The following is a 115,343-nucleotide window of genomic DNA, read 5'->3' as shown; positions in this document are numbered from 1 at the left end:
CCAGGAGGCAACTGCTGTCCTTACGGATCGCGGAAGTTCTGGCAATAAATGCTGAAGGAATGGCCGAGAGGCGACACATGGTGTTCTTCTCAGCATCGATGATTCCGGCTACTCTGCCGGGGCCGAAGCGAAGGATCTTTTGACCGAGGGAGAATTCCGCTATGGAGAACGGAAGTCCGGAAAGCGTCCTGGAGACGCTCACGCCGACCGTTCGCTGCAACGGCACGCCGCCCACCCCCGCCCTGCGCGAAGGGCCGTACTACAAGCCCGACACCCCCCTCAGGACCAGCTTCCGGGGTGATGTGGACGCGGGTGTCCCGATGCTGTTGCACGGTGCCGTGCGCACTCCCGGCGGGGAACCGATCGGCGGCACCCTGCTCGACTTCTGGCAGGTCGGGGAGGCCGGAGTCTACGACGGCGACGGATTTCGGCTGCGCGGCCACCAGTTCGCGGACGCCGAGGGGCAGTGGCGGCTGGAGACGGTGCTGCCCGCCATGTACCCGGGGCGGACGCGGCACGTGCACGTGAAGGTGCAGCCGCCCGGCGGAGCCGTACTGACCACGATGCTGTATTTCCCCGGCGAACGCCGAAACCACCTCGACAAGTACTTCCGGCCGGAGTGCCTGATGGACGTGGTGGAGACACCCGAGGGCCTGAACGCCGCTTTCACCTTCATCCTGAACGTATAGCTCCCGCCCCGGCCCCTCGTCATACCGGCGGGAATCGTTTATTCCACTGCCCGGAGTCATCGATATTCGCCGTCCCCCGTATCCACGGACGGCAGCCGACAGGAGTCATATGGCCGACCTCATGCGCGCCCGGAACGGTGCCCGGAGTGACGCACGGAGCGATGTCCGCAGCGACGCCCTGAACTACGCACAGAACCACCTGTACTACCCGGTCAGCGCGTACGAGATGGAGCACGGCGAGGGCGTCCATCTGTATGACACCGACGGCAACGAGTACCTGGACTGCGCTTCCGGCACCTTCAACCTGAGCCTCGGCTACGGGCACCCCGAGGTGGTCAAGGCCATGCGGGACCAGGCCGAACGACTGGTGCACACCACCTCGACCTTCCAGACAGCCCCCGTCAACGAGCTCGTGCGGCGGTTGGTCGAGGTGACCCCGCCGAACCTGACCAAGGTGCACCTCAAGGTGTCGGGCGGCTCCACCGCCAACGAGGGCGCGGTCAAGATGGCGCAGCTCGCCACCGGCCGCCGCGACGTCATCACGCTGTTCCGCAGCCACCACGGCCAGACCATGATGACGACCACCATGTCGGGCGAGTCCTTCCGCAAGGCCCCTTTCCCGCACCTGATGCCCGGCGTGCTCCAGGTCCCCGACCCCTACTGCCTGCGCTGCTTCTACCGCCAGGCGGGCCCCGACAGCTGCGGCATGCTCTGCGTCGAGCGCATCAACGACTTCCTGGACCACGCCAGTTCCGGCAGCGTCGCCTGCGTGGTCGTCGAACCGGTCTCCGGCAGCGGCGGCAACATCGTGCCCCCCGACGGCTATCTGCCCGCGCTGCGGGCCCTGTGCGACGAACGGGGCATCGTCCTCGTCTTCGACGAGATACAGACCGGCATAGGCCGGGTCGGCCGGATGTTCGCCGCCGAGCACTACGGGGTCCGACCCGACATCCTGACCACCGCCAAGGGCCTCGGCGGCTCCGGCGCCCAGATCGCGGCCATCGTCGCCGACGAGCGGATGTCCGGGCTCAGCAGCGACCACCACTCCTTCACCTACGGCGGCAACGTCCTCGCAGCCGCGGCAGCGGCCACCACCCTCGACGTGATCGGCCGCCCCGGCTTCCTGGAGAACGTCCGGGAGGTCGGCGCCCACATCATGGAACGGCTGCGTGCGCTGGCCGCCCGCCACCCCGCCGTCGTGGACGTGCGCGGCCTCGGCCTGATGATCGGGATCGAGATCGGCGACGACCAGGGACGACCGCACAGCGAACGGGCCCAGGCCCTGGCCCGGCGCGGCATGGACCACGGCCTGATCCTGCGTACCTCCCGCTACGGCCGCGGCAACGTGATCAAGATCCGCCCGCCGCTGATCCTCACCCGTACCGAGGCCGATCTGCTCTGCGACCGGATCGACGCCCTCTTCGACGCGGAGGCTGCCGCATGACCGGCCCCGAGCACGGCGGCCCCCGGGGGGCCGCAGCCATGCGGCAGTACGTGACCGGCCTCGCCGGGGCCGTCCGCGAGGCCGTACTGGCCGCCCAGCACTCGACCGGCAGCCGCCTTGTCCGGGGCCACTCGCCGGGCGGGGACGCCCAGTTCGGTCTCGACGACGTCGCGGAGGCGGCCACCTGGAAGTACGTCGCCGACCATGACCTGCCCGTCGCCGTCTACTCCGAGGACCGCGGCCTGCAATACCACGGCACGGACCCGGACCACCTGCTGGTCGTCGACCCCATCGACGGCACCCGGCCCGCCGTCGCCGGTCTGGAGTCGGCCACCGTCTCGGTCGCCGTGGCCCGCATGTCCCGGCTCCCGCGCATCGCCGACGTCGAGCACGCGATCCTGATGGAACTGCGCTCGGGCGCCTACCTCTACGGGGACCGGACGACACCCGGCATCACCGCGCACGGCTACGACCATCCCGTACCGGCGCTGACCCGCACCACCGACCCGGCGCGGATGTTCTGGTCGCTGGAGTTCAACGGCCACCCGGCCCAGCTGATGACCGAGGCGTACGGCCACCTCATCGACCGCTCGGCCAACACCGGCGGCGTCTTCGTCTTCAACAGTGCCACCTGGTCCATCTCCCGGCTGCTCACAGGCCAGCTCGACGCCTACGTGGACATCGGCAACCGGCTGCTGCGCGACGACCCGGCGCTCCTTCCCGAGTTCGAACGCGTCGGCAACGGCCGGGTCCTGCACCTGTTCCCGTACGACATCGCGGCGGCCGTATTCCTCGCCGAGCGGGCCGGGGCGGTCATCACCGACGGCTACGGAGAACCGCTCGGCGACACCGTCCTGACCGACCTGAGCATCGCCAACCAGCGGTCCTGCGTGGCCGCCTCCACCCACGAACTCCACCGGGCGCTGCTGTCGGCCATCCGCTGGAAGGAGTGACGCCCATGCGCCCCCCGATCACCCCGCCCGCCCGGGTGGACAGCACCACGACAGCGGACGACACCGAGTTCCGGGCCCTGCTCGACCGGCTCTCCGACAAGGCCACCGCCGACTACTACAACCCCTTCACCACCTTCGACTGGCCGGCCGAGATCCCCACCGACGAACTCTGGATGTCCCCGGAACTGCTCTCCCTCCACGGCACCGAGCTGATGGACGAACTGAGCCCCGCCCAGCTCCAGGACCTGAGCCGGTGGGAGAGCGTCAACTTCTACAGCCTCAACGTCCACGGCATCCGCGAACTGCTCATCGAAGTCACCCGGCGCGTCCACACACCCGGCTTCGAGCTGCCCTCCGAGTTCTTCCACCACTTCATCGGTGAGGAGAACGACCACATGTGGTTCTTCGCCACCTTCTGCCTCAAGTACGCCGGCAAGATCTACCCCGACAGGTCGGTCAAGCTGCCCGAGGCCCCACGCGACCCGGACATCGAGAACTTCCTGGTCTTCGCCCGGATCCTGGTCTTCGAGCAGATCGTGGACCACTACAACGTCCAGCTGGCCGCCGACCGCCGCCTGCACCCGACCGTCCGGCACATCAACCGGCTGCACCACCAGGACGAATCCCGCCACATAGCCTTCGGCTGCCGTCTGGTGCACCTGCTGTGGGAGCGGCTCCTCGACCGCGGCCTGGACGAGGCGGCCCGGCACGAACTGCGCAGCTATCTCGGCCGCTACCTCACCACCAGCGTCGAGTCCTTCTACAACCCGGCCGTCTACCGCGACACGGGACTCCCGGACGGCTTCGCGCTGCGCCGACGGCTGCTCAGCCACCCCGCCCGGCAGGCCGCCCACGCCAGGGTCCTGCACAAGACAACCGGCTTCCTCCACCGGATCGGGGTGTTCGATGCCCGTCACTGACCCCGCGTCCATGGGGGAGGGCGCGACCACCTGGTCGGTCCGGGACGGACTGGCCACCCTCGACGAGCCCGCCGTCCTGCTGAAGGGCGCACTCGACGCGGTGTTCACCCGCTGGGGCACCGAGGCCGGAGCCCGGCAGCGGAGCTATCCACCGCTGCTGCGGGCCGAGGAGCTGGCGTCCCTCGACTACTTCCGCAACTTCCCGCACCTGGGCAACCCGGTCACCCGCATCCGCCGCGACCGGCTGGCCGCCCGCGCCGCTGCCCCGACCCGAGACATCGCACTGCCCGCGGCCGACCTCGCCGAAGCCACCCACCTGCTGCCCTCCGCGGCCTGCTACGGCTGCTTCCTGCACCTCTCCGGCACCAGCGCCGACACCCCCGTCCTGATCACCACCGTCGCGCAGTGCTTCCGCAACGAGGACCACCACGACGGGCTGCGCCGGCTCTGGGGGTTCACCATGCGGGAGATCGTGTGCGTCGGCTCCGCCGAAGCCGTACGAACCCACCTCGACCGGCACCGGGAGCGGATCGCCGCCTTCGGCACGGCCCTCGGCCTCACCCTGGACCGGCAGCCCGCCACCGACCCGTTCTTCGAGAAGGACGGCTCCCGCACCGTCATGCAGCTGCTCGCCCCGGTCAAGGACGAGTACCTGCACACCGACGGCACCGCCGTGGCCTCCACCAACAACCACCGCAACTTCTTCGGCGAGCGCCGTGCCATCCGCCACGCGGGCCGCCCGGCCTTCACCGGCTGCGTCGCCTTCGGCCTGGAACGGTGGGTGCACGCCCTCGGTGACCTTTTCGAAGGGGACCTGGCCGCCGCGCACCGCGCGGTACGGCGGGCGGGGGAGCGCTCGTGACCCGGCTGGCCGCCCGGCTCGGCCTCGGACTGCCGCTGCTGCAGGCCGGGATGGGGGCCGTCGCCGGGCCCGGGCTGTGCGCCGCGGTGTCCAGGGCCGGAGCGGGCGGCACCCTCGCGCTGTACAAGGAACCACCCGCGCGGGCCGTCCGGCTGGTCCGTGAGGTGGCGGCTGCCACCGGCCGCCCGTTCGGGGTGAACGTGATCCCCGAGGTCACCGGCCCGGCCCCCTGCCTGGACCAGCTCCGGGCGGTCCTGCCCGAACTGCCCCCGGGCGCCTTCGTCACCTCCTTCGGGCTGCCCGACGCCGACGCGGCCCGGGCCGTCCGGGCCGCCGGGCACCCGCTGGTGGTCCAGGTCGGCACCCTCGCGGACGCCGGCACCGCCCTCGGACGGGGTGCGGCCGTCCTGGTCCTCCAGGGCAGCGAAGCCGGCGGCCATCTGCTCGGCTCGCTGCCCGTGGAGCTCCTGCTGGCCGCCGTCCGTGCCCGCTACCCGCACGCGGTACTGGCCGTCGCGGGCGGGATCGCCACCGGAAGAGACCTCGCGGACGCCGTGGCCCGGGGCGCGGACGGGGCGATGGCCGGAACCCTGTTCGTCCCGGCCGCGGAATCCACCGCACACCCGGAGTTCAAACGGCGGGTGGCCGAGGCCGTGGCAGACGACACCATCGTCACCTCCCTGTTCGACATCGGCTGGCCGCACCGCCCGCACCGCGTCCTGCGCAATCCCCTCACCACCACCGCGGGACGCGCCCCGGCCACCTTCATAGCCACCACTCGGGTGGACGGGCGGGACTACCCGGTACCGCGCTACAGCGCGGCGGCTCCGGGGGACGGAACCACCGGCCGCATCGAGGAGATGGCCATGTACTGCGGCCGGTCCTGCGACCGCGTCACCGCCCGGCACCCGGCCGCCGTCACCGTCGACCGGATCGGCCGGGAGTACCAGAACGCCCACAGTTCCCGCGCAGCCTCCCCGGGCCCCGCGAACGGCGCCACCGCGCGCACGAGCGGCTCCCACCCGCCGAACCGGATCCACGAGAGGTAACGATGGACGACGTGATCAAGCCGGTCGTGGACTGGCTGCGCGAACGCAACCCCACCGTCGGGGAGATCCCGGAGGACCTCGACCTGATCGAGAACCGGCTGATCGACTCGCTCAGCTTCATGGAGTTCATCCTGCTGGTGGAGGACCTGATCGGGCGGGAACTGCGGCTCGACCGGATCGACGTGGACCAGTTCCGCACGCTTCGCTCCCTCACGCACCACTTCCTGAAGGGGTAGTCCGCCATGGCGCAGGACCCGCCGCCGCCCGGACCCGGCCGTGTCACCTCCCTGCACCTTGCCGCGCACCCCGGCGAGCCCACCTTCCGCGTCGCGGAGGCCCGCGCCGTGGCGGGCCACGGCCTGGTGGGGGACCGCAACTACTGGGCGGGCGAGGGCCCCCGGCCCCGGCGCCGGGGAACCGGCCGGACGTCCGGGGTCTGCGACATCACCCTCATCGAGGCCGAGGCCCTCGACGCCCTGGCCCGCGAACACGGCATCACGCTCACCCCCGCCGAATGCCGCCGCAACCTCGTCTGCCGCGACATCCGGCTCAACCCGCTGGTGGACCAGGAGTTCCGGATCGGCGCGGTGGTCCTGCGCGGTCTCAGACTCAGCGAACCCTGCGTCCGCCTCGAACAACTGGTGCGCCCCGGCCTGATCCGCGGCCTGCTGCACCGCGGCGGGCTGCGGGCCGAGGTGATCCGCGGCGGGACGGTCCAGGTGGGCGACCTGATCCTCCCGCTGCCGCACGACGCACGGCCGTTGCCCACCGTTGCCGCCCCCCTTCCCTGAGGCGGCACGGATGGCCACCGGAACAGGCCCGGACCCCGGCCGAACCGTCCGCACCGGGACGCCCGGTGCATCGTGGGGAGGCCCGCGATCCGGCGTACGAGTGGCCAGGAACAGACCGTAAGCATCCATGCCCGCGGATCGGGGCGACCCCCGCCGTGGCCCCGCAGACAGGAAGACAGCATGGCGATCGAAGGCGCCGCCCCCGGGCGGAAGAGCGGCACGGCAACGGAATCCGGCGCCGACGCCCCCTCGGCCAAGGCCGTGGAGCGCGCGGAAGGGGCGGCCAAGGAGTTCGCGGCGGCGGGCACGGCCGTCTCCGTACGCATGCTGGAGTGGGGCTTCGCCCTCCGCCTCGACCAACGGGCCGCCGACCGCCTCGCGGGCCTCGACAGCACCGCGCCCCACAACGGCTTCCGCGACCTCGTGTCACAGGTGCTCGCCGGATCCCTGCCCGCGGATGTCGCCGCAGCCGTGGGCGTGGCGCTGACCGGCCGCGCCGAACAGATCCGGTCGGCCGCGCGGGGCGCCGGGTGCGAGCTGCTCTCGCCGTGGTCCACGCCGACCCTCCTCGCCCCCACGGCCCTTGACGCGCCGCCGCGCGCGACCGGCCTGTGGTTCAGCGTGTTCACGCCGGGCGCGGGCTGGGGAACCGACGCGCAGTTCACGCCCCACTACGCCTCCGAAACCCCTGCCCTGGCCGTCTTCCGCGAAGACCTGTACTGCGTCTACCAGGGCCGGGGCGACAATCCCGGCCTGCGGTGGACCGCGCACCGCGCGGACGGCAGCCGCTCCGAGGACCAGCCGTTCCCGGCCCACCACACCCTCGGCAGCCCGGCCCTGGCCGTGTTCCGGGACCGGCTCTACTGCGCGCACCGCGGTGGCTCGGGCGACTGGGGCATCGCGGTGACCTCCTACGACAGCGGTACCTGGACGCCGGACCGGCCGGTCCCGCACGCCGAGAGCGTCTACGGCCCGGCGCTGGCGGTCTTCCATGACGCCCTCCACCTCGCCTACGCCGACTCCGCCCAGCGGATCATGGTCACCACCAGCCGGGACGGCCGCGACTGGACAACCCCCGAACCCGTCCCCGGCTGCGCCACCACGAGGTCCCCGGCGCTCGCCGTGTACGACGGCGCCCTCCACCTGCTGCACGGCAACCCCAAGGACGGGGCCGTCCACTGGAGCCGGCTGCGCGGCACCGCCTGGACCGCCGAGGGCGCGCTGCCGGGGCACCGTACGCGGAGCAACATCGGTCTCGCCGTCTTCGAGGGCAGGCTGATGTGCGTCCACCGCGACCCAGCCCGCCAGCAGCTGTGGTGGTCCTCCTTCGACGGCGCCGGGTGGAGCACGGACACCGAGATTCCGGGGCACAGCAGCAAGTACGGTACGGCGCTGGCCGTGCACCGGGACCCGGCCGGCACCCGCGACCAACTCCTGTGCGTCCACCGGGGCCACGCCCAGCGCTTCGTCACCGTGGCAGGGGAGGTGCTGACCGACGAGGACCCGGCGGGGCTGCACGAACTCGACGACCCGGGGTCCGCCACCGACTGAGACCGGCCCCTCGCGGCGGCCGGGACGCGCGAGGCCGCGCTCCGGCCCTCAGCCCTGCGCCGGTGGCCCGTGGAGCGTCTCGCGCAGGAGGGCCGCCTCATGGTCCAGGTGGTGCAGCAGCGCCTGGAGGGCGGGGGTGCGTGTGCGGTGGGCCGCCTCGGTGGTGCCCACCGTGCGTCCCACCGAGGGCAGTTCGACCGGCAGGGCTTCGAGGTGCTCGTCGGCGCGCAGGACCAGTTCGGGCAGCAGTGCCACCATGTCCGTCTGCACGAGCAGCGCCCGCATGGTGAGGAACGACGTGCACTCGACCCGGTCCGGGGGCAGCGTGAGGCCCCGGTCCACGAAGAGGGCGCCGAGCTCCTGGCGCAGTGCGGTCTGTTCGACCGGGAGGATCCACGGGAAGCCGAGGGTGTCCGTGAGCGCGACGTCGGCGGTCTCCAGCAGGGGGTGGCCGGCGCGGACGGCGAGCCGGATGCGCTCCCGGTACAGCCGCCTCTGGCGCAGACCGTCCCCCTCCTTCGGTGCGGGTCCCACCCGGCCGACGACGACGTCCAGTTCGCCTGACAGCAGCGCGGGATGGAGGACGTCCGGGGTCCCTTCCCGCACGACGACCGTGAGGCCGGGCCGGTCCCGCTTGAGCTGGGCGACCGCCCGGGGGAGCAGCACATTGGTGCCGGCGAGGAGCGCGCCCACCGTCACCGTGCCCTCCCGGCCCTGCCGCAGCGCGGTGAGGCGTTCCTCCGCCCTCCGCATCTCGGCGAGCACGGCGCGGGCGTGCTCCGTCAGCGCCTCTCCGTAGAGCGTCGCCCGCATGCCGCGGGGCTCCCGGACGAAGAGCGGCAGATCGGCGATGCCCTCCAGCTCGCGCAGGGTCCGGGTCGCGGCGGGCTGGGTGAGGTGCACGCTCTCGGCGGCCCGCACCACGCTGCCGTGGTCGACGATCGCGACAAGCAGGGTCAGGTGCCGGAACTTCAGCCGGCCGTCCAAGAGGTCCATCGCCGGGGCTCCTTCCGGGAGCTGGGTGGCGGGCCGAACCTCGACATACCCAATTCGGTATGGAGATCATGCCTTTTGGCATTGGTTCGGCATAGCTCGGTGGGCGCATGCTACCCGCACACGCCGGGTCCAGATCCGAATCCCCGGCCTGGCAACGGAGGTCTGCAAGGTGCGCTCAGCTGTGCGGCATTACGTAGGGGGCGGGTTCGACGCGTCGGGCGTCCCGTTCCCGCTCATCGACCCGGCCCGCGGGCACACCGTCGGAGAAGCGCCCTCCGCCACGCGGGAGTTGGTCGACCGCGCGGTGGACGCGGCGCGGGCGGCACTGCGCGGGCCGTGGGCCTCGTGGAGCCCGGCGGACCGTGCCCGGATGCTGCACCGGATCGCCGACGGCATCGAGGGGCGCTTCGAGGAGTTCGTCGCCGCCGAGTGCGCCGACACGGGAAAGCCCCGCGAGCTCGCCTCGACGGTCGACATCCCGCGTGCGATCGCCAACTTCCGCTCGTACGCCGATCTCCTGGCCGGGCGCGGCGAGCGGTCCTGGCACACCAGCACCCCGGACGGCCGTGGCGCGCTGAACTACACGGTGCACAAGCCGCTCGGCGTGGTCGCGGTGATCTCGCCGTGGAACCTGCCGCTGCTCCTGCTCACCTGGAAGGTCGCCCCCGCCCTCGCCACGGGCAACACGGTGGTCGCCAAGCCCTCCGAACTCACTCCGGGAACCGCCTGCCTGCTGGCGGAGGTGATGGCCGAGGCCGACGTACCGGCGGGAGTCTTCAACCTCGTCCACGGCCACGGTGCGGACGCCGCCGGGCAGTGGCTCACCGAGCACCCGGGGGTGGACGCGATCGCCTTCACCGGGGAGTCGCGCACCGGCGGGACGATCATGCGGGCCGCCGCGGCGCGCCTGGCCCCCGTCTCGTTCGAGCTGGGCGGCAAGAACGCCGGGCTCGTCTTCGCCGACGCGGATCTGGAGAAGGCCGTGGAGGGCACCCTCCGTTCGTCCTTCACCCACAGCGGGCAGGTGTGCCTGTGCACCGAGCGGGTGTACGTGGAGCGGCCGGTCTTCGACGCGTTCGCCGAGGCTCTGGCCACCGGCGCGCGGGCGCTGAGCGGGTACGGCCCGATGATCTCGGCGGCGCACCGCGACAAGGTGCTGGGGTACCTCGGCAGGGCGGCGGCCGACGGCCATGTGCTCGCCGGCGGCGGGGTGCCGTGCTTCTCCGACGACCGGGACGGCGGCTTCTGGGTGGAGCCGACCGTGCTGACGGGGCTGCCGGAGGACCATCCGGCGGTACGGGAGGAGATCTTCGGGCCCGTCGTCCATCTGGCGCCGTTCGACACCGAGGAGGAGGCGCTGGCGCTCGCCAACAACGGTCCGTACGGGCTGGCCGCGACGGTGTGGACGGGTGACGTGAGCCGGGCGCACCGCGTCGCCCCCGCCCTCGACGTCGGGATCGCCTGGGTCAACACCTGGAACCTGCGCGACCTCCGTACTCCCTTCGGAGGGGTGAAGGCATCCGGGATAGGCCGCGAGGGCGGCGACCACTCCCTCGACTTCTTCTCCGAACCGATGAATGTGTGCGTGAAACTGTGACCACGGTGGACGAAGCGGTGGCAAGGGCCGCCGAACGACTCGACACGGCGCGCCGGACGGGTGTCCCGTGCGCCCCCGTCCGCGACCTCCTCCCCGACGGGGACCTCACGGCCGCCTACGCCGTCCAGACCGTCCTCAGCGACCGCCGCCTCGCCGAGGGGCGCCGCGTCACCGGCTGGAAGATCGGTCTGACCTCGGCGGCGGTACAGGCCCAGCTCGGCGTCGACACACCGGACTTCGGCCCGCTGATGGACGACACCGCGGTGCCGGACGGCGCCGAGATCCCCTGGGGCGCGGTGCTCCAGCCGCGGGCCGAGGCCGAGGTCGCCCTGGTCCTGGAACAGGACCTCACCCACGAGCGGCACACCGTGGCCGAGGTGATCCGGGCGACCGCGTTCGCGCTGCCTGCTATTGAGGTGGTGGGCAGCCGGATCCGCGACTGGGACATCTCGGCCGTCGACACCATCGCCGACAACGCCTCCAGCGGCGCGTACGTCCTGGGCACCCGCCCCGTACCGCTGCGGGAACTCGACCTGCGGACCGCCGGCATGGTGCTGGAGCGCCGGGGTGAGCCCGTCTCCACCGGTGCGGGCGCGGCCTGTCTGGGCAATCCGCTGCACGCCGCCGTCTGGCTGGCGGACACCCTCGTGCGGCTCGGCCGCCCCCTGCGGGCCGGGGACACCGTGCTGACCGGCGCGCTGGGACCCATGACGACCGTCGAGCCCGGCGACGTACTCGAAGCACACATCGACGGACTCGGTTCGGTACGTGCGGCCTTCGGGCGCACCGCACAGGAGGGGAGCACCCGATGAACGTCACGGCACTGGCCGAGACCCTGGACAGCGCGGCACGGGACAGACGTCCGCTGCCGGGCGGCGGGAGCGGACTGACGGACACCGAGGAGGCGTACGCCGTCCAGGAAGCCCTGATCGGGCTGCGGCTGGCCCGCGGTGAGCGGCTCACCGGCTTCAAACTGGGCTTCACCAGCCTGGCCAAGATGCGGCAGATGGGCGTGGCCGACCTGATCCACGGGCGGCTGACGGACCGGATGGAGATCGCCGACGGGGGTCGTCTGGACGTCTCCGGGCTGATCCACCCCCGGGTCGAGCCCGAAGTGGCCTTCCTCCTCGGCGGCACGCTGCGCCCCGGCACCGACCCGATGGCGGCGGTCGCGGCCGTGGCCCCCGCGCTGGAGGTCATCGACTCCCGCTACGACGGCTTCCGGTTCTCCCTGCCCGAGGTGATCGCCGACAACACGTCCGCGTCGGGCTACGCCGTCGGGCCGTGGCACGCCCCGGGCGACCTCGGCAACCTCGGGGTCCTCCTGGAACTCGACGGGCGTCCGGCCGAGACCGGCTCCACCGCGGCGATCCTCGGACACCCGGTGCGCGCCCTCGCCGCCGCGGCCCGGCTCGCCGGTTCACTGGAGCCCGGCACGGTGATCCTCGCCGGCGCGGCGACGGCCGCCGTACCGCTGCCGCCCGGAACGCACGTACGGGCCACCGTCGCGGGCCTCGGCACCGTCCGGTTCACCACACAGGACGAGGCATGATCGTGCCCGGCGCCGCCCCGCCCCGCGGCCGTTTCCCCCATCTCCGGCGCGCGGGCGACCTGGTCTTCGTGTCCGGTACGAGCTCGCGCCGCCCCGACGGCACCTTCGCCGGCGCGAGCGCCGACGCGATGGGGGTGACGGACCTCGACATCCGGGCCCAGACCCGTGCGGTGCTCGACACCGTCGGGCGTCTGCTGGCCGCCGTCGGCGGGGGCCTGGACGACCTGGTGTCCGTGACCACGTACCTGGTGAGCATGAACGACTTCGGCGGCTACAACGAGGTCTACGCCGAGTACTTCGACGAGAACGGTCCGACCCGCACCACCGTCGCCGTCCACCAGCTTCCCCATCCGCATCTGCTGATCGAGATCAGCGCCGTCGCCCACATCCCTCCGAACAAGGAACCGCGCCGATGACCATGCAGCCGTTCAACCTCCAGGGCTGGATCGAGGAGCACCGCCATCTGCTCAAGCCGCCGGTCGGCAACGTCCAGATCTGGCAGGACGCCGATCTGATGGTGACGATCGTCGGCGGCCCCAACCGCCGCACCGACTTCCACGACGACCCGATCGAGGAGTTCTTCTACCAGCTCAAGGGCGACATGGTGCTGCGAGTCATGGACGAGGAGGGACAGCCGCCGCGCGACATCCACATCCGTGAGGGCGACGTCTTCCTCCTCCCGCCCCACGTGCGGCACTCCCCGCAGCGACCGGAGGAGGACAGCGTCGGCCTGGTCGTCGAGTTCGCCCGGCCGCAGGGACAGCGGGACGCCTTCGAGTGGTACTGCACGCGCTGCCACCACCTGGTCCACCGCAGCGAGGTACAGCTCAGCTCGATCGTCGACGACCTGCCCCCGGTGTTCGCCGCGTTCTACGGCGACGACGCCGCCCGTACCTGCGGGAACTGCGGGGCCGTGCACCCGGGCAGGGACTGGCCGCAGGAGCTGCGCCCGCGCACCCGTCGCGACGGGGCGGACGGCGCATGACCGTCGTCGACATCCACGCGCACGTCTTCCCCGAGATCGGCCGTGCCGAGTCCCGGCGGCTCACCGGCTCCGACGACGGCCCCTGGCTGCGGACCACCGACGGCCCGGACGCCGGAATGATGATGGCCGGCGCCGCCGAGTACCGGCCGGTGCGCCGCACCCTGTGGGACCCCGCGGAGCGCGTCGCCGACCTGGACCGGCTCGGCGTGGACATCCAGGTGCTGTCCAGTACACCGCTGCTCTTCGGCTACGGCCTGGAGTCCGGGCGCGCCGCCGACTGGTGCCGTACGGTCAACTCCCGCCTCCTCGCGTACGGCTCGTACGCCCCTCACCGGCTGGCCCCGCTGTGCCAGGTGCCGTTGCAGGACACCGAGGCGGCCTGCGACACGCTCAGCGAGGCGATGCGCCAGGGATTCCACGGTGTCCACATCGGCAACCACCTCGGCGACCGCGACCTGGACCACGGGGCGCTCCTGGAGTTCCTCACGCACTGCGCCGAGGAGAACGCCGCCGTCCTGGTCCACCCCTGGGACCTCCCCACGGGCCCGCGCTTCTCCCGGTACATGCTGGCCTGGCTGGCGGGCATGGCCGCCGAGACGCACCTGACCATCCTGTCGCTGATCCTCTCCGGCGCCTTCGAGCGTCTGCCGGCTTCGCTGCGGCTGCTGTTCGCCCATGGCGGCGGCAGCTTCCCGTACCTCCTGGGCCGGGCCGACAACGCCTGGCACCGCCGCGACCTCGTCCGCGCCGACACCCCGCACCCGCCCTCGCACTACACCGACCGCTTCTCGGTCGACTCCGCGGTCTTCGACCCCGGTGCGCTGCGCCTGCTGGTGGACGTGATGGGCGCGGAACGGGTGCTGCTCGGCTCCGACCATCCCTTCCCGCTCGGCGAGGAGGCGATCGGCCGGCTGGTACGGGAGAGCGCCCTCACCCCTCAGGAACAGGAGGCCGTCCTCGGCGGCAACGCCGTCCGTTTCTTCGGTCTGACCCCGCTGCTGAAGGAGGCCGTCCGATGAAGGCAGCCGTGATCGGATCGGGCAACATCGGCACCGATCTCCTCATCAAGATCGTCCGAGGTCCGGGGAACGTCACCGCCGCCGCGATGATCGGCATCGACCCGGAGTCCGAGGGACTGGCACGGGCACGTCGGCTCGGGGTCCGGACCAGCGCGGAGGGAGTCACGGGGCTCCTCGCCCTCGACGACTTCGACGACATCGACATCGTCTTCGACGCCACCTCCGCGAGCGCCCACCACCGCAACGCGGCCGCGCTCGCGCCGTACGGCAAACGGATCGTCGACCTGACCCCGGCGGCCATCGGCCCCTACGTCGTCCCTCCCGTCAACCTCGACGAGCACCTCGACGCCCCGAACCTCAACATGGTCACCTGCGGCGGCCAGGCCACCGTCCCGATCGTCGCCGCCGTCTCGGCGGTGGCACCGGTGCACTACGCGGAGATCGTCGCCTCGATCGCCTCGCGGTCGGCCGGTCCGGGCACCCGCGCGAACATCGACGAGTTCACCGAGACCACCTCCCGCGCCCTGGAGCGGGTGGGCGGCGCCGCCCGGGGCAAGGCGATCATCGTCCTCAACCCGGCGGAGCCGGCGCTGCTGATGCGCGACACCGTGCACTGCGTCGTCGACGACTGCGACACAAAACAGGTGGCCGCCTCCGTGCGCGCGATGGCCGAGTCCGTCGCCGCGTACGTGCCCGGCTACCGGCTCAAGCAGGAACCCCAGTTCCGCAGGGTGGCCGACGACGACCCGCTGACCCGGCTCGCCGGGGGCGGGCGGCTGCTCGTCTCGGTGTACCTGGAGGTGGAGGGCGCCGCCCACTACCTCCCGGCCTACGCCGGAAACCTCGACATCATGACCTCCGCCGCGCTGCGCACCGCCGAGCGCCTGGCCGAACGGAGTCCGGCCCGATGACCTCGGTCTACATCCAGGACGTCACCCTTCGCGACGGCATGCACGCCGTCTCCCACCGCTACACCCTCGACCAGGTGCGGGCCATCGCGGCCGCCCTCGACGCAGCGGGCGTCGACGCCGTCGAGGTCGCCCACGGCGACGGCCTCTCCGGCTCCTCCGTGACCTACGGCCCCGGCGCGTTCACCGACTGGGAGTGGCTGGAGGCGGCGGCCGAGGTCCTCCACAGGGCCAGGCTGACCACCCTGCTGCTGCCCGGCGTCGGCACGGCGCACGACCTGCGCCGCGCGCACGCGCTCGGTGTCACCTCCGTGCGCGTCGCCACCCACTGCACGGAGGCGGACATCGCCGCCCAGCACATCGGCCTGGCCCGGGAACTGGGGATGGACGTGGCGGGCTTCCTCATGATGTCCCACATGGCCCCGCCGGCCGAACTGGCCGCCCAGGCCCGCCTCATGGAGTCGTACGGCGCGCACTGCGTCTACGTCACGGACTCCGGCGGCCGGCTGACCATGGACGGCGTACGGGAGCGGGTCCGCGCCTACCGCGACGTCCTGGACCCCGCCACCGAGATCGGCATCCACGCCCACCACAACCTCGGCCTGGGCGTGGCCAACAGCGTCACGGCGGTGGAGGCGGGCGCCTGCCGGGTGGACGCCTCGCTCGCGGGCCAGGGCGCCGGAGCGGGGAACGCGCCACTGGAGCCGACGGTGGCCGTGTTCGACCTCATGGGCTGGGAGCACGGCTGCGCACTGTTCCCGCTGATGGACGCGGCGGAGGAGCTCGTACGGCCGACGCAGGACCGGCCCGTCCGGGTGGACCGCGAGACGCTGACCCTGGGCTACGCCGGGGTGTACTCCAGCTTCCTCCGGCACGCGGAGACCACCGCCGTGCGCCACGGTCTGGACACGCGGGACCTGCTGGTCGAGGCGGGGCGACGACGACTCGTCGGCGGACAGGAGGACCTGCTCGCGGACATCGCGCTCGACCTCGTGAACGACCGCGGTCGCGACGCCCCCGTGCCGGCTGCCTCCGCCGGTTCCCTGCCCACCGCCTCACACGCAACGACGGAGTGACCCCGTGCTGAACGAATCGACAACCGAGAAGCAGACCGCAACGCTCATCGACCGCGCCGCCGCGCTGGACGCCGCCGACCCGCTCGCGCACGTCCGGGACCGCTTCCTCCTCCCCGAGGGAGTCGTCTATCTCGACGGCAACTCCCTCGGCGTCCTTCCCGCGGCCGTTCCCCCGGCCGTCGAGGACGCGGTGCACCGACAGTGGGGCACCGACCTGATCCGCTCCTGGAACAACAACGGCTGGTGGGAGGCGCCGGTACGGACGGGCGACGCCATCGGCCGCCTGATCGGCGCGTCCCCGGGCCAGGTGGTGGCAGGCGACTCCACCAGCGTCCAGCTGTTCAACACGCTGCTCGCCGCCGCCCGGCTGCGCCCCGGACGCCCCCTGCTGCTGACCGACCCCGACCACTTCCCCACCGACCAGTACATCGCCGACTCGGTGGGACGGCTGCTGGGCCTGGAGGTCCGCAGGGTGCCCGCGCGCGACGCCGCCGCCGTGCTGGCAGCCGACGGGGCGGACGTCGCGGTCGCCGCCTACGCACCGGTGGACTACCGCACCGGCGAGCTGTACGACACGGCCGCGCTCACCGGCGCCGCGCACAACGCGGGAGCCCTGATGCACTGGGACCTGTGCCACGCCGCCGGCGCGATGCCCATCGGACTCGACGCCATCGAGGCCGACTTCGCCGTCGGCTGCGGCTACAAATACCTCTCGGGCGGTCCGGGTGCCCCGGCGTTCGCCTACGTCGCGCACCGCCACCAGCAGGGCTTCGACCACCCCGTGACCGGCTGGCACGGTCACGCGGAGCCGTTCGCCATGTCCGGTACGTACGCTCCCGCCCCGGGCATCACCCGGGCCCGCGTCGGTACCCCGCCCCTCCTCTCGCTGGTCGCCCTGGAAGCCGCGCTGACGGCGTACGACGGGGTGGACATGGAGTCCGTACGGGCCAAGAGCCTCGCCCTGACCGGCTTCTTCCAGGAGTGCGCCGACTTGCTCCTGGCCGGCCTGGGCTTCACCATGGCCACCCCGCGCGAGGCCGCGCGCCGCGGCAGCCAGGTCGCTCTGCACCACCCGGAGGCGTACCCGCTGGTCGCCGCGCTCACCGCACGTGGCGTCATCGGCGACATGCGCGCCCCGGACCTGCTGCGCTTCGGTTTCAACGCCCTGTACCTCACGCACGCGGACGTGCTGCACGCCGTGCGGGAGCTGCGGGACATCACGTCCACGGGCGCCCACCGGGCCGCAGCCCACCAGCAGCGCCCGACGGTCACCTGACCGGGCCGCACGACCGCCCGGCCAGCGCGATCCCCGAGGTCACGGCATCCGCCCGACCTCCGTGCGTCCGGGTCTCCACCGGTCCGTCTCCCGGCGGACCGGTACCGCGCCACCTCCGTACCCGACCCACGGGCCGGCCCCTCACCACCCCCGGACCGGTGCTCCGCAAGGCTCCCGGACCGGACCGGCCCCCTTCGCACGTCCACTCTCCGCCGCCGAGACCCCTAGGACTGTCCATGCGATCCCTCCGTACAAGAGCGGGCCTGGCGACGGCAGTCGCCGCCGTGACCGCCGCGACCCTCCTCGTGCCGGGCAGCTCCGGCGCCACCGCCGCCGCCACCGACCCGGACATCCCCGAGGTCTGCGCCGACCGCCGACCCGGGCCGGCCGACCCCGGCGCGTACGGCATGCAGCTGGACGGCACGTTCCGCCACCCCGCTCTCACGCCGGTCGACGAGGAGCACGAGCACTCCTTCCCGGGCCGCAACAAGAAGTACGACACCCGCTCGTACATCAAGAACATGAAGGTCGAAGCCGCCTACGAGGGAGCGGACTTCACTCCCGACCCCTTCCACACCTGGCAGAACATCGTCGACTTCGGCCCTCGCCGCTACATGTTCCAGTACGACCGCTCCGAGGGCCGCGTCTACGACATCACCGATGTGAAGAAGGTGAAGGTCGTCGAGAGGATGAGCCGCCAGGACGTGGACGGCGACGAGACGAAGGCCAACGGCACCTGGGCGGCCAACGACTACTGGGGCGCCTCCACCATTCAGTGGAACAAGAAGCTCGACGCGTACGTCATGGTCCAGAGCTTCGAGGACAAGCGGCAGATATCGGAACTCACCGACGACCCGGCGAACGACAAGTACACCAACCCGGAGGGGGTCAGGAAGCTGCGCGAGAAGCCCGGGCTCAAGGGCTTCAAGGTCTTCCGCCTGGACGGCCCCCGCAAGAAGGACTGGAAGCTCCTGGCGACCGTCTCCACCGACGCCACCCAGAAGGACCGCCTCGCGAGCGACCCGAACACGGCGCAGCAGGGCTCCGGTTCCCTCGACACCCCGTACTGGACCGGCGAGCGGTACATGTTCATCGCGACCGCGCCCGACGACACGTACTCCCGTACCGAGTACCCCACCAACCTTCACTCGGCCGGCTACCAGTCGTGGGACATGGCCGACCCGGCCCACCCGAAGCTCCTCGACACCTGGCACCTGCCGGGACAGCGCACCGGTGAGGACGCGGCGTACAGGAAGAACCCGCGCTGCGGCAACCGCACCAGCTGGATGGGCGCGCGGATGCCGCTGTTCATCCCCAAGCCCGTGGAGAAGGGAGGGCGTTACGCCTTCGCCGCCATGGGCGGCTACGGCCTGACGGTCCTCGACATCTCGAACCCGGCCGACCTGAGGACGGTCAGCCACCTGGACCTGCCACCGTCCGTCTCGGGCACCGAGGGCGACAACATCGACGTCTCGCAGTACGAGCGGACCGGGATCATCTACTACTCCGGCTACCCGCTCACCGAGGACTGTTACGAGCCGTACAAGGACGTCTACCAGATCGACGCCAAGGACCCGAAGAACCCCCGCGTCGTCGGCGCCCTGCCCCGTCCCACCCCGCCTCCGTCCGCCGGCATCACGGACTTCTGCCAGCGCCGCGGCAGCTTCGGCCCCAAGCGCACCGGCTCCTACACCAACCCGGGCCGGCATACCCCGGGTGTACTCGGCTACGGCTTCTACAACGCGGGTGTGCAGTTCTTCGACGTCTCCGACCCCGCCGCGCCGAAGATCGACGCCTACTTCGTCCCGAAGGCGTACGGCACCGAGACCCCCGACTACGCGTACGGCAACCAGACCCACGGCGTGTACGTGGAGTGGGACCGCAACATCGCCTGGGTGCTGACCAACCACGGCATCTACGCGCTGTCCTCACCGAAGGTACTGGGCAGGCCCGACCTCGACCGGCCCGAAAAGCCCTTCCGCAACAGCGAGTTCTGAGCCCGAGCCCTCCGGGCGAAGAGCTCCGAGCCCTCCAGGGGGCGGCGGAACGAGCCGCCGCCCCCTCCCGCCGCCGCCCCTCCGCCGCGACGCCCGCACCCACACGTACAAGAAGGACACCTGCCATGGCCGCTCCGGAAAGACCCGCCCAGGCTCCCGTCTCCCCTCCCGCCACGAGCGGTGAACCGGCGAAGGGCCCAGGTCTGGTCCGCTCCCTCACCCACCGTCAGACCACCATGATCGGTCTGGGCTCCGCGCTCGGCACCGGCCTGTTCCTCGGTTCCGGGTCGGCGATATCCGCCGCGGGCCCCGCCGTGATCATCTCGTACGCGATCGGAGCCGTACTGGTCGCGATCATCGCCGTCCTGCTCGGCGAGATGTCCGCCGCGCATCCGGTGCAGGGCTCGTTCGGCGCCATCGCGCACAAGTACCTCGGCCCCTGGGCAGGTTTCGTCACCCGCTGGATGTACTGGTTCAGCGCCGTCGTGGTCATCGGTACGGAGGTCGTCGCCTCCGCGCTCTACATCCGCTGGTGGTGGCCCGCCGTGCCGATGTCGGCGGCCATCCTCGCGATCGCGGTGGTGGTGCTCGCGGTGAACATCATCAACGTGAAGTCCTTCGGCACCACGGAGTTCTGGCTCTCCACCATCAAGGTGACCGCGCTGTGCGCGTTCATCCTGTGCGCGGCGCTCCTGGTCTTCTTCGGCCTCCCGGACACCGAGGCCACCGGCCTCGCGCACCTCACCGACGACGGCGGGTTCGTCCCGCACGGTGCGAAGTCCATCTGGACCGCCATGTCCGTCGTGATGTTCGCGTACGCCGGCTTCGAGGTCGTCGCCATCGCGTCGGCCGAGGCCACCGACCCGCAGCGCAGTATCCGCACCGCGATGCGCCAGCTCGCCTGGCGGCTCAGCGTCTTCTACGTCCTGGCGATCACCCTGGTCATCGCGCTGATCCCGTGGCGGCGGCTGGCCGCAGGGGACGGCAGCATCGAGGAGAGCCCGTTCGTGCGGGTCTTCTCCGACATCGGCGTCCCCGCCGCGGCGACCCTCACCAACCTCGTCGTGCTCATCGCCGCCGTCTCCGCCGCCAATGCCCACCTGTACGGTGCCTCCCGTCTTCTGCACTCCCTCGGCGACGACGGCCTGGCCCCGGCCCCGCTGGCCCGCCTCACCTCCCGCGGCGTCCCGGCCGCGGCCCTGGCCGCCTCCACCCTCGGTATCGCGGCCGCGGCGCTGCTCGCCTTCTACGACGTCGGCGGCATCTTCAGCATCCTGATGTCCATCGCCCTCTTCGCGGTGCTGCTCGTGTGGCTGCTGATCCTCGCCTCGTACGTCGCCTTCCGCCGCCACCGGGACGCGCACCCTGCGGAATTCACGGGCTTCACCATCCCGGGGGGCAGCAAGCTCGCACTGGTGGCCGGACTCGGGGTGCTGGCCGTCGCCGCCACCGCCGTCGAGGTCCCGGACATGCGGCAGGCGGCGGGCATCGGTCTCGCCTTCACCGTCGTCCTGCTCGCCTGCTACGCCCTGACCGCGTTCCGCCGGGCACGACGGCCCTGAGGAGTCACCGGACGGAAGCCCGCCACCGGGCTACGCCGAGGGGCGCGCGAGGCGGCCGATCGGTCCGTTCCGCCGACAGCCACGTGACCCCGGGCGATGCTGCCGGGGTCACGCCGCGCGGCACGGTTCCGCGGTTCACCGACCGGCTGCGGCCGGTGTCACGCGAGCGCCGCACCCCTATCGCCGGCGGCTGATCGGCGCATGTCCGGGCCCGTAACGATGTCCGTCCATGCTGTCCGCTGAACCTCCGAGAGGGGGGCTAGCCCCCTGACGTTTCGGAAGCAGGCTCCCTTACGTGGCCATGGCATCGAGGGCGACGATTCTCTCAGGTTGCACGGCACAAGTTGAGGGGCAGAACACCATGGACAGGCGCAGGAAGTACATCAGCCGACGGGGACTGCTGGCCACCGCGGTGGTGGCGACGGGAGCGGTCCTCGTTCCTGTGGCGGTCCAAGCCGCACCGGCCGACGGGGCTGAGGGGAAGCAGAGCGCGGTCCGCGCGCTGGAGCGGGCGGCCCATCCGCTGCGCTCGACGGAGCCCGGGGGAGACACGGCCGACCTGCGTGCCCTGGCCGCGATGATCGGCAACGCCGAAGTCGTCGGCCTCGGCGAGGCCACTCATGGCTCCCATGAGTTCTTCACCATGAAGGAGCGGGTCTTCCGCTACCTCGTGGAGAAGAAGGGTTTCACCACTTTCTCCCTGGAGATGAGCTGGTCCGCAGGGCTCCGGATCGACGACTATCTCCAGACCGGCAAGGGCGACGCCCGCAGCATCGCCAAGGAGACGCTGGGCAACTCCCCCTGGGAGCGCGAGGAGTTCGTGAGCCTTCTTGAGTGGATGCGGGAGCACAACCGCAGCCACCCCGGCCGCCCTGTCCATTTCATGGGCAATGACCTCGGCGCTCCCACACTGAGCGACGAGTTCTTCGGCCGGGTGACCGGCTATGTGCAGCGCAATCACCCGGCGGCGCTGCCACGGCTCAACGAGCTCTACGCCGGCCTGCGCCCGATCGACGACGTCTTCGCCTACCTGGGCAAGCCGCTGGCGGAACGGCAGCAGCTCGCCGCCAGGGCCCAGCAGGCCCTCGAACTGGTCAGCAGCCAAAAGGGGTCCGGCGACGAGGCGTTCGTGTGGGCCGAGCAGAACGCCCGGTCGATCGCCCAGACCACCGAGTTCCTCACGATCGACGTCACCGACCCGGACTCGGTGGCCGCCTCGCAGCGTTTCCGCGATCAGGTGATGGCCCAGAACGTCACCTGGTGGCAGCGGCAGACCGGCAGCAAGGTGCTGCTGTCGGCACACAACGACCATGTCGGTTACAGGGCCGGTGACCCCGCGATGTACCCCAAGACACAGGGATCCTTCCTGCGCGACACGATGGGCAGGAACTACCTCCCCATCGGCTTCACCTTCAATGAGGGCTCCTTCCTGTCGAAGGACACCGCCCTCGGCGGCGACTGGAAGAAGTTCACGGTGGGGGCCGCGGGCCCCGGCAGGAACGAGCACACCCTCGACCAGGTCCGCCACCGGAACTTCTACCTCGACGTCCGCCATGCCCCGGCCCGCGCACGCGCCTGGCTGAACACGGCCAGGCCCACGCTCAGCCTCGGCACCCAGTTCCCCGCAGAACCGAGCGACGTCGCCCTCGCCAAGTCCTTCGACGTCGTCATCCACCTGCACAGAGTCCGGGAGGCCGACAAGCTGAAGCCGTGACGGCGACCTCCGGGTTCACGGGACGGTCCGGTGCCCTCACGGGTTTCCTGGGCGAGGCCGAACATGATGGTGCGCAGGTTCTCCTCGAAGACGTCCGTGATGGACAGTTCGGGGCACAGATGGCGGACGGATCCTTCGAGGTCGGCGAAGGACTTTCCGAGGAGGGCGATGACGGGGCTGGACTGGATACCGCGCCGGGTGGCATGGGTGAGGACGGCGGTGAGGGTGACGCCGAAGTTGAGTTCCTCCAGCGAGGCGGAGGTGACCTTCGGGACGAGGGCGGCCACGTCGGTGCGGAAGCCCGCCAGGTCGGCCCAGGGAGTGGGGTGCCCCCTCTCGGTCCAGGTCTTCGCCAGGCCCGTGCCGTCGTTGGCCGCCACATTGAGCAGGGCCAGGACGAGGCTCCTGCTGACGTTGGCCTCCACCCGGCGACTAGTCGGTGTGCGCGGTGTGGGTGGTGATGTGGATGTACTGGACGTCGAGTTGGTTGGCGATGTTGTCGAGGACATCGGCGAGGGAGCGGACGGTCACGGGTTCGAGGCTGATTCCCGGTCCGTTCTCTGTGGTCATCACGGGGACGCCGTCGTGGGCACCGGCCTGCCAGGAGCGGGCGATGGACCGCAGGAGCGCGGTGACGTGTTCCGCGGGAACGGTCAGACGCCCGTCAGGCTCGACATTGACCTCAGGTGCCGCGAGCTGTTCTTCGTGTTCCTCGCCCTGGGAGCTCATGTCGTCCATTCGATGCCGATCCTGGTGAGGTGCTGCGCTGCTCGGAGGCGAGCCGGTCGTGGCGTGGACCGGCCTGCCTCAGGTCCTGGACGATCGCCCGGGAGAGCTCCTCGTCCTCCCCGGACCTCTCCCCGTGGCGGCCGGCGCATGCGAAGGCTCCGTGCCCATGGGAAAGTCGCTGTATCACTCGGACAACCTAACCGAATGTGGACAGCGGAGGCGGAGCAAGTGGTTCGGAAGGAGGAGGGAAGCGGAAGGAAGGGGCAGAAGAGCCCGGTGAGCCCGATAGAAGCGGTGCGGAGAAGGTCGGGTGACCAGGACCGGTGCCACCGCACGATGGGGGCATGGACGACACGACCTTGGTATCCCGATTCCTCCGCGACGGCTTCGTGAAGTTGGAGGGCGCCGTCGCACCGCGCGTGGCCGCGGACTGCGCGCGGCTGCTGTGGCGGGAGACAGGCTGCGACCCGGACGATCCGGCGACGTGGGCGCAGCCCGTGCACTGGGTGGCCGGCATGGCGCAGGGACCGTTCGCCGCCGCACCCAACTCCCCTTTCCTGCAACGCGCGTACGATCTGCTCGTCGGCGCGGGGTGCTGGGAGCCGCGCTACTCGCTGGGCACGTTTCCGCTGCGCTTCCCGCACGAGGAGGAGCCTGACGACGCGGGCTGGCACATCGAGGGGAGCTATCTGCCGGAGGGCGAGAGCTGGTACTTCACGAATCTGCGCTCCCGGGGCCGGGCGCTGCTGATGCTGTTCCTGTTCAGCGAGGTCGGTGAGGACGACGCCCCGACGCGGATCCGGGTCGGCTCACACCTCGACGTACCGAAGGTGCTGGAGAAGTACGGGGAGGACGGGGCGAGCGGGCTGACCCTTGCGCCCGATCTGGTGGCGGCGTCCGACCACCGGCCGCTCGCCCTCGCCACCGGCTCCCCGGGCGACGTCTTCCTGTGCCATCCGTTCCTGGTGCACGCGGCGCAACCGCACCACGGCGTGCGACCGCGCTTCATGGCCCAGCCGCCACTGATGCCGTCGGCGCCGTACGCACTGGAGCGGACCGACGGCGCGTACTCACCCGTGGAGATCGCGATCCGCCGGGGCCTGGGGCAGGACACGCCCGGTCCGGACGGGGACGGCGCCGACTGCGGCGCCGGGTAGGCATGCCCCGTCCATCAGGGGCATGCGGCCCGAACTGCCTCAGGACTGCCGGGGACGCGAAGGCGGATCGGGTTCCGCCGGTGTGGGGGAGGGGTGCTGGGGAGCCTGGGCCCGCAGGGCTGCGACTTCGCTCCGGAGTTCGGTGAGTTCCCGGTGCAGGGCCTGGATCGCGACGAGGGCCACTCCGTTGGCGTCGGTGCAGCAGATCGTCCTGTCGTTCTCACCCACGTTGAAGGCTTTCCACCAGTCCTGTGCCATGGGGCCCAAATGCCGTACGTGCGGCGGGTCCCAGTGATACCTCCATGTGCTGACGGGCAGTTGCACCACTTGTTCGAGTACTCGGTAGCCGTTGACCGGCTCGCTGCCGCACACCGCCCCCGACACCGCGCCGGAGGCCGACCCGGCCGCGGAAACACCCTGCCGACGGCGCTCCTTGACCGCGACCGGCGTCCGGATCCTGGCCAGGAGCGCCCTCAACCGCAAGCCGCTCACCGCTCCCAGACCACCGCGGTGACCGCGGTCTTCCACTCACGGTCGGAGAACAGGAGACTGCCACCGCCACCGCCGTTCTCGGGTCGGTTCACCGGCAGTTGGACGAGACTGCCGGCCACCCCGCTGCCGTGAGCTGTCTCACCGGCCGCCGTGACTTCCCTGTGCATGTTGATCATCGTGTTGCCGTATGCGCCATTGCCGGCCGCGAGAATGTTCTCGCTCGCCACGGCCGGGGCAGTCATGGCGCCGGTGCATGCGGCGGCCGTGGCCGACAGCACCACCAGACGGTGGCCAACGCGCTTCGTGGGCATCAAGCATCCTTTCGCCGGGGACGCCGATCACGCCCGTTCCTCCTAACGGCCCGACGCCCGGCAGGACACGTAGTGAACAGCCGGGGCGGTGGGCCGGCCGTGAGCGGCGAACGACCCGGGCGGGGTCCGCCGGCCACGCCCGGGCCCGGTGCACGGCCCGGCGGAACCCGGGCCGTGCGGCGTCACTCCACTATGTGAGCCCGTTGTCCAACGCGGTCATCAGCTGTCCGTTCGCGGTGTCGCCGGACATCTCCCAGACGAAGCCGCCCAGCAGCCCCTTGGACTTGACCCAGGCGGTCTTCTTGGCGATCGACCAGGCGTCGTCGAAGGACCACCACTGGCCGTTGGGCCCGGTGTAGCCGTACGTCGACACCGACTGCTCGTCGTGGCGGACGGTCATGTTCGGGAAGCTGGTGATCAGGTTGTTGTAGCCCCTGACGCCGGCCTCGGTGTCGAACTGGCCGGGTGCGGCTCCGCTCGCGCTCTGCCACTCACCGTTGACGCCGCCGTCGGCGACGCCCTGCCAGCCGCGCCCGTAGAAGGGGAAGCCCACGGTCAGCTTGCGGGGGTTGACCCCGGCGCCGAGGTAGGCGTTGATGGCGTTCTCGACGCTGAAGTGGAACGTGTACGGGTCCTGGCCGTCCGTGTAGAGGTTGGACGCGTGGCCTACGCGGTTCGGCTCCCAGGAGTTGTCGCTGCCCGCGCCGTGGAAGTCGTACCCCTGCACGTTGGCGTAGTCGAGGGACTCGAAGATGCGGCTGAGGTCCCAGCCGGCCTCGATCTTCGCCGGGTCGGCCGGGGTGAACGCGGTGAGCAGCTTGTGCTCGCCGCCGAGTGCGTCGAGCTGCTTGCGGAACTCCGCGAGCAGCGCGGTCAGGTTGCCCTTGTCCTGCGGGCCGTAGTGGTTGCCCGGGTGGCCCTCGGAGCCCGGCCACTCCCAGTCGATGTCGATGCCGTCGAAGATGCCGGCTCCGGTGCCCGGCCCGCCCGCGCCGTTGTAGACGGGCAGGTCACCCTTGATCCATACGTCGATGCAGGACTTGACGAACTTCTCCCGGGACTGTTGCGTGGCGGCGGCGTCCGAGAAGAACTTCGAGTACGTCCACCCGCCGAGGGACACGACGACCTTCAGCTTGGGGTACTTCGCCTTCAGCTTCTTCAACTGGTTGAAGTTGCCGCGCAGTTTGCCCCAGCCGTCGTCCGCGACGCCGTCCACGGACTGGGCGGAGGACATGGGACGGGCGTAGTCCGCGTCCGCGTCACCGGCGCCGGTGCCCTCGTCCGGGTCCTGCGGGTTGCCGGAGACCCCCTTGGTCACCCCCGCCTGGCAGGTGAGGTTCTTCGGGTCGATGTTCTCGAACGAGTAGTTGATGACGTCCAGCTTGGCCGCGGCACCGGAGGTGTCGAGGTTCTTCACGAAGTACTGGCGTCCGTAGATGCCCCACTGAGCGTAGTAGCCGACCTTGAGCTGTTTGCCCGCGCCGGCCACGTCGTCGGTGGTGACGGTCAGGGCGTTGGAGCCGGGCGACGAGTTGTCGGCGGTGTCCCGGGCCTTGACGGTGAAGGTGTACGGGGTGGCCGGGGAGAGACCCTCCACGGTGGCGGTCAGGGTGTCCGCGCCGACGGACTTGACCAGCGTGCCGCCGCGGTAGACGTCGTAGGCGGCCACGGCGACGTTGTCGGTGGACCTGTCCCACGCCAGGCCGACGGTGGATGCGGTCCTGCCGGTGGAGCGGAGGGAGCCAGGAGCTGTCGGCGGCGTCGGGTCGGTCGCCGGGTCCACCGTCCTGACCGACAGCGGGGCACTGGCCGGTCCGACGTTGCCCCGGATGTCCTTGGCCCGCACGGTGAAGGTGTGGTCCGTTGCCGGCGTCAGGCCGGTGACGGTCGCGGAGGTGCCGGTAGCCGTCGCGACGGTCTCCGAGCCGCTGAGCACCTCGTAGCCGGCCACGGGGTGGTCGCCGTCGCGGGCGGCGGCCCAGCTCAGTGCGACCGTGCGTGCGGTGACCGCGGTGGCCTTCGGCGCTCCGGGGGCGGTCGGCGGGACGTCGGGGCTGCCGTCGCACTTGTCGCCGTTGATCGTGCAGCCGGTCGGGGTGCCGGGGGTGCCGTTCGCCGTGAACCAGTAGCTGTACGGTTCGGTGGTGCTGCCTGCCGGGACGTTGGCGTTGTAGAAGGCGTTCTTGACGGTCACGTGGCGGCCGGAGACGGTCACGTCGCCGTTGTAGTTGCCGGACAGGGTCACCCCGGCCGGCAGGTTGAACTCCAGGGTCCAGCCGTTGACCGTGGCCGTTCCGGTGTTGCGGACGATGTACGTCCCTTTCCACCAGGAGCCGTTGTCCTGCGTGGTGAAGGACGCGGTGAGGGTACCGGCCGCGTGGGCGGGTGCCGCGAGGGCGGTGAGCCCCGCGAGCGGCAGCAGCAGGGTGGTGCCGAGGACCGCGACACGTCGCCGCAGCCGTCGTGCGCCGCCGGAGCCGGGCGGATGTGCCGCTGCCCTCCCGGGAAATGCTCTCTTTCCGAAAAGTGGTCTGCGCCTGTGGAACATGGTTCTCCCTGCGGTGGTGGGGTGGTACAGGGGTGAGATGAACCGTGCGCGTGCGCCTGCGGGTGACCGGACGATGGCAGGCTGATGTGCGAGGCGGAGCCGGTCCGGAGGCCGGGTACCGCCTTCGGTCAGGACGCCCCACAACGTAGAAGGTCTGGACCAATGCGTCAATAGGTCCATACCATGGACGGGTCGTCCCGTACGTCCCGGGGGCGTCGTGGTGGCGTGGCGGCCCCAGTCCGGCGACGCGGGGGAGTGGGGGCCGACTGCCCGGCCTCGGTGGAACAGTGCGTCGGAGTGGGGGCGATCCGCTCATGGAGTACGTCATCGACCTTGACCGGGCAGCCGCGGTAATCGCTGAGCGGGTTGCGCGATGGCTGGCGGCCGGGCTGATGTCGACTACCTCGACGGCTGTGACGACGCCGGACCGCTGCCGGCGTTCGGCGTCACGTCGGCGGCGGTCTTCGGGCCCAGCTCGACCAGTGGGTGCCGCGCGTCTTTGGAGATCTTCGCGAGGAGTAGGGCCGGAGGGCCGGCACCGGAGAGGGACCTCGCCCGAAACATCGGGAACATTCGGACCGCGGGCATCGGCGGCCGGGTAACCGGCCGTGGCTGCCTCATGGGCGGGCGTGCGCAGAGCGGCGCCCTGCGGCAGGGACGTCGCCGGTCCGCTCGCACGGGCGACGCGGGATGGGATCTCGCAGCGAGGTCAGGTGTCGGAATCGGACGAGGTGTGCGGGGCCGGGCCGGCGTGGGCCACGGCGTATGCCCAGCGCTGTTCGACTGTGTCGCCCTCCTGCGGGCCTCGAAGGCGCGGCCCCGGGTCAGGCTTTTCCAGTCCTCTTGAGGCGTGGATGCCCGCCGTGCCGCCGTAGACCTCGAGCCGGCCGTCCGCGTCGTTCCATACGCCCGCGAAGACGTACTGGCCGCCGACCCTCATTGCCGGAACTCCCGGGTCCGGAAGCTCCTTGCCGGACTCCAGAAAGGCGTTGGTGTTGACTTCGATTTTTCCGCCGACGTTGCCTTTGAACGACCGTTCGACTTCGACGAGCCATTGCTGTTCCATGTCGCCGTTGTCATCGGTGAGCTGCTGGCCGGTCCTGCTGATGACCGTGCCGTGGAAGAGGAGTTGAGCGGCGTGTGCCACGTACTCGTCCCTGGAAAGGTCGGGGACCCGCAGTGACTCCGACCGGCCGGCCCTGGCAGAGCCTTCGGAGCCTGCCAGGCCGAGGTACGCGCCGTACCCCGTTGCGGTCATGACGGCGGCGGCCGATGCCATCACGGCGATTCCCCGACTGATTCGCATCTCATCCCCAGAGTCTGTGGTAGGCGTTGCGGTCATGATCGGTTGGCTGATTGCTCGCCACCTCACTCATGTTCGGAGTCATGAGTGATTTCATGTCCTGGCCCTTGTGGCAGAAACCGAGTGCGTGACCGAACTCGTGTGCGGCTGCTGCCTTTCGCCAGTAGTCGGAGGCCCAGTCTCCACGGCCGTCCAGATATTGCTTGTTGAGATAAATGTAGTCCGTCGCGCCCATATTGCCGTGGCGTTCCCATGTCGCGAGTGCGCCGTCGGCCTTCTTCTTGTCCTTCCAGTGCAGGTCGTTGCTGGTCAGGGCGTCATCTGGTGCGACTTTCACCTTGTTCAGACGATAGTTCGAGGTGTACCAGCGGGACTGCGCCCACGTGCGCGCCTTGTCGTACTTCGAAGCCTCGGTCCACCTGATCTCCCGGTCATCGACGGACGAGTACGACTTCGAGTCCCTTTTTCCGTTCACGCATTTTGTTGGAGCTGCTGCGGCGTGTACGTGAGGTGACATTGAGGCGATGCCGGTGCACGACGCCGCCAGAAGAGCGATCGGCCACAGCCGTAATCGCTGGAAAATGATTGCGAAGGGCATTCGGCCAGACTATGACGATGCGCACGCCGCACGGCAACCGATGGAACACCGACAGAGCCTGTACTGACAGTGTTCGAGGCCGCTGATGGTGTGTGCCGCCTCCGGCCAAAGGGGCTTGTCCGGACGGCAGTTGTGCGCGAGGTGGCACGCGGGAACGTCCGGGGCGGGCGGATGTACCGTTCCGGTCAGGGGTGCCGCAGTGCGATGAGGTAGACCCCGTTCGGGTTGGTGAGATCGATCGCGTCCGCCGCGGGCACGACCCGAGCCCCCTGGGCGTATCGGATGCGGGTGGATGCGATGTTTCGGGGCGACCCTTCGTTCCGCAGTCCCACGGCGACACCGGTTTCGCTGTTGTACGTGTCCATCGGCTGAGCGTTGAGGATCCAGTCCGGATTCGTCTCCCCGTCCGGTTCACGGTTTGCCGAGGAAGTCCAGGACCATGCTGTTGAGTGCTGTGGCCCGGGTGAACGGGATGCCGTGGTGCGAGACACCTGGGAGTACTGCGGTCTGGACGTGTGGCAGGTGGAGCCGCGCCGCCGCCTCGACGCGCCGAATGTCATGTGCCCTGCTGTCCTGGGCCAGCAGTACCAGCGTGGGGACTGCCGAGCCCCGCAGTTGCCGGGGCCTGGGGCGTTTGCCCACGACGGCCTTCGTACGCGGGAATTCGGCGGCGAGCCCGTACAGGTCCAGCCACGCGGGGTCGGCTTCCGCGCCATCGGTCTCCCAGGCGAGGAACGCGCGGGCCCGTTGGGCGGTGGGCCGGATGAGCATGGGAAGGGCGCGTAGCAGGTACCCGGCCCTGTACCCGGCGAAGCACTGGGTGGGATCGAGGAGGGTGAGCCTGCGGATTCGCCGCGGTGTGCGCAGAGCATAGGCGAGGGCGATCCATCCGCCGTAGGAGTGCCCGCACAGGTCGGCGCGTCCCGCGCCCAAGCCGTCGAGTACGCCGTCCAGCCAGTCGAGAAGGTCGTCTGTGGTCCGGACGGGGCGGCCCCCGCGCAGGCTGCGGCCGGCCTCGCCGATCCGGTCGACGGCGTAGACGCGCCGGGTGCGGCTCAGGTCGGCCACGTTCGCGTACCACACTGCCGAGGTGACGCCGCCACCGTGCAGGAGCACCAACGGCTCCCCGTCCACGGGGCCGCACGCGGTGACCCGCGTCGTGCCGTACACCGACGTCAGGTCCATCCGGTCGACGGGCACGGGCCATTGGTTCAGGACGGCGTCGTGCGCCGCCAGAAAGCGAGTCAGGTCCGCTGTCATGGACGCCCTCGAAGAAGTAGGTCGCTGACCGAGTATCTCGTCGAACGAGATATTATGCGTGCGGGATCGATCGTGGAAGGGCGGAACGGCATGGATGAAGAAGTGAACGGGCAGCAGGTTGTTCATCAACTACGCGCCATCACCGTCGAACTGGATCTGCTCGGAGCCGATTTCGCACAACGCAACAGCCTGCACCCGACCGATCTGCGCGCTCTGATCTGTCTGTTGGACGCCGCTCGGACGCACACGCTCGCGACGCCCGGCCGGCTCGGGCAGCAGCTCGGCCTGAACTCCGCGGGCACCACGGCCCTTGTCGACCGGCTTGAGAGACTCGGCCATGTGCGACGCACACGGGACGGCCGCGACCGACGCCGTGTGCTGCTCGAAGTCGATGAAGGGGCAGTCACCCTCGGACAGTCGTTCTTCGGACCGCTGATCACAGAGATCGTCGCCGCGACGCGGACCTTCTCCGACACGGAGCTCGCAACAGTCCAGCGCTTTCTGCTGAACGTGCACGAGGCCGTTGCCGCACAGCGGGACCCTTCGAGCTTGCTCACCCGAAGTTCCCTGCCGAAGGAGAAGCGAGGGCCTCAATGATCTGTTTGTGTGGACAGATCTCAAGTTCCTCTTGACCGCACCGTGGGCAAGGACCGACGACGAGGCAGTCCGCGAGCTCATCGAATCGGGCGACGGATCCCGTCACGGCGCTCTCCTTCGGCGGCGGCCGCATGTGCACCTTCAGAGCTGAGGCCGCGGCCCCCGTCGGTCGGCAGACGAGCGGCGGCCGCCACTTCGCGGTCGGCGACACACGTCGGTCGACAACAATGCGTCGGCCGGCGACAGACAGCATTCCCCTGCTTCCAGGCTGCTGAGGCGATGCCGGCGTCCAGCAGCACTCGTTCGGGTGTAGCGGCTGTGTGCCTCAGTCGCCGTGGACCCGCTGGTCAAGCCGCTGGACGCCTGCCCCGCCTTGTTTCCGGACCGCTGCCGAGCATCGGCAGCCGTCCGGGCGCGTGGTCCGCTTGCCCCATGCGTGCGCGACCCAATGAGAGGTTCGTCGCACGGCCCGTCGGACCGTTACCAGGACAGGGAACCTCAGCACCGTGACGACCAATCCCGTTTCCACCGGCCAGAGCCCGAGCACCTCACCCGCGGAAGCCGCCGCCCTTCTGGCGCGCATGCCCGACCTGGAGCAGGCGCTCGCCTTCTACCACCGCCATGTGGCCCCCGACACCGCGATCGACCTGTCCGTGGCGGAGAACGTCCTCGTCTACGACGACTCGATGCAGAAGATGGTGTTCGCCAACACGAGCCTGCTGCCCGAGAAGTACATCCACTACTTCTCCCCGTACGGCACCCCGGAACTGCGTCAGCAGGTGGCCGACCTGCTGACTGAGGCGTTCGGCCGCCGCGTACCGGCGGATCATGTCTTCGGCACGGCGGGCGTCGCCTCCGCGCTGGAGTGCCTGGCGTTCGCGCTCAAGAACAGTGAGCCCAGCGGTCCGCCGCCACTGGTGGACGGCGACGCGGTGCTGATTCCGGCGCCGTACTGGCAGGGCTTCAACTGGTCGTTCGAGCAGCGTCCCAAGCTGACCTGCGTCCCGGTGCACCTTCCCACCGAGGGCCCTCACGCCTTCCAGCTCACCCTCGACCTCATCAAGGAACAGTACGAGGAGCACAAGAGGCGGACCGGCAGGGCGCCGAGGCTGCTCGTCCTCACCAACCCGCACAACCCGCTGGGTGTCAACTACTCCAAGAAGCTGCTGGAAGAGATCTACGCCTGGGCGCTCGGCGACCCCAACCTGCACATCATCTCGGACGAGATCTACTGCCATTCCCAACTCGCCGGCATCACGACGCCGTTCACCAGCGCCGTGGCCCTGGACGCCTACGCCGAGCACCCCAGTCGCATCCACGTCGTCTGGGGCTTCGCCAAGGACTTCGGGCTCTCCGGCTTCCGCACCGGATTCATCGTCTCCCAGAACGCCGTGGTCCAGGACGCCATGCTGGGCAGCACGGACACCGGGGCGGAGAAACGGCACCCGATGTCCTGGTTCACGCCCGTCGACTCGCTCAAGCACTACGTGGTCGGCGCCGTCCTCACCGCCTCCGTCAACGGCCCGGGATCCGAGCTGTACACGACGTACGCCATGCGGACCTACCGTGACCTCCTCAGCGCCAGCTTCGACAAGGTCAAGGCCCGTCTGGAGCACCACCGCATCAAGTACATCCACCAGGACGGCGACAACGCGGCGCAGTTCTTCTGGCTCGACCTCCGGGACTATCTCGACCTGTGCGTGCCGCCCAACCAGGGCGACGCCACGCCCTTCCCGCTCACTGCAGACGACCTGGACCCGAGGGAGCAGTGCCTCTTCGACTACCTCCGCACCGCGCCCACCGAGGTGTCGCTGCTTCCCGGCGGTGTGATGCACAGCTCCGAGCCCGGTTTCTTCCGCCTCTGCTTCAGCGCCCGTCAGCCCGATGAGGTCTGCGAAGCCATCGACAGGGTGAGCAAGGCACTGGCCCTGCTGAAGCCCCAGGCGTAGCCGTTCACGCGAACGACCCGTTTTCTCGGCGTCCACGTCTGCCTGCTCATCGTGGGAGGAGACACGGGTCGTGGAGACCCACCCCGCCGGTCATGGATGCCGCATCGTCTCCATGGGCGCCGAACCGCCCCCGGGCACCCGATCGGTGACGGACGGCACCGCCCAGCACCATCGGATCGATGGTGCTGGGCATCGGACCGTCCAGGCCGATCGTGGTGACCGAGGGCGGAGGAATCCCGCTGCCTCGTCACGGAGCTTTACAGCGTTCCGGTTGATGGGAAAGCAGTCACATCGGCCCGGTGCCGGCTGCGGGGGAGACCGATGGACGCCGCGCGGTTCTCTTCTGCGAGGCGGTGCGTACCTCGCCGGGATTCGGTGGTGTCCCGGTCAGAGGCCGAGATGAGTGGCGATGAGGTTGCGCTGAATGTCGGACGTTCCTGAATAGAGCACGGAGGCGACCGAGTTCCGCAGGTGTCGTTCGGATTCGGCTCCGGTGAGGTAGCCTCGGCCTCCTTGAATTCGCAGAGCATCGACGGAGAATTTGAGATAGGCCTCGGATACGAACAGTTTCGCGGCGGCCGAAGCGATTGCGATGCTCTTTCCGGCATCTTTGAGCGCACCGACGCGATGGATGAGTTCGCGGGCGGCGTCCAGCGTGACTTTCATGTCCGCGATGCGGTGGGAGACCGCCTGGTTCTTTCCGATCGGACGCCCGAACTGCCTTCTGGTACGGGCGTGCTCGATGGACTGTTCCAGTTCACGCTGCATGGCCCCCAGGGAGGTGGCGAGTATGCAGCCGCGTTCGTACTCCATCGCGCCGTCGAAGATGCTGACACCGCGTCCCGGCCTGCCGAGAACTGCGTCCGCGGGGACGCGACAGTCCTTCAGCGTGATGCGTCCCATGAGAGCCGTGCGCATTCCCATCTTTTCCACCGGGGGGCTTTGATGGAGTCCCGGTGTCCGAGCGTCGACCAGGAAGGCGGTCACTCCCAGAGCGCCCAGCGCCGGGTCCACCGTCGCGTACACGACGAAGAGGTCGGCCACGGGCGCGTTGGTGATGTAGCTCTTCGTCCCGTTCAGGACGTAGCTGTCGCCGTCCTGTGTCGCCCGGGTGTGCATGGCGTACACGTCCGACCCGGCCTCGTCCTCGGTCGACGCGTTCGCTCCGATGGCCGATCCCTGCATCAGCATCGGCAGGTACTGGGCTCGTTGGGCCGGTGTTCCGTGGACGGACAGCGGCAGGACGACGGTCCACAGGTGGGCGTTGAGTGCGAAAAGGAGCCCCTGGTCCTCCGTCCCGTGTCCCAGCCCTTCCATGACCGCGAGGAGGTCGCCCAGCGGCGCACCCGTGCCGCCGTGGTCCACGGGAACGGGCATCTTCAGAAGTCCGAATTCCGCGCACTGTTTCCAGCCGGCCCGGTCGAACTCCCCACGCGCATCGCGTTCGGCGGTGTCGGAGCTCAGGACCTCACGGGCGAATCGATCCGCGCCTTGGTAGAGAGCTGAGCGGTGGTCGTCCCACCCACTCCACATAGCCACCCCTGCGTTCACTGAACTGTGTCCTCCTGCTCGTTCGTGAGGGCTGGTGGTCGAGGTCTTTCCTGCGGCCGTCGTCCTTCCCGCGGTCATCCGCGCACCGCTTCGGCGACCTCGCAGCGACTGCTCAGCTCCTGGTAGTCGGTCTTGCCGGTCGACGTACGGGGGAGCTCGTCCAGGAACTGGAAGTCGTCGGGCACCATGTAGCGGGCGAGCCGACTGTGGCAGTACTGGCGCAGCTCGACACTGGTGGGCTCGACGCCGGAGGCCACGACGAACGCGGTGATGGTGACCTCGCCGGGCACTCCGGTGCTGACGACCGCCGCGTCGGCGAGCACGTCGTTGTGCCGGAGGCTGTGCTCGATCTCGTCCAGCTCGATACGGTGGCCGTGGCGTTTGACCATGCGGTCCGCACGCCCGAGGAAGGCGTAGCCGTCCGGCGTCGCCCGGACGATGTCGCCGGTGTTGTACCAGCGGCGCCCCCCGAACCGGAATGTGCGTTCCGCGGTACGTGCGGGCAGGTTCCAGTAGGACGGGTAGACCGAGGGGCCGGCGACGCTCAGGAACCCCGATTCTCCCGGGGGGACGGGCTCCAGCTGTTCGTCCACGATGATGATGTCGCAGTGGGAGCAGGCGTGGCCGATGGTCAGGGGGGCCGTGCGGGAGGCCGGGATCTGTTCGGGAACCCGGTAATAGGTGCACACGTTCGTCTCGGTCGGGCCGTAGAGGTTGTAGTACTGAGGTGTGGGCCAGAGGTGGAGCAGACGCCGCAGCTTGTCGATCGGGAAGACCTCGCCGGCGAACAGGACGAGCCTGAGCCTGTTCTGCGGGAATCTCTCCGCTCGGGGCGACTCGGCGATCATTCCCAGGATCGCGGGGGCCGAATACCAGACGGTGATACCGGACTTCGCGATGAACTCGGGAAGGTGCCGGGGGCTGGCCGCCAGATCCGTGTCGATCAGGTGGATACACGCGGTGTGCTTGACGGTCACGAAGAGATCGAAGACCGAGAGATCGAAGTGGAAGGGCGCATGGCTGGCGACCTCATCGGTCTCCGTGATCCCGAACGTGGCCGACGCCCACTCGACGAAGGACACGGCGTTCCGGTGGGTGATCATCACGCCTTTTGGCGTCCCGGTAGACCCCGACGTGTAGAGAAGCGCCGCCAGACGGTCGGGGTCCTTCTCCGCGCGCGGATAGCTGGGCTTCCCCGAAGCGTTCGCGTCCGGCCAGTGGTCGCCGGTGATCAGCGTGCGCGCGGCGAGTGGGGGAGCAGCCTCCTCCAGCCGCCCCGCGGACCGTTCGTCGGCCAGGATGATTCGCGCCTGGCAGTCCTCGAAGATGGTCGCGGCGCGCTGCGGGGATCCGTACGCATCGACCGGCACATAGGCCGCTCCGAGCCTGAGTATGCCGAAGATCAGGGCCACGGACTGCACGCTCTTGGGCATCAGGAGCCCGACTCTGTCCCCTCGGCCGACGCCCCGCTCGTGCAGGACGCTCGCCACTCGGTCAGCCTGTGCGGAGAGCTCGCCGTACGTCTGTGACTGCCCGTCCGGTCCGACGACGGCGCGGCTGAGCGGCGAACGCGCGGCGGCATCGAGGTACTCCGCGAGGTCGGCCTCGTCCAACTCCTGTACGGGTCTACCGCTCATCAGGCTGCGCCTGCCGATCCTTCACGTACTGCGTCAGGTGGGTGACGGTCGTGAAGTGCAGTCGGGGGTCGTGGAGTGCGACGTCTATGCCGAATTCGTCCTCTATGAACGTCACCAGTTGCATAGTGGCGAGCGAGTTCAGGACTCCCGACTCGCGGAGGTTCAAGTCGTCGGCCAGGTCGTCCTCGCTGCCGCCCTTGAGGATCTCCTTGATGATGAAGGAACGGATCTGGTCGCGTACCTCAGCCATGGTTGCCTCCGATGGAGTTGAGAGTGGTCGTCGCCCCGGCCGGTGCCGGGCCGAGGAGTACCGAGGGCCAGCGGAAGACGGCGGCTCCCGCCTCCGCCTGGCCTCCGAAGGTGTAGAGCAGCACGCGGTCGCCCGGCTTGATGCGGCCTTCGACCGCGGCGAGGTGGGTGTTCACCGGCATCAGGGCAGGCCCGATATTGGCCACGCTGGGGAAGGTGTTGACCACGCGGTCCGGGTCCAACCCCAGAGCGTCCGCGCTGAACCGTGCGTGCCAGGCGGTGGGGGTGTTCGGTACCACCACGTCGATCTCGTCGATCTTCAGCTGTGCCGCTTCGAGCGCGCCCTCGACCGTTCCCAGCAGGTACGGCTTCGCGGTGGCGCGCAGGACGTGCGTGATGGTCGGGTCGACCCGCAGACGGATGCGGCGTCCTCCGGCAGTGGTTCCCTCGGGCTCGTCGACGGTGTCCAGCAGCCAGGTGCCGCACGTCTCGCCCGTCTGAAGGGTCTTGGAACCCAGCAGCCCGTAGCCGTCGTCCACCGGGCCGACCAGGAAGGCCGCCGCGGCGTCTCCGCAGAGTCGCGCTGTGACGTCGTCCGCGTCGATGGCCCGCGAGAGCATGGACGCGACGACCACCAGAACCCGTTCCTTGAGCCCCGACTGCACCAGCGAACTGGCGGTCAGCAGCGCGGACATGGAACCGGAGCAGGTCGCCTCCAGACTGAACGCGCCACCGGCCGTGCCCAGGGCCTGGGCGAGGTAGCCGGCGTCTCCCGCGCCGACCCGGTCGGGGAACATGGACACCGAGATCAGGCCGTCCACTTCGTCGGCCCCGATATTCGCGGTCTCCAGCACGCTGCGGGCAGCTTTAATGCCCAGCGATACCGATCCCTCACCGGGAGCGGCTATTCGGCGCTCGACGCTCCCGAAGAATGGATCGTCGATGTACGGCTGCATTGCGGCATCGAATAAGTTTCGCGGCTTCGGTCCTGACGGCTGTGCGGGCTGCGGGTTTTCCACGGAAGCGGAATCCGCACCCCACCACTTATTGGTGCGCACTGTGTCCGGCAGGTGAACGGATAGGGCCTGTATTCCAACGGAACGCATAACCACCCTCCTGGGTATTTGGCGGACTCACACTAACAGCCACATCGTCCCGACCGGGGCGATAGGAAGTCTGTTTTCCGGCCAACTGTTCGGGCCGATAGGAAACCACACACGTCACTTGAGTCCCTCGAACCTCTCGCGTTACCACTGTGAAAACCTCGTAAACTGTCTACCGAGCGGGAATGGCTGGAATGTTGCTCGGGTCACCTCGGGAAAGGCCGCTTCTTTCGGGAGAGGTGCTTGCGCGGTGACTGGATAGGCCCTTTCTCGGCGCTGTTATCGGCCATGGGCGCGCTCGGGTGGGTACTTCGCTGGCCGGGTCCTCGCAATGGCCAGGAATCGGGCCCGCCCGACCGACTTCCCCGCCTCCGGGAGGAGGGCGGTGGTGGCGCGGGAGGAGACGGGCCCTGCTGCGCATCGGGACGTTCCGGTCGATGGGTCCTGAGAGGCCGGCCGGTGGTGGTGTGCTTGCGGAACCGGGCGGCGCTGACGGGGCACGGGTTGGCGGCGCGGTGGGAGGGCTACTCCCGGAGCCAGAAACGCCACGCCCGCCCGGGGTTCGGCGGGGCGGGCGCGGGGGCTGCCGGAACCGATGTGGCACACGCCCCGGGCCAAGGAATCCAGGGCCCGTTCGAGGATCTTCTCGATCGGCACCGTACGCACGGCGACTTCCGTGGATGCCGATGTGTTCCGCCGTGTTCCTCCCCCTGGGCGGGCCGGTAACAAGCCGACGGCGTGTACCGCACGACCCGCCATGCCATCAGCGGGTGGAGCTCGCGAGGCAGACCCGCGGGCCGCCGGGAAGAAGAACTGGTGACCGGCACACCTTCGGCTAGTCGGCCTCTGTGGGCATCGCCCGGTGCATGGTCAGCCATCCCACGTCGGGACGGTGTCGTTCGTGGGGCCGGTGAGGTGAGCAGCACTGCCGATTGAAGGGCGACGGCGTTCACCACGCCATGCACGGCATCGCCCGACTGCGCAGCCTCGCCCTCGCCGGACAGCCGAACAGGCACGCCTGCCGACGGTGTTCACACCCCTCAGGCGATCATTGCGGGACAAGCCTCAGGACCTGCTCCGAATCCGGAGCACGGGGTGGTCGGCAGTCGTCGGCGTCTCCGGCCTCTTGTCGGACACCGCTGCTACGTTGGCGCGAGGATCTTGCTTCGACCTCTGGAGAGGGCGCATGTACGACGAACGGCTCGCCGAGTTCTCCCGCGAGCGGCTGGACGGCCGGCCCATACCCGACGACCTGCGCGTGCTGCTGGTGGCGCAGTGGGAAGGCCGCACCGACTTCACCCATCTCCTCGGCCTCGACTTCTTCGAGACGGGAGAAGTCCACCCGCTCCTGGACACGAGCTATCTGAGCGAGAAGGAACTCGCGGACCCGGAGATGCAGGCCGTCAACGCCGGAACGGCGGAGATGGCCAAGTACGTCAAGCTCGTGGCGAAGGGCGGAAAGGGGTGGATCGGCTACTGGCTGCACCCCGACGAACCCACGGACCGTGCCTGGCACCTCATAGAGCTGGACACCGAGTTCAGCTTCTGGAGCCTGGTCGGCCTCACCCTGACCGAGGGGACAGTCGCCGAGCAGGCAAGCTACCAGGATGAGCCCGATGAGCGCATCGCGTTCACACAACTGGCTGCCGAACTCGCCGAGCTCGGCCTACCGCTGAGCACACAGGACTACGACGCCCTCGATGACACCGAGTACACGGTGGACCCGGAGGACCTCATGGAGGAGCTGATCGAGGCCGAACGCGAGAAGCGCGGCCCTCGCTGAGTGGGAGACGTCGGCGCTTTCCGGTTGGCCGCCTGGTCCGCCTTCTCAGGGATCACAGCCCTTGATCTTCCGTCTCCGCAGGTGGGCGCGGTTGGCACGAGTGGAGTACGACGTGTCGTCGGCCGCGGTGCCAGGTCGAGGTCGGCTGCGCGGACGTCCGGCCCGCGCACCCGCATCCCGGCCAACACGGCCAACACGGTGGAAACTGCGGGCTGCTGGCGGTCTGTCCGAGGTGTCGACGAACGACAGCTGACGGCAGCGGTCGGTCGGCCGGCAAGTGAACCTTGCAGGTCAGACCGCTCCGCGCGGGAGACCAGGGCCGCCGCGCTTCAACCGCGCCCGATGCAGGTTCCGCTGCCGGCGGTGCTCATCGCGCTCCGGGCCGAGGCCGACGCGGCGGGTGGGATCGCCTGGGACATCTCGATCGACTCCACCTCGTGCGGGTGCATCAGCGCGCGACCGCCGCAGTTCTCACCCTACGGCTCCGAACATGACCGACCGGACAAGCCCTGGGTGGCGGAGTCCACGTACAGGAGGAGCCCCGACAGCTCCGGGTCCCAAAACGATTGCTCTCGGTACCCGGCACGGTGTGACATGTGGCCATGAGCAGAATGGCGCAGGTCATCGTGTTGGCGCGGTACGAGGACGAGGTGATGGAGCCGCTGACGCGGCCGGACGAGACCCGCACCTGGGGCGGCTGCTTCGTGCAGATCCCCTGGTTCGTAGAGGGCTGGCACATCGAGTTCGAGCGGTGGAACCGGCGCCGCGGCGTGCTCAAGGACCTGGAGTCCCTGCCGTGGAACGAACCCGAATGCGTGCAGGTCATGCTGCACGACGAGGACGACGACCTGTTCGGTCTGTGGATGTTTCGCGGCGGGGTCCTCGCCGAGGCGGGCATCCCCGGCACCCAGCGGGTACACATCGCTGCCCCGCCGTGGGACGCGGACCCCGGCTTCCTGGTCCGGACGGGCCTGGGCAGGGGAGAGGACCGGCACTAGCCAGAGCACGTACAAGACCCGCGGTCGTGCTGGTGACCCGGTCCTGCCCGGGGTATGCCCTGGCATGTGTCCCTGCCCCGCAGCAGGGAAGAAGCTGAAGTAGCTGACCGTCAGGCCCGCCGCCGGATCCCCGAGCGCGGGTATCACCGGCCGAAGCGGCAGGTCGCGCGGGACATGCTCGACGTACCGGCCTCGGTCGGACTACGGCCCGCGGTACTGGTCGCGGACACTGCTTACGGAGTGAACGCCGACTGCTGCCGTGCTACCGCTCTTGGCCCGGTCGGTCCGCGCGAACACGTCCTCGCCGCAGGACGCGGTGGGACGAGCGGTTCATTGTCGTCCTCGATGCCCTGGACGTCGACAGGCCGCGTTCCGTTGAAGGTCGTGAGGACTCCGTGAGGGCTCGCCGGCCGGAGCCTGCTCTCCGTGAAGCGGATGGCCCAGGTCTGGTCGGCCCCAGGTCCACGTCAATGCCCGGTTCGTCCATGCCCGGGACTCTCAGCGATTCGCTGTCGTCCGACACTGGATCAGCGTAGGCCGCGCCCCACTACGCCGATGGCCGACAGCCGAGACGCATGGTGATGCATGGCCGATCTCTGCTGCCGGACCGAGCCCCACCTGTGTGACCTCTTAGCTCTCCATCAGCGTCCAGTCGCGAGGAAGGTCGATGGACAGCACGGCCTTGACCTCGGCGGGTGGGAAGTCCGGCCAGCTGCGTTCTACTTCGTGTCGGCGGTTCAGCCGTCGGTCCAGGAAGCGTTGGATGCGGATCAGGCCGTCCGTGGCCTCGGCGGGGCTCAGTTGGCCGTCGGCCATGGCCGTAGCGTATTCGTCAAGGTCGAGCACGCGGTAGGGGTGGTCGGGCGGCCCGACGATGACATCGATCCACAGGTCGTCGACCCGCAGCAGCCCACCGTCCTGGACAACAGCCACCAGATCGCAGTACCACCAGCCCTGTTGCTCAGGAGGAAAGAGGACCGGCTGGCAGATCTGGATCCCCTCGTCGAGCAACACGAAGCTACGTTGTATGTAGTGCTGTCCCTGCTGTTCGAAGCCCCAGTCATAGGCGACGACGTCCCCCCACCTGAGGCCCGCGGCCCGAAGTCTGCCGTCCCGTAGGACGGTCACTGGTTGTCCCGGGGATGCCATCGAGTCAGTCATGGCGCCCAGCCTGCCACGGGCCACCGCGGCCGTCGCCCAGCTTGGTCTTCCACCTCGGAGTCCGAGCGGTTCGTCGTACCTGATCACGCGGAACTGTCGCGCCTCCGGGGTGAGTTCCACTCCTGTCCGACCAGGCGACTCCCGCAGCCCCGATACGGTCCCGGTCAGCGGAGAGCGTTCGCGAAGACAGCCCGGTTGGCGGCTGTGTGTTCGTGTTCACGCCGGGACCAGGCGATCCGGGCGAGGATCTGCTCGCTGCCGGCCTCGCGTCGGTCGGGAGCGGTGCGATGGTGGTGCCACCAGAGGGCGTTGCGGTTCTGGCGGTCGAGGATGGCGTCGACGAGGTTGCCGCGCTGGGGTATCGAGCCCGTAGGAGTCGGCCAGAATCCTGACCTGTGCCTGTGCCTGTGCCTGTGCCTGTGCCTGTGCCCGTGCCTGTGCGTGGGGGACGGGGCTTGCGGCTTGGAGGAGATGCACCAGGTCCAGGACATGTACCCGAGATCTCCCAGGGGGTTGCCGGGTGCTGCTGTATCGAAGTCGATGGAGGCGGGAAGTCCAGGGTGGTCCGCCATTCCGGGACCGCCTGTTCGACCAGCGGGACGATCATGGCGTCGAGGATCTCGGCGAGCGGTTCGCCGGCCTGTGATGCCCGGCGCAGGTCGGCGCGTGACTGCTCAGCGCGGCGGAACGGGGCCGGTCACCGTGCCCCGGGGGCGTCGATGGCCGCCACCGCGAAGCCGTACTGCGCCGCGTAGTGCCGGGCTCGGGCCACCAGCCGGGGGAGCCGCACTGCGTTCACGGGTACCACCTCCTCGTTCTCTCGCACGGCCTCCGGAAAAGCAGCAGAGGTCGCCGTGGTCCGTCACTTGGTTTCTTGCGTGGATGGCGTGGCTGGATGCCACGGAGTCGGAGCACTGCGCAGAGCTGCTCGGGCCGCACCGTCGCTTTCCGAGGTGAAGCCCTGCGTGGCGGGGCGAGCTGTGCTTCACCCCGACGTATGCGTCCTGGGGCCTCTGCCCGACCGTCGCTCGTGCGCGCGGCCCGGACCCGCCGACTCACGCGAAGAGGGGCCCGTGGTGTCAGTTGTCCGACATCACGGGCCCCTCCTCACGCGTACATGCGGGGACGGCGGTGTCGCCGGCCCCTCGCCGTGGCTACGCCCAAGGGATCCAGCCGGGCGCCATCCACGTCGCGGCCGCCGCCCCGCACAGGAGGCACACCGCCTTGTCCGCCCATCGGGGCGCGCCCAGCTTCACTGTCGCGTCGGCCGCTTCGACGGTGATCAGCAGACCACTGATCAGGACGAGCGGGCCGTCGTCCCAGGTGATCTCCGGGCGGCCGATGGCCAGCCAGCCGATCGCGATGCCGAGCAGGCACAGGGCGGTGCAGAGCGCGTACGAGTCGGGCCGGGAGCGAGGTTTGTTCTTCGCCCGGTGGATGAAGATCACCGTGAGCTGCGCCAGCAGCGCTGTGAGAGCGAACATGGTGCACGGCTCCTAGAACTTGCAGGCGTTCTTGATCGCGGTGATGCCGAGAAGCGCTGTGACGGCCTTGCGGTGGGCGGAGGTCATCTTGCGGTGCTTGGCGTAGGTGCGGATGAGGTTCGCCGTCTTCTTGACGCCGATCCGCTTCACCAGCCGGACGGCCGTCCAGATGCGGGTCGAGGAGCCCATCGGGGTCAGGCTGAAGACGACGCCGGCGATGGCCGCCGCACACTTGGTGATCTTCCAGGTGGTCGACCAGAATCCGGGGTCGATCACTATGGGGAAGGCGCTGGCGGAGGAGAACTCCACGCTCTGGACGATCTTGTTGCCGACGACCTTGTAACTGGTGGGTACGTCCATGCCCTGGGCGTCCTTGGCCCAGGGGGCGTCGAAGAAGGCGGCTGCCTCCTTCGCGGGGGCCTTGTCGGCGTTGTCGTCGCCTGTGGAGTACAGGGAGACCGAGCCGTCGTCGTGCGTGACGGCGTACATGCCGGCCGGAATCTGGAAGTTGGTCTCGTAGACCTTGGGCGCCGTGCTGTTCTTGAGGATGTTCAGCGTGCGCGAGCCACCGTCCGCCGTGGGCTGCACCACGGTGTCGACGGGGCCGGTGGAGGTATAGACGACGTTGCCGCCGACCTGGGTGCCCTGGGAACCGGCCTCCGGGATGGAGAGCTGGTTGGGCATGATGCCGTTCTTGATGTCGATGGACTTGTTCTTGCCGTCCCAGGGGACGGAGACGACGTTGTCCTCGGTCACGGCGATGGAGGCGTAGGTGGAGTCGGAGGAGGTGGCCGCGGTGATGTCGGCCGCGTCGGAGTAGGTGTTGGCCAGACCCAGCGTGTTCTCGGCGGCGGTCGGCTTCCAGGAGGTGTCGACGGTGAAGCGCACGGGGTCGGACCAGCCGTTGGCGTAGTGCTCGCCGTCGAAGGTGGTGGTGCGGAAGCTGTAGGTCTTGCCGGAGGCGAGCTTGCCCGCGGGCACCTTGAGCTGTGAGGTGGCGTTCGATGCCGCCGCAGGTGCGTTGACGGTGGCCACGACCTTGCCGGTGGCGATGTCGGTGATCTCGTACGTGCCGATGATCTCGTCGTCGCCGTTGGTGTCCTCGGTGGAGAACCGCAGGATCGGGGTGGTGGTGTTGACCTTGAAGATGCCGCCGTTGGAGATGAAGGGCGCACCGGCCTGCAGGTTGGCACCGTTGCGGGGCCGGTAGTTGTAGGTCACCTCCAGGGTGGGGACCTTGGTCTGGTCGGCGGCGTCGGCGGAGTAGAAGCGCTTCCAGCCGTACGTGTCGGACTCGTTGGCGGCGTTCAGCGCGACGCTGCCGGTCTCGGCCTTGGCCGAGGACCAGGTCTGGGCGAGCCTGGTGATGTCGGCCGTGGCCCAGCCCTCGGTCTTGCACGCCGCGGACTTGGTGTCCGAGGACGTGGCGATCTTTTCGAGGCGCGCGGGCTGCTTGGTCCAGCGGGTGTTCTTGTCCGCGGTGCCCGCTGCCCATACCTCCCAGTCGCGCTTTTCGCACGACCAGGAGTGGTAGTTCCACATCTTCAGTGACGCCTTCGACACAAGCGCGTCGGCGAAGTTGGAGGTGCGGAAGGTGAGGAAGGAGCGTGCGACGCGCTTGGTGCTTCCCTCGTAGTCGCCGGGCCACCCGACCTTGAGATCGGTGTTCACCGACTGGTCAGTGGTGTCGCCACCCTGTACGAAGGTGTCGAACAGGACATCAAGGGCATCGGTCGAGGGGTCGATGACGACCGGGTACTGGGTGTGCTCGTCACGCAGCCACGCGGTGTCGGGCCGCAGGCTCAGCTGCGCGGTGTTGCCGGACTGGGTCACCTCCATGGCGACCTTCCTGCGGTTGGTGTGTTCCAGCGAGCGCGGGTCGACCTGGCTGTCCCACATGGTGGGCGCGGGCATCGTCGCGACGGTCTCGCCGGACGCGTCGCGGAAGTCGATGCCCCCGTCGGCCGCGGCCTTGGCCCGCATGCCCTCCGGGAGGACGAGCGGCAGTACCAAGGGGGCGCCGTCCTGCGGGGCCTTGCGCAGCTTGAGGTACTGCTCGAAGCCGGTGCGCGTGGCTTCGACGACAAGATCGCCCCCGGGCACGGCCTCGGGGTAGGTGGCCGTGTTGTCGGACAGCTGCGGGGCGGGCAGGCCGCCCTTCCACTGCATGGCGATCTTCTGGTCGCCCTTTCCGAGCACGACCAGGTCACGGGCGGTGTCCTGCGGGGCCGCCGCGGCGGCCTTCAAGGAGCGTGCCTTGGTGCCCCCGGCGCCGGCCAGCCGCAGACCCTCCGGGTGTGCGGCGGCCACGACGTCTCCGTCGGCGGTGTGCTTGAAGTCGAGATCGACGTCCACCCAGCGGCCGTCCTTGACCATGCGGACCGGTCCGGCTGCGGAGGTCCGGGTCAGAGTGCCATCCGCGTTGGCGTAGACCGTGTCGGTCTCCGTACGCATCTGCAGGACCTCGACTCGGCGGTCCTGCATCTTCGCAGCGGTCAAAGCCGCCTCGGCGGTCTCTGCCTCGCGGATCGGGTTCTTCACGAGTTCCGCGGCGGCGTCCAGCAGCTCGGTGACCGCCTTCTCCTCCTCGGACTCCGCGCTCTCGCTGCGGCCGTCCGCAACGGCCAGGTACGGCGTGGACAGCAGAACCGCCCCTGCCGTGATCAAGGCGACGCTCCCCGCGCGCCAAGTCGTCTTCACTTATGCACTCCCCTTGCTGAGCTCGCCGGCCGCACAGATCATTGCGGTTAGCAAAGCTTCTTTACGTCGGCGATATAAGCACATATTTGCACCCCATGTCCAAGTCTGAACTGGTGCTTTGTGCCCATGGGTCGACGTCGCTCCGGAGCCGGAGCAACTGCTCAGCAAAGAAAGTAAGTTGGGATGTCAGTCCTGGCCGTATCCATGCCTCGGGGAGGCGACCGCTCCCGGCCACGGGGCCGCGCCAAGTGCCGCTGACGGATCCGGAACGCGCCCCGTCAGCGGCACCGGCGGGCGTTGATCCGGGCGGCCTGGCGCGTCAGGTGGTCGCGCTCGGCGAGGTTGGGTGCCTTGTGGGCCGCCTCGGAGTACAGCCGTGCCGCCGTCGCCAGGTCGCCGTCGCGCTCGTGGAGGTACGCAGCCACCGCGGCGTGGCGGGGCAGTGAGGGCTCCAGCGCCGCGAGCGCCGCCAGACCGGCGCGCGGTCCGTCGGCCTCCCCGACGGCGACCGCGCGGTTGAGCCGGACGATCGGACTGTCGGTCAGGTGCGCGAGCTCGTCGTACCACTCGACGATCTGCACCCAGTCGGTCTCCTCGGCGGTGGGCGCGTCCGCGTGGAGTGCCGCGATGGCGGCCTGGGCCTGGAACCCGCCCAGCCGGTCGCGGGCGAGGGCCGCCTGCAGAATCCCGACGCCCTCGGCGATCAACACGGTGTCCCACCGGCCGCGGTCCTGATCGGCGAGCGCCACCAGGCTGCCGTCGGACGCGGTCCGGGCCGCACGCCGGGCGTGGTGGAGCAGCATGAGGGCGAGCAGTCCCGCCACCTCCGGGTGGTCGATCGCGGCCGCGAGCTGCCGGGTGAGCCGGATGGCCTCGGCGGCGAGGTCGACGTCGCCGGAGTAGCCCTCGTTGAAGACCAAGTAGAGGACACGCAGCACGGTGGCGACATCGCCGGGCCGGTCGAAGCGCACGCCGGAGACGGTGCGTTTGGCCCGGCTGATGCGCTGCGCCATGGTCGCCTCGGGCACCAGGTAGGCCTCGGCGATCTGGCGGGTGGTCAGCCCACCGACGGCGCGCAGCGTGAGCGCGACCGCCGATGCCGGTGTCAGTGACGGGTGGGCGCACAGGAAGTAGAGCTGGAGCGTGTCGTCCACCGCGGGCGCCGATCCGGGCTCCGGCTCCTCCCCGACGCGGTCCTCACGCCGACGGCGGGCGGCGTCGGCCCGCGTCGCGTCGAGGAACTTGCGCCAGGCCACGGTGACCAGCCAGCCCTTGGCGTCCCGCGGCGGGTCGGAGGTCCAGACCCGGAGCGCCTCGACAAGAGCGTCCTGCACGGCGTCCTCGGCCGCCGCGAAGTCCGCTCCGCGGCGTACGAGGATCCCGAGCACGCTCGGCGTGAGGCTCCTCAGCAGGGCCTCGTTCATCCGCGCGGTCACTCCGTGACGGTGGGCGGCGCGGTCAGGAACGGGCGCACCTCAAGCCATTCGTGGATCGGCTTGCCACCTGCCCCGGGGGCGGCCGACAGCTCCCCGGCCAGCTCGACGGCGCGCTCGTAGCTGTCGACGTCGATGATCATCCAGCCGGCGATGAGGTCCTTCGTCTCCGCGAACGGTCCATCGGTGACCGGTGGGCGCCCCTCACCGTCGTAGCGGACCCACGCACCCTCGGGCGCGAGTGCCTGACCGTCGACGAACTCGCCCTTCTGCTCCAGCCGGGCCGCGAAGTCGTTCATGTACTGCACATGCGCGGAGATCTCCTCCGGCGTCCACTGGTCCATCGGTACGTCGTTGACCGCAGCCGGGGCACCGCGGTAGTGCTTCAGCAGCAGGTACTTGGCCATCGTGGTTCTCCTCGGTACTGGTGCGGCCCATGGTGGCCGCGTTCACTACAGGGACGGAGCCGTCCACAGGTTCTCGACATCGCCGCCCGCTTTTTCTGGCTCTCGTGGATGAGTACGCGTGAGCCGTCTCGCGGTGTGCTGGTCTACTACCCCGCCTCGCGGTGTCCGGGTCTGCCCTGTGGCGCGAGGGCGGGACGGAGCGAGGCCCTCCAGGGCCGGCAGAGATCGAACAGCCGAACAGGCGACTTCGCGTGCGCCACTGTACGTGTGGCACGGGCGCGCCCTGGTGAACCCGGACCGACGAGTTGATCAGCCCGCCGGACTCGGCTGGTCGGCGTCCTACGGCCGAGCGGCAACGGCGTCGATGCCAGACGCCCGCAGCCTGCGAGCCAGGAACTCCATCTCGGGCATCGTGCCGGAGTGGGCTCCCTCCAGGACCTCATTCAGCACGGACCTGACGTCAGCCAGACCAAGGCCCAGTGCCGCACGCAGAACGCGCATGATCGCGGCATTCCTGGCCGATGGATCGACACCGAGCCGCGCCGGCCCACGCTCGGAGAGCAGCCGGCCCCGCAGTTCGGCAGGCAGGTCACCACCACATGCGGCCACCGCGAACCCGCAGGCCGAGCACATGGACTCCGTGTCCCAGCGCAAGAATCCGTCCACCAGGGCCTGGACACCCCAGCACTCCAACTCCTCACCGCAGTCCTGGCACTCAGCGGAGTACCCGATGGACTCGAAGACCGTCTGCTCCATCCCCACACCTTTGAGGAAATGAACGTGAACGACAAGCTGAAGTCTTGCTGACTGGTCCCGACTGGACCGCGTGGTGGAAGGTTCCGGGAAGGAAACGTTCGGGTGAGGTCGCAGCGACGCGCCGCGAGCGGCTTGCCGGAGAACCGACAGGACGCGGTCCGGCCGCCGCTTGTGTCGTCTCCTACGTTGCCGGCACCGCCGGACGAGGCGTCACACCTGACTCGATCGTCGACCCGATGTACACCCGCGTACGACCCGGCTCGCATGCGTGCGCGAAAAAGTCGACACATTACTGCACATCCTTGCCGTAGGGCGATTCAACGTCACCCGGGCAGAATCCGCCTTCTCGCAGCCCTTTGACGAGCATCTCCGGCTCCACCAGACCCAGATGCGAGAAGCCGACTGCCGCTTCGTACCCCTTCTCCTCGGGGTGCCGGTTCGGGACCATCTCGGTTCCCTCCGGCCTCAACGGCAACAGACAAGCATCGACGTCCTTGGTGGGCAGGGCGAAAGCGACTTCATCTTCTCCCTCGCCCACCGGTCCTTCAGGCCCGGAGACTTGACGTCGTACGGCCCCGATCCGGCATCCGGCATCCGGCATCCGGCGCGGCTCGCTTCACCGTGGGATCGCGCAGACCCCGCCGCCAGCAGATCGTCCCTGCGCGCCATCCACAGCTCGCCCCGCGGGGCCGGGCTCAGCGACTCCCAAAGGCGCCGCGGCCCGCCTCGCTGCGGGTCGGTGGCCTTCCCGCCCAGCGACGCCAGGTTCATGGCGCGCGGCAGTTGGTCCTCGTCGAGCGAGGTGTACGTGGCGTGGCCGGCGTTCATCGGGTCGCCTCGGGCAGATCGAGGAACCCCTTCGCGGTGCCCGTACGAAATCCTTGGAGACCGTGGCGTTGACGCCTTCCCACTTGGCCGAATCGGACATCGGCACCAAGCTGTCGTAGACCTCGGTGCGCAGCCCTTGGTTCGTCGGCCATGGACTTCCAGCCGCCGACGGCCGTGCCGAGCATGGAGGCCTCGATCAGTTCGTCGTCCTTCGCGTGGGGCTTCTTGGAGTAGTTCAGGTGGGTGGAGATATGGGCGCACATCTGCAGGACGGTCTTGACCTGCGAGTCCCAGACCGAGAGCGTCGTGGACAACTCGCCCCCCATGGTCATGTTGTGCGCCGACAGCTCCTTCGCCGCCTGCGCGGTCGAGCCGGTTCCGCCGGCGTCACTGCCCGCGCCGGGCGATGCCGGCCTTCTTCCGCAGTTCGGCATGGAGCAAGAAGGCCTGGTTGCCGACCGCGCCCAGGTCGTCCTGGGTGACCACCAGGCCGTAGGGCGAACCGGCCCCCGGGGTGCCGGGAGGTGTCTCCCGGTATTGAGCCGCATCCCGGCCGATTGCCGTTCCTTCGCCTCGGACACGAGGCCGGCCCACTCCTGATCGAACGTCATGCCCGAACCGTCGCCCCGGCTGGTTACGTGAAGTAGGCGGAATATATAGAGAGTTGGTGTCCGGATAGATCAATCCGGCGCGTCCTCGGCGCGCTTGCAGGGAGCGGGGTGGGCAAGGTGGCGGGGAGCTCGTGAACAGGTCTGGGGCGCGTGAACCGACCGGGGGAGTGCGAACTGAACGGGGGCGTGCGCGGGCGCTTTCGAAGGCGTTCGGCTCACGGCGCCTTGGCCATGTGCGCTCCCGGTGTACTACCGCACGCCCCCTTCCGCGTCCAGGTCGACGCGGTATTCCGCCCATTCCTCGGCGTACGTGAATGACCATGCGTTCCACTGGAGACTCGTCACCCGGTGCACCTGTGCTATCGCACTCTGCGATGCGCATGTCGGGAGAGAAATGCTGAGGGCAGTTTGATGACAAACGTTCTGCTGGTTCACGCAGTGCCGCTGTGGCGTGCTTCGCTGGCCTCCCTGCTCCGTGCGGCTGAGGGAATCGAGGTACGGACCGCTGAGCGGGGAGCGATACGCGCGGCGCTGACCGGGAGATGCCCGGACGTATTCCTGACCGATCTCGACTGTCCGGACGCCATGGATGTGCTCCAGGAGGTGGAGCCACTGACCGGGCCGGACGGCCGACCCTGTCCTTTGGCGGTGCTGACCCGCGGTGACCGTCCGCGCGGGCTGCGGCGGGCCTACGAGGCGGGCGCCCGTGGCTACATCGACAAGTTCCGCCCGGTGGACGATCTGGCCGAGGTGATGCACAAACTCGCGGACGGTGGACGTCATATCGACGAGTCACTGGCATTCGGGCTGTTGCAGGTGGCCGACATGCCGTTATCGCCTCGCGAGGTGAGCGTGCTCGCGCTGGCCGAGAGCGGCGAAAGCGTGGCCGGCATAGCGGCCCGGCTGAATCTGACAGCGGGGACGGTACGCAATTACCTGGCGGCCGCCATCCGGAAGTCGGGGGCGCGCAATCGGCAGGATGCCATCAGGCTCGCGAAATCGGCCGGCTGGATCTGAGCCCCCCGCATGTCACGGTCGCTCCGGTTGCTCCGGCGTCCATAGCCCGTTGAGGTCCCGGTACAGCGCCGAATCGCGCAGCAGGTCGGTGGGGGTCCCGCACTGGATGCGGGCGCCGTCCATCACCAGGATCCGACCGGCCCGGTGGGCGGAGCTGAGACGGTGGGCGACGACCACGAGCGCACCGGGCCGGGCGGCGAAGGCGAGTTCGGCCCGGGTCTCGGCGGACGGGTCGAGCCGACTGGTGGCTTCGTCCAGGATGAGGAGGGGGACGTCGGTCAGATAGGCCCTGCCCAGGGCGATCAGCTGGCGTTCCCCCTGGGACAGCAGGGCGGGTGCCACCGCCGCGTCCAGGGAACCGAGCCGGGAGACCAGTGGATCCAGGCCCAGCGCGTCGATCATGGCCGCGATCTCGCACGCGCGCGCGTCGGGGCGGAGGTAGCACAGGTTCTCCCGCAGCGATCCGGTGAACACGTAGGCCCGCTGGGGCAGCAGGACGCGTACGGAGGAGGCGTCGCCCCGGTGCGCCGGGCGCCCGTGCCACCGGACCGCGCCGCGGGTGGGAGGTTCCACGCCGGCGAGTACGGCGGCGAGCGTCGACTTGCCGCTGCCGCTCGGCCCGATCACCGCCAGGTGCTCTCCACGGCCGATACGCAACGAGAGTTGGTCCAGGACCGGTTGGGCGGCGGGCCCGTAGGCGAAGGTGACCTCGCGCAGCTCGGCGACCGGGGGACGCGGCCCCGCGTGCCGGTCCGGGCCGGCGCGGCCCGTGGTGTCCGGGCGGGCGCGGTCTGCGGGTCGGGGGCACTGAGCCCCGGAGTTCACCGGTGCGGGGCGTGCGGCTTCATGGTCCGGTTCCGGTGGCGGGGGTGCGTCCGTGAATCGGTCCAGCACCACGACGAGCCGGCCGCCGACGGTGGCGAGCATCGTCATGAGCGCTTGGACCGCCGGTGCCAGGGCCTGGGTGAGATAGGTCAGCGCGCCGACCAGCGCGCCGGGCGTGAGCCCGTCGCGCAGCAGCCAGGGGGAGCCGAGCAGCAGCAGGAGCGGCGGGAAGCGGCCGCACAGGGCGAGCGCCAGCACCCGGACCCCGGACCAGCGGGCCAGTGACCGGGCCGCACGGGCCTGCGCCTCGGCCAGTGACCGGGACTCCGCCACCATTCGCTCGCCCCCTCCCGCAGCGGCGATGTCGCGCAGCGCGGCGGACAGTTCCCCCGTGTGCGCGGCGTACGCCTCGTCCGCGGCGAGGTAGTCGCGCTGGCGGGCCGCCATCGGCCGCAGGGTCGCGGCGAACAGGGCGCCACCGAGCAGCAACGGGGGCAGTACGAGGAGCAGGAGTCCGGGCTCCAGCGCCAGCAGGCCGAGCACCGCCCCCGCCGCCGTGAACACGAAGGACCGCAGGGTCAGGACGAGTCCCGCCCAGCCGTCCCGGGCGATCTCGCTCTGGTGGGTGACCTGGGAGAGCGAACGGGTGGTGACACCGAAGGGCTGCGCGAGCGCGCCGGACAGTGCCCGGGACACCGCGCGCCGCACGAGGCCGTCACGCAGCGGCTCCACCAGATCCGCGAGGCGTCCGAACACCTGGCGGGTGGCGAACTGGGCCGGCAGCGTGGCCGCGCCCGCGACGCCCAGCCAGAGCAGTCCTGTCGCGGGGTGCCCGGCGAGGAATCCCTGGTCGAGCGCCTTGGCGACACCGAACCCGCTGAGGAAGGTCTGGACGAACTCCAGCAGGGACCAGCCGGACAGCCTGAGCAGGACGCCGGTGCGGGCCCTCAGGAAGGGCCGCGCGTCTCCCGCCACCCTGGTCAGGGCCCCGTGGCCCGCCCGACTCGCGGCAGTTGCCTGCCCGGACGCCGTCATCGGTTCGCCGCCCTGTCCGCAGGGTCGGGCCGGGCGGTGGTGGAGGACGGAGGTTCGTCCGGTCCCGGCAGCGCGGAGGCGTCGGGAGGATCAGTACGGAACAAGGCCCGGTAGTCCGGATCGGCCCAGAGCACGTGGTGCGGGCCCGTCGCCCGGACCCGGCCGTCCTCCAGCCACGCGACCCGGTCCGCCCGCGCGGCCGAGGAGAGCCGGTGGGCGACGATGACACGGGTGCTGCTGCCGGCTCGCCCGGCGAGCGCGCGTTGCACATGATGCTCGGTCACGGTGTCGAGGCTGGACAGCGCGTCGTCCAGGATCATGAGACGGCCCGGATGCGCGAAGGCGCGGGCCAGACCGAGGCGTTGGCGTTCCCCGCCGGACAGCGGGGCGTCCGTGAGGGGGGTGGCGTACCCCTGCGGGAGCAGCGCCACGAAGGCGTCGGCGCGGGCCTCGCGCGCGGCGGAGCGTACCTCCTCGTTCGAGGCGGTACGGGCCCCGAAGGCGATCGTCTCCCCGACGGTGCGGCCGGGCAGGGCGGGCCGGGCGAAGGCATAGGTGACCTCATGGCGCAGGCGGCCCGGCTCCATGCCGTCCATGGGGACGCCGTCCAGCAGTACGGTGCCGGTGTCCGGGTCCATCAGCCGTCCCGCCACGGCGGCGAGCACCGACTTGCCCGAGCCCGAGCGGCCGACGACGGCCAGGGAGGAGCCGCCGGGGACGACGAGGCCGACTCCGCTCAACAGCGGGCGCCCCTCGCGTCCGACGCCCACGTCGCGCAGTTCCAGCCTTCCCGGGGCGCCGTCCACCGGACCCAGTGAGCGGTGCGGCACGGGCGGCAGGGCCAGGAGGGGATCGAGGCGGTCGGCGGCCGCCCGGCTGCGCGCGAGCGAGCTGAGCGCACCCGTCAGCGAGCCGATGCCGACGACCAGGCCGGCGTAGCGGGCGGCGGCGACCAGGTCACCGACGCCGATCGCGCCCGCGTCGAGCCGCAGCCCGCCGACCGCCAGCACCAGCAGCATGAGCAGGGGCAGCAGCAGGGCGCTCTGGCCGGACGCCTTTCCGTACACGGCCCAGGTACGGCGTCCGTGGTCCGCGAGTGCCCCGAGTGGTTCGAGGACGCGCCGGTACTCCCGTGCCCCGGTGCGGGCCGCGCGGATGGTTTCGGCGCCGTCGAGTGCCTCCGTGAGACGGTCGGCGATGAGCGCCTGCGCGCGCTGATAGTCGGCGTTCGCGTCGGCGGTGCGGCGGGTGAAGGTGCGCAGCAGCGCGATGAGCAGGGGGGCGCCGAGAAGCAGGGCGGCCGCCGTCCAGGGGTCGATGAGCAGGAGTCCGACGACCGCGCCGACCGGCAGCAGGGCTCCCGCGACGGACCCGGCCGCGGTAGTGGGCGCGGCCGCGGCGTCCGCGGTCTGGGTGGTGATCCGGGCCGTGAGGTCCCCGGTGGGCACATCGAGGGTCCGGCGGGGTTCGGCGGCCAGCACACGGGCCACGGTGCGGGTGCGCAGCGCCGCGGTCAGCCGGGCCGTGGTGCTCGTCCCGACCACCGCCGCACCCGCATCGCACGCGGTCTCGGCGAGGGTCAGCGCTGCGCACAGCAGCAGTCCGGACCAGGGCACGGGGCCGCCGACGATGAGCCGGTCCACGGTGTGGCCGAGCGCGGCGGGGAGGGCGAGGGCGGCGAGCGCCCCGCCGGTGGAGCACAGCAGCAGGCACACGAGGGCGGCCGGGCGAAGCCGGGCGAGTTCGAGGGGGCGGGCTCCGGAGGGCGGCGGCGGATGGCCGGCACGTTCCCGGGAAGCTGTTCGGCGCCGGTCGGGTACGGGGGCGAGAGCCGCCCCGGCGGGTGGGTTCGGCCGCACGTGGGTCCCTTTCCGGCTTCGGGCGGTACGACGACAGCCCTGAGGGCTCGGCGGCATCGGGCCCGGTCTGTCGCGGGTTCCGGTGGCGCGGGCTCCGCGTCCTGGGGGGCCCGGACCGCCGGACACCCGCAGCCGTCCGGGCCGCCGGTGGGATCACCGGCGGACCGGACGGCCCGGCATTACGGGGTGCAGAGGGTCAGGCTGAGCGAGCTGTGCTCGCAGATCAGGAGCGAGACCTGGCTGCCCGTGGCGAGCTCGCCGAAGGCCTCGTCGGCCGGGGTCTCCATCGCCTGAAGGTCGAGAAGTGCCATGATGATGTCCTTTCTCAGGGACTGTTGTGTCGGCGTGTACTGCAACGACCCCTGATGGGGCCGGTCCTTGGGGCCGCTAACGCGGCAGGGTGTGCCGCGCGAGCGGCAGGAAGGGAAGCGTGGCCGGTTGCCCGAGTGCGCCGCCCAGGGCGAGCAGACACCCGGCGGTCCCGGTAGCCAGGTCCATCGACAGGCGCATCAACTGCTCGCCGGGAAAGGCGAGTTCACCCTCGTACGACATGGCGTGGCTTTCCAGCAGGTCGGTGTGGAGGCGGATCGCCCGCGCACGGTCCGGAGCTTCCAGGAGCGGAGTGGCCGCCACGTGGGCGAGCAGTCCGGCCGATCCGCGCAGGAGTCCGGGCTGGATGTAGAAGGCGGACAGCGCGGTCGGGAGCAGGGCGCGGCCCGCGGCCTCCAGGGCGGCGTCGGGGCGTCGGGCGAGGTAGGCGTCGATGACGGCCGCGATGCCGATGCTGCCCGAGGCGAGGTACGGCATCAGCCGTTTCCCCTCCACGACGAGCAGTCCGCCGTCGCCCGCCCGGCACCGTTCGAGATCACGTCGCAGCGCGGCGGCGGCCAGGTCGAGCAGGGCGGTGTCGCCGGTCTTCCCGTACCGGTGGATGAGCAGCAGGGCGACGCCGGTGGCGCCGTGCATGAGGCCGGTCCGGGGTGAGGGGGGATCCTCCACGAGCGCGCGGACGGCGAGCGCGGTACAGCGGTCCGCCGCGGCGCTGAGGGCCGGGCCGTCGACGGCGGCGGTACGGGCCATGTCGTCGAGGGCGAGCGCGATACCGGCGTACCCGCTGTGCAGGCCGGCCGGCAGTCCCTCCAGGGGCTGTTCGAGCACGACCCGGATCAGGTCGGCGGCTTCCGCGGGACGGCCGATCCGGTTCAGGGTCCAGGCGATGCCGGTGAGTCCGTCGTAGAAGCCGAGCGGGGTGCCGGAGGCCGGGTCCTTGACCCGGCGCAGCAGCCAGTCGACGGCGGGCTCGCACTGCCGGGCGCCCGTCTCGTGCAGCGCGTAGAGCACTCCGGCGGCCCCGTAGCCGAACGACTGGCCGCCCGCCGCCGTGGCGAACTGTGCGATGTCGCCGGGGAAGCACCGGTCCTCGCGCTCCGGTGTGCAGGAGGCCGCGATGGCGCGGGCCATCGAGTCGCGGCTACGCGGCCAGTCCCCGGGCGCGGGCGGGCGCCGGTCCGGTTCCGCGGGGCCCGCCGGACCGCCCGTGGTGCGCAGGATCTCGTCCACCGCGGGGCGCAGCAGTTGCTCGCCGACGGGGAAGATGCTGGCCGCGTTCCTGGCGAGGCCGACGGCCTTGGTGCGGTCGAGGGCGAAGAGTGTGGTGAGCGGCAGGTGGAGCGCGAGCCGCAGGCATGCCAGTGCGTAGCGGTCGATATCGGTGCCGCGCCGGTCGGTGGGGGCGACGAAGGCCGGGTTGGCGACGATCTGGCGGGCCCGCTCCTCGGTCCGGGACGCGGCCTCGAAGTCCAGGAGCACGATGCGGGACGTCTCCTCGTCGACCATGACGTTGCTCATGTGCAGGTCGCTGATGACGATGCCACGTGCGTGCACCGCCTCGACGGCACGCTCCACCCGGTCGTACACCTGTTGTGCCCACGCCGTGTGCTCGGCGAGCTGTTCGCTCGTGGGATTCTGCCGGGACAGCGGGAAGCGGCGGGCGAAGACCGTGTTGAGCGGGGAGCCGGGCACGTACTGGAGCACCAGGAAGTGGTGGTCGCCGACCTCGAACACGTCCCGGACAGCCGGTACGCAGTCCAGGCCCGCCAGTTGTTCCAGCGCGGTCCGTTCGCGTACGAGCCGGGTGACGGCGTCGGCCCCGTCGGCCGCCAGCCCGGCGTACGGGCGGGCCTCCTTGAGAACGACCTGCTCGCCGCTGCGGGTGTCCCGGCCGAGGTAGACGCCGCCGCCGTTGGAGAAATGAAGGGCCTTCTCCACGGTGTACGGCAGCCCCGTGAGACCGACCGAAGCCCGTGCTTCGAGGTACGGGTGCAGGAAGTCGGGCGGTGTCACCCAGCCGGGGACACGGAAGGACGGCCCCCGTTCGTCGGGGACGAGACGGCCCTGCGGGTCCGCGACGGCGGGTACCGGCCGCCCGTCGGGTCCGGGGCAGAAGCGGGCGGCGAACGCCCCGTACCGCGTGTGCACGGGTCCGTCCCCGCACCGCAGATCACTGAGGATGTAGGGGCCGTGCTCCCCGGCCAGGAGTTCCGTCAGCGCGGCGCACACCTCCGGAAACCGTTCCGGCGTGGGCGGATACACGGTGATGAACTTGCCGCTGCCCGCCCGGTCGGCGTACTTGGCGTTGCGCAGGTGCAACAGCCCAGGTGTCGGTACGCACTTGAAGGGAAGCCGCTGCGCCAGACAGTGCTCGACGACCCTGCGCAGCACCGATTCGGCGTTGTCCAGGGCGGCGGACACATGGATCTTCCAGCCCTGTGAGGGCAGCCGGATGTCCGAGGGGGCGTAGGAGAGCCAGTCCCCGCGCCGCGAGCGGCTCCACCCCTCGGGAGCGTCGCCGCGGACCGGTGCGTAGAAGGTGCGGTCCTCTTCCGGCCGGGAGACCGAGCGGTGCGGTGCGTCGTAGAAGTGGCGGTCCGCCTGGCAGTACGCGGCGTACTCCGGATTCACGCACGTTCCCCTCGCTCAGTTCTTTCCTGGCGAGAGAGAAGTTGTCACAACGACGGTGGGCGCCAATAGTCACCATTGTCATGACTCACACGTGCGTACGAGACATGCGAAGCGCACCGTGCTTCGGTGCACGCGCTACTGCGGACGCCGCTCGCAGGTCCGTGACGCCGTGCGAACGGCCTGGTCCCGGCGCTGCTCCCGGCCCCCGGACCGCAACGGTCCCGGTGTCGGCCCGCGGTCCGCTCCGGGCCGTCGCCCGCCAAGCGGGCATCGGCCGGCTGGTGCGAGCGGGACAGCTCTTAAGGGCTGTCCTGTCATGCCTGGCGGGCGCACGACGACGGCTACGGCACCTCGCGGCGTTGTCGGAACGCCCGAATACATCCCGTACGCGGACGTCACTCCGCCGTGCGATGCACCGCATCCGACGCCGTGCGCTGATCCACCAGGGATGACGGGACAGCCCTCAGGTGAGAAGGGGAACGCCGGCAGCCCGCTCGGGCAATGCCGTACCGAGCACCACCTGCTCGGCGGACCCCGACGACGGATACATGGTCAGGAGCACCGGCCTACCAGGGCCGCGGGTATGGTCCGCAGTCGGCGGCCACACCGGAATCACCCAGGCCAGAACTGGGCCAGGTACTGCTCCAGCCCATGAGGGACACCGACACGGCATGCCCTTGCCGCGGCCGCACGGCCCCGGCAACGGACGCGCACGTTCCATGTCGCCGACGGGTGCGGCAGAACGATGCTCCGCGGGGCGGGCCCGCCCGCCACAGCCCACAGCCGTAGTTCACCGGAGCGGCACTCGATGCGGGCGGTCGCGGACTCGTCCCATTCACCGCAGGGCACTTGAGCGGGACCGCTCCAGATCTCGGCGTCGAAGGACACGGTCTGTGTGTGCCCGGCACTCGTGAGGTCGATACGCCCCGGCTGTTCCGAAAGGAACTGCCCCTGGGCGAAACCCTCGGGGAACATTGCCGGCAGCCAGCCGTCATCGGCGTCCTGGAGGCTGAGGCCGTAGAAGTCGACATCGGCGTCCACGTGCTGAGTCTCCAGGAGCTTCACGCGGCCGACCCTACTGTCCCTCAGTACCGTAGGACACACCGATTACGTTCCCGTCGACCGGCCGGAGGCGGGCACGACTCACACGCCAACCGACAGCCGGCCGACGCCCGGAGACCGGACGGATCCGGGAGCTCCGGTGTCCTCAACGGGGCCGGGGAACCCGAGACCGCTCGGCGGACATCCACGTGACGCACCACCCAGGTCGGTGACGATCCGCCCGCCCGCACGGTCGACAGGGCTGTCGCGGGGCGGGATCATCCGCCGAGCGTGGTGGGAGCGATACCGGACGGCAGCAGGCGCACTGCCACGGCCACGGCCTCCTGCGCTGTGGCGAATTGGCCGCTGTCCTCGCCGATCATGACACTGCTCACCCCGTACGTGCCGTCGGCGTTCGCGCTCAGGCGTGGTCCGACGACGGTCAGAGCCGGGCGGGTGGTGGTCGAGAAGCGCAGTGCCCAGTGGCTGGTGAACGGGTAGAGGGCGCGCAACACCGGCTCGGCGTGTGCCGCTTCGACCAGGGACTGGTGCGTCTGCGCCCAGACGTACTCCAGCTCGGCCGCTTCCTGGCGCAGGCCCTGCCACTCGGACTCCGTCAAGCGCGCGGGATCGTTGTCGGGCACCTCGAACCGGCCGGTCAGGTGGACGAAGGGCGCCGCCCGGCGAATGCCGTCCAGGGACAGCCCGTCGTGCCACGCCCGGGAGGCCCTGGCGATGTCCGCCAGGACGTCCGTCCTGCCGTCGACGAGAGGCATGCGCTGGAACGGCTCCGTGCCCCGGATCGACCACCGCCGTTCGTGCGACCAAGCGCTGATCTCCAGTGGCTCGCGGTGCGGCAAGGTGCTTGCGACGGTCGCGTGGCGGAGGGGATCGCAGGCCGAGGCAGTGACAGGGACGTCGCCGAGGCAGCCCTCCGCCGCTGCCCCGAGGGCCGCGGCCAGGCTGCCGAAGCCGGCGACGTCGGGGTACAGGATCGAGGGATCGGGAGAGGTAGGCACGGCTGCTGATTGTGCCCGAGCCACTGATCCCCGGGACAGGTGGCTGACCCGCCTTCCGAGAGCTGGGGGGCCGGCCGGGGGCAGGACTTCCGACGGCTCAGCGGCTCAACGTCCCGGCGTGTGCGTGCCGAGTGCCTCCAGCATCTGCTGCTGGTGACGGTGGCCGATCGTCTCGTAGCCGATGACGGTGACGAAGGGTGCGAGCATGACGATGAGCAGGCATACCGCGATCGCGATGCCGACTGCGGACAGCAGGACGGCGGTCAGCAGCAGAACAAGAGTGAGAGAGATCAGGAGCAGATGGAATCGGTCTGCCGCGGACAGCAGCAGGGTGTGCAGCAGATAGACCATCAGCAGGTAGAGGCCGACCGGGATGGCCAGGGACAGGACCACGGCGACATCACTGAGCTGGGAGTGGTGCTCCAGTTGGAGCCCCGCCACGTGCAGTCCGGCACCGGCGCCGGCGATTCCGATGAACAGGGGGATGTGCCCGTAGCCGAAGAGGTATCCGCGGCTGCGGCGGTGCACGAGTACGTCACCGAAGGGCGTGGCGAAATACACCCACCACATGCCGAAGGTCAGGCCGACACCGGCGATGACGACGGTCCCGGTCCAGTGCATTCCGTCCGCGCCGCCCAGAAGGCCGCCCGAGGAGGCGACGGTGCCGACGACGCCCTCACCGAGGACGATGATCGCGAACAGACCGTAGCGCTCCGCGACGTGGTGGGGGTGCCAGGGGGTGCCGTCCGCGGTGCCCTGGGTGAGCAGCGGCAGAGCCAGTTCCAGCGCTCCGAGGATGACGAAGGCGGTGAACACGGCCGCCAGTGGGAGATGGGTGAAAGCGACCGCGATCCAGCCGAGTTGGACGATGGCGGTCCAGCGGATGTTGGCCATGCCGACGTCGTGGAAGGCGGGGGAGTCGCGGGCGGCGCGCCACCATTGGAGCAGCATGGCGATGCGCATCACGACGTATCCGATCACCATGACGCGAAGTTCGAGGTGTCCGCCCTCGTCGACGGAGTGGAACATCGCGGGCAGGCCGAGCGAGAACACGACGACGCCGATCATCTGCACCATCGTCAGGAGGCGATAGAGCCAGTCGTCGGTGCCGAAGGCCGAGGCGAACCAGCTGAAGCTGATCCAGGCGACGCTGATCGCGAACATCGCCAGGACGAACGCGGTGACCGCCTGCCCGGGGTGCCCCTCGGCCACCATCTCGGCGAAGTGGTCGGCCGCTGTACCGACCGCGACCACGAAGGTGAGGTCGAACAGGAGCTCCAACGGGGTGGAGGTCCGTCCGTGCTCCTCCGGGTCGCGGCCCGTCATGCGCACCAGACGGTGCAACGGTTTGCCTCTACCGGCGTCACCAGGGTCTGCGGAGTCGCTCATGGACAGCATTATGTTCCGCGATCTCTTGCTGAGCGGTGATCCCCGCCCGGACGGGACCGGACGAGGTGAGCACCGGGCCGGCCGGCGAGCAGCGAACGCCGCACCTCGTCACCCTCGGCAGAGCCCGCTTCACACGCGGCGCACGCGTCGAACGACCCGAGAGAGCCCCACAGCATGCATAGCTGATCCGGCGATAGGGTTCACGGACGAGTAGGTGCGGGAGGGCGCGGTGGGGTACTTCGAGGGCTTCGACGTCGTGGCGTTCTGGGACGACTCGGCGTACGCGCTGGGGGAGTACGTGGAGGAGGCCCCGCCTTCTCGGGAGTTGATCGCGTCGCTGGAGGAGGAGCTCGGCGGATACCGTCTGCCCGGCTCGTACATCGCGCTGATGACCGCGCACAACGGCGGCATTCCGACCCGTGTCCACTTCCCCATGACCGAGCCGACGTCCTGGGCCGAGGACCACGTCGAGATCACCGGTATCCGGGGCATCGGGCGGGCCCGACCGCAATCGCTCGGCGGCGAGTACGGCAGCCTGTTCTGGATCGACATGTGGGAGTACCCCGACATCGGTGTCTACTTCGCCGACACCCCCTCGGCCGGCCACGACATGCTCGCCCTCGACTACCGCGCGTGCGGCAGGCACGGCGAACCGACCGTGGTGCACGTCGACCAGGAGGGCGACTTCGCGATCACCTTGGTCGCAGAGAGCTTCGAGGCGTTCGTCACGGGGCTGGTCGACGGGGCCGTCTACGACACCTCGGAGCAGGACCGGCTCGCCGCCCTGGCCACGGTGCGCGACGGCGTCTTCTCCCCTGCCCTGTCGCGTGCCTTCAGCGAGGTCGCGGACGTTCTGCCCGACGCGGACCGGCGGATGCGGGCGCTCGCGGAGACCGTCGTGCGCGACAAGGGGTTCTTCGCCCTGCACGCCGACACGCGCTCGATGCTCATGTACGACTACCTGTTCTGGCTGTTCACCAGCTTCAACCAGGTCGATTCCTTCGAGCGGTACGTCAGCGCGCCTCCGGAGCACGAGCGCTCCTACGCTCTGCCGGACTACGAGCTCATGATCGCCTTCGACCTCGTGTCCCAGCCGTACGGCTTCCGCACGGGCGGATACGCCCCCGGCTTCCTCGAAGAGTGGTGGAAGTCCCGTATCGCCTCGGGCCACATCGTCGAGACCGCCGACGGCTTCCGGTTGACCGACGCCGCCATCGCCGCGCTGCTCGATGCACTCGCCACCGTGGCTGGGGCGGGCGGATAGCCGTATGCGCCAGGGCGACGGCGTACCCAGCAGGGGCCCGGCTCCCAGCCGCAGCCTTCCGGGTCGCTGCCGGGTCGGCGGCGGCCGACCGGGTCGTCGTCCGTCGCCACGCCCCGTCCAGCGCGACCGCGTCCGCCGTTGACTCCGGCGGGCAGTACTCCGAATACATCCAGTATGCGGACGTCCGTCCGCCTTGCGATGCGCCGCATCTGACGCCGTGCGCTGAGTTACCAGGGATTACGGGACAGCCCTCAGTGCACGGAGAGCCGGGACCCGGCAGGTCCGGTCGTCAGCCCGTACGACTCCACGAGGTCAATTTGAATATCTGCGTGCGATTGTCTGGGCGGACACACGGCGGATATGCCGCCGGGTTCCAGACCGTCATGGTCGAGTCATCTGCACTTCGGACACTTCGAGCAATCCGTCGAGTTCGACCTTTCCCCTGGTCTGGTCCGGACTCACCACGAGGCCGTCCCGGCGCACAATGTCCAGGAGTCGTTCAGCCAGGGGCAGGACCATATGCCGGCCCCAGCATCGTTCGCTTGCGTGGCCGAAGGGGAGATAACCGGGATGTGTGTCCCCGTCCAGCTCGTCCCAGCGGTCGGGGAGAAATGTGTCGGGCTCGTCCCAGAGCTTGGGGTTGCGATGGCTCAGCAGAGGAAGCAGCAGGACATCGTCTTTCGGGCCGATCCGTGCGTCCACGTCCGAGAATTCCGGCGAAGCCATTCGCAAGATGTTCCACGAAGGGGGAAGCAGCCGGAGTGCCTCAAGGATGATGTTCCGATTCGATACGTCGTCACTGAACGGAGCCCCCAGCCACAGGGCGTTGGTGACGAGCGCGGATACGGTGAAGCACACCGGTGCGGCCACTCGCCGGTACAGGTACATGGCATAGCGCCGGTCACTGTAGGTCTTGGAATCGAGTACGAGAGCGGCAAGCTTTGACAGCGGCACGTCCTGTCCGGGCCTGCCCAGCAAAGCGGCACCGGAGGCGACGGCCGACCAGGTCAGTTTCGGCGTCAACTCCAGTCGGCGGTCGACCAGAATCCGGAATCGCAGACGTTCGTTTCCGAATACGAGATCCCTCAGGTACACATGGGCCACATGCGGCCACCGGCCGGTCAGGTCGACCGCTTCGTCGAGGGGACGTTGCAACGCGTTTCGCACATCCGAGCCCACCGCTTGCATAAAGGTGGCCGCATCGGCGCGTCCGACGAGCCGCCCCTGGACGGGTTTGAAGGTAGGCCTTTCCTCCGCATTGGCCGGCCTGCTTCGGAGCAAGCCGTCCATCAGATCGGCGCCGGATATACCGATCGTGTCGGGCTCCAAACGGAACAGCGACGCATCGCGATAACGAGTGAGCAGCTCGTCGATTCTCGGCGCAAACTCGATGACACGACCGCTCCCGCCAACGCGGTGCATAGGCATGGGTGAACTCCGTGGGTAGGTAGCTCGCGCCGACCAGAATTCCTGACCGGCGCGAGCCCGGCAGGGAAACTACCTGATTAAATCCAGCCGTACCAGGCGTACGCCTTGAGGCTCTTTTCCGGGCGGAACTTATTGATGATGCGAACGAGCTTCATGAGCACCTCCATTTTAGTGGTGAACGAGCTACCTATTCGGCGGCAGAAGATGTCGAGACCGGCAAGAATTCCCGGCTTCATTTCAACTGCCGTGGGAAGTAAAGACCTGTTCGATGTACGTGTCAAGTGACTCACGTCACTTCCTGAATTGACTCATTCACGTTTCGAATTCATAGATATTTGTATCTCGGCAAATCACTCCTAATTTATCCATTGGTACCCAATGTGGACACCCGTGCGGAGTGGATGGCAGCGAATGGGGTGGTTTGGTCATGCGCACATGACATAGGCAAGTTCTGGAGAACAGCCCCGACGAAGCCTCCGGTCCCCGCTCCGCCGAGGCCGGCCCCTCAACATCGCCCCCTCCTGAGGACCTCATCCGGTGCGTCCGACGCGGGCTGTGCCGCATCGCCGGCTCAGCCGTACACCCACAGTCACCGCACTTCAGTCGTGTGATCAGGGCGGCACCGGCTGTCAGGTGACGTCAGTCGTTCGGTGGCTGAGCGGTGTAGTCGGCCACATCGAACACGCCTGTTGGTGAACGCGCGTGGCTGCCACTATCCGGGGGTGACACCGAGGTCGAGGCCGGTCAGATCACAGCTGGCGTCCCACAACCGCGACGCGACGGAGGTGTCGGCGAGGTGGTTCCACAGCGGTTCGCGTCGGGGCTCGCCGCGCAGGCCGAAGACGCGTGGGCCCCACAGCCGGCCTCCCCGCACATCCGGGTCGAGCACCGCTCGGACGGCGGGCCGGGCCCCGGCGTGCTTGCCCTGGAGAAGGAGGGCCGCGGGTGCCGCGCTCAGACGCGCGCCGGTGGTGCGCACATGGACCGGCGGTCGTGACGGGGTGAGGGAATCCAGGGCGCCGCCGGGATGTACCACCACGCTCGCCACCGTGCTGCCGACGGCGCGCAGTCGACGTTCGAGTTCGACGCCGAAGTACATCTGCGCCAACTTGGAGCGTCCGTAGGCGCGCTTGGGCCGGTAGTCCTCTTCGGACTGAAGGTCGTCCAGGTCGATCCGCTCGGACTTCGCCGCGAAGCTGCCCATGGTCACCATGCGGGCCGCCGGCGCAGCCGACAGCAGCGGCATGAGCCACCGGGTCAGGACGAAGTGCCCCAGGTGATTCGTGCCGAACATGAGCTCGTGACCGTCGCCGGTCTCCCGTCGTGGCGGGACATCGAGCGCGACACCGGCGTTGTGGACCACAGCGTCGAGACATTCCACCCCCAGCGATTCCACCGCTGTTTCGAGCGATGAGAGGTCGGCGAGGTCCAGCCGTACGGCCCGCACCCGTGCGCCAGGGACACGTGCACGGATCGAGGCCATGGCGGCCTCGGCCTTGGCGGGGTTCCGGCTGCCGAGTACGACGGTGGCTCCGGTTGCCGACAACTGCTCCGCGACGAAGTACCCGATGCCGGCGTTACCGCCGGTGACCAGGAAGACGCTGTCATCGGCACGCGGCAGCCGTCGGACATCCCAGGGTGGGGTGGAGGGCGTGGGCGACATGGCGAGGGGGCTCCTGTGCTGGTGAAGGGGGCTGGGACTGCCTGTCGGGCAACCGGCACCGATGGTTTCAGCGGCCACCGACACATCGCCTACGGATCGCCGACAGGCCTTCGCCGTCGCCTCCCGTACCTGTCCTCCCGGATCCGGAGGCATCAGTTCGGGTCCACCCCGCCCGGCCGGATCCCGGCCGCCCGGGTGGAGCTGCGACGTCTGCCGTCCGGACACGGGCCCGGTGGCGGTACAGAGAGCGAGGCAAGCTCCCGCCGCAGGTGCCCAACGATGAATCGCCAGGTCCTGGAAAGCCTTCATCACGCTGCCTGGCGCCTGGCCCTATGGCGCGCACGACACCTTCGGCGAAATTCGTTTGGCGTTGGACGACGGCTCGCGTAGGGTGCCCCGGTCATCGAGGGGGAAGGCGGGCCGCGGGCGTGGCACCGAAGAGAGTGACGCGGGATCAGTTGGCGGGTGCGGCGCGGGCAGCGCTGGGCGGCGGGCGACAGCTGGAGGCGGTGGAGCGGCTCGCGGGCGGCACCACGAAGGGTGTGTACCGGCTGACGATGGACGACGCCAGGACGGCGATCGCCTATCTGTGGGAGGACTCGGAGAACTACTGGCCGACCACCGAGCACGACGGCGACCTCGCCGATCCCTTCTCGCCCGGTACCGGGCTCGATCTGTTCGAGGCCGCGCACGCGCGCCTGGAGGCGCTGGGCCTTCGGGTCCTTGAGATCCACCTGGCCGACCGCGACCGTACCCACTACCCGGCCGAACTCGCGATCGTCGAGGACGTGCCCGGAGAGGACCTGATGGGCCTGCGCAACCGCGACCCGCGTGCTGCGGAGCCGACCATGACGCGCCTCGCCGAGACCCTGGCGACGATGCGCGGTCACCGGGCCCAGTCCTTCGGCAAGGTGGCCCTGATCGACGCGGGCGGCACGTCACGCGCGGCCTCGTGCGAGCAGGCGGCACTGGCCTTCGCGCTGCGCTGCCTCGCCGAGGCGACCGCGCGCGACCACCGGATCGCCGATGCCCGCGATCAGTTGGAGGAGCGGCTGCGTCAGCTGACCGCAGCGGTGCGGCCGCGCGTCGAGTACTGCGTCGTCCACGGAGAGCTGGGCCTGGACCACGTCAGGGTCGACCGGGACGGCCATCCCGTCGTGATCGACATCGAGAACCTGCTGTACTTCGACGTCGAATGGGAGCACGTGTTCCTACGCCTCCGCCATTCCGACAGCCAGTACCGGCAGCTGGCGGTGGACGGTCTCGACGGGGACCGCCTCGCACTCTACGAACTCACCCAGCATCTGTCGCTGACAGCCGGCCCGCTGCGCCTGCTCGACGGGGACTTCCCCGACCGGGAGTTCATGCGGGGGATCGCCGAGCATCACCTGAACGAGGCGCTGGCGCTGATACCGGCGGGCTGATGGCCGCGGCCTGCTTCTTCATGCCGGTCAGCCACTCCACCGGCGTCACCCGGAGCAGGTGGAAGCGGCGGACCCGCTTGCGTATCAGGGCATCTACGGCCTTGCCGCGCTGACCAGGGAGACGACGCCTGAGGGTTCGTCCTGGGTTCCGGGGTGCTGTGGTGCGGTGTGGTACCGAACTTCTTGACCGCCCGGAAGCCGCGCTCGTCAGCCGGACCGTCTGAACTGCCGCGTACCCAGGAACGACCACGGACCACGCGTACGCGGCGCAGTCACTCGTACGGTGTCCGACGCCCATGGGGACGTGGGCGACCGCCCTCCGGTGCGGAGGAAGGGCTCACCTTGTGCGGCGGTGCTGCTGGGGGGTGTGTGCCATGGTCCGGTCCCGCGGAGCGCGGCGAGCACCGTCTCCCCGGCCTCATTCCTCGGCTCCCACACCATCCCTTCGTCATCGGGGATCGGGGGTGCCGACGTGTTCCGCCGCCCGCTGGGCCAGCGAGGCCGCGAGCGTCACCCCGGGGTGTGCGGCGAGTGCGACGACTCCCGGAGCATTCGCCAGCGGTGCGCAGAGTATGCCGTTGCCGGTCGGGATCGGGCGGATGCCTACGGTGACGGTCCTCAGGGCCGGCTCCCGCGGCAGCCCGAACGCCTCCCGCACGGCACTCAGGGACTCGTGCACCCGCGCCCGCGTCGCTGTCTCCGATTCGCCCGGGACCACGTCCTCGGCACCCACGAAGCCGTGCCGGGCGGACGGCCGGATCTCGAAGTCCGGCGTGGACACCACTCGGTCCAGACGCAGTTCCGGTGCGGAGAAGGTGAAGCGCGCGGCCGGTACACCGGGCACTTCGATGTGCTCGCCGACCTGCTCCGCGAGGGCGGGCAGGCCCGTCCCGCAGGCGAGAACGATCCGGTCGACCGTGAGTGCCGCTCCGGTGCCCTCCAGCTCGTAGCCGCCTGCCCGCCGCGCCCGGATGCGATCCACCCGAGTGGCGACGACGGTGGCTCCGCCCGCCCGCGCGCGGGCGAGGAACGCGTGGCGCAGGTCGTCCGGCTCGACCATGCCCTCGTCGCCCGCGTGCGCGACGACCGGCGGCGGAACCCGCAGGCCGGGAAGGATCTGACGCAGGGCCCCCGCCTCGACGGTCGCGACGCCGGGGCCTGATCGCTCGGCGAACCGAGCCGTCGCGGTTGTGGTCGATGCCCAGCTCACGGCGCCGTTCCAGGTGATGATGCCACGCAACGGCGGCCTCGCCGTGACGCTGCGCAGCACGCCGAGCGACCGGGCGAGCTCGTCCCGGTCGCGCGTGCCCGACGGCGGCTCCGCCGCCGACCCGTGCGCGTTGAGCCAGCCGAACGCCACATCCGTCACCGGTGGCCGCGACTCCTCCGCCGTGCAGACCACGACGGACAGGCCGCGGCGCACCAGTTCGTCAGCTACGGCCGCTCCCAGGATGCCCGAGCCGATCACGGCTACGCGCATCACGCTTTCCTGAACCATTCGCCCACCTTCATTCCCTCGGCGATCCCCGCCGGCGCACGATCGTCATGGGTGACGGCGGCGCGGTCGGCCGCCCGTGAGGATTCCCCCTGACGTCCCACGGCCCGCAGCTCCCTGTTCAGGACAGTCTCGCAGCAGCACTCAGTCCGTGCCGAAGACGTTCGTTGCCGATCCGGCTGATCGACCGAAGGTGCCGGCATCTCCACCTGGTCGGCATCTTGTGCGTCGATCGGCCTGAGCACCCGGCTGCTCGGCGTGGCGCCGCCGAAGTCGCGCGAACGCGCGCGGGCGTTGCGGAAGCCGCCGATGTCCCCGCATGCGGCGCAGGAGCAGCCACGAGGCGGACACCGCCCACGGCCGTCCCGCCGCATACGCCTCGTCCGGCAGGACACCACCCACAGCCCGGCCTCGTAGCCGGTGGTCACGGTGAGCCCCATCCGATCGGCGTCACCCGGCGGCAGCTCCGCGAGCATGAACTCGACAGTCTCCTGCGGCCGCTGGGCCGGGAGCCGGAAGGCGGCTCCGCGTGCGATCTCCTCCGGATGTTCACTGAGCAGGATCCACTTCATCGCCAGGATGCTGTCGGGATTGTCCCCACCTGGTTTCCGCAGTCTTGTTCCTCCCCGGCCGCGCAGGCGGTGGCGCGGGAGCACTCCGCAGGGACTGAGAGGCGAGTTCATGTCACCACAGGGGGTTGTATGAGCACGGACAGCCGGATAGGACTGTTCGCGTGACTGATCAACGCAGCTTCGCCCGGACCGTCATCGCGTTCTCCCTGGCCGTGATCGCCTGTTGTGCGCTCACTTTCACCATCATGCTGCTGGCCGGGAGTCCCGCCGTGCAGCCGCAGCGTGTCCTGGATCAGGACGCGCTGTCGCGGGCCGTGCTCAACAACGTCAGCTCCACCGACTTCGCCAAGCCCCCGACCATCGATGATGTCAGCTGCCCCGCTTCCATCCCCGTCGAGGCGGGCCGAGGGTTCGAGTGCAAGGTCGACGGCGTCGGCGACGGCAGCAAGAGCGGCCATGCCTGGGTCAAGGTGAAGATCAAGGACGATCAGGGCGGCCTGTCACTGGGCTGAGGAGCGGCAGAGGGAGCGGAACCGCCACCAGACGCGTTGGTCGTCCACTCCACGCCAGTTGTTGCTGCCGGAGCTGCTCAGGGAGTCGGCACCGGCAGCAGGGCAGGGGAAATAATCAGGTGTCACTCTCCCCACCAGCCCCATACGCTGCTGGGCGAACAGGACATTCCCTCGGAGGAGCCCACCGCTTGCAGGCCGCAGTCACCGTCACCCCCACCCAGATCCCGGACCTTCTCCTGGGTCTCGCCACGGTCCGCCCGGTATTCCTCTGGGGCGCTCCCGGCATCGGGAAGTCCTCCCTGGTACGGAAGTTCGCCGACTCCCTGGGCCTGGAGTGCGTAAGCCTGCTGGGCACTCAGCTCGCCCCTGAAGACCTGATGGGTGTGCCGCAGATCCGCGACGGCCGCTCCGTGTTCTGCCCGCCGGAGGCGATCGCCCGCGACGAGCCGTACTGCCTCTTCCTGGACGAGCTGAACGCCGCGACCCCGGATGTGCAGAAGGCGTTCTACTCGCTCATCCTCGACCGCCGGATCGGCACCTACGAACTCCCGGCAGGCTCGATCGTGATCGGCGCAGGCAACCGCGCCACCGACAACGCCCTGGCACGCCCCATCGCCTCCGCACTCGTCAACCGCCTCACCCACGTCCACCTGCGTGCCTCCGCCACCGACTGGCTGGTGTGGGCGGGCGAGAACGGCATCCACCCCTGGGTGGTGGACTACCTCTCTGACCGGCCCGACCACCTGTGGTCGCAGCCGCCCAAGACCGAGGAACCGTTCTCCACGCCCCGCTCCTGGCACATGCTCTCCGACGCGCTGCACTCCTTCGGGGCGTCACTGGAGGAGGAGACACTGAAGATCGTGGCCCACGGGACGCTGACCCCCGCCCACGCCGTCTCCTTCTGCGGGTACGCCAAGATCGTGCGGCACACCTACGGCATCGAGGCGATCATCAAGGGAGACGCCTCCTGGCCCCGCCGCATCGAGGACCGCGACCTGCTCTACTACCTCGCCGAGGCGTTCCGGGGGCGGCTCGTCAAGGAGCTCCCGGCCCGGCGCGAGCACGCCTCGGCTGCCGTGCGCGAGACCTCCTACCGCGCCAAGTCGCTGCTCGTCCAGCTCGCCGAGATCTCCGTCGAGGTCGCCCAGACCGTCATCGCCGAGGATGCCGACGGCAACCCGGTGCTGCCCGCCTGGTTCCTGGTGGAGGCCGCCCGCGATATGCCGCGCCTGGTCGAGGCCCGGCGTTGAGCCGGTCCCGCAAGCAGGGTGCCGACCGCCCCGACCCGGCCGCCGAGGCCTTCGCCGCCGGCGCCGACCTGGTGCGCCGCAACCCCGCCCTCGCAGCCGTCGACGCCGACTTCGTCCGCACCAAAGGCAACGCCGACGCCCCTGGCCAGGGCCTCGTCCGGGCAGATTCCAACGGGCGGGTGAACGTCCACCCCACCCGCCGTGCCGAACCCGGCGAGTGGGCATGGGCGCTCGCCCATGCCCTCCTCCACCTCGGCTTCGGCCACCTCCCCGCCTCCAAGGAGCCCCGCGAACAGCCCGACCGCTTCGATCTCGCCGCCCGCTGCACCGTCGTCAACCGCTTCCTCGCCACCTTCCCCATCGGCACCGCTCCCGACCACCTCCCCGAGAGTTACCCCGACGGCGACGAGGAGCAGCTCGCCGCCCGCTGGCGCAGGACCGGCGTCCCGGCCGCCTACGAGCGGTGCGGCACCGCGGACGGCGAACCCGACCAACTGCTGGTCCAGTGGCCGCACTGGGACACCGTCCTGCCCGACCGGCAGCTCGCCTTCGCGTACGCCCTGACCCGTACGGTCTCCGCGGCGATGGACGTCGCTGGCGGCCGCCGGGACCGGCTCACCGGTGAGCGCGTCGCCCAGCGTCCCTGGGACCGTGCCCTCAACTGGTTCGTCTCGTCCTACCCGCTGCTCGGCGGCCTCGCGGCCGGTCTGACCGTCGTCGCCGACGCCGAACTCGCCCGCGTCCACGACATTTCCGTGGCCGCCGTGGACGCCACCGCCGGCGAGATCTACATCAACCCGCTCAAGCGGTTCACGGACGAGGAGTGGCAGTTCATCCTCGCCCACGAGATGCTGCACGCCGCCTTGCGCCACGGCGGGCGCCGCGGTGCCCGCGACCACTATTTCTTCAACGTCGCCGCCGACTACGTCATCAACGGCTGGCTGGTCGAGATGTGCGTCGGTGCGATGCCCGAAGGGCTGCTGTACGACGCCGAGTTGAAGGGACTGTCGGCCGAGGAGGTGTACGACCGGATCGCCACCGGGCTGCGGCGCGGGCGACGCCTTGCGACTCTGCGCGGGAAGGGCGCCGGCGACATCCTGGGCGAACCGCTGCCCGGCCGGACCGCCGACCCCGTCGACCTCGACGAGTTCTACCGGCGCGCCCTCGTCCAGGGCCACCAGCTGCACACCGACCGACAGCGCGGCCTGCTACCGGCCGGACTGGTCCAGGAGATTCGTGCACTAGCCCACCCGCCCGTCCCCTGGGACGCCCAACTGGCGCGTTGGTTCGACGAGTTCGTTCCCCGGCCCGAGCCGGTACGCAGCTACTCCCGGCCCGCCCGGCGCCAGGCCTCGACCCCCGACATCCCGCGCGCGGGCCGGCACTTCCCGCCCGAGGAGGTCGCTCGCTGCACCTTCGGCGTCGTCCTGGACACCTCGGGCTCGATGTCCGGCCCGCTGCTCGCCAAGGCACTGGGCGCGATCGCCTCCTACGCCGAGGCCCGCGACGTGCCGGCCGCCCGCGTGGTGTTCTGCGACGCCGCCGCCTACGACGCCGGGTATCTGGCGCCGACGGAGATCGCCGGGCGCGTACGGGTCAGGGGGCGCGGCGGCACGGTCCTGCAACCCGGCATCGACCTGCTGCAGCGGGCCGACGACTTCCCGCCGACGGCCCCCGTCCTGGTGATCACCGACGGCTGGTGCGACGTGCTGCGGGTGCGCCGCGAGCACGCCTATCTGATCCCCGAGGGCGCGGGGCTTCCGTTCACCCCGCGCGGACCGGTCTTCCGGGTGCGCTGAGCGGCAGGGCCGCGTACGGCAAGGCCTCCTCGAACTCGCCTGGTCCGGCACCGTGGCGTCCACCACGCCATGCTCGGCATCGCCGGCCCGCACCATCTCGCCCTCGCCGGGACAGGCGGGTGGCCGGCAAGGAACAGACGCGTCGGACCGGCCCTCGGAGCTTCCACGGGACAGCCCTCAGTCGTGGAAGGCGGTAGTCGACTCGACTGGAGCCCGCCCGGTTCTCACTCGATTCACCGGTGCGGACTCGTCGGCGTAGCCGAAGGAGATGCCGACGAGCAGCTTTCCTCCGGTGACACCGAGTTCAGTGCGGACGGTATCGGCGTAGAAGCTCAACAGCCCCTGTGGGCAGCTGTCCACGCCGTACGCGGTCATCGCCAGGAGCAGTGTCTGCATGTAGGCGCCGGCATCCGCGGCCAGCCGCGCCTCTCCATCACCGTGGACGAAGAGGAACGCCGCGTGCGGCGCGCCGTAGAAGCGCAGGCTCTCCAGGTCGTAGGCGGCACGTGACGCGTGATCGTCGGGGCCGATGCCCAGCGCCCCGTACAGTTCGGCGCCGAACGCCGCCCGACGTGTCTTGTGCATCTGTGCGTACATCTCCTCGGAATACGGGAAGTCCACCGAGGTGCGCCTCTCTGCGTGGGCCTTCCGCAAGGCGTCGGTCAGGCGCTGACGTGCCGCGCCGCTCGCCACCTCCAGCTGCCACGGCTGGGCGTTGGAGTTGGACGGCGCGGTGCCGGCCAGCGAGAGGATCCTGCGCATCGTGTCCTCGGGTACGGCCTCCGGACGGAACGCGCGGGTCGCGTGGCGGCCGCGTATCAGCTTCTCCGCGGAGCCGCTCAGCTCAGTGGGGACGACCTTGCTCATGTGACTCCTTGGTGACGGAGAGCCTAGGTAAACGGAATCGTTTACATCGAGGCGTCACCATAGCGCGACTTCCCGGACGAAGTAAACGAGTGCGTATACTTCATTCATGGATACGACCGTGAGCGCGACGGCCGCGACATCCCAGCGGCGGGGGCGTGGAGGGCGGGAGCGCATTCTGGCTGCCGCCGCCCTGCTGTTCGCGTCCCAGGGCATCAATGCGACCGGCATGGAACAGATCGCGAAGGAAGCGCCGGTGTCCAAGCGGACGCTCTACGCGCACTTTCGCACCAAGGACGATCTGGTCATCGCCCACCTGCAGGGCCTCGTACTCTCGGGGGCCACGCTGGAGAGCGTGCTGACCCGCGAGGACGTCCCACCACGTGACCGGATCCGCAAGCTGTTCGACCAGTCGGTGCCGGACGCGGCTCCGGTGCGCGGGTGTCCGTTCATCGATGCCGCGGCGGAGTTCCCCGACCCGGAGAGCATGGTGCACTCCTACGCGCGGGAGCAGAAGCTGCGCATGGTGGAACTGATCGTCGCCTTGGTGGCGGAGCTGGGCTGCCGCGACCCCCTCTCACTTGCCCAGCAATTGGCCACTCTCGCGGACGGGGCGGCCAGCCGCGCCATGGTGCTGGACGAGGCGGACTACGGCCGACACGCGTGGGCGGCGGCGGAAGTCCTCCTCGATCAGGCTCTACCGCGAACGGGCTGACACGGCAGAAGCCTGCGGGGGCTTGCCCACAGGGCCCGTGGTGCGCGCAGGTGATCCGGCGAAACGGCCCAACTGCCAGGCGGAAGTGGCTGTGTTCCAGGTGGAGCCGGAGGAGTGTGGCTCTGATAGCCGCTCCGATGTGCGTCCCGCACCTTCTGCACGTCGGTGAGCCCGCAGCCCTTGGGCCCTGATTGCACGTCATGGAGCTGTAGCCTGCGCGGATGGTCACTACGCATGGGGTGAAACTCGGCGCCAAGGCCGCACGTCTGCTGGCCCGGCTCGGGGGCACCGGGATCCGCTCAGGGCTGACGGAGCAGGAACTGACCGGCATCGAAGCGCGGTTCGGGTTCGCGTTCGCCGATGACCACCGTGCATTTCTCGCTGTGGGCTTGCCCACGGGAGGGGGATGGCCCGACTGGCGCCACGGCGGAGCGGCCCAGCTCCGTTCCTGGCTCGACAGGCCGGTCGAGGACGTAATCTTCGCGGTGGTGGAGGCGGACTTCTGGCATCCGAGCTGGGGCACGCGCCCTGCCCGGCGGACAGACGCCGTGGCACGCGCGAGGGCGCACTTGGCATCAGTTCCGCAGTTGGTTCCGGTCTACTCCCACCGCTACCTGCCCGCGGGCCGGGCAACATTCGCTCACCCGGTGTTGTCGATCCGCGGCGCTGACATCATCTCCTACGGATACGACCTCATCGACTACGTGCGTGGGGAGTTCGGCGGCCCGCAGGACAGGAACGACGAGGAGCGGCAGGTCGTCGATGCCACAGCAGCCTTCTGGGCCGACTACCTGTCCTGGTCGAACCAAGAAGGGCAGGAGGACTACGCACGCTCGGATGGGCCATGAGTACGGCACAGTAGCGGCCCGCAGAGGCTGTCCTCCCGACAACATACGGCTCCGCTCCGGGAGATGAGCGGCAGAGTCTCCCTGTTATGGTGCGCCGATGTCATCGATCAAGAAATTCCAGGTCACCTTCGACTGTGCGGAACCTGCGCGTCTCGCCAGTTTTTGGTGCGAGGTGCTGGGGTACGTCGTACCGCCGGTCCCGGAGGGGTTTGCCACGTGGGAGGAGTGTCATCGCTCGCGGCCGCATGAGGACCAGGTCGTCTACTTCGCCTGCAGCGATCCCTCGGGAGCAGGCCCGCGTCTGCTCTTCCAACGCGTTCCCGAAGGGAAGGTCGTCAAGAATCGGGTGCATCTCGACGTGCGGGCCGGCACCGGACTCGTAGGTGAGGAGCGCCTTGCCGCACTGGAGGCCGAATGCGCACGACTGGTCGCGCTCGGTGCGATACACGTACGAACGCTGCTTGCCGATGACGACAACGAGTCGTGCATCCACATGCAGGACATCGAGGGCAACGAGTTCTGCCTCGACTGAAGATCCTGCGCGACCGTGAGATCGAGGGCGCGCATGATCCCGCCGGCGGAACGGCCGAGGTCCTCGACCATCTCCCGGTACGTGTCCAGAGACCCGCCGTCCGGATGCGCGAGGGCGGGTTGGGCCTGTTCGAGCGGTAGATCGAGGATGACTTCCTCCAGCCGCTCGGCCTCCTCCGTGTCGCCCTCGGCGATCCAGGGCCACTGTGCGGTGGTGAGGTTGAGGTGGAGCAGCCACGGCCTGTCGTGGTCGCGCTCGCTGAACTCGCCCGCCCGCTCGGCGAGGACCCGCGTGTAGTAGCGCAGGTCCTTGTAGGGCACGCACTCGTACAGGTCGTAGTTCCTGTCGCTGGTGAGTTACGAGTAGTACTCCAGGGCGCCGCCGGAGTTCCCGGAGAACTCGTCCCAGCCCGATCTGGTGGGGGAGCAGTACGGCAGGAAGCCGCAGTGCCACGTGCCGATCATCGCCGTCGTGTACCCGGCTCCGCCCAGGAGCGAGACCGGCGTGGGACGGCTGGGTTCGAGACCGACGGTGGACTTCTCGATGATGGATCCTCCCACCCGGCCTCCGTACGTCCCGGACAGCGGCCGGTGCAGAGACTGAGCCGGTGAGCCGGGTGGGTGAGCACGTCGAGAACCCCGCTCAGCCATCGGTGCATCGCACACCCTGTACGGCGAGCCGATCGAGGTTCTGGGTCCTGACGTGCGGCGACCCGTAGCAGGCGAGACCGGTCCAACCGAGATCGTCGGCGCGTACGCAGAGCGGGTTCGGCCTCTTGGCCCTTCGGTCCGTGGCGGCCCGGAAAGGCCGTTCCTCGGAACCGCCTTTTCCGGGGACCAGCTTGACCACAGCGACGATCGCGCATTCATCTCCGCATGCCCCCTTCTGTGCGTTCTCTGGGAATCCCAGGCCTGCGCGGGGCAGAAGAACGGGGCAATCCGGTCGCTTCCATGACAGAGGTGGGGCCGGATACCCAGGAAACTCCCAGGAACTCTCCGAAAGCTGCGAAGTCCGGTTGGGAGAGTGCAGCCACGCCGACGGACGACGGCACGGGCGAACGTTCACGTTCGCCCTCCCGAACGTGACGTTCGCCGGACCCCTGTGTACGGGTGCCGCGCGAGTGCCGCGTCAAGGCCGGCCGCCCGGCGGTCTCCCGCAAGCCGATCCCCTCCCAGGAGCCACACGTGGCAGCCCTTCTCCATAAACTCGGCCGGTTCGCTCACCGGCGTCGCTATCTCGTGGTCCTGTTGTGGATCTCGCTGCTCACGCTGGGCGGTGCGGCCGCTGCTCAGGCCCCCGCCGCCGGACCCACGTCCTTCGCCATGCCCGGCACTGAGTCCCAGCGGGCCTACGACCTGATCGACGACCGGTTCGAAGGACAGCGGGCCGACGGTGCCGCGGCACGGGTGGTCTTCAAGGCGCCGCAAGGCAGCAGGATCACCGATCCCGCCCTGCGCGACGTGGTCGCAGCCACCGTCCACGAACTCGCCGCCAGACCCGAAGTGGCCCAGGTGACCGATCCGTTCGAGGTCAAGGCCGTCAGCGCCGACCGGTCCGCCGCGTACACCCAGGTGACGTACGAGGTCTCCGGCGCGGAGCTCTCCGAGCAGTCCCGCCGGGCCCTCAGCGACACGATGGCGAAAGCCTCCCGTTCGGGCCTGACGGTCGAGGCCGGGGGCACCGCCCTCAAGGGAGAGCGGGGATCCCACGCAGCCGAGGTCGTCGGACTCGGTGTCGCGGCCGTCGTCCTGCTGCTCACCCTGGGTTCGCTGCTCGCCGCTGGGCTGCCGCTGATCACCGCGCTCGTCGGCGTGGGCATCGGCGTGTGCTCGATCACCGCCCTGGCGTCGACGTTCGAACTGGACTCCACCACGTCGGTGCTGGCCATGATGCTGGGCCTGGCCGTGGGTATCGACTACGCCCTCTTCATCGTGTCGCGCTACCGCAGTGAGCTGGCCGACGGGCGGCTGCCGGAGGACGCGGCCGGGCGGGCGCTCGGTACGGCGGGCTCGACGGTGATCTTCGCCGGTCTGACCGTGGTGATCGCGCTCGCGGGCCTGGCCGTGGTCAACATCCCGCTGCTCACGAAGATGGGTGTCGCGGCGGCGGGCACCGTGGTCCTGGCCGTACTCGTCGCGCTGACCCTGGTTCCCGCACTGCTGGGTGTGGCCGGCGGCCGTATCAAGGCACCGAGGACGCGGAACATGCCGGCGGACCCCAAGTCCACGGACGGCTCCGACCACGGAGGTCACCGGCATCCCGGTGACCGTCACCGCCCCACACACGGGGCATCGAACATGGGAGGCCGCTGGGCGTCGTTCGTGATCCGCCGGCCCGTGGCCGCGCTGGTCACCGGTGCGGCCGTGCTGTGCACACTGGCCGTCCCGGCGGCGTCCATGCAGCTGGGGCTGCCCGACGAGGGCTCCCAGCCGGTGACGAGCACGCAGCGCAAGGCGTACGACCTCATCTCGGAGAACTTCGGCCCAGGCTTCAACGGACCGCTCCTCGCCATCGCCGACGCACAGGGAAGCGACGACCCGAAGCAGGCCGTGGGTGAACTCACCGCCGTCATGAAAAACATCGACGGAGTCGCCACCGTCGGCCCGCCCCGCTTCAACGGCGCCGGGGACACGGCCATGATCACCGTCATCCCCGCATCACGCCCCGGAAGCGCCGGGACGGAAGCCGTGGTCCACGCGCTCCGTGATGCGGGCGGTGACGTCATGAACGACGGCGGCGGCCGGCTGATGGTGTCCGGAAGCACGGCGATGAACGTCGACGTGTCGCAGAAGCTGAACGACGCTCTCCTGCCCTACCTCGCCCTCGTCGTCGGACTCGCCTTCCTCCTCCTCATCCTGGTCTTCCGCTCCTTCGCCGTGCCGCTGAAGGCCGCCCTGGGATTCCTGCTTTCTGTCGCCGCCTCGCTGGGCGCCGTCGTCGCGGTCTTCCAGTGGGGCTGGCTCTCCTCGTTGCTGGGCGTCACCGACCCGGGGCCCGTGATGTCGATGATGCCGATCTTCATGGTCGGAATCGTCTTCGGCCTCGCCATGGACTACGAGGTTTTCCTGGTCACCCGCATCCGCGAGGCGTACGTCAACGGGCGGACGGCCCACGAAGCGATCACCGCCGGATTCCGGCACAGCGCGCGCGTGGTGACGGCCGCGGCCCTGATCATGATCGCCGTGTTCGCCGGATTCATGGGTGCGGACGAACAGATGGTCAAGAGCATCGGTTTCGGCCTTGCCGTCGCGGTGTTCATCGACGCCTTCATTGTGCGGATGACCCTTGTTCCGGCCGTACTGGCGCTCATCGGCGACAAGGCGTGGTGGCTTCCCCGCCGGCTCGACTCCGTCCTTCCGCAGCTGGATGTCGAAGGGGACGGCCTGCGGGTCGAAGAGGAACGCGAAGAACTCGCCGCGCGTGTGCGCAGCACCCATTCCTGACGGTCGAATACGGAGAAAGAGCCCTCATGCCCATCCTGTCGAAGAAGAACACCTCACGGGAACCCCTGCTGAAAGGCCCGGGAACGGTCACCCGTCACTTTCTGGAAGGCGCGGCATCCGTGGCCGTCGCCGTCATGGTGATGGCGCTCGTGGGCTGCATGGCTCTGCGGAGTCTGCACGCCGAATCGATCGGCCCGCCGACTCAGCTGGTGCCGCTGGTCCTCGCCATGGCGGTCGGCGGCTCGCTGACGCTGTCGTCGGCGGGTGGCACACCGGCCGTGGGAGACGAAGCCGCTGGTGGTGGGCTGGGTGGACTCCTCGGAGGCATGGGAGGGGGCGGTGGCATGAGTCCGGAGGTGACAGGAGGCGTGGACCTCATGCCGCTGTCGCTCACGCTCATCGGCTCCGTGGTGCTCGCCACGCTCTTCTTCCGGCCGCTCGGGCGGCGGGGAAGGCCGACCGGGTCCCTGCTCGGCGTTCGCTTCGGAGGGGCGGCCCTCGCCGCGGTGACACTGTTCGCCGTGGTCGCCTCCCGGGCATCCGGAAGGCTGCGATTGCCGGAGTCGGTCATGTCGAACATCGGCAAGGGCAAGGGTGGCGGTCGCGCCGGGGGCTTCGGAATCGGCGATGTGTTGAAGGACGTCGCCGTCGGCGTGGATGCCGGAGCCGTCGCGGTCCAGGGACTGACCTGGGCGCTCGTCGTCCTGCTGATCGGCTGTGTCGTCGCCCGCCGTACCACCCTGCCCCGTGGTCTCGCGACGTCTTCCCACCGGCTCAGGTGGAACCCGGTGGCCTCCGCGGTCGCCGACGTCCATCTGGTGCTGACCCTCGTCCCGCTGCTGCTCTCCGCAGCCCTGGCCGCCGTGGCGCTGAGCGGTCGCGATCTGCCGGGCGGGGCCGGGAAGGCCGTCGGGGGGCTGCTGCTCCTGACGCCCAATCTCCTGACGATCCTCCTCACGTCGGGTCAGGGCTCCGCCTGGCTGGGGACCATGGAGCGCAAACAGGGCACCGGCGGTCTCGGCGGCATGCTCACAGGCCGGGCCGCGGCGGCCCCGGAGCCGGCTCCCCGCGCCAAGAACGTGACGGACATCGCCGTCGCGGGGATCCCCCTGTGGGCCGTCGGGCTGGCCCTGCTGATGTCCACGCTGCTCGTCTGCGGCTATGTGGCCACGGCCCGAACCCCCCGCCCCACCTCGCGTGAGGCCGCGAACGCTCTCCTCGGATTCCACCTGCAGATCGCGGTGCGCATCGCCGTCATCACGTCTGTCTGTACGGTCCTTGTGTCCTGGCTCACCACGGCTTCCGGTGGATTCGGCATCGGTATCATGGGCATGCAGCTGGGAGGCGCCACGGCCGACCTGGGCAGCGACTGGCTTCCGGCCTCTCTCATCGGAGGTCTGCTCGGCGGCGCTGCGGGCTACGGGGGAAGCCATCTCCATCGCCTCCTGCGCCTGCGGCGACCCGTCACGCCTCCCGTCGTGAAGCACCGCCCCGGCCCCAGCCGGTCCGCGCCGGCGGAGCGCGCACGGCCCGAGGCCGCCGCGGCCAAGAACTCGTGAACGCGCCATGAGGCGACCGACTGTCCAGGATGCCGACGATGACCACTCCCTTTCCGACCGCCGGCGGAAATCTGCTCGTCGTCGACGACGAGCAGACCGTCCGGGAACTGCTGCCGACCGCACTGCGCTACGCCGGTTTCACCGTGGACACGGCTGCCACCGGCGCACAGGCCCTGGAGAGGGCGGCACAGCACCCGCCGGACCTGGTCCTGCTCGACGTCATGCTCCCCGACATGGACGGCTTCGAAGTGATCCGACGCCTCCGTGAACAGCCGAACGCGGCCACGACCGAGCGGCTGGGCCCCATTCCCGTGGTCTTCCTCACCGCCCGCGAAGCGACACAGGACAAGGTCAACGGACTCCTGCTCGGGGGAGACGACTACGTGACCAAGCCGTTCGACCTCGAAGAGCTGATCGCTCGAATACAGGCGATTCTGCGCAGGACCATGGGAAACCCCTACTCGACCTTGAAGATGGCCGACCTCGAACTCGACCCCGAGGGGCATCAGGTGACCAGGGGAGGCGTGCCCGTCCGCCTTTCGCCCACCGAATTCCGACTGCTGCACTTCCTTCTCTCGAACCCCGGCAGCACGGTGTCCAAGGCGCAGATTCTCGAACATGTCTGGCGATACGACTTCGGTGGCGATCCCAGCATCGTGGACAGCTACATCAGTTATCTGCGGCGCAAGATCGAAAACGGCGGGCCGAAACTCATCCACACCGTCCACGGGATCGGATACGTGATGCGCGGCCCGCGCACGTGAGGGTGCGCGGAGTGGCATCGCGGATCCGCAGGGCGCTGAACCGGTACTCCCTGCGCACGCGTCTGCTGTTCCTGGCCACGACGCTGCTCGCCGTCGGTCTGGTGACCAACGCGATCTTCGTGAGCGGCGCGCTGAGCGGGTACCTGATGGAGCAGGCCGACACTCGCCTCAAGGTCACCACGCAGATCTGTGCACGGCTGCCCTTCGCCGCGCTGGAAGCCACCCAGGGCGCCGAGCGATTTCCCTCGCAGCGGAGCCACTTCAGCAACCCCGTGCTCTTCTACGTGGACGATCAGGGCACGGTCCTCAACCGGATCCCCCTGCCGGAGAAGCTTCCGCCGGGGGGCGGGCCGGACCTGCCCACCCTCGACATGCACGCCGTCGACGCGCGGAAGGGCGATCCGTTCACCGTCGACTCCCGGAACGGGCCGGGGCGATGGAGGGTCATGGCCGTGCCCTACATCTCGGGCACCATGGCCCGTGCCGATGTCGCCAACCAGCCGGACAACGTGATCGTGGCGGCGTCCCTCTCGCAGGTCGACGACACGGTGAGCGAGATCCGCACGATATCCGCCACCGTGGGCAGCGTCCTGCTCTGCCTCCTCACCTCGGCCGGCTGGCTGGCCGTGCGTTCGAGCCTGCGCCCGCTGACCCGCATTGAGGAGACGGCAGCGGCGATCGCTCACGGCGACTTCTCCCGCCGTGTGCCGACCCTGGCCGGGTCGCGAACCGAAACGGGCCGACTCACCACGTCGCTCAATGGGATGCTCGTGCAGATCGAGACGGCCTTCCAGGCCAGGGAGGAGGCCGAGGCGCGAATGCGCCGCTTCGTCGCCGACGCAAGTCACGAGATGCGCACCCCCCTGGTCGGCATCAAGGGATACACGGACCTCTACCGCATGGGGGCGCTGCCGACGCGCCGGAACGTCGACGAGACGATGGAACGCATCGCCCGGGAGTCCGAGCGTCTGGGCCGACTCGTCGAGGACATGCTGCTGCTCGCGAGGCTCGACGAGAGTACGTACCTCGCCCGGCGGGGGGCCGCCGGGCCGGATCAGTACCCGCTGGAGCTCGCGCCCATGGACCTGCGCACTCTCGCGGTCGACGCCCTGCACGACATCCACGCCATGGATCCCGTCCGGTCCGTCGCACTGACCGGACCGGACGCCGGCAGGGCCACCTCGGCACCCGCTTTGGCGGACGAGGCGCGACTGCGGCAGGTGGTCAGCAACCTGGTCGGAAACGCGGTCAACCACACCCCGCCCGGCAGCGGCATCCGTGTCGGCGTCGGCTCGCTGGACGGCCACGCCGTGATCGAGATCGAGGACACGGGCCCCGGTCTGACGGCTGATGAGCAGAAGCGGGTCTTCGAGCGCTTCTACCGTGCGGACCACTCGCGCAGCCGCACGGCGGGCGGGGGCTCAGGACTCGGCCTCGCCATCGTCCACGCCCTCGTCAGCGCGCATGGAGGCCGCATCGAACTGCGGTCGGAGCCCGGGGAAGGCTGCTGCTTCCGGGTCCTGCTGCCTCGGCTGAGCATCGAGACGCAGGAGACGTGAGAGGCCACCGTCGCCGTACAGCGAAGTGGGCTCGGGGGTCGAACGCGGGGTTCCGTGTCACGTGATCTTTCCGGGACCGGGACCGAGACCGGGACCGGGACCGATGCCGGGACCGGGGCATGAGGGCAGGGCCTCCCGGTCCGACGGAAGCGCCGGGAGGGATTCGGTGCCGAAGAAGCAGCGCGGACCGGGCATAGCCCCACGCCCGTGTCAGCTCCAATCGGTCCGGTAGCCGGGAGGGCGCAACAGGCTCAGCAGCTCGTCGTCCGTCGGGCGGTGAGTGTGGGCGAGGACGTCGCGGAGAAGGCTCACGTCCACAGGACCGTCGTAGCCTCGTACGGTGATCAGGAGGCTTCCCGCATCCTGGTACAGGGCGAGTGCCGGGTCGCTGTTGTCGGTGTCGTGCGTGACCACTCGGCGCAGACCGCGGCCGAGATCCGTGCAGGTCACAATTTTCGTGGCGCCGCAGCTCACGACGTCCAGCGGTTCCGAGCCGTCCTCCTCCTTCCGGTGCATGGCGTACTCGATCATCGGGCCGTCGCCGCCGACCCGATGTCCTTTGCGGAAGGTCACCTTGAAGCTGCCCGCGTCCGCCCAGGCCATCGCATCCGTCTCGTGCCCGATGGCGTCCGGGACGACGAGGGTCTCGGTGGCCCAGGGCAGAGAGCTGGTGAGGTCGTGGAGGTCCCGCCGGTCTTTCGCTTCCCGGAATTCCGACGCAAGCCACAAGTAGGTTCCCCAGCATGCCGTGAGCACGACGACGAGGGCTGCGGCCAGGCGGCGGGTACGGGTCGACACGGCACAAGGATGCCAAGCAGGCGGGAGCGGCTCGGAGCCGGGGTGCCGGCTCCCCGTAGGTCATGGCAGGCGCCACAGAAGTACGGCGTCCTTGTCCGTATCGGTGACGGCGCTCATCAGCCCCGTCGCCAGCGTCTTGCCGTCCGGGCTGAAGGCCACCGCCTCGACGGAGTTGGGGCATGCGAAGGTCGCCGTCTTCCTGCCGGTGACCGTGTCCCATACATGGGCCTTGCCGGCCTGGTCGCCGGCGGCCAGCAGCCTCCCCCCGGGGTGGAACGCCAGCGTGTGCAGCAAGCCTTCCACGCCGTCGAGTTGGACGACCGGCTGCCCGGAGTCGGTGTTCCAGACCTGGATCGTGCCGTTCATGTCCCCGTAGGCCAGGATCTGGCCGCCGGGGCTGAATGCCGCGAACTGCGCGGCCTCGCTGTCCTTGACGGTGGACATGGGGGTGCCTGCCGGGTTCAGGGTGCGCAAGGGCTGGCCGGCGGCCAGCATCTTTCCGTCGTTCCTGAACGCCACCGGGCCGCCGGCCGTGTCCTCGCGGGTGCCGAGTGACGTACCCGAGCTCAGGTCCCAGAGGTACAGGCCCGTGGAGGCCGTCGCCGCCACGGTGTTGTTGTCGTGGGCGATGGCCACGCCGGTGGGCCATCCTTCCTCGCCCTCGGTCTTCGACTTCGGGACGCTGAACGTGTGGAGCGTCCTGCCGGTGGCCGTGCTCCAGATCCGGATCTTGTTCTCCTCCGCCCGCACCACGTACGTGAGGTCCCGGCTGATCAGGGTCGGCTGCAGGAATCCGGGGCTGCCGATGTACGTCGGCGTGACCTTGCGGGTGGTCAGGTCCCAGCGGCAGACGGTGTTGCTACCGGTGGCGCAGAGCGACTTGCCGTCCGTGGAGAAGGCGATGGCGCGTGTGGTGTCCAGCCCCTTGAGGGGTACGTACTGTTGGCTCGGCTCCGGCGGTGACGGACTTGCCGAATCCGACGAACTCGGCTTCGAGGACGGGGAGTCGTCCGCTCCCTCGGCGCCCTGGTCCGTGCCGTCCGCGTCGCCCCTCCCGCGAAGGAAGGCCACCGTCCCCACGATCGCTGCCGCCGTCGCTCCTGCGCCGCCGAAGAGCAGCGTGCGCCGGGACGGGCCGCGCCGCGTCGTGGTGGACGCGGCCGCAGGCGGGCCGTACCCCGGCGGGACCGGTGAGTCGCCCGGGGCCGTGGGTACGTAGGGCCTCTGCTGCGGGCGTGGTACGAGCGCGATCGTGCGTTCCGGGGCGGCCGGCGGGGGTGTCGACGGCGGTCCCGGTATGCGCGGATCGGCGGGAGCTCCGGGCACAGGGCCTCCCGCGAAGCGCTTCGGCAGAGCCGCGACCGACGGGCGTGCCGCCGGGTCCTTGGCCAGGCACTCCGCGAGGAGCCCGCGCAGGGTGCCGTCCACCCCGTCCAGCGCGGGCTGCTCGTCCAGGATGCGCTGGACCACCTCGATCAGTGTGGGCGCGTCGAACGGGCCCCGGCCCGTCGCCGCGAACGCGAGGACCGAACCCAGCGAGAAGACGTCGCTGGCCGCCCCGGCCCGGTCGGCGCGGATCTGTTCCGGCGACATGTACGCGTACGTGCCGATGATGGTGCCCGTCGCGGTGAGCGAGCTGGCGTCGACGGCCCGGGCGATGCCGAAGTCGATGATGCGGGGGCCGTCCTCGGCGAGGATGACGTTGCCGGGTTTGAGGTCGCGGTGGACCAGGCCGCACGCGTGGATGGCGGCGAGGCCCTCGGAGAGACCCGCGCCGAGCCGGAGTACGGCGTCGGGTGCGAGCGGGCCGTCGGTGTCGACGACCTCGTGCAGGTTCGGGCCCGCGATGAACGCCGTGACCAGCCAGGGGGATTCGGCGTCCGGGTCGGCGTCGACGACTTGCGCGGTGTGGAAGCCGCCCACGCGCCGGGCCGCCTCGACCTCGCGTGCGAAGCGCTGGCGGAACTCCGGGGTCGACGCGAGCTCCCGCTTGATCAGCTTCACGGCGACCTTCCGGCCGCCCGGCGACGTACCGAGGTAGACCGAACCCATGCCGCCCTCGCCCAGTCTGCCTTCCAGGCGGTAGGGGCCGACCCATCGCGGGTCGTCGGGCTTCAGCGCGTCCATGAGTACCGTCCGGTCGGAGTTCAGGGGGTGGGGGAGGGGATTACGCGAGCTTCCACAGCTGCACGGCCGGCACCGCGCCGTCGTCGGGGGAGAGCGGATTGAGCGCGGCCGCGAGCGTCCTGCCGTCCGGGCTGAAAGCCATTCCGTGGACCGAGGCCGTGAGCGGGGACTTCGGCGGGCCGCCGACCAAGGTGGCGGTGGTTCTGCCGGTGGACATGTTCCAGAGCGTGACGGAGCGGCCCACGGTGTCGACGCCCTCCATCTCCACGAAGCCCCCGGCGCCCGCGATCACGCCGCCCTTGCCCGTCCTGTCGGGTGCGTACGCCGCTGTGTTCACGTAGTCGTGCCGGTCGGTCAGCGTGCGTACGACGCGGCCGGTGCCGAGGTCGATGATGCGCACGCCGGGGCCGTTGGCGATGAGGGCGGTGCCGTCCCGGGTGAAGCGGACCTGGGAGCAGTTCTTGTCCCCGCCCGCGGGCAGAGCCTTGGTGAGGCGGCCGGTGCGGGCGTCCCACAGCCGGATCATTCCCTCGTCAAGGTCGGCGGCCACGCTGGCGAGCGTCGTGCCGTCGGGGCTGAAGGACACCCAGTGCATGCTTCCGGTGTGCCCGGTGAGCGTGGCCCGGGAGGCGCCGGTGGACGGGTCCACCAGCTTCATGAGGCTGCCGACGCCCACGGCGAGCGTCTTGCCGTCGGGGCTGAACGCCAGGCAGTTGACGCTGTCGTACTCACCTTTGTAGCGGCCGAGCACGCGCCCCGGCGCTCCGGTGCGTACGTCCCAGGTGCGCAGGGTCTGGTCGAAGCCGCCGGTGAAGAGGGTCCGGCCGTCGGGGCTGTAGGCCACGGACAGGATGTTGTCGGTGTGGCCCTCGTACGTGGTGATCAGACGGCCCGCGGCGGCGTCCCACAGGCGCACGGTCCGGTCGTTGCCGCCGGTTGCCACCGTTGTGCCGTCCGGGGAGAAGGCGAGGCAGCTGATCTCGTCCGTGTGGCCCTTGAGCTGGAGGGCCGGCTGGGTGAGGTCACGGGTGGGGGATGGCGAGGGGCGGCTCTTGCTGTCGGTTCTCCGTGCCGGCCCGGGGTCCGGCCACAGCAGGTACGCCGGGACCGCGACCGCTGCGGTGGCAGCGGCGCCGATTCCGCCGAACAGCACGGTGCGTCGGCAAATTGGCCGCGCAGATGCGGGGGTTGTGGAATGCGCCGTTACGGAGAGGCGGTGCAGGAGGTCCGGGGCTGTGGGGCGTGCACCCGCGTCCTTGGGCAGGCAGGAACTCACCACGGCGTGCAGGGTGCCGGACGGGGCGAGGCCGCCCAGTTCGGGCGGTTCGGCCGTGACCCGGTGCAGGATCCCCGGGACGGTCGACGCGTCGAACGGACCACGGCCGGTGGCGGCGAAGACGAGGACCGAGCCGAGCGAGAACACATCGGTGGCCGGAGTGACGTGGGCCGGAGTGCGGATCTGCTCCGGGGACATGTAGGCGTATGTGCCGATGACGCTGCCCGTGTGCGTCATGGCCGTGGCCCCGGGGGCGTGCGCGATGCCGAAGTCGATGATGCGGGGGCCGTCCTCGGCGAGGATGACGTTGCCGGGTTTGAGATCGCGGTGGATCAGGCCGCAGGCGTGGATGGCGGCGAGGCCCTCGGCGAGACCCGCGCCGAGCCGCAGCACGGCGTCGGGGTCGAGCGGGCCGTGCTCGGTGATCAGCTGCTGGAGCGTGGGTCCGGGGATGAACTGCGTGGCCAGCCACGGATATTCGGCGTCCGGGTCGGCGTCGACGACCTGCGCGGTGTGGAAGCCGCCCACGCGCCGGGCCGCCTCGACCTCGCGCGCGAACCGCTCGCGGAATCGCGGAGCCGATGCGAGCCCGGACCGGATCAGCTTGACCGCTACCTGCCGCCCGGACGGTGACGTACCGAGGAAGACCTGCCCCATGCCGCCCTCGCCGAGGCGGCCGTCGAGGCGGTAGGGGCCCACGTGCCGTGGGTCGGACGGGCTCAGCGCATCCACCATGAATTACTCGAATCCCCCTGCGACGGCGACGACTGCCGAAGATCGAACCCCCGGCGGGTCCGATCACGCTCGGAATTGAACCATGCTCATTTCTCGTCGGCCGATCCGATTCCCGATCCGGTGCCGCGCAGGTGTTCTCGGCCCGGCGGTGGCGGCGTGCGAGTCCATGGGGTGGGCGATGCGGTGGTTGAAGTTCCGCGTGATATCGGTCACTTGATGCTCACGCCGGAGCTCACGTGCTCGGCAACGACACCACGGGACCGCGGGACTCGACGGTCAGCGCATCCGTACCGAACCGCATCCGGTGCCGGCCGCCCCGGTCCACGACGGGCGGTGGGGACGCATGGCCGTGGAGGGCCGGCGCCTGGGCCACGAGCACAGGGATGACGTCACCGTGCGAGCAAGCCACCACGTGGCCACCGGGACGGGCGTTGCCCATCGCGATCAGCACCGCAAGGCCCGCCCCCGCCATCCAGGCTCCGCCCAGCGACCGCCGGATCGGGGAGAAGTACCCTTCGGTCCGTTCCCGCGGCTGGTAGGTGCCATCGGGGGGAGCCGGCCCCGGAGCGGTCACCACGCTCAGGCCGAAGGACCGGCCAGCGGCTCCACCGTCTGCACACACCGTTTCGCCGGGCTGGAACGGACCGCATCGATGCCGTCCCGCATGACCGCGACCAGGGAGCCGGCCCGGCTCAGGCCCTGTGGGCGCGCCGACTCCTTGCCCGTCCAGCCCTCACGTGCGACCGACCGGGCACGGGGCACCAGATCCACAATCGACTGGAGGCTGCCCGAAGCACCGATGACCGGCGGCAGCCTCAGGGGCGATGCCGTCACCGCCTATGGGCCGGTTCTCGTTGCACCGGTGCCCGGCTCGTCGGATGCCGATCCGGTGAGCCAGTGCAGGGCGACGGTTCCGAGTGCGGCGTGCAACAGGCTGGTGACCACGGCGACGACATGCAGGCCGGTGACGAAAGCGGTCTTCGCGTTCTGGGCCGCTGCCGCTGCCGCTGCCGGTGCGAGGGAAGGGAGCTGGAGGGTCTCATCGAGGGTGGGGGCAAGGTCCGGGCCCTGGAGACGGAAGAGCAGCGCGGCGAGCGAACCGAGGACCGCGATGCCGAGGGCGTTGCCGATCTCGTTGCTGGTCTCGGCGATCGCGCCGGCCGACCCCGCTCGTTCCGCGGGGACCGCTCCGACCGCGGTGTCTGCGACGACGCTGAAGGAGATGCCGTACCCCACGCCGGCGATCGCCGTCGAAGCGACGTACCAGCCGATCCCGCCCGTGGCCGTCGTGGGAAGCAGCAGCAACAGGCCGGCGGCGATGGAGAAGTGGCAGATGATGAGCGCGGCCTTTTTGCCGATGCGGTCGACGACGGTCGGCGTGACGACGCAGGCGACGGTGAGAACCGCCGCGCCGGGGAGCGCCAGGAGTGCCGCGTGCAGGACGCTCAGGTTCAGTACGGACTGGAGGTGGATGGCCGTCAGATACGCCGTCGCCGACCATGCGGCCAGGGGCAGCAGGCCTGTGATGATCGCGATGGTGAAGACGCGGTCACGGAAGAGCGAGAAGTCGATCAGCGGGATTTCGAGGTGCCGTTGGCGCAGTGCGAAGAACGTCAGCATGGTGACGCCGAGGACCATCGTCGCGATCGGCAGGGCCGACATCCCGTCCGCCGCCAGGTGCTTGATTCCGTAGATCGTGAGCAGCAGGCCGCCGGCGGAGGCCGCGACGCTGAGCGGGTCGACGCGGCCTGTCCCGGTCGCCCGGACCTCGCGGAGAAGGACCGGCGCGAACAGCAGGAATACGGCGATGACGGGGAGGCTGATGAGGAAGACCGAGCCCCACCAGAACCGCCCCAACAGGGCGCCGCCGACGATCGGGCCGATGGCGAACCCGGCTGCGAAGGCGGCGGCGAAGACTCCGATGGCCCGTGCCCGGCGCCGGGCGTCGGGGAACAGCTCGCTCAGCACGGCCAGCGCCGAGGGCAGCAGGGTCGCGCCGGCCACCCCCGTGAGCGCCCGGCAGACGATGAGGAGTTCTGGGTTCGGCGCGAACGCCGCTCCGGCGGAACCGAGTCCGAACACGGTCGCGCCGATCATCAGGAGTCTCAGCCGGCCGTAGCGGTCACCGATGCTGCCGAAGACGACCAGCAGGGAGCCGACGGCGAAGCCGTAGACGTCCAGGATCCACAACGCCTGGTCGGCGGTCGGCGAGAGGGCCCGGCTTATCTGCGGCATCGCCAGGAACAGGATCGATCCGTCCATGGAGACAAGGAGGACCGGGCCGAGGATCACCGCGAGCCCGAGCCAGGGGCGCAGGCCGGAGGCGGTGTGTGCGTGCTGTCGAGTCATGCCGTCGACGGTCCGGGACAGCGCGGTCGACAGCCATCCATGTGCCGTGGGTACACCCGACAGGTACACCCACGGGTCCGGCCGGCCTCCTAGGATCGGGTTCATGGAGAGCCTCGGAACGTTTCTGAAGAGCCGCCGTGACCGGGTCACTCCGGCTGAGATCGATCTGCGTACCTACGGCAGCTCCCGCCGGGTCCCCGGCCTCAGGCGCGAGGAGCTCGCCCAGCTCGCCGGAGTGAGTGCGGGGTACTACACGCGCTTGGAGCAGGGGCAGGCCGAGACCGCTTCCGAGCAGGTGCTCGACGCGCTCGCCCGGGTGCTCCGGCTCGACCGGGTGGAGACCGTCCACCTGCACAATCTCGCCAGGCAATCCGTGAGGCCCGGTCCGTGCGAACCGCCCCACGAGGAGCCTCACCCGCGCGTCCTGACACTCCTGGAGTCACTCGGCGGGGCCACACCCGCAGTTGTTCTCGGCAGACGTGGAGACGTGCTCGCATGGAACCGCACCGGACAGGCACTCGTCGCCGAGCACCTGCCCTACGAGGCGCCACAGGATCCGGAGAGGCGTCCGTCGATCCCACGGCTGTTCTTTCTCGATCCCCACACCCGCGACATGTACCGCAACTGGTCCGAGCTCGCCCGCGTCCACGTCGCCTACCTGCGACTCACCGCGGGCCGGTACCCCACCGACGCCCGACTTGCGGCGCTCATCGGTGAACTCGCCATGCGCAGCGACGACTTCGCCAGGATGTGGGCCACCGGTGACGTCTCCGACTGCACCGTCGGGGCCATGCACCTGCGTCACCCCACCGTCGGCGCCGTGAACGTGGACTACCAGGTGTGGCTCCAACCCGACAGCCCCGACCATCGGGTCGAGATCTACACCCCCCGTGACTCGGCCTCCGCGGATGCGCTGCACGTCCTGAACCAGCAGAACGGCCGGGCCGCCGAGCCGAAGACGACCGCGCGGGCCGGACAGCACTGAATCCATTGGGGACACCCCCGGCAGCTCTGTTCGGTGCATGTCCTCCCTCGGCGGAGCATGCGACTGCCCCGTACCAGGCGACGGGGCAGTGTCGAGGGCCGGAGTCCGGCCGTGGCGCTGGAAGCAGAGGAACAGCGCGGCCACCGGCAGCGTGAAAAGCGTCGCCGAACGCTCCGCGGCCTCTTCCTCGAAGCTCTTCTCCATTGTCGCGACACCTACCGATAGGCCGGTCGACACGGCCGGTTCGGGCTTCAGCTCAGTCGGAACGAACGTCGTGACGGTGAATGTTGCCGTAGCTCTCATGCGTCGACCGTGCCGAGGCGGTCCGACAAGTGAGGCTGGATCACAGCCGGCCTCGGCATCGAAAGACGAACAGGCACCTTGAGGACTATGCCGTTGACAGGACGGAGTGTGCTTCGCCGGGCGGCAGTCAGCAGGCCGGGCATACGGGTGAGGGATGAACGTTCCCTCCCGGCTGACTGTCGCGCCGGGCGGGGTGCGGCTGCCATAAAGGAGAAGCCCCACCACCTCACGGAGATGAGGTAGCCATGGACGAACTGCGCGGCGGCGTGGACCGCGAGTTCCCGCACCGGCCCGTGCTGCCGGGACGCCACCGTTCGGGCGTCCCGGCCGAAACCTCTCACGCCCCGGCCGAAAGGTCTCACCCCCGCACCGTCCTCAATCCGGGCCGCCCACCCGGGAGAGCGGCGGTACGCCTGCCGTAGAACCCGGGAAGTCCCGCGCACAGCACCTTGGTGAGGAAGCATGAAAGCCACCGGAATTCTCGATTCACTGCGCCGTACCCTCGGCGTCCGCCGCGCGTCCGCACCGGCCGGCCCCTCGCCGTCCGGTACACGCCCGGTGGCGCTGGTCTACCGCGGGCCCACCCAGGAGGACATGGACTGCGCCGACACGGTCGTCGACCTCCTTGCCACCGGGCCCTGGGGTCTGGACGTCCGTACCGCAGGGCCCAACGGCGACCATCCGCTGTCCCCCGGCACGCTGGCGAAAGCCCAGCTCTACGCGCAGCCCGGCGGCGGCGACCTGACGCCCGCCTACCGGAAGCTCAAGCCCCACAAGAAGGCGATCCGCGATTTCGTCGGACAGGGCGGCCACTACCTGGGATTCTGCCTCGGCGGCTACCTCGCTGGACAGGACGAGGGATTCGGCCTGCTGTCCGGCGAAGTCGGCCAGTACATCCACACGGAGGGCAGCACGGTCGACACGGAGGACAACGCCCTGGTCGAGGTCGAGTGGCGCGGGCGATCGCGCACCCTCTTCTTCCAGGACGGTGCCTACTTCACGCCCGGCTCCGGCCCGGACACGACGGTCCTCGCCACCTACACGAACAACCGGACCGCCGCACTCGTCACCTCCTACGGCGCGGGCCGCGTCGCCGTCGTGGGACCCCACCCCGAAGCCACTGCCGACTGGTTCGAGGACCCCCCGCTCCCTTTCCACGACACCCATGACCTGGCACTGGACTTCGTCGGCAGCGTCCTGGCCGACTGACACCGCCCGCCCATGCCCTGTTCGCGAAGCGTCGGTCGCCCGCACCATACGAAGCCCAGCAGCCCCGGGCAGCAGGCGCCTGGCGGTCATCGGCAGTGATCAGCCGGCTCGTGAACGTCGTGCAGAGGGGACGGCGGCGCGCGTGCGGGCACGGCGAAGAAAAGGGAAGGCGGAAACCGGCGGGTTATTGGGAGGATGTCCGAGTTCAGCACCCGATGGGAAGGACCCGACGACCATGGCTCGTGCCGTCACTTTGATCCGCTCCGACTCCCTGTCGGATGTCGCCGAGTACGCCTACGCGGCCACGGCGCCCGCCGAGTCACGGCTGATCTTTCTCGCCGGGGCGTGTCCGCTGAACGATGACGGCTCGACGGCAGCGGTCGGTGACTACGCGGGTCAGGCGAAGAAGGCCGTCGAGAACATGCAGACCGCCCTCGCCGCGTCGGGTGCATCGCTCCAGGACGTCATCAGTACAAGGGTTCTCGTGGCATCGTCCCGGCAGGAGGATCTGGTGGCGGCCTGGGAGGTGGTCCGGGACTCGTTCGCCGACCATGACGTCCCCAGCACCCTGATGGGCGTCACCGTGCTCGGCTACAAGGACCAGCTCGTCGAGATCGAGGCCGTCGCCGCCGTGCTCGATGCATGAACCCACCGACCGCTGCGGCGGCATGAGCACCTGAGGCTGCCGGGGATCTTGGGAATGGTGATGCGTAAGCGCTCTGCCCTGACCGCGTCCGTCCACCCCCCCCGACTCCCCGGACCCCCGGCGTCCTGCTCGACGCCGCCGGTGCCGCCCTCGCCAACGGCGGCACCAGGATCGCCGGCGCGTGGGCGCGGACGCGGGCAGTCCCCAGAAGGCGCCTTCGCCGTCCCGGGGCCCCTGCCTCTGGCCTTCCCCGTACCCATGGGCATACGGGGCGCCGAACCGCTCTGCCGGGCGGGCATCGCGGGGCCGGATGGCTGGCCGCCGACCCCGGAACCAGCCGGTGCGACGGATTCCGGCCGAGTAGCTCGTACCGTGCTCGCATGACCGCACGTCACGGCGGGAGCCGCCGCCCCGGGTACCTCGTGGCGGCGGCGGTGTTCGCCGTGGGCATGGCGGGCACCACCCTGCCCACGCCGCTGTACGGGCTCTACCGCGCCCAGATCGGGTTCTCCGAGCTGATGGTGACGGTGGTGTTCGCTGTGTACGCGGTCGGCGTCATCACCTCTCTCCTGCTCGCGGGCGACTACTCCGACCAGGTGGGCCGTCGTCCTGTTGTCCTGTGCGCCCTGGGGTTCGCCGCCGCCGCCGATCTGTGCTTCCTGTTCGAGGGCGGTCTGCCCCTGCTCTTCGCGGGCCGCCTGCTGTCGGGGTTCTCGGCCGGACTGCTCACCGGCGCGGCGACCGCCGCCGTCATCGAACTCGCCCCGCCGGACCGCGCGGTCCGGGCCGGGTTCGCGGCCACCGCGGCGAACATGGGCGGCCTGGGCTGTGGCACGCTGCTGGCCGGAATGCTCGCACAGTACGCTCCGGCGCCGTTGCGGCTGCCTTTCGCGGTGCATCTGGCCCTGGTGGCCGCGGCCTGTATCCCGGCCTGGCTGCTGCCCGAGACCGTGAGCCATCCCCGGCGGCTGCCCCACGGACGCCCCCAGGGGATGGCCGTGGCGCCTCAGGCACGGGGGGTGTTCCCCTCGGCGGCGGTCGCCGCTTTCGCAGGCTTCTCGCTGCTCGGGCTGTTCACCGCCGTCGCACCGAGCTTTGTGGCCGAGACGCTGAGGATCAATGATCTGGCCCTGTCCGGGGCGGTGGCCTTCTCCGCCTTCCTCGCCTCCACTCTGGGGCAGTTGCTGACCGGGCGACTGGGTGTGCGCAGGGCGCTGCCCGCCGGATGTCTGACTCTTGTGGCCGGGCTGCTGCTCGTGGGCGCGTCGGTCGTGGTGGAGTCGCTGCCACTGTTGCTGGCCGGCGCGCTCGTTGGCGGTTTCGGTCAGGGGCTGGCCTTCCGGGCCGGTCTGACGGCGATCGGTGATGCCACCCCGCGCGAGCACCGTGGGGGCACCCTTTCGGCGTTCTTCGTCGTCGCCTACGTCGGAATCGCCGTGCCCGTGGTGGGCGTGGGAGCGCTGACGCTCTGGCTGGGGCTGCGGGCCGCAAGCCTGATCTTCACGGCCGTGGTGACGGCCCTCGCCCTGAGCGTCGGTCTGTATCTGCTCCGCCGGCCCCGGCAGGAGACGGGGGACCGGCCGACGGACGCCCCAGTCGGCTGAGCCGCGCCCGCGCCGAAAGGCCCGCCGGGCGGCCGTCGGCCGGTGACACTGTGGACACGAGTCGTGCTGCCCTCTGTGAGGGCCGGCAGCCGACAGGCCCCCGGGTTCCTGGATTCGGCTTCCCCGGGCCTCCCCGTGGCCGTCGAAGAGGTGCCGTGCACGCGGCGTCAACCGGCCCGGCTGGAAAAGGTGGCCACTGTCCGACGTCACCAGCGGGCGACGAGGGTCTCTTCCTCACCCCGGTTGCGATACAGCCAGGTGGTCCCCGGCGCGATGGCCCCGGTCAGATAGCCGACGATGGGCTCCCGCTGCGTTGCGCTGTCCAGCTCGTCGAGCAGCTTCAGCGCGTCGTGCAAGGGGAAGAAGGCAGCCTGTTCGATGTCGCCGTCCTTGGGTGCGATGTCCCCCGAGCACTCGTCGATCTCGAAGGCGACGGCCAACGCCGAAGGGTGTTGCTCGGAGTCGATGTGCACAAGGAACGCGGTCCGTACCGGGTCGCCCACCAGTAGCCCGGTCTCCTCCCGCAGTTCGCGCCGGAGAGCTTCGTTCATGAGCTCGCCGTCCTCGACTCCACCGCCGGGGAGGGACCAGAGAAGCTCGCCGTTGACGCCGAGGTTCTCTTGCACGAGCAGGATCTCGTCGCCTTGACGGACGATGCCAATGACCAACTGCACCCGGGGCTTTGGAGCCTTCGCATTCTCTGCTGCCATGCCGTAGACCGTATGGGATGGCCGGTACGCCGGCAGCTCGGGCCACCGAGGGGACGGTTGCGGCCACGTTGATCATCGTGAGCTGTGCGAACTTGCGAAGAGACGGTGGGCGCGGATCACAGAATCGATCCCGGCCGTTGACCCCCGCCCGGGTGAGGTACCGGGCGCCGAAGATCCGGGCCGGGTCGTGGCGGCTTTGGGTGAGCGCGAGGCTGCCCTGTCTGCCCTGGGGCGGGCGTGCGGGGCGGTCGGTGCGCTTCGCCCCGCTCCGCGTCCGCTGTGGGGCCACACCTTCGGGATGCGGTTGCTCATCTTCGGGGCATTAGTTACTCTCGATATTGCTAAGAATATTGGTAATCAATGAACCGAGGTAAAATGGGTGCCGACCCGACCACCGAGCCGTACCGGTGGCGATGGCTGATCCTGGTGGTGATGATCGTCGCGGAGGTCATGGATCTCCTGGACGCGTCGATCGTCAACGTCGCAGGTCCCGCGCTGGAGGAGTCCCTCGGCGCCAGTTCCGTCGGTCTGCAGTGGGTGATCGGCGGCTATGCCCTCACGCTGGGGGCCGGCCTGGTCCTCGGCGGCCGGCTCGGTGACCGCTATGGGCGGCGCCGGATGTTCCTGATCGGCCTGGCGGCCTTCACGCTGAGCTCGCTGCTGTGCGCGCTGTCGCCGAACATCGAGTCGCTGATCGCCTTCCGGCTGCTCCAGGGCACTGCGGGGGCGATCCTGCTTCCCCAGGGCCTGGGTCTGCTGCGCGAGAACTTCTCCGGGCCCGAGCTCACCAAGGTCTTCGCGATCTTCGGTCCTGTGCTCGGCCTGGGCGGCATCATCGGCCCGGTTCTGGGCGGCTTCCTCATCGAGGGCGACTTCTTCGGCCTCGGGTGGCGATCGGTGTTCCTGGTCAACTTGCCCATCGGGCTTGCGGCCCTGGCCGTCGCGGCGAAGTTCGTCCCGAAGAAGCAGGGCGATCGCACCGTACGCGTCGACATGGTCGGCGCGGGCCTGGTCGTAGCGTCCTGCGCGCTGATGGTGCTGCCTCTGAACCAGGGGCAGGAGGACGGCTGGCCACTGTGGACCTGGCTGTGCATGGCCGCCTCAATCGTCGGATTCAGTCTGTTCGCGCTGCACCAGCGCCGCACCGCCGCGGCAGGCCGTGAGCCCCTGGTGACTCCGGGCCTGCTGCGCAAGCCCGCCTTCACCGTCGGGCTCGGCGGTATCGCCCTGTTCTTCGGCGGGCTGATCGGCACGCAGCTCGTGCTCACGCTGTTCCTGCAGATCGGCCAGCACTTCAGTGCCGGGGACGCGGGCCTGGGCAACCTGCCGCTCGCGGTGGGCACGGCGATCGGCGGCGCCGTCAGCGGTGCGTTCCTCGCCGACAAGATCGGCCGCAAGGTCCTCCAGGTCGGGCCACTGGTTCAGCTCGCCGGTGCGGCGCTGCTCTGGTTCGAGCTCGACCGTCTGGGCGCCGGTTCGTTCTCGATCTGGGACATCGCCCCGGGTGTGGCGGTGGCCGGTATCGGAGCGGGCATGGTGATCGCCGCCCTGTTCAGCTTCATCCTCGCCGCGGTCGATGACGACGAGATCGGCTCCGCCTCCGGCGTGCTGTCCGCGGTGCAGGCCATCGGTGGCTCCATCGGCGTGGCGATCTTCGGCTCGGTGTTCTTCGCGAAGGCCAAGACCGGTGACTTCACCGCCGGCTTCCACCATGCGCTGATCGTCCAGGCGTGCCTGCTGGCGGCGTTCCTGGCCATCACCTTCCTGCTGCCGAAGAAGGGCCGGCCCGAAGAGGAGCAGCACGGCATCACACCCTCTGCCTCCGACAGCGGTTCCGCCGGCTCCGGTGCGAAGAGGGACGTCGCTGTGTGATCCCCGGTCCGGTGCCGCCAGAACTGTGGCACCGGACCGGCGCGCGTGGAGCGCACATGAGGAAGAAGTGAGGGAGCGTTGTGGCCCATCGGAATGTTCTGATCGCGGGAGCCGGCATCGCCGGCCCGGCCCTGGCCTACTGGCTGCACCGCCGCGGCCTCGCGGCCACGGTGGTCGAGCGTGCTCCCGCCGTGCGGGAGGGCGGGCAGACTGTGGACCTGCGGGGCGCCGGGCGCACCGTGGCCCGCAGGATGGGGTTGGAGCGGGCGCTACAGGCCCATGCCACCCGTGAGGAGGGCATCCGGTTCGTCGACCGGGCGGACCGCGTCAAGGCCGTCTTCTCCTCCGGAGCGTTCGGCGGACAGGGCCCGGTCGCCGAGCTGGAGATCCTCCGCGCCGATCTGTCCCGCCTCTTGTACGAGGAGACGCGGCCCTACACCGAGTACCTGTTCGCCGATGAGATCACCGAGTTGTCGCAGGGCGACGAGAGGGTGCGGGTCACATTCCGCGGCGGGGCCGAGCGGGACTTCGATCTTGTCGTCGCCGCCGACGGTGCCCGCTCCCGCACCCGTGACCTCGTCTTCGGCGACGCGGCGGACACCCGGCCCGTGGGCCTGACGGCCGCCTACTTCACCATCCCCGGTGAGCCCCGCGACGGGCGCTGGGCACGCTGGTACAACGCTCCGGAGGGGCGCGTGGTGACCCTGCGTCCCGACAACCGCGGCACCACCCGCGCCTCGCTGTCCTTCCTCTCCCCGCCCCGCGGGGACGAGCAACACGAGAAGCTGGTGCCGGAAGCGCAGAAGGCGCTCCTGCACCGCGTCTTCCGCGCGGCCGGCTGGGAGACGGCCCGTGTCCTGGCGGCCATGGACACCGCGCCGGACTTCTACCTCGACCGCGTCAGCCAGGTCCGCATGCCCCGCTGGTCGCATGGCCGCGTCGCCGTGCTCGGGGACGCCGGGTACTGCCCCTCGCCCCTGAGCGGCATGGGCACCACCCTCGCCTTCACCGGCGCGTACGTCCTGGCCGGTGAACTCGCCCACCATGCCCATCATGAGCAGGCGTTCACCCGCTACGAGGAGGTCCTGCGCCCCTACGCCGAGCGGGCTCAGGACCTACCGCCGGGCGTGCCGCGCATCGCCGTACCACGTACCCGGGCGGGTATCCGTACCCTCCACCTGGTCCTGCGGGCCGCTGCCCGGCCCCGCGTGGCCGGGCAGCTGAACCGGTTCCTCGTCCCGCCCGCCGACACCTTCGCCCTGCCCTCCTACAGCCTGTAGATGTCACGCATCATTGGTTGCCAACGCCTTCAGCGATCGAGGAGCAGCTTTCCCGCCATGACTGCCAACCAGCCCACCGATCCCCAGCCCGCGGCCCCGGTGGAGGGTCCCATCCGCAACCAGCTGCGGAACCTGACCCGCCGCCAGCAGCGGTTCGAGCGGTACCTGGGCCGGCAGATGCACGTCGATCCGGCCGGGCTCGCGGTGATGGATCACCTCGTCAGCGCCGGTCCGGCGACCCCGAGCGAACTGGCACGCGAACTCACTACGTCGACGGCGGCGATGACGCTGGTCATCGACCGCCTGGCGGACGGCGGGCACGTGAGTCGGCAGCCGCATCCCAGTGACCGGCGCAAGGTGCTCGTGACACCGGCGGAGCACTGGGAGGAGGCTGCGTTCGAACATGTCGAGCCCCTTGTCGTGGGCATCGGCGAGATCGCTGAGTCCATGACAGCCCAGGAGCAGGCCACGGTGGCGGCGTTTCTCGAGCGGGCGGTGGCCGCCTACGACCGGGCAACCAAGGCGTAGGCGGCCTGACCCGATCGCGGCCTCCAGCCCCACGGTGAGCCCGGCGGTGCTGTCGCCGTCACCTGGGAGCGATCCGGGCGTGGCGTCGGCGGCCTCTGGACGAGCCCGGCGGTGCCGCGCTCCGGGTGCGGGCCGGGACCAGCCGGTGACGGATTCGAGCCGGGCGAGCGATCAGGCCGTTCCCTTCCTCGAATCCCTTGTGGCCTCGCCGAGTTCGGTCTCTTCGGCCGAGGTCCGGCGTCGCTCCGCAGGCGGGCAGTGGTGTTCAGGGTGAGATGATCATCTGATGAAATTGACCAGTCGCCGTACCATCCTGACCTCTGCGGCAGCCGTGGCCGGCCTGCCCCTGTTGAACGACCTGGCAGGCCGGGGACGTACCGCTGCCGCGGCCACGGCGGGGTACACCTCGAACACCGAGCTGTACAACAGCAAGATCCACAAGGAAGGGACGCACTGGGCGCGTCGCTTCCGCCGGACGCCCCCGCACGAACTCATCGACAACGCGAGCGCCGGCAGCGAACCCATCCGCAGTACGGTGATCATCGCGCCGCACGGTGGTGGCATCGAGGAGGGCACCAGCGAACTGTGTCTCGCCATAGCCGGGTACACACTTGCAGGGTCGGGGGCCACCCTCCCGGCCCCGGTGCCGGACGAGCCGCAGCGGGACTACTGGATGTTCGAGGGGATCTCCGAATCCTCGGCACTCCACGTCACCTCGACCCTCTGTGACGACCCGGCAGCCCTCCATATCTGCGGCAGCAACATGTACGCCGTCTCCCTGCACGGTTTCGCCGGCGACACGACCAGGAAGGTTCTCATCGGCGGCAAGGACACACGGCTGAAGCAGAACCTCCAGGCCACCTTCGCCAGGCACTACGGCGAGAGCGACGCCGCCCGGACGGTGGAGGTGGTCATCGCGGGCCCCGACGACCCGCTGGACGGCGACGACCCGAAGAACATCGTCAACCGCACCCGTACCGGAGCCGGAGCCCAGCTGGAGATCTCCCGCGCACTGCGCAGCGCGATGTTCGGCGACTTCACCAACGGCCCGAGCCGCAGGAGCACCGCGGGCGTCGGCACCGGCCATGAGGGCTACTTCTGGAACGGCTTCGTCAAAGCCGTGCGCGAGGCCGTCAACGACCACGAACGCGGCGTCATCTCCGTACCGTAGGGACACCGCGCGGACGTTGCAGGAGCACTGCGGAGTCGGGACGCAGATGATCTGCGGGTCTCTGCCGTTGGCGGTTCGGCAGGGTGATGTCACTGAGGCCCGGCCCCTCGGCTCTCCTCGAAGTGCCCAAGCCACCACCCGCCGGGGAGCGCATTCCGGCGTCGAGCCCGGTCACGGCATCCCGGGCACGACGCCTCGTGGGCGGGGGCGGTCACCGGTCGTCATATGCGGCTCACCGCAGGGGGATGCCGACGGTCACCAAGACGGTCCGGGCCGGGGCGGAGGTGAAGACGGCGGTCTTCAGCCGTTGGCCCCGGCACCGCCCCCCCGGCCGGGGCCCGTCCTCACGCCGCGTGCAGCGCCAGCGTCGGTGAGAGACGGGATGCCCGCACCGCCGGGTAGAGGCCCGCGATGGTGCCGATCACCAGCGTCGCGACGAAGCCGCCGCCGACCGCCCACGGCGGCACCACCCAGGGCAGCCCGCCGGAGTACGCGTACACCCCGGTCGCCGCAGCGCCGAGCGCCACGCCCGCCAGTCCGCCCAGGCCGGAGAGCATCAGCGACTCCGTGACGAACTGGATGCGGATCTGGCCCCGGGTCGCGCCGAGCGAGCGGCGCAGCCCGATCTCGTAGCGCCGCTCCAGCACCGAGATGATCATGGTGTTGGCGACCCCGACGCCGCCGACGAGCAGTGCGATGCCGCCCAGGCCCAGCAGCAGGCTGCTGAACGCCCCCTCGGTCGCCGCCTTCGCCCGGAGTGCCGACGACGGGTCGGTGACCTTCACGTTCTGCGGATTCTGCGGGTCGACCGTCGCCGCCATCACCTTGCGCACGTCCTGCACCGCCGCGTCGGCCGAGCGTTCGTACACCGAGGTCGGGTGGCCCTCGAAGCCCAGCAGGCGCTTCGCACCCTCCCAGCCGACCAACGCGGACCGTTCGATCTCCGGCGCGAGCGGCAGCGGGGCGAGGATGCCGACCACGGTGAAGTACCGGTCGCCCATCCACACCTGCCGGCCCGGAGCGGTGATACCGAGACGCTCCGCGGAGATATGGCCGAGCACGACGGAGGGGTAGCGTCCGGTCGCGTTGTTGAGCCAGCTGCCGCTGCGGACCTCGCCGCGCAGCACCCGCAGCAGGCAGCCGGTGGTCGCCTTGACGGTGATCCCGCCCGTATCGCCCTCGTCGATCTTCTCGTTGCGCCGTGCGGTCGCGTCGAGGTCGGCGGTCGCGCCCACCTCGTGGACGCCCTTGATCCGGCCCACCATCCCGACCGCGTCCTCGGGCAGTTCGACGTCCTGCCCGGCGAACATCGAATCGCCGGGGGAGGCGACGAGCAGATTGGTGCCCAGCTTGTCGAGCTCACGGAGCAGCTGGGCCTGGCTGGAGGCGGAGACGCCCACCACCGAGATCATCGTCGCGATGCCGATGGCGATACCCAGGGCGGAGAGCACGACCCGCATCGGTCGGCTGCGCAGCCCCGCCGAGCCGACGTGCAGCACGTCCCGGGGGCGGAGCCGGGCCGCTTTCAGCCGCCCCCGGCTCCGGCCGCCGACGTCGCGGTCCGAGCGCCGCGCCCTCACTGGTCCGCTCCCGACGCGGCGGGGGAGCGGCCGTTCCCGGATCCATCGCGCCCAACCGCGGATGGATCGCGCATTCCCGTGGACGCATCGCGGGCATCCGTGGGCGGATTGGGTACGTCCGTGGATGGATCGCGGGCGCCCGTGGGCGGATTGCGTACGTCCGCCACCACGTGGCCGTCCCGGATACGTACCTCGCGCGGAAGGTTCCGGGCGATCTCGGTGTCGTGCGTGATGACCGCGATGGTGGCGCCCTCCCGGTTGAGATCGCGCAGCAGCTTCATCACCGCTTCCCCGGACACGGAGTCGAGCGCCCCGGTCGGTTCGTCGGCCAGCAGCAGCGCGGGTTCCCCCACGACGGCCCGTGCGATGGCGACCCGCTGTTTCTGTCCGCCGGAGAGCTGGTGCGGCTTGTGGTCGAGGCGGTCGGCGAGCCCGACCCGCTCCAGCGCGTCGGCTGCCCTGCGGCGGCGTACGGTACGGGAGAGGCCCGAGTACAGCAGACCCTCCGCGACGTTGTCGCGGGCACTGACCCCCGGGACCAGATGGAACGCCTGGAAGACGAAGCCGACGTGCTGGGCGCGCAGCGCGGAGAGCCTGCGGTCGGAGAGCGCCGCCACGTCGTGCCCGGCGATATGGACGGACCCGGCGGTGGGGCGGTCCAGGGTGCCGATGATGTGCAGCAACGTGGACTTGCCGGAGCCGGACGGGCCGACGATGCCGAGGAGTTCGCCCTCCTCGACGGTGAGGTCCACCCCGCGCAGGGCGGCGACCGGGCCCGGGTATTCCTTGGTGACGCCCCTGAGGCCGACGACGGTGCTCATATCTTCGGCACCCCGACCTTCATGCCCTCGCGCAGCCCGCCGCCGGACACCTCGACCCGGCCCTCGGCGAACATGCCGAGCTCGACCTTCACGTCGCGGACGGTGTCGCCCCGGACCACCTGGAGGCCGAAGCCCCCGCCGGGCAGCGCGAGCAGTGCGTTCACCGGGACGCTGAGGACGCCCTTGCGCAGCTCGCCGGTCAGGTTCACCGTGACCGGCGACTGGTCGAAGCCGCCGACCTCGTCCGGCTCGTCGAAGGAGACGGTGAGGGTGACCTTGGGGCTGTTGTCCTGCGGATCGTCGCCGGGCTTCGCCGTCCGGCCGACCGAGGAGACCTCCCCGGCCGCGCTGCTGCCGTCCGGCAGATCGACGGTGACCTTGGTGCCCGCCTTGGCGAGCTCGCCCTCGGCGACATCGAGCTCGAACGTCACGATGCGCTCGGAGCCGGTCGTGGTGAGGACCGGAGCGCCGGGCTGGGCCAGTTCGCCGACGGCCGCCTCGACGCTCCTGATCCGGACCTTCCCCGGGGCGAAGGCGATGTCCTGCGGCCCCACCGTTCCGGTCCGCTTGCTGTCGTGGGACTTCTGCCAGCGTTTGACGGCGGCGGCGGTCAGCTCGGTGTACTCGTCGTCCGGGGTGAAGCCGGTGTAGCCGAGCTCCGTGAGATTGCGCTCCAGCTGCTCCACGTCGCGGCCCCGGTCGCCGGGCTTCAACGTCCGGTACATCGGCCCCGAGCCGTACATCAGCCGCACGGGCCGGCCGTCGACCTCGTACAGCCGCTCGTTCCGCTTGACGTTCGAGCCGGTGCGCGGGGTCCAGGTCATCGTGCCTGCCGCGCCCGAGTTGACCTTGCGCTGCTTGTCGTAGCCGAGCGTCCCGTCCGCCTGGGCACTGTCGCGCAGGTCGCCGCGCCCGACCGTGGCGGTGGCCGGGGGCAGTCCGGTGTTCTCGGGGCTGCCCGTCTCCTCGTCGGAGCCGAACTGGGTGAGAGCCAGTGATCCGGCCGCCACCGTGAGCATCGCCGCAGCGGCCGCCATGACCCGTCCGCGCCTCACCGACCGACGCTTTCGCATGCGGTGCTGGCCTTCTCGAACTTCTTGAGGTCCTTCGGTTTCAGCGCGGGCGCCGCCTGCATCGCCCCGCCGTCGAACTTCGGGTCGGGCATGTCGAAGCCGTTCTTGCGCATGCACCGGGCGAAGGCGACCATCTTGTCCTTCTCGGCCTGGGTGAGCTCCTTGGGCCCGCCGCCGACCGCCTTGTCCTGACAGGCCTTGAACGCCTTCTCCATCTTCTTCCGGCTCATGCCGTCGCCGCTGACGGTCATGCCGACACCCTTCTCACCCGGCTTCGGCTCCGGGACGTCCAGGCCCTGCTCCCGCAGGCACTTGCGGTGCTCCAGGGCCTGGTCCTCCTCCGTCTTCCCGCTGCCCGAAGCCGGTCCGCCGCTCTTGGTTCCGCTTCCGCCGCCCGAGCAGGCGGTGGCCGACAGGACGACGGCGGCGGCGATCAGGCAGGCGGTGGTGATGCCGCGACTTCGTGAGCGGCTGGTGGTCCGGCGGGAAATGGTCGGGTTCATGAGGGCTCCTCGTCCGTTGCTGACAGGCCGGATGCGAACGGCACGAGCGTGCGCGAGGACGCGGTTTCGTTTCTCTCAGCCCCGATGCTTACACCGGCGAAACGTCACTTTCGGATACAAGGGACCCATGCGTGTGCTGGTGGTGGAGGACGAGGAATTCCTGGCCGGGATGATCGCCGAGGGGCTGCGCCGCGACGCAGTCGCGGTGGACATCGCCCCCGACGGCCGGGCGGCGCTGGACCGGCTCCGGTTCAGCGCGTACGACGTGATGATCCTGGACCGGGATCTGCCGGGGCTGCACGGGGACGAGGTGTGCCGACGGGTCGTCGGCATGCGCCTGCTGACCCGGATCCTGATGCTCACCGCGTCCGCGACGGTACGGGAGCGGGTGGCCGGCCTCGGGCTCGGCGCCGACGACTACCTGACCAAGCCGTTCGCGTACGACGAACTCCTCGCCCGGGTCCTGGCGCTCGGCCGCCGCGCCCGCCCCGCTCTCCCGCCGGTCCTGGAACGGTCCGGGCTCACGCTGGACACCGCCCGCCGCCAGGTCTGCCGTGACGGCCGCTACCTCTCGCTCTCCCGCAAGGAGTTCGCCGTGCTGGAGACCCTGCTGCGGGCCGAGGGCGCGGTCGTCAGCGGCGACGAACTGATCGAGGAGGTGTGGGAGGAGGACACCAGCTACCGCACCAACGCGGTCCGGGTCACTCTGTCCAAGCTCCGCGCCAAACTGGGCGCACCCCCGGTGATCGAGACGGTCCCGGGGGTCGGCTACCGCATCGGGGACGCCCTCGCGGCCGGGCCGCGGGACCCCGGCCCCGCGACCGGACCGGTCCACGGGTGGGCGCAGCAGTCCGACGACGGTTCCGCCGACCGGCCGGAGGAGCGCCGGTGAGCAGCGAGCGCGCCCGGCTCACCGCGCTGTACGGCGGACTGCTGGTGCTGGCCGGCGCCCTGCTGATGGGTCTGGTCTACCTGCTGGTCAGCGAGGGCGTCTACGCCAATGTGCTGACTGCGGTGGTCCCGGCGGTCCCCGCCGGGACCCTCGCCACCGCCGTCCCGTCGGGCGGGGCTGCCGCGCCCGCGCTGCCGTCGTCGGACTGGGCGCAGACCGCGGTCCTCCAACCCGGGCAGTACGCGGTGGCGCAGAAGGTCAGCACCGCCGCCGGGGACGCCGCGCTCAGCCAACTGCTGACGGTCTCCGGGGTCTCCCTCGCCGCCTATTCGGCGCTCTCCATCGCGCTCGCCTGGTGGATGGCGGGCCGGGTGCTGCGACCGGTCGGCCTCATCACCTCCCGCGCCCGTCGGCTCTCCGGCAGCAACCTGCACGAACGCCTCGCACTGAAAGCGCCGCCCGGCGAGCTCAAGGAACTGGCCGACACCTTCGACGGGATGCTCGACCGGATCGAGGAGCTGGTCGCCGCCCGGCAGCGCTTCGCCGCCAACGCCGCCCACGAGCTGCGCACCCCGCTCGCCGTGCAGCGGGCCGCAGCCGAGATCGGCCTCGCCGACGACCCGCCGCCCGAGAAGGTCGCCTGGATCCGGGACAAGCTCATCGACACCGCCGCCGACAGCGAGCAGCTCATCGAGGGACTGCTGCTCCTGGCGGTCTCCGACGAGGGCCTGCGACGGTGTGAACGGGTCGACCTGGCCGGGGTCGCGGCCGCGGTGGCCGAGGCGCTGGAGGCGGAGGCGGAGGAACGTTCCATCACCGTCGAGGCGGAGGTCCGGCCGCTGTTGGTCGAGGGCGACCCGGTTCTGCTGGACCACCTTGTGCGCAACCTGGTCGCCAACGCCCTGCGCTACAACCACCCCGGCGGGACGGTACGCGTCCGGGTCGGGCGCGGTGGTCTGGAGGTCGCCAACACCGGGCCGGTGGTGGACCCGGCGACCGTGCCGCTGCTGTTCGAGCCGTTCCGCCGGGCGCAGGCCCGCCGCCACGCTCCCGGTGAGGGGGCCGGTCTGGGGCTCTCCATCGTGGCGTCGATCGCGAGGGCGCACGGCGGTGAGGCGAGCGCTACGGCGAACCCGGGCGGCGGACTGACGGTCCGGGTCGTGCTGCCGTCGTGTCCGTAGCGGCCAGCGTGACGGTCACCGTTCTGCTGCCGCCGCCGTGGGGAATGCCGCCGGCTCCTCGATGTCCACGCGCATCAGTTCCCCGGGGGCCGCGGTGCGGGCGGGAGGACCGGCCACGCGCCCCCACCTCGTCCTTGTTCCGTAGCGGTTGGCCCTTGCCGGACGGTGGTGGGTGACACCCGGAAGGGTTCGGCGGCCCGGTGCGGGTCTCCTCCTGGGTCCGTCGCACCGTCGATCGGTGAAGGAGCCGCAGGGACGCGTCACTGGGGAATGGTGAGCAGCACGCGGCCACGGCTTGCGGCGTCGACACGGTCGTGGGCCTTGGCGATGTCCTCCAGCGGGTAGCGGTCGCCGACGTCGATGGTGAGGGCCCCGACGGCCGCCGCGGCGGTCAGATCGCGGGCGGCCTGGCGTCTGGCCTGGAGGGGGAAGTCGTCACTGCCGAGCAGTCGCAGGGTGATGTTGTTGAACAGCATTGGCCAGAAAGGGAGTTGGGGGCGGTCGGCGCGGGTGGCGTAGGCGGCGATCACGGCGTTGTCGGCGGCGATGGCGCTGTCGAGGTCGGCGTTGTCGGACAGGGCCACCTCGATGATCCGATCGACACCCTCGGGGGCGTACGCCCGGATTGCCGCTGCCGGGTTCTCCTGCTCCAGTGCGACCGCGTGGGAGACAACCGCGGGGTCGACGGGGTCGAGGTCTGTACGGTGCCGGACGGTGGCGAGCACGGTGGCACCGGCCCAGCGGGCGAGCTGGGCGGCAAGGGAGCCGACCCCGCCGAGGACTCCGTGGACGAGCACGAGCTTCCCGTCGACCGCGCCGTCGGCGAAGACGGCACGGTGGGCGGTGATGCCCGGGATGCCGAGGCTCGCGCCGAGTTCATCACTCAGGTGGTCCGGCAGGGGTACGGCCTGTCGGTCGGGCACGACGGTGTACTGGGCCGCGGTGCCCAAAGGCCGGTAGGACTGGGCGCCGTACACCCACACGCGCTGTCCGGTACGGCGTTCGTCGACGCCTTCGCCCACCGCGTCGACGACTCCGGCTGCGTCGCTGTGCGGGATCACCCTCGGGTAGGGCATTGACGAGCCGAGCCGGCCGAGCCGCTTCTTGGTATCCCCGGGGTTGACGCCCGAGAAGGTGACACGGACGCGGACCTCGCCGGGGCCGGGCCGTGGATCGGCCAGTTCGCCCACCCGCAGGACATCAGCGGCGGAGCCCTGTTCGTCGTACCAGGACGCAAGCATGGCGGGTACCTCCGTGGCGGTCGGCCGTGGGCGGCTCGTTGTGCGGGGTGCGGATGAGCGGTGAGGCATTGCGCACAGCAGCCGGACGGCCGCCCCTCGACACCGGGGGAGACCGGTCCGGTTCCGGGGCGGAGACCGCCGCCAGAACGGTCTCCCGGTTGTTTCCCGGGGGCTCCCTACGGCTTCGTCACGGCTTGGTGAGAGTGCGGGCGGCTTCATCGATGAGGTCGCTGACCGGGCCGGGCTGGGAGGCCAGGGAGGCGTGGCCGGTGTTGAGCTCGATGGTCTTGCGGGGGTTCATCCGCTGGGCCATCTTCCGTTCGTTGTCGGGGTGGATCATGCGGTCGTCGGCCGAGATCTGGTACCAGACGGGTTTGTTGCGCCAGGCGGGTGCGGTGATGCTGTCGCCGAAGGTGGAGGCGAGCGGTGCCTTCTGGGTGACAGCCATAACGAGGGACTCGTCGGCGTCGAGGTCCTGGCAGAAGCTCCACCGGTACTTGTCCTGCGTGATCCACAGGTAGCCGTCGGAATCCGGGGCGAGGTTCTCGAACGCGGCCGGAGCCAGTTCCTGACTGATCTGCCCAGGGCTTTCGCCCGCGTCGGGGGCGAAAGCGGCGATGTAGACCAGGCCCAGAACATGGGGGAGGTCGCCCATCTCGGTGATGACGGCGCCACCGTAGGAGTGCCCGACCAGCAGCACCGGCCCATCGACCTGGCGGACCATCTTGCGGGTCCGTTCGGCGTCGTCGGCCAGCGAGGTGAGCGGCATCTCCACCGCGTGCAGCGAGTCGTAGCCGCGGCCATGCAGGTGGGTGATGACCTTTCCCCAGTGGGCGGCGCCGCCCCAGAAGCCGTGAACCAGAACGATCGTGGGCTTGTCCGTCATGTTCCCGCACCTATCCGTTGAAGAGTTGCACGTCGTCCGCTCTCCCGCTTTGAGCGGAACGCAAGTCAGCTGATCGCTATGTGCCCTGGTGCGGTGCCTCTGCGGCACCGTGCGCCCTGGCCTGCGGGGCGTTACTTCGCCTCGCCCGCGGTGGCGTGGGCGGCAGCACGGATCTGGTCTGTGACCAGGTCGGGGTGGGAGATCATCGCGACGTGCGAGGAGTCGACCTCGATGGTGTGCGACTTGGCGCGCTTGGCCTCGAAACGCTCCAGGTCCGGGGCGATGGCCTTGTCGTTCCTGGCGACGATGAACCAGGACGGGATCGTCCTCCACGCGGCGGCGGTCGCGTTCTGCGCGAACCCGGCCTGCGCTACGGGGCGCTGCTCGACCGCCATCAGCCTCGTCTGCGCCTCGGGAAGATCGGCGGCGAACACGGCGTGGAACTTGTCGTCCTGGATGTAGAGGTCCGTGCCGCTGGTCGTGCCGTCCGTGTAGGGGACCGGCCTGAGGGCGGGCGCGAGGTCGCTGCCCGCGAACTTCGCGGACAGCGCGGCGGGGTTCTCGCCCACGTCCGGCATGAACGCGGACACGTACACCAGCGCCCTCACGTTCTTGTTCCCGGCCGCTGCCTGGCTGATGACCGCACCGCCGTACGAATGGCCGGCGAGCACGATCGGGCCCTTCACCGACTTCAGGACCGACGCGATGTAGGCCGAGTCGCCGAGCACTCCACGCAGCGGGTTGGGCGGTGCGACGACCTTGTACCCCCGGTGCTGGAGTCGCGCGGCCACGCCGTTCCAGCCGGACGCATCCGCGAACGCGCCGTGGACCAGCACCACCGTGGGCTTCACGCCCCGGCCCGTGGGCTCGGGATTCCCGGCACCGGAGGGGTCGCCGCCGGCCATCGCGGGCCCGGTCGCCAGCACCGCCGTCGTCAGAGCCAGGGAGAGGGTGGTCACGCGCACTGTGCGGCGCCGGACGCGGGAGGAAGGACGGAACACAGTCATGAGTGATCTCTCTTACGCTCGGAGGAGGGGCCCTCGCCTCAGCGTCCGCCCGCCCGGCACGGTGTGCCCTCACACCGGAGCGGGAGAGTGAAAACCCCCGCCGCCCGGGTGACAACCGCAGTACCCTGCGCTGCGGGCAGAACCGGGCCCGTCCGGCTGGTTCCCTGTCATTGGTCGGGCCGGAGACGTTGCATACGAGACCTGCGCATCAGCACGGAGAAGGGCGGCGCCCTTGCGGGAGCGGCCCTCGCGCGTATGCCGGGCTACCCGCAGAGCCGGGTCAGCACATCGAGAGCGACCTCGATGGGGCTGACGCAGAAGGCCGAGGCGGCGTGGTCCGGCGTCTCGCTGCCGCTGATTCATCCGGTCCGTACGGCCGGGGTGGGATCTCACCTCCGGCCGGCTGGACCGGAGGAGCCATGGGCGATCGCGTTGGTCGTACGGTCACCACGGACCCGACCAGCCATCGCCCATGATCGGAATGCCGGGTCACGTCTCTTGGAATGAGGGTTCGAAGGTGGCCGCCGAACGACCGCATGCTGCGATCGAGCTCCCGGAAGGGTCCTGGTGGGACTGGGACGTCCTCGCTTGGGGCGGTGATCAGTTCCGGCTCGCCGCCGGTTTCGACCTCATCTATCACCACGGACTGGAACTGGTCTTCACCGCCCCGCTCTTGGTCAGCTGCCCGACGGCCTTCCAGGATCCTGTCTTCCGCGCGCCCACGCCCGAGGAGTTGCACAGGGTCACACAGCAGCTCGGTGGAAGGCCGCCTGTGCTGGCCGTCTTCGAAGCGGACGCCGGTGGAGGGGAGCCCGCCTCATGTCTTGTCGCCGCGGAGCGGCTCGACATGGTGCGGGAGACAGTCCTCAGATACTGGCGCGAGGATGCGGCTCCCGGCCAGCGGTTCGCTCCGTGGGTTCAGCCTCCGGAACAGTGATGCCGGGCAACAAGACGCGCACCGGCGCGGCCCCTCCGGTGACCGCAGGGGCCACCGGCGCCTTTCCGGCGACTGCGTCCTCCCGCTCCGCGGGGCGACGAGTGCTGCTCCGGCACACTGCACCCGAGGCAGGGACCGTTCCGGTCCGGCCACCGTGTGTCGTGGGCCCGCTGGCACCGCTGCCGAGCCGACAACGAGTCGGTCGGGTGGGGGACGGGCATCCTCGCGGCCCTCGGTCAGGCCGTCATGAGCGCTCGGTACACCGCATCGGAGATTTCGACCTCGGTGATGGGCGTCTTCCGTCGGCCGAAGTCCGCGCCGTGCTCGGAGGCCAGCCGACTCAGATGATCTTCCGCTCGCTGTGGGTACGAGGTGTCGAATGCGGTCGGGTCGATCGCCGCGACGAAGAGGCCCAGGCTCGGGGACCGGGTACCGGAGTCGAAGGGCGCCGCATCCTGTGAGAACGATCCGCCGGCCACTGCGGCCAGCATCTCGACCATGAGCGCGATGTTGGCACCCTTCACGCCTCCGAACGGCAGGAGCGCTCCGCTCATGGCGGCGCGTGCGTCGGTGGTCGGGTGGCCGTCGGCGTCGAGTGCCCAGTTGTCCGGAATGGCCTCGCCCCTCATCGCCGCGTCGCGGACGGTCACCCAGGCGGTCGCGCTCGTCGCCTGATCGAACATCCGCGGGCCCGACGGGTGAGGCAGCGCGAACGAGAGCGGATTGGTGCCCGTGACCGCCTCGCGCGCGCCGTACACGGCCATGAGCGCCGGCGAGTTGGCGCATGCCAGGGCGATCAGCCCCTTTTCGGCGACGCACGACGTGTAGTGCCCGAGCTCTCCGGCGCTGAAGGAGTTGTACACGGCGAGAACCGCCACACCGCTGGAACGAGCCCGCTCGACCAGGGCTCCGAGAGCATGGTCGAACGCGAGCTGCGCAGTGCCGCGGTCGGCGTCGACGGTGACGACGGCGGCCCGAGCCGAGGCGACGCGAGGTCGGGCCACACCGTTCAGACGTCCGTATCGGAGAGCGTCGAGGTAGTCGAGCAGATGCGCCGCTCCCACTTCACGCCTGCCCCGTCGCTCGGCGGCAACGGTCGCCGACGCGAGAGCTGCAGCTGTCTCCGGGGATCCACCCGCAGACCGGATGGCAGATGCGCACAGTGATTCCAGAGCGTCCAGCGGCATCCGATGGGAGGAAGGGTTCGAAGTCATGGGCCTGGAGGCTATCCGAAGGCGCGGTTTCCGCTGCTGTGCGAGCCATCTGCCCAGATCGTCGCACTTCGCACTCCTGGTCCTTGCCCAGATGAAGCCTGCTCAGGGGGCTGCTGACGCTGGTTGAGGCGCTTGGGGTGTGCGGGGGCTCGGGTCGGGTCGGTGACCGTACGGTTGGCATCTCGGCGGTCCGTGGGGTCGGTGCGCCTGTGACAGAACGAAGACGTCGCGGAGGACTGTCCGTAACTCGGTGCGAGATACAAATACTTCTGACCGCATGCACCGCGCTGCTCCTGGGGGAACACCGTGAAGTACACCCGTATCACCGCTCTCGCCACCATCGGCCTTGCCGCCACCCTCTCGCTCACCGCCTGCGGCGGCGACGGTTCCGCGAAGGGCTCCTCCGCCAAGAACTCCACGTCCTCCTCGTCCTCCTCGTCCCCGGAGGGTGGCTCGGGCGCGGCCGGTTCGGAGGCCGGCAGCGCGAAGTCGGGTTCCGGTGAGGACACCGAGGCCCGCGCGGGCGGTGCGGACGCCGCGAAGGGCACGAACGGTGCGAACGGTGAGACGCAGACGGGCGGAAAGGTCACGTTCTGCAAGACGGCGGACCTGGCCATCGACGCCACGGACGCCGCCCCGGACAAGACCTCCGGCAGGATCGACATCACGATGATCAACCGGGGCTCGACCACCTGCTCGGCGACCGGCTTCGCGGGCGTCGACATCAAGGACGCCGACCACACCTCGAACCCCGTCGGGCGCGGTCAGGCCCAGCCGCGTATCACCACCCTGAAGCCCGGCGACGCCGCCGTCTTCGACCTCGCCTACGACATCGACAGCACCGGCAACAGCCTCGCGCACCCGACGAACATCCTGGTGACACCCCCGAACGAGACCCACACCGTGACCCTGAACTGGCCCGCGGGCGCGGGAGACATCAAGGGCGCCTACACCGACGTCGAGGTCTACCCCACACACACCACCAACTAGCCAGTGACCTGAGGGCAGAGTCTGTCTCTCGGATCCGTCTGTGGGATCGTCGTGCTCATGATCGAATCCTGGGTTCTTGATGACGGCAGCGCTGTGCAAGTGGTACTGGAGACCCTCCGGGCAAGAATTGGCGAAGGGCAGCTTGAGACATGGCTGACCAGTTCGTCCGGCCGCAAGTTGGCCTTCGTGACCAACGCCGAGCGCGCGATGGTGGTGCTGATGAGCGGTGATGATGATGCTGGGGAGCATGCCGTCGACCCTGGGGCTGAGGGATCGAGCGGCGGTTTCGTTCTGTCCAATGGGCAGTACGACGAATACCCGGACGCGGACACCGTGCCGCTTGAAGAGGCGTTCAGGATCGTCGACCACATCGTCAGCAGTGGGTCTTGGCCCGCGGACGCGCGCTGGGCGGTCGACCGTTGACCGAGCCGGCTATTGCCGGATCCCGATGAGGGTGGCGGCAAAGTGGAGCGTGGCCCGATAGACGATGGCGAGCTTGTCCGTTCGCATCGCCGGGCCGCGCCACTGCTTCAGCCGGTCGATGCCTCGCTCGACAGCATTGCACTGCTTGTATATCTCGGCATCGAAACCAGGCGGGCGCCCTCCTGCGCTGCCCCGCCGGAGGCGGTGTCCGACCTGGTCGGCGGGTTGCGGAATGACGGCACGGATGCCGCGACGAGGGAGGGGCCTGCGGATCGCGCGGGAAGAGTACGCGCGATCCGCGAGCACAGTCTCTGGTCGAGTCCTCGGTCTGCCGACTGTGTCCCGGGGCACCCGGATCCTCGCTATGACCGCCTCGAAGGCCGGTGCGTCACCTCATCGGCACCCGGCACACCGCCCGGCACGCGGCACCGGGCCCACGGACTCTCTGCTGCTGCCAGTGCTCAGGGAATCTCTTCGAGTAGCCGGATGAGCGCCTGTAGTTGAGGGTTCAGTTCGTCCTCGTCCAGCCCGTCCGGCATGGATGGCCTCTTCGATGCCTTTCTGAACGTGAGCGTCTCGTTGGCGGCCCGCCAGGCGATGGCCGGTGCGCGTACGTCGCCGTCGGCCAAGTCGTCACGCAGGGGCAGGAGTTCCTCCAGCCACGGACGCGGGTCGTGGTACAGGTAGGAGAGTTCACCGTCTGCCTCCTCGCGGTGGAGCTCCAGCACGAGCCCGTCGTCGACGATCCTGCTCCTGACGCCGGACCCGTCTTCATAAGGGGCTATCCGGCTTGAGGGCGTGGACGGGAGCCGCAGCCACAGTGTGCGTGATCCCTCCTGGCTGAAGTGGAGGCCGACGTCAAAGTACTGGGAGACGATCTCGCCCGCAGCCCTGAAAACCGGGTGTTCGGTGTGGTGGGACCACTCGTCGAGCACGAGGGAATCGGAGGTGACGTCGGCCCAGGGCAGCTTCGCACGCAGTTCGAGCATCTGATGCTCGGTGAGGTGGCGTCCGATGGTCCGAAACTCGTAGTACCAATGTATGCTCCCTCGTCCGCGCTGCTTCTGGCTCGGGACCTCGTCCAGCCGGGGCTGCGGGACTTGGCAGCGAATCAGGTCGCGGTACCGCGACCAGGCCATGACTGTTCGGGCGGCAGAGCGTTCGTAGGTGCTGATGCCTGGTTCGATGCCGCACCTGAGGTCTCGTTCCGCCCGTTCAAGGCCATCCACGTCGTCGCCGTAGGCTCCTTTCAGGTACCAGCCCAGAAAAGCCGTCCGCCGTGCGACCTGCTGCTCATCGCCCGCCCGCTCGATCTGAGCGCGCATCGCCTTCACCAGCTCTGCGCCATCGGAATACTCGCACCGCATCTGTGCAAGCCGTACGCGAAACAGCTGCACCAGCGCGCCGATGTCTCGATCGGACTCGCACCGGGTCCGGTAGCTGTCCGCAGGGCTGGCCAACCGCAGCAGCACCGCGGTCGTCAGGTCGGTCAGCACCTGAGTGCAGGACGCCGAACACAGCGGAACCTCGTGCAGCTTCAGCCCGCCCGCGCCGTTGCCGGAATCCGTACACGCCAGAA

At 69.9% G+C, this 115,343-nt stretch carries 102 protein-coding genes and 4 pseudogenes (1 of these 106 running past the window's edge); 53 read left to right on the top strand and 53 right to left on the bottom strand.

The features are described from left to right. Positions 1-161: 161 nt before the first annotated feature. The 9 genes from OG251_RS01915 (at position 162) to OG251_RS01875 (ending at position 8,259) form a co-directional block, all read left to right on the top strand. Positions 162-689 (top strand): dioxygenase family protein, encoded by a 528-nt coding sequence (locus tag OG251_RS01915; protein ID WP_326675251.1) that lies wholly within the window; start codon positions 162-164, stop codon positions 687-689. A gap of 109 nt (positions 690-798) precedes the next feature. After that, positions 799-2,133, top strand: coding sequence for an aspartate aminotransferase family protein (locus OG251_RS01910; RefSeq protein WP_326675250.1), 1,335 nt, complete (start codon positions 799-801; stop codon positions 2,131-2,133). Next, positions 2,130-3,086 (top strand): inositol monophosphatase family protein, encoded by a 957-nt coding sequence (locus OG251_RS01905; RefSeq protein WP_326675249.1) that lies wholly within the window; start codon positions 2,130-2,132, stop codon positions 3,084-3,086. The genes OG251_RS01910 and OG251_RS01905 overlap by 4 nt, the downstream gene beginning before the upstream one ends. A gap of 5 nt (positions 3,087-3,091) precedes the next feature. Continuing rightward, positions 3,092-4,006: a diiron oxygenase gene (locus OG251_RS01900; protein WP_326675248.1), complete on the top strand. Its 915-nt coding sequence runs from the start codon at positions 3,092-3,094 to the stop codon at positions 4,004-4,006. Further along, positions 3,993-4,868 carry a hypothetical protein gene (locus tag OG251_RS01895; protein ID WP_326675247.1) on the top strand — a complete coding sequence of 292 codons (876 nt, stop codon included), beginning with the start codon at positions 3,993-3,995 and terminating at the stop codon, positions 4,866-4,868. Before OG251_RS01900 ends, OG251_RS01895 begins: the two co-directional genes overlap by 14 nt. Beyond that, on the top strand, positions 4,865-5,917 hold the full coding sequence (locus tag OG251_RS01890) for an NAD(P)H-dependent flavin oxidoreductase (protein ID WP_326675246.1): 1,053 nt from the start codon (positions 4,865-4,867) through the stop codon (positions 5,915-5,917). The genes OG251_RS01895 and OG251_RS01890 overlap by 4 nt, the downstream gene beginning before the upstream one ends. A 2-nt stretch (positions 5,918-5,919) precedes the next feature. After that, positions 5,920-6,153 (top strand): acyl carrier protein, encoded by a 234-nt coding sequence (locus tag OG251_RS01885; RefSeq protein ID WP_326675245.1) that lies wholly within the window; start codon positions 5,920-5,922, stop codon positions 6,151-6,153. A gap of 6 nt (positions 6,154-6,159) precedes the next feature. Further along, entirely contained in the window at positions 6,160-6,708 is a 549-nt protein-coding gene (locus tag OG251_RS01880; protein WP_326675244.1) for an MOSC domain-containing protein, read from the top strand. A 180-nt stretch (positions 6,709-6,888) separates the two neighbouring features. Next, complete coding sequence (locus tag OG251_RS01875) at positions 6,889-8,259, top strand: hypothetical protein (protein WP_326675243.1); 1,371 nt, start codon at positions 6,889-6,891, stop codon at positions 8,257-8,259. A gap of 48 nt (positions 8,260-8,307) precedes the next feature. Here the strand turns inward: OG251_RS01875 and OG251_RS01870 are convergent, their stop codons facing one another. Next, positions 8,308-9,255 (bottom strand): LysR substrate-binding domain-containing protein, encoded by a 948-nt coding sequence (locus tag OG251_RS01870; RefSeq protein ID WP_326675241.1) that lies wholly within the window; start codon positions 9,253-9,255, stop codon positions 8,308-8,310. 181 nt (positions 9,256-9,436) lie between these two features. Between OG251_RS01870 and OG251_RS01865 the strand changes: the two genes are divergently transcribed. The 12 genes from OG251_RS01865 to OG251_RS01810 all read left to right on the top strand — a co-directional run bounded on the left by OG251_RS01865 (position 9,437) and on the right by OG251_RS01810 (position 22,941). Beyond that, entirely contained in the window at positions 9,437-10,852 is a 1,416-nt protein-coding gene (locus OG251_RS01865; protein WP_442818299.1) for a 2-hydroxymuconic semialdehyde dehydrogenase, read from the top strand. Further along, complete coding sequence (locus tag OG251_RS01860) at positions 10,837-11,664, top strand: 2-keto-4-pentenoate hydratase (RefSeq protein WP_326675239.1); 828 nt, start codon at positions 10,837-10,839, stop codon at positions 11,662-11,664. The genes OG251_RS01865 and OG251_RS01860 overlap by 16 nt, the downstream gene beginning before the upstream one ends. Further along, positions 11,661-12,404, top strand: coding sequence for a 2-keto-4-pentenoate hydratase (locus OG251_RS01855; protein WP_326675238.1), 744 nt, complete (start codon positions 11,661-11,663; stop codon positions 12,402-12,404). Before OG251_RS01860 ends, OG251_RS01855 begins: the two co-directional genes overlap by 4 nt. Further along, positions 12,401-12,820 (top strand): RidA family protein, encoded by a 420-nt coding sequence (locus tag OG251_RS01850; protein ID WP_326675237.1) that lies wholly within the window; start codon positions 12,401-12,403, stop codon positions 12,818-12,820. Before OG251_RS01855 ends, OG251_RS01850 begins: the two co-directional genes overlap by 4 nt. Continuing rightward, a complete protein-coding gene (locus OG251_RS01845; protein ID WP_326675235.1) occupies positions 12,817-13,389 on the top strand; it encodes a 3-hydroxyanthranilate 3,4-dioxygenase in 573 nt (190 codons plus the stop codon). Before OG251_RS01850 ends, OG251_RS01845 begins: the two co-directional genes overlap by 4 nt. Next, positions 13,386-14,408: an amidohydrolase family protein gene (locus OG251_RS01840; RefSeq protein ID WP_326675233.1), complete on the top strand. Its 1,023-nt coding sequence runs from the start codon at positions 13,386-13,388 to the stop codon at positions 14,406-14,408. Before OG251_RS01845 ends, OG251_RS01840 begins: the two co-directional genes overlap by 4 nt. Beyond that, positions 14,405-15,319 (top strand): acetaldehyde dehydrogenase (acetylating), encoded by a 915-nt coding sequence (locus tag OG251_RS01835; protein WP_326675231.1) that lies wholly within the window; start codon positions 14,405-14,407, stop codon positions 15,317-15,319. Before OG251_RS01840 ends, OG251_RS01835 begins: the two co-directional genes overlap by 4 nt. Beyond that, positions 15,316-16,392 carry a 4-hydroxy-2-oxovalerate aldolase gene (gene dmpG / locus OG251_RS01830; protein ID WP_326675229.1) on the top strand — a complete coding sequence of 359 codons (1,077 nt, stop codon included), beginning with the start codon at positions 15,316-15,318 and terminating at the stop codon, positions 16,390-16,392. The genes OG251_RS01835 and dmpG overlap by 4 nt, the downstream gene beginning before the upstream one ends. 7 nt (positions 16,393-16,399) lie before the next feature. After that, the gene (kynU, locus tag OG251_RS01825) at positions 16,400-17,668 is read left to right on the top strand and encodes a kynureninase (RefSeq protein WP_326681120.1); all 1,269 of its coding nucleotides are present in this window, start codon (positions 16,400-16,402) and stop codon (positions 17,666-17,668) included. 236 nt (positions 17,669-17,904) lie between these two features. Continuing rightward, the gene (locus tag OG251_RS01820) at positions 17,905-19,665 is read left to right on the top strand and encodes a hypothetical protein (RefSeq protein ID WP_326675227.1); all 1,761 of its coding nucleotides are present in this window, start codon (positions 17,905-17,907) and stop codon (positions 19,663-19,665) included. 125 nt (positions 19,666-19,790) lie between these two features. Next, positions 19,791-21,227: an amino acid permease gene (locus OG251_RS01815; protein ID WP_326675226.1), complete on the top strand. Its 1,437-nt coding sequence runs from the start codon at positions 19,791-19,793 to the stop codon at positions 21,225-21,227. Positions 21,228-21,588: 361 nt separating this feature from the next. Then, positions 21,589-22,941 (top strand): erythromycin esterase family protein, encoded by a 1,353-nt coding sequence (locus OG251_RS01810; RefSeq protein WP_326675225.1) that lies wholly within the window; start codon positions 21,589-21,591, stop codon positions 22,939-22,941. Between the two features lie 432 nt (positions 22,942-23,373). Here OG251_RS01810 and OG251_RS01805 read toward each other — a convergent pair whose 3' ends face one another. Beyond that, positions 23,374-23,679 carry a hypothetical protein gene (locus OG251_RS01805; protein WP_326675224.1) on the bottom strand — a complete coding sequence of 102 codons (306 nt, stop codon included), beginning with the start codon at positions 23,677-23,679 and terminating at the stop codon, positions 23,374-23,376. 335 nt (positions 23,680-24,014) lie between these two features. On the opposite strand from OG251_RS01805, the gene OG251_RS01800 reads away from it, so the two are divergent. Further along, positions 24,015-24,827 carry a phytanoyl-CoA dioxygenase family protein gene (locus tag OG251_RS01800; RefSeq protein WP_326675222.1) on the top strand — a complete coding sequence of 271 codons (813 nt, stop codon included), beginning with the start codon at positions 24,015-24,017 and terminating at the stop codon, positions 24,825-24,827. 39 nt (positions 24,828-24,866) lie between these two features. On the opposite strand, the gene OG251_RS01795 is transcribed toward OG251_RS01800, so the two are convergent. From OG251_RS01795 to OG251_RS01765, 7 genes are all read right to left on the bottom strand, one after another. Then, positions 24,867-25,319, bottom strand: a complete 453-nt coding sequence (locus OG251_RS01795; RefSeq protein ID WP_326675221.1) for a tail fiber domain-containing protein — start codon at positions 25,317-25,319, stop codon at positions 24,867-24,869. Beyond that, the gene (locus OG251_RS01790; RefSeq protein WP_326675219.1) at positions 25,316-25,630 is read right to left on the bottom strand and encodes a hypothetical protein; all 315 of its coding nucleotides are present in this window, start codon (positions 25,628-25,630) and stop codon (positions 25,316-25,318) included. Before OG251_RS01790 ends, OG251_RS01795 begins: the two co-directional genes overlap by 4 nt. Before the next feature lie 190 nt (positions 25,631-25,820). Then, a complete protein-coding gene (locus OG251_RS01785; RefSeq protein ID WP_326675217.1) occupies positions 25,821-28,178 on the bottom strand; it encodes a glycosyl hydrolase family 18 protein in 2,358 nt (785 codons plus the stop codon). 709 nt (positions 28,179-28,887) lie between these two features. After that, positions 28,888-29,520, bottom strand: a complete 633-nt coding sequence (locus tag OG251_RS01780) for a hypothetical protein (protein ID WP_326675216.1) — start codon at positions 29,518-29,520, stop codon at positions 28,888-28,890. Continuing rightward, positions 29,486-30,079: a matrixin family metalloprotease gene (locus tag OG251_RS01775; protein WP_326675215.1), complete on the bottom strand. Its 594-nt coding sequence runs from the start codon at positions 30,077-30,079 to the stop codon at positions 29,486-29,488. The genes OG251_RS01780 and OG251_RS01775 overlap by 35 nt, the downstream gene beginning before the upstream one ends. Before the next feature lie 185 nt (positions 30,080-30,264). Next, on the bottom strand, positions 30,265-30,444 hold the full coding sequence (locus OG251_RS01770; RefSeq protein WP_326675214.1) for a hypothetical protein: 180 nt from the start codon (positions 30,442-30,444) through the stop codon (positions 30,265-30,267). Positions 30,445-30,490: 46 nt separating this feature from the next. Then, on the bottom strand, positions 30,491-31,339 hold the full coding sequence (locus OG251_RS01765) for an alpha/beta fold hydrolase (RefSeq protein WP_326675213.1): 849 nt from the start codon (positions 31,337-31,339) through the stop codon (positions 30,491-30,493). Between the two features lie 90 nt (positions 31,340-31,429). Here OG251_RS01765 and OG251_RS01760 point away from each other — a divergent pair, with 90 nt between their 5' ends. Both OG251_RS01760 and OG251_RS01755 read left to right on the top strand, forming a co-directional pair. Then, the gene (locus OG251_RS01760) at positions 31,430-31,936 is read left to right on the top strand and encodes a MarR family transcriptional regulator (protein WP_326675212.1); all 507 of its coding nucleotides are present in this window, start codon (positions 31,430-31,432) and stop codon (positions 31,934-31,936) included. 506 nt (positions 31,937-32,442) lie between these two features. Next, positions 32,443-33,885, top strand: coding sequence for a pyridoxal phosphate-dependent aminotransferase (locus OG251_RS01755; RefSeq protein ID WP_326675211.1), 1,443 nt, complete (start codon positions 32,443-32,445; stop codon positions 33,883-33,885). A 387-nt stretch (positions 33,886-34,272) separates the two neighbouring features. Here OG251_RS01755 and OG251_RS01750 read toward each other — a convergent pair whose 3' ends face one another. From OG251_RS01750 to OG251_RS01735, 4 genes are all read right to left on the bottom strand, one after another. Further along, positions 34,273-35,418 (bottom strand): acyl-CoA dehydrogenase family protein, encoded by a 1,146-nt coding sequence (locus OG251_RS01750; RefSeq protein WP_326675209.1) that lies wholly within the window; start codon positions 35,416-35,418, stop codon positions 34,273-34,275. Positions 35,419-35,510: 92 nt separating this feature from the next. After that, positions 35,511-37,073, bottom strand: a complete 1,563-nt coding sequence (locus OG251_RS01745; RefSeq protein WP_326675208.1) for an amino acid adenylation domain-containing protein — start codon at positions 37,071-37,073, stop codon at positions 35,511-35,513. Beyond that, on the bottom strand, positions 37,063-37,323 hold the full coding sequence (locus tag OG251_RS01740; protein WP_073722688.1) for an acyl carrier protein: 261 nt from the start codon (positions 37,321-37,323) through the stop codon (positions 37,063-37,065). Before OG251_RS01740 ends, OG251_RS01745 begins: the two co-directional genes overlap by 11 nt. Continuing rightward, on the bottom strand, positions 37,316-38,278 hold the full coding sequence (locus OG251_RS01735; RefSeq protein WP_326675205.1) for a 3-oxoacyl-ACP synthase III family protein: 963 nt from the start codon (positions 38,276-38,278) through the stop codon (positions 37,316-37,318). Before OG251_RS01735 ends, OG251_RS01740 begins: the two co-directional genes overlap by 8 nt. A gap of 1,333 nt (positions 38,279-39,611) precedes the next feature. On the opposite strand from OG251_RS01735, the gene OG251_RS01730 reads away from it, so the two are divergent. The 3 genes from OG251_RS01730 to OG251_RS44935 all read left to right on the top strand — a co-directional run bounded on the left by OG251_RS01730 (position 39,612) and on the right by OG251_RS44935 (position 41,605). Then, positions 39,612-40,208 (top strand): hypothetical protein, encoded by a 597-nt coding sequence (locus tag OG251_RS01730; protein WP_326675203.1) that lies wholly within the window; start codon positions 39,612-39,614, stop codon positions 40,206-40,208. Positions 40,209-40,810: 602 nt separating this feature from the next. After that, entirely contained in the window at positions 40,811-41,206 is a 396-nt protein-coding gene (locus tag OG251_RS01720) for a hypothetical protein (RefSeq protein WP_326681119.1), read from the top strand. A 54-nt stretch (positions 41,207-41,260) separates the two neighbouring features. Next, entirely contained in the window at positions 41,261-41,605 is a 345-nt protein-coding gene (locus tag OG251_RS44935; protein ID WP_442818298.1) for a transposase, read from the top strand. Positions 41,606-41,836: 231 nt separating this feature from the next. On the opposite strand, the gene OG251_RS01715 is transcribed toward OG251_RS44935, so the two are convergent. The 9 genes and pseudogenes from OG251_RS01715 to OG251_RS01680 form a co-directional block, all read right to left on the bottom strand. Further along, entirely contained in the window at positions 41,837-42,220 is a 384-nt protein-coding gene (locus OG251_RS01715; RefSeq protein WP_326675201.1) for a DUF402 domain-containing protein, read from the bottom strand. Between the two features lie 700 nt (positions 42,221-42,920). Next, positions 42,921-43,148, bottom strand: a pseudogene (locus tag OG251_RS44930) (alpha/beta hydrolase); the annotation flags it as partial. Positions 43,149-43,521: 373 nt separating this feature from the next. Continuing rightward, positions 43,522-43,851: a hypothetical protein gene (locus OG251_RS01710; protein ID WP_326675200.1), complete on the bottom strand. Its 330-nt coding sequence runs from the start codon at positions 43,849-43,851 to the stop codon at positions 43,522-43,524. Positions 43,852-43,863: 12 nt separating this feature from the next. Continuing rightward, on the bottom strand, positions 43,864-46,551 hold the full coding sequence (locus tag OG251_RS01705) for a DNRLRE domain-containing protein (protein WP_326675198.1): 2,688 nt from the start codon (positions 46,549-46,551) through the stop codon (positions 43,864-43,866). 278 nt (positions 46,552-46,829) lie between these two features. Beyond that, complete coding sequence (locus tag OG251_RS01700; protein WP_326681118.1) at positions 46,830-47,975, bottom strand: RNA polymerase sigma factor; 1,146 nt, start codon at positions 47,973-47,975, stop codon at positions 46,830-46,832. Between the two features lie 8 nt (positions 47,976-47,983). After that, positions 47,984-48,391 carry a YciI family protein gene (locus OG251_RS01695; RefSeq protein WP_326675197.1) on the bottom strand — a complete coding sequence of 136 codons (408 nt, stop codon included), beginning with the start codon at positions 48,389-48,391 and terminating at the stop codon, positions 47,984-47,986. Positions 48,392-48,730: 339 nt separating this feature from the next. After that, on the bottom strand, positions 48,731-49,147 hold the full coding sequence (locus OG251_RS01690; protein ID WP_326675196.1) for a hypothetical protein: 417 nt from the start codon (positions 49,145-49,147) through the stop codon (positions 48,731-48,733). A 289-nt stretch (positions 49,148-49,436) separates the two neighbouring features. Beyond that, positions 49,437-49,685, bottom strand: a complete 249-nt coding sequence (locus OG251_RS01685) for a hypothetical protein (protein WP_326675195.1) — start codon at positions 49,683-49,685, stop codon at positions 49,437-49,439. Positions 49,686-49,971: 286 nt separating this feature from the next. After that, complete coding sequence (locus OG251_RS01680; RefSeq protein WP_326675194.1) at positions 49,972-50,409, bottom strand: hypothetical protein; 438 nt, start codon at positions 50,407-50,409, stop codon at positions 49,972-49,974. A 588-nt stretch (positions 50,410-50,997) separates the two neighbouring features. Between OG251_RS01680 and OG251_RS01675 the strand changes: the two genes are divergently transcribed. After that, a complete protein-coding gene (locus OG251_RS01675; RefSeq protein WP_326675192.1) occupies positions 50,998-51,603 on the top strand; it encodes a response regulator transcription factor in 606 nt (201 codons plus the stop codon). Between the two features lie 12 nt (positions 51,604-51,615). Here OG251_RS01675 and OG251_RS01670 read toward each other — a convergent pair whose 3' ends face one another. The 7 genes and pseudogenes from OG251_RS01670 to OG251_RS01640 form a co-directional block, all read right to left on the bottom strand. After that, on the bottom strand, positions 51,616-53,463 hold the full coding sequence (locus tag OG251_RS01670; RefSeq protein ID WP_326675191.1) for an ABC transporter ATP-binding protein: 1,848 nt from the start codon (positions 53,461-53,463) through the stop codon (positions 51,616-51,618). Continuing rightward, on the bottom strand, positions 53,460-55,322 hold the full coding sequence (locus OG251_RS01665; protein WP_326675190.1) for an ABC transporter ATP-binding protein: 1,863 nt from the start codon (positions 55,320-55,322) through the stop codon (positions 53,460-53,462). Before OG251_RS01665 ends, OG251_RS01670 begins: the two co-directional genes overlap by 4 nt. Before the next feature lie 179 nt (positions 55,323-55,501). Continuing rightward, positions 55,502-55,633 (bottom strand): SapB/AmfS family lanthipeptide, encoded by a 132-nt coding sequence (locus OG251_RS01660; protein ID WP_073722753.1) that lies wholly within the window; start codon positions 55,631-55,633, stop codon positions 55,502-55,504. 45 nt (positions 55,634-55,678) lie between these two features. Beyond that, positions 55,679-58,283, bottom strand: a pseudogene (lanKC, locus tag OG251_RS01655) (class III lanthionine synthetase LanKC); the annotation flags it as partial. A gap of 612 nt (positions 58,284-58,895) precedes the next feature. Continuing rightward, entirely contained in the window at positions 58,896-59,348 is a 453-nt protein-coding gene (locus OG251_RS01650; protein WP_326675188.1) for a hypothetical protein, read from the bottom strand. Between the two features lie 254 nt (positions 59,349-59,602). Continuing rightward, entirely contained in the window at positions 59,603-60,343 is a 741-nt protein-coding gene (locus tag OG251_RS01645) for a DUF6193 family natural product biosynthesis protein (RefSeq protein WP_326675186.1), read from the bottom strand. A gap of 105 nt (positions 60,344-60,448) precedes the next feature. Beyond that, positions 60,449-61,732: a low temperature requirement protein A gene (locus OG251_RS01640; protein WP_326675184.1), complete on the bottom strand. Its 1,284-nt coding sequence runs from the start codon at positions 61,730-61,732 to the stop codon at positions 60,449-60,451. Positions 61,733-61,961: 229 nt separating this feature from the next. Here OG251_RS01640 and OG251_RS01635 point away from each other — a divergent pair, with 229 nt between their 5' ends. Next, positions 61,962-62,996: an SMI1/KNR4 family protein gene (locus tag OG251_RS01635; protein WP_326675183.1), complete on the top strand. Its 1,035-nt coding sequence runs from the start codon at positions 61,962-61,964 to the stop codon at positions 62,994-62,996. Between the two features lie 381 nt (positions 62,997-63,377). Here the strand turns inward: OG251_RS01635 and OG251_RS01630 are convergent, their stop codons facing one another. The 3 genes from OG251_RS01630 to OG251_RS01625 all read right to left on the bottom strand — a co-directional run bounded on the left by OG251_RS01630 (position 63,378) and on the right by OG251_RS01625 (position 66,087). After that, complete coding sequence (locus OG251_RS01630) at positions 63,378-64,424, bottom strand: cytochrome P450 (protein ID WP_326675182.1); 1,047 nt, start codon at positions 64,422-64,424, stop codon at positions 63,378-63,380. A gap of 77 nt (positions 64,425-64,501) precedes the next feature. After that, positions 64,502-64,579, bottom strand: a complete 78-nt coding sequence (locus OG251_RS44925; RefSeq protein ID WP_365196473.1) for a tryptorubin family RiPP precursor — start codon at positions 64,577-64,579, stop codon at positions 64,502-64,504. A gap of 557 nt (positions 64,580-65,136) precedes the next feature. Further along, positions 65,137-66,087 carry an SDR family NAD(P)-dependent oxidoreductase gene (locus tag OG251_RS01625; protein ID WP_326675181.1) on the bottom strand — a complete coding sequence of 317 codons (951 nt, stop codon included), beginning with the start codon at positions 66,085-66,087 and terminating at the stop codon, positions 65,137-65,139. Between the two features lie 443 nt (positions 66,088-66,530). Here OG251_RS01625 and OG251_RS01620 point away from each other — a divergent pair, with 443 nt between their 5' ends. Continuing rightward, complete coding sequence (locus OG251_RS01620; RefSeq protein WP_326681117.1) at positions 66,531-67,511, top strand: phosphotransferase family protein; 981 nt, start codon at positions 66,531-66,533, stop codon at positions 67,509-67,511. A 448-nt stretch (positions 67,512-67,959) separates the two neighbouring features. Here the strand turns inward: OG251_RS01620 and OG251_RS01615 are convergent, their stop codons facing one another. Both OG251_RS01615 and OG251_RS01610 read right to left on the bottom strand, forming a co-directional pair. Continuing rightward, positions 67,960-69,009: an NAD(P)/FAD-dependent oxidoreductase gene (locus OG251_RS01615; RefSeq protein ID WP_326675180.1), complete on the bottom strand. Its 1,050-nt coding sequence runs from the start codon at positions 69,007-69,009 to the stop codon at positions 67,960-67,962. Then, positions 68,991-69,482: a hypothetical protein gene (locus OG251_RS01610; protein ID WP_326675178.1), complete on the bottom strand. Its 492-nt coding sequence runs from the start codon at positions 69,480-69,482 to the stop codon at positions 68,991-68,993. The genes OG251_RS01615 and OG251_RS01610 overlap by 19 nt, the downstream gene beginning before the upstream one ends. Before the next feature lie 257 nt (positions 69,483-69,739). Here OG251_RS01610 and OG251_RS01605 point away from each other — a divergent pair, with 257 nt between their 5' ends. From OG251_RS01605 to OG251_RS01595, 3 genes are all read left to right on the top strand, one after another. Then, positions 69,740-70,090 carry a DUF4333 domain-containing protein gene (locus OG251_RS01605; RefSeq protein WP_326675176.1) on the top strand — a complete coding sequence of 117 codons (351 nt, stop codon included), beginning with the start codon at positions 69,740-69,742 and terminating at the stop codon, positions 70,088-70,090. Positions 70,091-70,278: 188 nt separating this feature from the next. After that, complete coding sequence (locus OG251_RS01600; protein ID WP_326675174.1) at positions 70,279-71,340, top strand: ATP-binding protein; 1,062 nt, start codon at positions 70,279-70,281, stop codon at positions 71,338-71,340. Beyond that, the gene (locus OG251_RS01595) at positions 71,337-73,139 is read left to right on the top strand and encodes a vWA domain-containing protein (RefSeq protein ID WP_326675173.1); all 1,803 of its coding nucleotides are present in this window, start codon (positions 71,337-71,339) and stop codon (positions 73,137-73,139) included. Before OG251_RS01600 ends, OG251_RS01595 begins: the two co-directional genes overlap by 4 nt. 177 nt (positions 73,140-73,316) lie before the next feature. On the opposite strand, the gene OG251_RS01590 is transcribed toward OG251_RS01595, so the two are convergent. Further along, entirely contained in the window at positions 73,317-74,006 is a 690-nt protein-coding gene (locus OG251_RS01590) for a nitroreductase (RefSeq protein ID WP_326675172.1), read from the bottom strand. Positions 74,007-74,112: 106 nt separating this feature from the next. On the opposite strand from OG251_RS01590, the gene OG251_RS01585 reads away from it, so the two are divergent. From OG251_RS01585 to OG251_RS01575, 3 genes are all read left to right on the top strand, one after another. Next, positions 74,113-74,718, top strand: a complete 606-nt coding sequence (locus tag OG251_RS01585) for a TetR/AcrR family transcriptional regulator (RefSeq protein WP_326675170.1) — start codon at positions 74,113-74,115, stop codon at positions 74,716-74,718. Between the two features lie 221 nt (positions 74,719-74,939). Beyond that, a complete protein-coding gene (locus OG251_RS01580) occupies positions 74,940-75,566 on the top strand; it encodes a hypothetical protein (protein ID WP_326675169.1) in 627 nt (208 codons plus the stop codon). A 97-nt stretch (positions 75,567-75,663) separates the two neighbouring features. Beyond that, positions 75,664-76,098 carry a VOC family protein gene (locus tag OG251_RS01575; protein ID WP_326675167.1) on the top strand — a complete coding sequence of 145 codons (435 nt, stop codon included), beginning with the start codon at positions 75,664-75,666 and terminating at the stop codon, positions 76,096-76,098. A gap of 23 nt (positions 76,099-76,121) precedes the next feature. Here the strand turns inward: OG251_RS01575 and OG251_RS01570 are convergent. Continuing rightward, positions 76,122-76,956: pseudogene (locus tag OG251_RS01570) on the bottom strand (sulfatase-like hydrolase/transferase); the annotation flags it as partial. Positions 76,957-77,282: 326 nt separating this feature from the next. Here OG251_RS01570 and OG251_RS01565 point away from each other — a divergent pair. Genes OG251_RS01565 through OG251_RS01550 form a run of 4 tightly spaced genes read left to right on the top strand, consistent with a single transcriptional unit; the run spans position 77,283 to position 83,423 of the window. Continuing rightward, the gene (locus tag OG251_RS01565) at positions 77,283-79,541 is read left to right on the top strand and encodes an MMPL family transporter (RefSeq protein WP_326675166.1); all 2,259 of its coding nucleotides are present in this window, start codon (positions 77,283-77,285) and stop codon (positions 79,539-79,541) included. Between the two features lie 26 nt (positions 79,542-79,567). Then, positions 79,568-81,100, top strand: coding sequence for a streptophobe family protein (locus OG251_RS01560; RefSeq protein ID WP_326675165.1), 1,533 nt, complete (start codon positions 79,568-79,570; stop codon positions 81,098-81,100). Positions 81,101-81,138: 38 nt separating this feature from the next. After that, a complete protein-coding gene (locus tag OG251_RS01555; RefSeq protein WP_326675164.1) occupies positions 81,139-81,864 on the top strand; it encodes a response regulator transcription factor in 726 nt (241 codons plus the stop codon). A gap of 11 nt (positions 81,865-81,875) precedes the next feature. After that, on the top strand, positions 81,876-83,423 hold the full coding sequence (locus OG251_RS01550) for a sensor histidine kinase (protein ID WP_326675163.1): 1,548 nt from the start codon (positions 81,876-81,878) through the stop codon (positions 83,421-83,423). Positions 83,424-83,633: 210 nt separating this feature from the next. Here the strand turns inward: OG251_RS01550 and OG251_RS01545 are convergent, their stop codons facing one another. The 6 genes from OG251_RS01545 to OG251_RS01520 all read right to left on the bottom strand — a co-directional run bounded on the left by OG251_RS01545 (position 83,634) and on the right by OG251_RS01520 (position 90,708). Beyond that, entirely contained in the window at positions 83,634-84,221 is a 588-nt protein-coding gene (locus tag OG251_RS01545) for a hypothetical protein (protein WP_326675162.1), read from the bottom strand. Between the two features lie 60 nt (positions 84,222-84,281). Next, positions 84,282-86,348, bottom strand: coding sequence for a WD40 repeat domain-containing serine/threonine protein kinase (locus OG251_RS01540; RefSeq protein ID WP_326675160.1), 2,067 nt, complete (start codon positions 86,346-86,348; stop codon positions 84,282-84,284). 40 nt (positions 86,349-86,388) lie between these two features. After that, on the bottom strand, positions 86,389-88,359 hold the full coding sequence (locus OG251_RS01535; RefSeq protein WP_326675159.1) for a WD40 repeat domain-containing serine/threonine protein kinase: 1,971 nt from the start codon (positions 88,357-88,359) through the stop codon (positions 86,389-86,391). Between the two features lie 232 nt (positions 88,360-88,591). Then, entirely contained in the window at positions 88,592-88,831 is a 240-nt protein-coding gene (locus OG251_RS01530; protein WP_326675158.1) for a hypothetical protein, read from the bottom strand. Positions 88,832-88,938: 107 nt separating this feature from the next. Further along, complete coding sequence (locus tag OG251_RS01525; protein WP_326675157.1) at positions 88,939-89,193, bottom strand: hypothetical protein; 255 nt, start codon at positions 89,191-89,193, stop codon at positions 88,939-88,941. Between the two features lie 3 nt (positions 89,194-89,196). Beyond that, the gene (locus OG251_RS01520; protein ID WP_326675156.1) at positions 89,197-90,708 is read right to left on the bottom strand and encodes an MFS transporter; all 1,512 of its coding nucleotides are present in this window, start codon (positions 90,706-90,708) and stop codon (positions 89,197-89,199) included. A 103-nt stretch (positions 90,709-90,811) separates the two neighbouring features. On the opposite strand from OG251_RS01520, the gene OG251_RS01515 reads away from it, so the two are divergent. From OG251_RS01515 to OG251_RS01500, 4 genes are all read left to right on the top strand, one after another. Then, positions 90,812-91,693 carry a helix-turn-helix transcriptional regulator gene (locus OG251_RS01515; RefSeq protein ID WP_326675154.1) on the top strand — a complete coding sequence of 294 codons (882 nt, stop codon included), beginning with the start codon at positions 90,812-90,814 and terminating at the stop codon, positions 91,691-91,693. Between the two features lie 765 nt (positions 91,694-92,458). Further along, positions 92,459-93,205, top strand: a complete 747-nt coding sequence (locus OG251_RS01510; RefSeq protein WP_326675153.1) for a BPL-N domain-containing protein — start codon at positions 92,459-92,461, stop codon at positions 93,203-93,205. Positions 93,206-93,440: 235 nt separating this feature from the next. Beyond that, on the top strand, positions 93,441-93,851 hold the full coding sequence (locus OG251_RS01505; RefSeq protein WP_326675151.1) for a RidA family protein: 411 nt from the start codon (positions 93,441-93,443) through the stop codon (positions 93,849-93,851). A 380-nt stretch (positions 93,852-94,231) separates the two neighbouring features. Then, positions 94,232-95,455 carry an MFS transporter gene (locus OG251_RS01500; RefSeq protein ID WP_326675150.1) on the top strand — a complete coding sequence of 408 codons (1,224 nt, stop codon included), beginning with the start codon at positions 94,232-94,234 and terminating at the stop codon, positions 95,453-95,455. Between the two features lie 206 nt (positions 95,456-95,661). Here the strand turns inward: OG251_RS01500 and OG251_RS01495 are convergent, their stop codons facing one another. Further along, positions 95,662-96,165 carry an NUDIX hydrolase gene (locus tag OG251_RS01495; RefSeq protein WP_326675149.1) on the bottom strand — a complete coding sequence of 168 codons (504 nt, stop codon included), beginning with the start codon at positions 96,163-96,165 and terminating at the stop codon, positions 95,662-95,664. A 375-nt stretch (positions 96,166-96,540) separates the two neighbouring features. Between OG251_RS01495 and OG251_RS01490 the strand changes: the two genes are divergently transcribed. The 4 genes from OG251_RS01490 to OG251_RS01475 all read left to right on the top strand — a co-directional run bounded on the left by OG251_RS01490 (position 96,541) and on the right by OG251_RS01475 (position 101,016). Beyond that, entirely contained in the window at positions 96,541-98,037 is a 1,497-nt protein-coding gene (locus OG251_RS01490) for an MFS transporter (protein ID WP_326675148.1), read from the top strand. An 80-nt stretch (positions 98,038-98,117) separates the two neighbouring features. Then, positions 98,118-99,317, top strand: a complete 1,200-nt coding sequence (locus OG251_RS01485) for an FAD-dependent monooxygenase (RefSeq protein WP_326675147.1) — start codon at positions 98,118-98,120, stop codon at positions 99,315-99,317. A gap of 57 nt (positions 99,318-99,374) precedes the next feature. Further along, positions 99,375-99,845, top strand: a complete 471-nt coding sequence (locus tag OG251_RS01480; protein WP_326675146.1) for a MarR family winged helix-turn-helix transcriptional regulator — start codon at positions 99,375-99,377, stop codon at positions 99,843-99,845. A gap of 286 nt (positions 99,846-100,131) precedes the next feature. Beyond that, positions 100,132-101,016, top strand: a complete 885-nt coding sequence (locus OG251_RS01475; RefSeq protein WP_326675145.1) for a poly-gamma-glutamate hydrolase family protein — start codon at positions 100,132-100,134, stop codon at positions 101,014-101,016. Positions 101,017-101,360: 344 nt separating this feature from the next. Here the strand turns inward: OG251_RS01475 and OG251_RS01470 are convergent, their stop codons facing one another. Genes OG251_RS01470 through OG251_RS01455 form a run of 4 tightly spaced genes read right to left on the bottom strand, consistent with a single transcriptional unit; the run spans position 101,361 to position 104,993 of the window. Further along, positions 101,361-102,596, bottom strand: coding sequence for an ABC transporter permease (locus tag OG251_RS01470; RefSeq protein ID WP_326675144.1), 1,236 nt, complete (start codon positions 102,594-102,596; stop codon positions 101,361-101,363). Beyond that, positions 102,593-103,417 carry an ABC transporter ATP-binding protein gene (locus OG251_RS01465; RefSeq protein WP_326675143.1) on the bottom strand — a complete coding sequence of 275 codons (825 nt, stop codon included), beginning with the start codon at positions 103,415-103,417 and terminating at the stop codon, positions 102,593-102,595. Before OG251_RS01465 ends, OG251_RS01470 begins: the two co-directional genes overlap by 4 nt. Then, positions 103,414-104,454 (bottom strand): efflux RND transporter periplasmic adaptor subunit, encoded by a 1,041-nt coding sequence (locus tag OG251_RS01460; RefSeq protein WP_326675142.1) that lies wholly within the window; start codon positions 104,452-104,454, stop codon positions 103,414-103,416. Before OG251_RS01460 ends, OG251_RS01465 begins: the two co-directional genes overlap by 4 nt. 14 nt (positions 104,455-104,468) lie before the next feature. Beyond that, positions 104,469-104,993: a hypothetical protein gene (locus OG251_RS01455; RefSeq protein ID WP_326675141.1), complete on the bottom strand. Its 525-nt coding sequence runs from the start codon at positions 104,991-104,993 to the stop codon at positions 104,469-104,471. Between the two features lie 127 nt (positions 104,994-105,120). Here OG251_RS01455 and OG251_RS01450 point away from each other — a divergent pair, with 127 nt between their 5' ends. Next, positions 105,121-105,885 (top strand): response regulator transcription factor, encoded by a 765-nt coding sequence (locus OG251_RS01450; protein ID WP_326675140.1) that lies wholly within the window; start codon positions 105,121-105,123, stop codon positions 105,883-105,885. After that, positions 105,882-107,066 carry a sensor histidine kinase gene (locus OG251_RS01445; protein WP_326675139.1) on the top strand — a complete coding sequence of 395 codons (1,185 nt, stop codon included), beginning with the start codon at positions 105,882-105,884 and terminating at the stop codon, positions 107,064-107,066. Before OG251_RS01450 ends, OG251_RS01445 begins: the two co-directional genes overlap by 4 nt. Positions 107,067-107,326: 260 nt before the next feature. Here the strand turns inward: OG251_RS01445 and OG251_RS01440 are convergent, their stop codons facing one another. The 3 genes from OG251_RS01440 to OG251_RS01430 all read right to left on the bottom strand — a co-directional run bounded on the left by OG251_RS01440 (position 107,327) and on the right by OG251_RS01430 (position 110,152). Beyond that, the gene (locus OG251_RS01440) at positions 107,327-108,307 is read right to left on the bottom strand and encodes an NADPH:quinone reductase (RefSeq protein WP_326675138.1); all 981 of its coding nucleotides are present in this window, start codon (positions 108,305-108,307) and stop codon (positions 107,327-107,329) included. Between the two features lie 187 nt (positions 108,308-108,494). Further along, positions 108,495-109,193, bottom strand: coding sequence for an alpha/beta hydrolase (locus OG251_RS01435; protein WP_326675136.1), 699 nt, complete (start codon positions 109,191-109,193; stop codon positions 108,495-108,497). Positions 109,194-109,324: 131 nt separating this feature from the next. Continuing rightward, a complete protein-coding gene (locus OG251_RS01430; protein ID WP_442818297.1) occupies positions 109,325-110,152 on the bottom strand; it encodes an alpha/beta hydrolase in 828 nt (275 codons plus the stop codon). 520 nt (positions 110,153-110,672) lie between these two features. Between OG251_RS01430 and OG251_RS01425 the strand changes: the two genes are divergently transcribed. Beyond that, the gene (locus OG251_RS01425) at positions 110,673-111,137 is read left to right on the top strand and encodes a hypothetical protein (protein WP_326675134.1); all 465 of its coding nucleotides are present in this window, start codon (positions 110,673-110,675) and stop codon (positions 111,135-111,137) included. Between the two features lie 236 nt (positions 111,138-111,373). On the opposite strand, the gene OG251_RS01420 is transcribed toward OG251_RS01425, so the two are convergent. Continuing rightward, the gene (locus OG251_RS01420) at positions 111,374-112,324 is read right to left on the bottom strand and encodes an Ldh family oxidoreductase (protein WP_326681116.1); all 951 of its coding nucleotides are present in this window, start codon (positions 112,322-112,324) and stop codon (positions 111,374-111,376) included. Between the two features lie 333 nt (positions 112,325-112,657). Between OG251_RS01420 and OG251_RS01415 the strand changes: the two genes are divergently transcribed. Continuing rightward, the gene (locus tag OG251_RS01415; RefSeq protein WP_326675132.1) at positions 112,658-113,341 is read left to right on the top strand and encodes a DUF4232 domain-containing protein; all 684 of its coding nucleotides are present in this window, start codon (positions 112,658-112,660) and stop codon (positions 113,339-113,341) included. A gap of 57 nt (positions 113,342-113,398) precedes the next feature. Further along, on the top strand, positions 113,399-113,764 hold the full coding sequence (locus OG251_RS01410; protein ID WP_326675130.1) for a hypothetical protein: 366 nt from the start codon (positions 113,399-113,401) through the stop codon (positions 113,762-113,764). A 9-nt stretch (positions 113,765-113,773) separates the two neighbouring features. On the opposite strand, the pseudogene OG251_RS01405 reads toward OG251_RS01410, so the two are convergent. Continuing rightward, positions 113,774-114,157: pseudogene (locus tag OG251_RS01405) on the bottom strand (transposase); the annotation flags it as partial. Between the two features lie 68 nt (positions 114,158-114,225). After that, positions 114,226-115,343 carry the 3' portion of a hypothetical protein gene (locus tag OG251_RS44920; RefSeq protein ID WP_442818296.1) on the bottom strand. The gene runs 181 nt beyond the window's last position, so only the last 1,118 of its 1,299 coding nucleotides appear in the window; the start codon falls outside the window, past its right edge; the stop codon is at positions 114,226-114,228.

Source organism: Streptomyces sp. NBC_01237 (assembly GCF_035917275.1).
Taxonomy (GTDB): domain Bacteria; phylum Actinomycetota; class Actinomycetes; order Streptomycetales; family Streptomycetaceae; genus Streptomyces.
This window is presented reverse-complemented; position numbering and strand designations above follow the sequence as displayed.

Coding starts and splice junctions, on each gene's coding strand:
- OG251_RS01915 (WP_326675251.1), top strand. CDS start 162: ATGGAGAACGGAAGTCCGGAAAGCGTCCTGGAGACGCTCACGCCGACC.
- OG251_RS01910 (WP_326675250.1), top strand. CDS start 799: ATGGCCGACCTCATGCGCGCCCGGAACGGTGCCCGGAGTGACGCACGG.
- OG251_RS01905 (WP_326675249.1), top strand. CDS start 2,130: ATGACCGGCCCCGAGCACGGCGGCCCCCGGGGGGCCGCAGCCATGCGG.
- OG251_RS01900 (WP_326675248.1), top strand. CDS start 3,092: ATGCGCCCCCCGATCACCCCGCCCGCCCGGGTGGACAGCACCACGACA.
- OG251_RS01895 (WP_326675247.1), top strand. CDS start 3,993: ATGCCCGTCACTGACCCCGCGTCCATGGGGGAGGGCGCGACCACCTGG.
- OG251_RS01885 (WP_326675245.1), top strand. CDS start 5,920: ATGGACGACGTGATCAAGCCGGTCGTGGACTGGCTGCGCGAACGCAAC.
- OG251_RS01880 (WP_326675244.1), top strand. CDS start 6,160: ATGGCGCAGGACCCGCCGCCGCCCGGACCCGGCCGTGTCACCTCCCTG.
- OG251_RS01875 (WP_326675243.1), top strand. CDS start 6,889: ATGGCGATCGAAGGCGCCGCCCCCGGGCGGAAGAGCGGCACGGCAACG.
- OG251_RS01870 (WP_326675241.1), bottom strand. CDS start 9,255: ATGGACCTCTTGGACGGCCGGCTGAAGTTCCGGCACCTGACCCTGCTT.
- OG251_RS01855 (WP_326675238.1), top strand. CDS start 11,661: ATGAACGTCACGGCACTGGCCGAGACCCTGGACAGCGCGGCACGGGAC.
- OG251_RS01850 (WP_326675237.1), top strand. CDS start 12,401: ATGATCGTGCCCGGCGCCGCCCCGCCCCGCGGCCGTTTCCCCCATCTC.
- OG251_RS01845 (WP_326675235.1), top strand. CDS start 12,817: ATGACCATGCAGCCGTTCAACCTCCAGGGCTGGATCGAGGAGCACCGC.
- OG251_RS01840 (WP_326675233.1), top strand. CDS start 13,386: ATGACCGTCGTCGACATCCACGCGCACGTCTTCCCCGAGATCGGCCGT.
- OG251_RS01835 (WP_326675231.1), top strand. CDS start 14,405: ATGAAGGCAGCCGTGATCGGATCGGGCAACATCGGCACCGATCTCCTC.
- dmpG (WP_326675229.1), top strand. CDS start 15,316: ATGACCTCGGTCTACATCCAGGACGTCACCCTTCGCGACGGCATGCAC.
- OG251_RS01820 (WP_326675227.1), top strand. CDS start 17,905: ATGCGATCCCTCCGTACAAGAGCGGGCCTGGCGACGGCAGTCGCCGCC.
- OG251_RS01815 (WP_326675226.1), top strand. CDS start 19,791: ATGGCCGCTCCGGAAAGACCCGCCCAGGCTCCCGTCTCCCCTCCCGCC.
- OG251_RS01810 (WP_326675225.1), top strand. CDS start 21,589: ATGGACAGGCGCAGGAAGTACATCAGCCGACGGGGACTGCTGGCCACC.
- OG251_RS01805 (WP_326675224.1), bottom strand. CDS start 23,679: ATGGACGACATGAGCTCCCAGGGCGAGGAACACGAAGAACAGCTCGCG.
- OG251_RS01800 (WP_326675222.1), top strand. CDS start 24,015: ATGGACGACACGACCTTGGTATCCCGATTCCTCCGCGACGGCTTCGTG.
- OG251_RS01790 (WP_326675219.1), bottom strand. CDS start 25,630: ATGCCCACGAAGCGCGTTGGCCACCGTCTGGTGGTGCTGTCGGCCACG.
- OG251_RS01785 (WP_326675217.1), bottom strand. CDS start 28,178: ATGTTCCACAGGCGCAGACCACTTTTCGGAAAGAGAGCATTTCCCGGG.
- OG251_RS01780 (WP_326675216.1), bottom strand. CDS start 29,520: ATGACCGCAACGCCTACCACAGACTCTGGGGATGAGATGCGAATCAGT.
- OG251_RS01775 (WP_326675215.1), bottom strand. CDS start 30,079: ATGCCCTTCGCAATCATTTTCCAGCGATTACGGCTGTGGCCGATCGCT.
- OG251_RS01770 (WP_326675214.1), bottom strand. CDS start 30,444: ATGGACACGTACAACAGCGAAACCGGTGTCGCCGTGGGACTGCGGAAC.
- OG251_RS01765 (WP_326675213.1), bottom strand. CDS start 31,339: ATGACAGCGGACCTGACTCGCTTTCTGGCGGCGCACGACGCCGTCCTG.
- OG251_RS01760 (WP_326675212.1), top strand. CDS start 31,430: ATGGATGAAGAAGTGAACGGGCAGCAGGTTGTTCATCAACTACGCGCC.
- OG251_RS01750 (WP_326675209.1), bottom strand. CDS start 35,418: ATGTGGAGTGGGTGGGACGACCACCGCTCAGCTCTCTACCAAGGCGCG.
- OG251_RS01745 (WP_326675208.1), bottom strand. CDS start 37,073: ATGAGCGGTAGACCCGTACAGGAGTTGGACGAGGCCGACCTCGCGGAG.
- OG251_RS01740 (WP_073722688.1), bottom strand. CDS start 37,323: ATGGCTGAGGTACGCGACCAGATCCGTTCCTTCATCATCAAGGAGATC.
- OG251_RS01735 (WP_326675205.1), bottom strand. CDS start 38,278: ATGCAGCCGTACATCGACGATCCATTCTTCGGGAGCGTCGAGCGCCGA.
- OG251_RS01730 (WP_326675203.1), top strand. CDS start 39,612: ATGTACGACGAACGGCTCGCCGAGTTCTCCCGCGAGCGGCTGGACGGC.
- OG251_RS01720 (WP_326681119.1), top strand. CDS start 40,811: ATGAGCAGAATGGCGCAGGTCATCGTGTTGGCGCGGTACGAGGACGAG.
- OG251_RS44935 (WP_442818298.1), top strand. CDS start 41,261: ATGCCCTGGCATGTGTCCCTGCCCCGCAGCAGGGAAGAAGCTGAAGTA.
- OG251_RS01710 (WP_326675200.1), bottom strand. CDS start 43,851: ATGTTCGCTCTCACAGCGCTGCTGGCGCAGCTCACGGTGATCTTCATC.
- OG251_RS01700 (WP_326681118.1), bottom strand. CDS start 47,975: ATGAACGAGGCCCTGCTGAGGAGCCTCACGCCGAGCGTGCTCGGGATC.
- OG251_RS01695 (WP_326675197.1), bottom strand. CDS start 48,391: ATGGCCAAGTACCTGCTGCTGAAGCACTACCGCGGTGCCCCGGCTGCG.
- OG251_RS01690 (WP_326675196.1), bottom strand. CDS start 49,147: ATGGAGCAGACGGTCTTCGAGTCCATCGGGTACTCCGCTGAGTGCCAG.
- OG251_RS01680 (WP_326675194.1), bottom strand. CDS start 50,409: ATGCCGAACTGCGGAAGAAGGCCGGCATCGCCCGGCGCGGGCAGTGAC.
- OG251_RS01675 (WP_326675192.1), top strand. CDS start 50,998: ATGACAAACGTTCTGCTGGTTCACGCAGTGCCGCTGTGGCGTGCTTCG.
- OG251_RS01670 (WP_326675191.1), bottom strand. CDS start 53,463: ATGACGGCGTCCGGGCAGGCAACTGCCGCGAGTCGGGCGGGCCACGGG.
- OG251_RS01660 (WP_073722753.1), bottom strand. CDS start 55,633: ATGGCACTTCTCGACCTTCAGGCGATGGAGACCCCGGCCGACGAGGCC.
- OG251_RS01640 (WP_326675184.1), bottom strand. CDS start 61,732: ATGAGCGACTCCGCAGACCCTGGTGACGCCGGTAGAGGCAAACCGTTG.
- OG251_RS01630 (WP_326675182.1), bottom strand. CDS start 64,424: ATGCCTATGCACCGCGTTGGCGGGAGCGGTCGTGTCATCGAGTTTGCG.
- OG251_RS44925 (WP_365196473.1), bottom strand. CDS start 64,579: ATGAAGCTCGTTCGCATCATCAATAAGTTCCGCCCGGAAAAGAGCCTC.
- OG251_RS01625 (WP_326675181.1), bottom strand. CDS start 66,087: ATGTCGCCCACGCCCTCCACCCCACCCTGGGATGTCCGACGGCTGCCG.
- OG251_RS01615 (WP_326675180.1), bottom strand. CDS start 69,009: ATGGTTCAGGAAAGCGTGATGCGCGTAGCCGTGATCGGCTCGGGCATC.
- OG251_RS01610 (WP_326675178.1), bottom strand. CDS start 69,482: ATGCTCGCGGAGCTGCCGCCGGGTGACGCCGATCGGATGGGGCTCACC.
- OG251_RS01590 (WP_326675172.1), bottom strand. CDS start 74,006: ATGAGCAAGGTCGTCCCCACTGAGCTGAGCGGCTCCGCGGAGAAGCTG.
- OG251_RS01585 (WP_326675170.1), top strand. CDS start 74,113: ATGGATACGACCGTGAGCGCGACGGCCGCGACATCCCAGCGGCGGGGG.
- OG251_RS01580 (WP_326675169.1), top strand. CDS start 74,940: ATGGTCACTACGCATGGGGTGAAACTCGGCGCCAAGGCCGCACGTCTG.
- OG251_RS01575 (WP_326675167.1), top strand. CDS start 75,664: ATGTCATCGATCAAGAAATTCCAGGTCACCTTCGACTGTGCGGAACCT.
- OG251_RS01560 (WP_326675165.1), top strand. CDS start 79,568: ATGCCCATCCTGTCGAAGAAGAACACCTCACGGGAACCCCTGCTGAAA.
- OG251_RS01555 (WP_326675164.1), top strand. CDS start 81,139: ATGACCACTCCCTTTCCGACCGCCGGCGGAAATCTGCTCGTCGTCGAC.
- OG251_RS01540 (WP_326675160.1), bottom strand. CDS start 86,348: ATGGACGCGCTGAAGCCCGACGACCCGCGATGGGTCGGCCCCTACCGC.
- OG251_RS01535 (WP_326675159.1), bottom strand. CDS start 88,359: ATGGTGGATGCGCTGAGCCCGTCCGACCCACGGCACGTGGGCCCCTAC.
- OG251_RS01530 (WP_326675158.1), bottom strand. CDS start 88,831: ATGGCGGGGGCGGGCCTTGCGGTGCTGATCGCGATGGGCAACGCCCGT.
- OG251_RS01520 (WP_326675156.1), bottom strand. CDS start 90,708: ATGACTCGACAGCACGCACACACCGCCTCCGGCCTGCGCCCCTGGCTC.
- OG251_RS01515 (WP_326675154.1), top strand. CDS start 90,812: ATGGAGAGCCTCGGAACGTTTCTGAAGAGCCGCCGTGACCGGGTCACT.
- OG251_RS01510 (WP_326675153.1), top strand. CDS start 92,459: ATGAAAGCCACCGGAATTCTCGATTCACTGCGCCGTACCCTCGGCGTC.
- OG251_RS01505 (WP_326675151.1), top strand. CDS start 93,441: ATGGCTCGTGCCGTCACTTTGATCCGCTCCGACTCCCTGTCGGATGTC.
- OG251_RS01500 (WP_326675150.1), top strand. CDS start 94,232: ATGACCGCACGTCACGGCGGGAGCCGCCGCCCCGGGTACCTCGTGGCG.
- OG251_RS01495 (WP_326675149.1), bottom strand. CDS start 96,165: ATGGCAGCAGAGAATGCGAAGGCTCCAAAGCCCCGGGTGCAGTTGGTC.
- OG251_RS01490 (WP_326675148.1), top strand. CDS start 96,541: ATGGGTGCCGACCCGACCACCGAGCCGTACCGGTGGCGATGGCTGATC.
- OG251_RS01480 (WP_326675146.1), top strand. CDS start 99,375: ATGACTGCCAACCAGCCCACCGATCCCCAGCCCGCGGCCCCGGTGGAG.
- OG251_RS01475 (WP_326675145.1), top strand. CDS start 100,132: ATGAAATTGACCAGTCGCCGTACCATCCTGACCTCTGCGGCAGCCGTG.
- OG251_RS01465 (WP_326675143.1), bottom strand. CDS start 103,417: ATGAGCACCGTCGTCGGCCTCAGGGGCGTCACCAAGGAATACCCGGGC.
- OG251_RS01460 (WP_326675142.1), bottom strand. CDS start 104,454: ATGGCGGCCGCTGCGGCGATGCTCACGGTGGCGGCCGGATCACTGGCT.
- OG251_RS01455 (WP_326675141.1), bottom strand. CDS start 104,993: ATGAACCCGACCATTTCCCGCCGGACCACCAGCCGCTCACGAAGTCGC.
- OG251_RS01450 (WP_326675140.1), top strand. CDS start 105,121: ATGCGTGTGCTGGTGGTGGAGGACGAGGAATTCCTGGCCGGGATGATC.
- OG251_RS01440 (WP_326675138.1), bottom strand. CDS start 108,307: ATGCTTGCGTCCTGGTACGACGAACAGGGCTCCGCCGCTGATGTCCTG.
- OG251_RS01435 (WP_326675136.1), bottom strand. CDS start 109,193: ATGACGGACAAGCCCACGATCGTTCTGGTTCACGGCTTCTGGGGCGGC.
- OG251_RS01425 (WP_326675134.1), top strand. CDS start 110,673: ATGATCGGAATGCCGGGTCACGTCTCTTGGAATGAGGGTTCGAAGGTG.
- OG251_RS01420 (WP_326681116.1), bottom strand. CDS start 112,324: ATGCCGCTGGACGCTCTGGAATCACTGTGCGCATCTGCCATCCGGTCT.
- OG251_RS01410 (WP_326675130.1), top strand. CDS start 113,399: ATGATCGAATCCTGGGTTCTTGATGACGGCAGCGCTGTGCAAGTGGTA.